This is a genomic window from Aeromonas sp. 82P, from assembly GCF_051919365.1.
Taxonomy (GTDB): Bacteria; Pseudomonadota; Gammaproteobacteria; order Enterobacterales; family Aeromonadaceae; genus Aeromonas; species Aeromonas veronii.
Window position 1 is genome coordinate 1,004,286 of record NZ_JBQBEV010000001.1, and the last position, 110,715, is coordinate 1,115,000.

Sequence of the window (110,715 nt, forward strand, 5' to 3'; positions counted from 1 at the left end):
CAAGGAGCATGCCGAAGAGCTGCGAGTTCGTATCGCTGTGACCAAACTGCTTTCAAATATCGGGGCGGGTGATGTTCCTGAAATTGATGCCGATGTTCTAAATAGTTTATTGTCGCTCAAAAGGTCTGTTGAGAGATATGACTGTCGGCTGAGTTTACTCGTTCATATGCCTGACGGCACTCATCATGGTGTCAACATTTAACTAAAGAGCGTCATTGGTACGTCAATCGCAGATCTCATCTACCAAATGAAATTAACGCCCCCATGGCGATGCTTTTTCAAACCCCCTCAGTGTGCAAGCGGATCTGGTAGCGTGTATTGCGTCCGCCACCAGGTAATTTCTCAATGCACCCCCTCTCCACCAATTCAGCCAGATGGCGTGTAGCAGTCGCCTTGCTGACTCCGGCGACTTTTTGATATTGACTGGCGTTGATGCCATTTTCAAAACCCTGTTCGCCGCCATCCAATAAACGGTTAACAACCTTGGTTTGCTCTGGACTGAGACCGTCATGACAGTGCCGCAACCAGAAATGTGTCTTGGCAAGAGAACGGTCAATAACCTGTAATGCCAGTTCTAGGGTGTAATCCAGCGTATCGAGAAACCAACAGATCCAGGAGGTAATATCTAGCGAGCCCCTCTGCGCTGACTCAAGCGCTCGATAGTAGTCACCCCGCAGCTCTAGAATCGCAACTGACATGGCATACAGCCGGATGCTGTGGCTGTCAGCCTGTGACAGCGCGAGATCGGTCAATGCCCGCGTGAGCCGCCCATTGCCATCATCAACGGGATGCAGGGTCACGAACCAGAAATGACAGATCGCCGCACGAAGCAGTGGATCCATCGTGGGGTCATGCTGAGTCTGGTTAAACCAGGGGATGAACTCGGCCAGTTGATCGTCCAGAGCGGCTCTGGGTGGAGCCTCAAAATGCACGGTAGGGCGATCAACACGCCCAGAGACAACCAGCATCGGCTCATCTCCTCGCAACTGCCCTACGTTCATTGGCTGTACCGACCATTCGTTGACAGGGAACAGCCAACGATGCCATTGGTAAAGTCGTTCAATTGTCAGTGGTTGTTCATGGTTGTCGATGGCATCCAGCATCATGGCCGCGAGCCCCTCTGAGCGCTCTGATACTGGATAGGACTGAGTTTGTGAGCTCCCTAACCGCCTAGCCAGGGAAGATCGCACGGATTGGGCATTGAGACGTTCGCCTTCGATAGCGGACGAGGCGATGATGTTAGCCAATAACGTGTCCAACGTTTGGTCGGGGTTCCCCAACCTGGAATGACTACCGATTAGAATTCCCTGTCTGCGTTGAACCTGCCGTAATCTGGGCAATATCTCGCTATCCTGCCAACGAAAATGGGGCCAGTCGGCTTGTTGCCAAATCCAAAATGGTTCCATTATTTCCTCATTCAATGTGTCAGGGTCTCAAAAATGAGCCGAACCAGCCTATCATTCGGCTCATTTTTAGAGCCGAATATAACACATACAGCGCACCATCAGAGCAAGTAATGAGGATGGAGAACCAGGCTGAAAATCTCAGACCGGGGCTAATGAAAAACTGGATTTATTGCTGCTGGGTGGCGCTACAGCAATCAGTAGATAGACAAGGCGGGAGCTCGTTTTCGTTTCGAATGGTTCATGTGAGCTTGCAGCTTGCGCTGCATAAAGCCACGCACAAGCAGATGCCGTCTGGTCTGCTCATTCATATGCCTGACGATACTCACTAATATTGGGATGCCAGTCTAAGCCACCAGAAGAGAAGGATAGAACCACCGAGTAGATTACCTGCCAGGTATTTCCAAGAGCGATCTGACAAGAACAAAATAGCACCCAGTATCGTTATCAAACCCCAGAGATAGGGCATGAGCAGTACATATAGGCCAGTCAGTGAGTATTCATCGTTAAACCAGTCATAGACAGGCTGAATGAACAGGATCGATGCATTCAAGAGGTGATAGAGCATGAACAACACGAATACCCATGTTCTCTCTGTCTTCACTGCTGCGCTCACTTTAGTTCCCCTTGGAATGGATAGCTGAGTTCAATGACGGTCAAAAATGGCTTGTAGGCAAAGCGCTTGTAGTGTTGAAGAACAAACCAGCTTCTGAAACCGGACGCCAGGCCGTAGAACTTGACTCTTCCGGTCGTGGGGTCAGGGCCAATGTCAGGATAATCGAGACCGAAGTGGTCATATAGCGTTACTTTGATCGTGCCCTTGTAGAAATCGCCAAACTTTTCATATGTCGTGATTTCCGCCTTGCCTGCCCAGACATCGTTAACAGCAATTGTGAGGCCCTGCACCTTATCCGCCGCAGAGTTGAAGATGGGTAACCGAAAGCCGGAGGTCTTGCTGTATTGCTGCATCAAGTCACTCAGAACAAGCTTGTTCACATCACCATCAAGTTCGGCCAGCTTTGCCTTCACCTCCTTGATAAGGGTATCTGAGAACTTGATCGTGGTCGGGTGAGCTCGCGCTGCTCTCGTCAAAGCTTGATTCCGGTATTCACCACCCTCCGATTTCTCGAATTTGGCGATCATGGCCAGAATGTTCATCTTCAAGTCGCCAGTTGCAAACAATGTGGCCATGTTGCGGAAGCTACTAAAGAACACCTTGGGGTCAGTCTTTTCGAGATCGCCAATAAAGCCGTCATCTCCCATCTTCCCTACGAACATGGGGATAGCCTTGATCTGCTCTGCCGTCATTTTGCCGTAAGTCATATCTTCGGCGGGGCTGCCATCAACGTTCTTACCTGGCTCGCGCTTCGACTTGTAGATGAGCACAGGCACACGATAGGTTGTGGCTGACGTTGTATCGGTTTTTGGCTTGAGAGCTGGAGGAATGGTTTCTGCCTTCGGGCGCTCTTTCTCTGTCGAACCGAACCACATTGTCGGCTTGGCTTGTGCATATGCCGACTTGATGGCCTGCTCAAACCTAGGCGTCCCCCTCACCGAGATTTGGTCTCCCTGGATAGTGCAGCAAGCAAATACATCAGATTGCATCCCCAATACCACCTTCGATCCGTCATCAAGGCTTCCAGCCACTGGGCTTAGAATGCGCTTGAACTCGTCCTTGGTAAGTTGGTTGATGTCTCTGAGGTCGGGTTTCTGCATGTATAGAGGGCTCGATGAAGAGTGGTTAAAGGGTCACTTTATCATCAATGAGCCAATCGAGGCCATGTAGGCGTTTTCTGAAAACGGCAGTTTGTGACGCTTTCTATCGATGGACGCGGGGGATTAATAGCTAATAGACAAATGCTAAGGATGGCAATGATGCTAATTGCCATCACTGTGAATAATTATAGGGAAATTTAGTTTTATCTGGGTGAAGAGATAATTATTTGGCAAATATATCTATGGCAGCAAGTCGCGAATGTCACACCCCATTACTCTGGCAAGACGATAAGCCTTTTCCAGGGTGACATTGACCTCACCACGCTCAATTCGTCCTACGTAGCTTCTATCAATTTCGGCCGCATATGCGAGTGCATCTTGCGACACGCCCAATTGAAGCCGTCTATCACGTACAGCATCACCAAATTTTTTTGCTAGCTCTTGCATGTCTCGCCTCTCACTGGCGAGCACTATCTCTGGTTGTCTGGCTAACGACCACGGATTATAATCCGCAATCAAGTTTAGATTCCCACTAAATGTTTTCGTTCGAGGCTGAGTATTACTTATGAGCTCCCAGACTGTGTGGTTACCAACCGCGCTCTACACCGCACTCATTCGATGGCAGATGGATGACTTCACTGCGACAGGATTTGTAAATGCCATTTTTGGTGACAAAGCAGAATCGCAGATACGTCAGCGGCGTTATACCTTCATTTATCGGCATCTGATCAAGCTCGTAAATCAGGGACTTCTAAAAAGGAAGCATGTTGATGATGGGAAGCGCTGTTCTCATTTCATCAGGACTCCCAAGTTCGATGAAGTGCATTTCAAAGAGGAATTTATTGGGCCTTGTGCGCTTGTAACGGAATCGGGTAAGGAGCGTAAGTCGGAAACGTATGAATCCGTCCTGGAAGGACTGATCGCGAGAGCACAGCACTACCGTAAGGGGTTGCAGGAATATGATTCAATGCTCGCTGAGTATCAGCAATTAAGAGTGGACTTCTCCATATTGGATCCAGCGATTGAAAGGGCCATCAACAATACCGTTGCAGAGAGACGCGATTTGCGGGGCAGGCTGGAGGCTGTGGAGAGGCTTTTGAGGGGGTTGATTGCGTTTAGAAGCGCCTCTTGATGTAACCGTTCAGCGTCAGGGGCTTGATGCACACAGTTCGGAAGGAATGGGATAATCCGTTTTCTCGATGCGGGCTCGGACAATGGTATGCAGTCACTCTTGGGGGCAACGTCCCAAGCGTTTGGTCGTCTCAACCAACGAAAGTAAGCGTGGACGAAACAGCTCCCCACTCAGGGCGATAACAGCCACGTTGCGCAGTACATGAGCCCAGCAAAGTAGGGGCAGACTCGTGCCGACAAACCGGTAGCCAGCACATATATGCCCGTCACCAATACGCCAGCCAACTCCTACTCCAGCAGGCATTCGGGAGGATCTACTTGGCCCACAGGTTCCAGTGACTCAGGTCGAGCAAAAGCCTGTCGTGGAAGTCAGGAATGAAGGGAGCAAGGTGCTAGAGGCTAGAGCACGCTCTTATCGGTTTGAGCTCCAGGGATACCAGGCTACGTTCGCCGAATATTGTGAGCTACGAACAGATTTCCCCGCGTTAGAGGCGACCATTGATAATGTGCTTAGGCACACCTGTAAGGAGTTTCGGAGTTTACGAGGACGGTTGGCAGCCGTAGAGGAGGTAATGAGGGCGTTGGGGAGTTCCGCGTCAGTCCGCTAATGTCATCCCTTCTATATAAGTCGATTTCAACAACATGACCCCAGATGTCCAGCATTTGCAGGTCATATAGTTTCCAGGTCGCGCAGTATAGGTGCGTGACTTCTATCCTTCCTTCTCTTGGGAGCTGTGCCAGCTGATTTTGCACAATGACCCCCTCTTAAAAGGGGATCATAGCCACCGAAGTGTGCAGTTTTTGTTTTGCACAAGAGGTTTTGTGGTGCTAGGTTCAGTGTTAGTGGTGTTTTGTGCAGTTTTTGTGTTGCATAAAATTTTTCGGCCTGCCGTTCAACATCGCCAGCTACGCCCTGCTGACCCACATGATGGCCCAGCAGTGCAATCTGGAAGTGGGTGACTTTGTCTGGACTGGTGGTGATGTGCATCTCTACTCCAACCACATGGAGCAGACAGCTCTGCAGCTCTCCCGCGAGCCGCGCCCGCTGCCGACCCTGGTGATCAAACGCAAACCTGACTCCATCTTCGACTACAAGTTCGAGGATTTCGAGATCGAGGGTTATGACCCCCATCCCGGCATCAAGGCGCCCGTCGCCATCTGATAGGAAGGCGCCTCAGGGCGCCTTTTTATGCAGTTAAATAATTGAAAATTCATTTTATTGATTAATAAGACGGTAGTCAGAGACGAGAAAAAACCTGCTTATAGCAGGTATGTTCTATTTTGCTTTCGGTTTTTTCGTTGTATTGAGCAGCAAGAAACGATTTTCCATTGGTTGTTGCAAGGGATAGACTCAAACCAAAGCAATACGGTGGAAAATTTAACCATGAGTGACGTAATCAAAAAGTTCCTGAAGCTGGAGGCCGCCTCCGGAATTATTCTGATCATGGCTGCCATGCTGGCAATGATTTTAGCCAATACCGCGCTGGCTGGCGGGTATCAGGCGTTTCTCGATACGCCGGTGCAGGTGCGCATCGCGGCCCTCGACATCAACAAGCCGCTGCTGCTCTGGATCAACGATGGCTTTATGGCGATCTTCTTCCTGCTGGTTGGTCTGGAAGTGAAGCGTGAAATGCTGGAAGGGGCGCTCTCCTCTCGGGTGCAAGCGACTTTTCCGGCCATCGCGGCGGTGGGCGGCATGCTGGCTCCGGCCTTGATCTACGCCTTTTTCAACTATTCGGATGAAGTGGCGCGCGCTGGCTGGGCGATCCCGGCTGCGACCGACATCGCCTTTGCCCTCGGGGTGATGGCGCTGCTTGGCAAGCGGGTGCCGGTGAGCCTCAAGGTATTCCTGTTGGCGCTGGCCATCATGGATGACTTGGGTGTTATCATCATCATCGCGCTTTTCTATACCCAGCAGTTGTCGCTTGAGGCGCTGGCCATCGGTATTCTGGCAACCCTCACCCTGCTTTGGATGAATCGCCGTGGTGAGGACAGGATCAGCCTTTACATGCTGGTTGGTCTGGTGCTCTGGGTTGCGGTGCTCAAGTCTGGCGTCCATGCGACCCTGGCGGGTGTAGTGGTGGGCTTTATGGTTCCGCTTAACGGCAAGCGTTACGCCTCGCCGCTCAAGTATCTGGAGCATCAACTGCACCCCTGGAGTGCCTATCTGATCCTGCCGCTGTTTGCCTTTGCCAACGCCGGGGTATCGCTGGAAGGGATTGGTCTCTCCTCCCTGCTGAGTCCGGTACCTATGGGGATCATGCTGGGGCTGTTTATCGGCAAGCCGCTCGGGGTGTTCACCATCAGTTGGCTGTCGGTCAAGCTGGGCATCGCCCAGTTGCCGCCCGGGGTCAACTTCAAGCAGATTTTTGCGGTCAGCATCCTCTGTGGCATCGGGTTCACCATGTCGATGTTTATCGCGTCTCTCGCCTTCGAGCACGGTGGCCTGGATTACGGCAGCTACTCTCGCCTCGGGATCCTGGTGGGCTCCACCATGGCGGCGGTAGTCGGCTATCTGGCCTTGCGCATGGCCCTTCCCAAGGGTGAAGGGGAACAGAGTACGGAGGGACTATGAAGCTGCATACAGGGTTGTTGATGCTGTTGTTGAGCCCCGCGGCATGGGCCGGCGGGCTGGAGGATTGCAAGCAGGACGCCACTTCGGCGAACTGCTCTGCCTATCTCAACGGGGTGGTAGACAGCGCCCTGCTGCTGGGGGACAAGCAGGCCAAGGCGCGCTTTGGCGAGACCTTCTCCGAGCGGGCGCTGAGCAGCCGGGCTGGCGAGATGGTAAAGCGTTCCAACAAGCGTTATTGCGCTGACCGGATGCCTGACAAGGCACGCCTCAAGGCCACTCTGATGGAGCAGTTTGGCGCGAACAAGGTTGACTCGGTTAGCGACATGTATGACATTCTGGCGGTTGAACTCAGCTGCTACCGGAGTCCGCGTCAAGCGGGAACCCCATCGGATGTCACACCTTAACTACAACCATCTCTACTATTTCTGGATGACTCAGAAGAAGGGCTCCGTTACCCAGGCAGCGGAAGCCCTTTTTTTGACCCCGCAGACGGTCACCGGCCAGATCAAGCTGCTGGAGCAGCGCCTCGGTGGCAAGCTGCTCAAGCGCAAGGGACGCTCCCTTGAGGCAACCGAGCTGGGCCAGCTGGTATTTCGTTATGCCGACAAGATGTTCAGTCTCTCCTACGAGATGCTCGATATCGTCAACTACCGCAAGGAGAGCCAGATCCTGTTCGACGTCGGCATCGCCGATGCCCTCTCCAAGCGCCTTGCCAGCCGCGTGCTGCTCTCTGTCATCCCCAATGATGGCTCCATCCACCTGCGCTGCTTCGAATCGACCCACGAACTACTGCTGGAGCAGCTGAGCGAGCACAAGCTCGATATGATCCTCTCCGACTGTCCGGTGGACTCCAGCCAGCATGCGGGGCTGCTCTCCAAGCGGTTGGGCGGCTGTGGCGTCAGCTTCTTCTGCAAGGCGCCATTGCCCGAAAAGCCCTTTCCCGCCTGTCTGGAAGAGCGCAAGCTGCTGATCCCCGGTCGCCGTACTGCCATGGGGCGTCAGCTGACCCAGTGGTTCGAGCAGCAGGGGGTTTCTCCCAGCATTCTTGGCGAGTTTGATGATGCTGCCTTGATGAAGGCGTTTGGCTTCTTCAATCAGGGCATCTTCATGGCTCCCACCATCTATCGGGAGGAGATCCTTGAGGGGGAGGGGGTGATGCTGATCGGGGAAACCCAGGATCTGATGGAGGAGTATTACGTCATCTTCGCCGAGCGGATGATCCAGCATCCGGCGGTGAAGCGGGTCTGTGAGAGCGATTTTACCTTTCTCTTTTCCGGGCAGGAGAATTTTTCCGCCATCCAGCCGGCCACCCTGTCGTTTTAAAACGACTCGTCACCACGTATCATCGGCGATCAGTGGTAGAGGAGAGATGTGATGCAACTTGAAGAGATGGAAGCCAATGCGAGTAAAGCGGTGGCCTTGCTCAAGGCGCTGGCCAACGAACGGCGGCTGTTTATTCTGTGCCAGTTGCTGGAGCGCGAACTGTCGGTGGGGGAGCTCAACGAGCGACTGGGATTGAGTCAGTCGGCCTTGTCACAGCATCTTGCGCTGCTACGGCGGGATGAGCTGGTGACGACGCGCAAAGAGGCCCAGACGGTCTACTATTCGCTGCGCAGCCATGAGGTGCGTGAAATGATCAGTTTGCTGCATCGACTTTATTGCAGCGCAGATAAATAAAAAACCGGCACTAAGGCCGGTTTTTTCAGCTTTGATCAGCAGAAGCTGATTAAGCCATAGCTTTGATCTGGGCAGACAGGCGGCTCTTGTGACGAGCAGCTTTGTTCTTGTGGATCAGGCCTTTGGTCGCCATACGATCCATGATCGGCTGAGCAACAGCGAAAGCGGCAGTCGCAGCAGCTTTGTCGCCAGAGGCGATAGCAGCGATGACTTTCTTCAGGTAGGTACGGGTCATGGAACGACGGCTGGCGTTGTGCTGACGGCGTTTTTCTGACTGAAGAGCGCGCTTCTTAGCAGATTTGATGTTAGCCAAGGTAAAACTCCTAAAACTGTCTTAGCGAGTGTATTGAAAAGGCCCGGAAATATGCCCTTCCAACCACATATTGTCAAATGATTTGTGCAAATAAACACCGCCTCCCGGTGGTGTGTCAGTAGGGAGACGGTTAAACTGTCGGCCGATTCTAGCAGCATTCTTTTCATTCTGACAGTTCCAGAGGCCTCGTCTTGAGTAAGAAATTGATCAAATCCGGCATGATAGTGTCCGGAATGACGCTGGCATCCCGCGTAATGGGCTTGGTTCGCGATGTGGTCATCGCAAATCTGCTCGGTGCCGGGGTAGCCGCCGACGTCTTCTTTTTTGCCAATCGCATTCCCAACTTTCTGCGTCGTCTGTTCGCCGAAGGAGCATTTAACCAGGCCTTTGTTCCCGTGATGACGGAGTACAAGAAAAATGGCGACGAGGGGGAAGTGCGTGAATTGCTGGCGGCGGTGGCGGGCACACTGGGGGGGATAGTGACTGTGGTCACCCTGCTCGGTGTGCTGGGGTCGGGTGTGCTGACCGCGCTGTTTGGCTGGGGCTGGTTCTGGGACTGGTTGCATGGCGGCCCTGCGGCCGAGAAGTTCGAGCTCGCCAGTCTGATGCTCAAAATCACCTTCCCTTACCTCTGGTTTATCACCTTTACCGCCATGGCGGGGGCCATCCTCAATACCTTCGGCCGCTTTGCGGTCTCGTCGTTTACGCCGGTGTTTCTCAACATCACCATGATTGCGGCGGCCTGGTGGATTGCGCCACTGATGGACAAACCTGAGATCTCGCTGGCAATTGGTGTCTTTTTGGGCGGTTTGGTGCAGTTTTTGTTCCAGTACCCCTTTTTGCGCCAAATCAACATGCTGGTATGGCCCAAGTGGGGATGGAATCACCCTGGGGTGGTGAAGATCCGCACCCTGATGATCCCCGCCCTGTTCGGGGTTTCGGTCAGCCAGATCAATCTGCTGGTCAACACCATGCTGGCTTCTTTCCTCGCGACCGGTGCCATTAGTTACCTCTACTATTCGGATCGCCTGCTGGAGTTCCCCCTCGGGCTGTTTGCGGTAGCCATCAGTACCGTGATCCTGCCTGCGCTGGCGAAGAAGCATGTGGATGCCGATCCGGCCGACTTCTCCCGCACCATGGATTGGGGGGTGCGGATGGTAATGCTGCTCGGCCTGCCCGCCATGATAGGCATTGCGGTCATGCGCGAGCCCATTTTGCGAGTGCTGTTCATGCGCGGCGAATTTGGTCTGCATGAAGTGAGCATGTCGAGCGCCAGTCTGTTGGCCTCCACTACCGGTCTGCTCTCCCTGATGCTGATCAAGGTGCTGGCGCCCGGTTACTACGCCCGTCAGGACACTAAGACGCCGGTGCGGATCGGGGTGATGTCGATGATTGCCAACATGGTCTGCAACCTCATCTTCATCTACCCGCTCGGTTACGTGGGGTTGGCGCTCTCGACCGCCTGTTCGGGTACCCTGAATGCGGCTTTGCTGTTCAAGGGGTTGTATCAGCAGAGCGTCTATCGTCCTTCCCGCCATACCGGCGTGTTCTGCCTCAAGCTGCTGGTCGCCAGCGTGCTGATGGGGGGCGTGCTCGCCTATCTGTCGCCAGACTTGGCCCAGTGGGGGGCATGGAACATGGGTAAGGCCAGTTTGCAGCTGACCATGCTGCTGTCGCTGGGGGCTGCGGTCTATGCCGTAGTGTTGCTACTGCTGGGCATTCGGCCGCGTCACCTTAAATCGGGGCAGCAGTAGTCGTGATCCTGCGGTGCCATGGGGATAGTGCCTCATGGCGCCGCAGATGGGCGGGCTTGGGCTCGGATAGTTGAAATCAGGCTATGAGGGCTGACCCTGCCTGCTGCCTGATATATAATCCGCCGATTTCCATGGCAGCAACGCACAAGGCACTGATGGAGCTTATTCGCGGCATTCACAATCTCAAGCCCCGTCACCGGGGATGTGTATTAACCATTGGCAACTTTGATGGGGTTCATCAGGGGCACCATGCGGTATTGGCACGTCTCAAGGAGAAAGCGGCCCAGCTGGGATTGCCCGCCTGCGTCATGCTGTTCGAACCGCAGCCGCTGGAGCTGTTTGCCGGCTCAGCTGCGCCCGCCCGGCTGAGCCGCTTGCGCGAGAAGTATGAAGCGCTCAAGAGTCTGCATATCGACCGCATGCTCTGCGTGCGCTTCAGCCACCGCTTTGCCGAGCAGGCGGCCTCGACCTTCATCGAGCAGTTGCTGGTGGAGAGGCTCGGGGTGCGCTATCTGGTGGTTGGCGACGATTTTCGCTTCGGCAAGGGGCGGGAAGGTGACTTTCACCTGCTGGAGGAGGCGGGCCATCGCTTCGGCTTCGAGGTGATCAGTACCCAGAGCTTCCAGCTCGAACGGCAGCGGGTCAGCAGCACCCTGGTGCGTGAAGCACTCAAGGCGGGCCGGATGGCGGAGGTGGAGCTGATGCTTGGCCGTCCCTATACCATCAGCGGCCGGGTGGCCCACGGCGACAAGTTGGGGCGCACCATAGGTTTTCCCACCGCCAATCTGGCCCTCAAGCGCCAGGTGATCCCGGTCGGTGGCGTGTTTGCGGTGGAAGTGATATGTTCCGGCAAGACCTTCCCCGGTGTAGCCAATGTGGGTGTACGGCCGACCTTGAGCGGTACACAAGCCAGATTGGAAGTACATCTATTTGATTTTTCTGGTGATCTATATGGTCAGCAGGTCAAGGTGCTGCTTCGCCACAAGCTGCGCGAAGAGCAGAAGTTTGCCTCTTTCACTGCCTTGAAAGAGCAGATCGAACGAGATGCCCTGGCGGCCCGAGCCTGGTTCGGGCTGCCACAATTCAATTTACCCAGCACTCTTTTAGAAAAGAAGGGAACCCAGGACTGATGAGCGACTATAAACACACCCTGAATCTTCCGGAAACCGAGTTTCCGATGCGTGGCGATCTGGCCAAGCGCGAACCCAACATGCTGAAACGTTGGTACGATCAGGATCTCTACGGCGCTATTCGCCGCGCCAAAGCGGGCAAGCCTTCTTTCATTCTGCATGATGGCCCCCCCTATGCGAACGGCAACATTCACATCGGTCACTCGGTCAACAAGATCCTCAAAGACATCATCATCAAGTCCAAGGGACTCTCCGGTTTCGATTCCCCCTATGTGCCGGGTTGGGATTGCCACGGTCTGCCTATCGAACTGAAAGTAGAAGGCATGGTCGGCAAGCCGGGCGAGAAGGTTTCCGCTGCCGAATTCCGCGCCGAGTGCCGCAAATACGCCAAGACCCAGATCGAAGCGCAGAAGACCGACTTCATCCGTCTGGGTGTGCTGGGCGACTGGGAACACCCCTACCTGACCATGGATTTTGGCACCGAAGCCAACATCATCCGCTCCATGGCCAAGATCGTTGAAAACGGTCACCTGCACAAAGGTTCCAAGCCGGTGCACTGGTGTACCGATTGCGGCTCCGCGCTGGCTGAAGCCGAAGTTGAGTACTACGACAAGAACTCTCCCTCCATCGATGTGCGCTTCAAGGCTGTTGATGAGGCGACAGTTGCCGCCAAGTTTGACTGCGCCGAAGGCCACACCGGCAAGGGCCCGATCTCTGCGGTGATCTGGACCACTACCCCGTGGACCCTGCCGGCCAACCGCGCCATCGCCATGCACGCCGATCTGGATTACGCACTGGTGCAGGTTGAAGGTGAGCACCCCGAGCGTCTGATCCTGGCCGCCGAGCTGGTCAAGGATGTGATGGATCGCGCCGGTATCGAGAAGTTCCACAATCTGGGCTATGCCAAGGGTGCCGCGCTCGAGCTGCTGCGCTTCAACCATCCCTTCTACAGCTTCGATGTGCCTGTGGTACTGGGTGATCACGTTACCTTGGATGCAGGTACCGGTGCCGTTCACACCGCACCTGGCCACGGTCAGGAAGACTTCGTGGTCGGTCAGAAGTACGGTCTGGAAGTGGCCAACCCGGTTGGCAGCAACGGTGTTTACCTGCCGGATACCGAACTGTTTGCCGGCCAGCATGTGTTCAAGGCCAATGCCTCCGTGATCGAAGTGCTGACCGAGCGCGGCGCCCTGCTTCATCACAAGGTGTTCAACCACTCCTACCCGCACTGCTGGCGTCACAAGACCCCGATCATCTTCCGTGCCACCCCGCAGTGGTTCATCAGCATGGAGCAGAAGGGTCTGCGCAAGCGCGCACTGGAAGAGATCGAGCGCATCGAGAAGGACGGCATTGCCCAGCAAGGCCAGAGCGGCTGGGTACCGGCCTGGGGTAAAAACCGCATTCAGGCGATGGTCGAGAACCGTCCTGACTGGTGTATCTCCCGTCAGCGCACCTGGGGTGTGCCCATCTCCCTGTTCGTCCATAAAGAGACCCAGGAACTGCACCCGGAATCCGTGCGCCTGATGCACGAAGTAGCCAAGCGGGTCGAGCAGTCCGGCATTCAGGCATGGTGGGATCTGGACAAGGCCGAGCTGCTGGGTGCCGATGCAGACATGTACGACAAGGTGCCTGACACTCTGGACGTCTGGTTTGACTCCGGTTCTACCCATGCCTCAGTGGTTGATGCCCGTCCCGAGTTCAACGGCAAGCCAGCCGACATGTATCTGGAAGGTTCTGACCAGCACCGTGGTTGGTTTATGTCCTCCCTGATGATCGGCGTGGCCATGAAAGACAAGGCTCCCTACAACCAGGTGCTGACTCACGGCTTCACCGTGGATGGTCAGGGTCGCAAGATGTCCAAGTCCATCGGCAACGTGGTCAGCCCGCAGGACGTAATGAACAAGCTGGGTGCAGACATCCTGCGTCTGTGGGTAGCGAGCACTGACTACACCGGCGAGATGACTGTCTCCGACGAGATCCTCAAGCGTTCTGCCGATGCTTATCGTCGTATTCGCAATACTGCCCGCTTCCTGCTGGCCAACCTGAACGGCTTCAATCCGGCGACCGACATGGTGGCGCCTGCCGACATGGTGGTTGTGGATCGCTGGGCTGTGGGTCGTGCCAAAGCGGTACAGGCCGAGATCATGGCAGCGTTCGATGAGTACAACTTCCACGGCGTAACCCAGAAGCTGATGCAGTTCTGCTCCATCGAGATGGGCTCCTTCTATCTGGATGTCATCAAGGATCGTCAGTACACCGCCAAGGCTGACAGCCTGGCCCGTCGCTCTTGCCAGACCGCCCTTTATCACATCGCCGAGGCCATGGTGCGCTGGATGGCGCCGATCATGAGCTTCACCGCTGATGAAATCTGGGCCCTGCTGCCGGGTGAGCGCGGCGAGTTCGTCTTCACCGAAGAGTGGTACGACGGCCTGTTCGGGCTGGAAGCGGGTGAATCTCTCAACGACGAGTTCTGGGCCGAGATCCTCACCGTGCGCGGTGAAGTGAACAAGGCACTGGAAGTGGCTCGTGGCGAGAAGCGCATCGGCGGCTCCCTGCAGGCCGAGCTGACCCTGTTCGCCAAGCCGGAGCTGGCTGCACGCCTGAATGCCCTGGCTGATGAGCTGCGCTTCGTGCTGCTCACCTCCAAAGCCAAGGTTGTGGAGGCTGACACTGCGCCGGAAGGCTCTGTGGCGACCGAGCGTGATGACCTGTGGCTGAGCGTGGCCCAGTCTGCTGCCGCCAAGTGCGACCGCTGCTGGCACCATGTAGAAGATGTGGGCACCATCGCGGGTCACGAAGAGATCTGTGGTCGCTGTGTGACCAACGTTGAGGGTGACGGCGAACTCGTCAATTTGCCTGATGAACATGACTCAACATAAAAGCGGCCTGCGTTGGCTGTGGCTGGCAGTGCTGGCCTTTGTACTGGACCAGGCGAGCAAGCTCGCCGTGGTCAAGTTGCTGCCATTTGGTTACCCGGGGGTGGAGATCACCCCCTTCTTCAACCTGGTTCACGTCTACAACAAGGGCGCCGCATTCAGCTTTCTGGCTGATCAGGGGGGCTGGCAGCGCTGGTTCTTCGCGGTGCTGGCTTTTGCCATCTGTGGATTGCTGATCCACTGGCTGCGCAAGCAGTCGGTGACCCAGCGTTGGAGCGGTATCGCCTATTCACTCATCATCGGCGGCGCCCTCGGCAACGTCTTTGATCGACTGGTGTTGGGCCATGTGGTCGATTTCCTCGACTTCTACTGGCAGCGTGCGCACTGGCCGGCATTCAATCTGGCCGACAGCTTTATCTTTATCGGGGCCGCCATGATCGTGCTGGACGGTTTCCGTGGTGAGAAAAAGGAGCAGGCATGAGCCAGCAGATCACCGCTAACAGCAGCGTGCTGTTCCACTTCTCCATCAAGCTGGAAGATGGCTCGGTTGCCGACAGCACGGCGCTGCACGGCAAACCTGCCCGCCTGCGGATGGGCGATGGCAGCCTGACCCCCACCTTCGAGCAGTGCCTGCTGGGGCTGCGCGAAGGGGAGAGCAAGAGCTTCACGCTGGCGCCGGAGCAGGCGTTTGGCCTCTCCAATCCCGACAACATCTACCATCTCGACCGTGCCAAGTTTGGCGCCGATGTGGAGCCAAAAGTTGGCACCATCATCCTGTTCGATCAGCCCAATGGCAGCGAGTTGCCGGGCATCATCCGGGCAGTTGCCGGGATGTCGGTGACGGTCGATTTCAACCATCCGCTGGCCGGTCATACCGTCACCTTCGAGGTGGAGATCCTGGGCGTTGATGATGAGGAGAAGGTGCATTAATGGATATTCTGCTGGCTAACCCCCGTGGCTTCTGCGCCGGTGTCGATCGCGCCATCAGCATTGTCGAGAGCGCGCTGGAGAAGTTTGGGGCCCCCATCTATGTCCGTCACGAAGTGGTGCATAACCGTTATGTGGTGAACAAGCTGAAAGAGGCTGGCGCAGTCTTCGTCGAGGAGCTGGACGAGGTGCCGGATGACAGCATCGTCATCTTCTCTGCCCACGGCGTGGCCAAGACAGTGCGTGAGATGGCCAAGTCCCGCGCCCTCAAGGTATTCGATGCCACCTGTCCGCTGGTGACCAAGGTGCATATGGAGGTGCATCGTGCCAGCCGCAAGGGCTCCGAGGCTGTGCTCATCGGCCACGCCGGTCACCCCGAGGTGATCGGGACCATGGGGCAGTACGAGAATCGCGAAGGCGGCATGTATCTGGTGGAGACGCCTGAAGATGTGGCCAAGCTCAAGGTGAAGAATCCGGATGACCTCTGCTTTGTCACCCAAACCACCCTGAGCGTGGATGAGACCTCTGACGTCATCGATGCGCTGCGCAAGCACTTCCCCAAGATCCAGGGGCCGCGCAAGGACGATATCTGCTACGCCACCCAAAACCGTCAGGATGCGGTGCGGGAGATGGCGGGGCTGGTGGACGCCATGCTGGTGGTGGGGTCTCGCAACTCTTCCAACTCCAACCGTCTGCGCGAGCTGGCCGAGAAGGTGGGTGCCAGAGCCTATCTTATCGACGATGCGTCGATGATCGAGGCGAGCTGGCTAGAGGGCGTGAAGGCGATCGGCGTCACTGCCGGTGCGTCCGCTCCCGAGGTGCTGGTGCAGTCCGTGATTGCACGCCTGCGGGAGTTGGGTGGCAATGTCGTCGCCGAGCATCCTGGCCGTGAAGAGAACGTGGTGTTTGAGGTACCACCCGAGCTGCGGATCCTCTGATCCCTGTCATCTCGCTAGATGTCGGTTTATTGCCAAAGCCACCTCGTTGAGGTGGCTTTTTTGGTCCCAACGAGTCCTTTGTGCATGTTCGCAACCAGATCGCAGCAAAAATTGATGATGTAGCTCGAACTTTTGCATTGCCGGGATTGAAACCCCAAGTGCCCGGCATAGACTGCCAGCAAGCCCTTATTCTGGCCTAGCACACATGGAGTGTGTCTGTCCTCCTGGAATAAATCAGAGCGAAACAGGATGTTTTTGCGTTCAGGTTTTAGCCTTATCGAGCTTATGGTCACCATAGCGCTCGTCTCTTTGTTACTCACGTTGGGGGTTCCTTCCTTCAACGCTTTGCTGCGCACTATTTCTCTCAATACTCAGGCTAACAACTTTGTTGCGGCCATCAACCTTGCCCGCTCAGAAGCCATTCGCCGCAACACGGTAGTGACCCTCTCCGCCTCTGCCGATAACCTGACCCAGCATCACTGGGAGGCTGGCTGGCAGATCTGGGTCGATGGCAACGGTAACGGCATACTGGATAATGGTGAGTTGTTGCGAGGCTTTCCCGACATGGGGGGCGGGGTATTGAGCAGTAATACCTCCCTGCTGCGTTTTAATAGCGAGGGTTTTCTTGATGGCCGCACTCCGTTGGCACGGGTATTTTCCCTGCGTCCTGATGAGTGTCGGAATGAGCCCTCCCGTGATATCAACATCACAGTGGCTGGTCGCCCTTCCATTACCGAGGCTAGCTGCCCATGATGCGAGAACGGGGTTTGTCACTGCTTGAAATCATGATCTCGGTACTGGTGCTCTCCATCGGTATTCTGGGCATGGCGACTCTGCAACTGCAGGCTCTCAAGAGTAACCAGTCGGCGCTGACGCGTACCGAGGCGACCCAGTATGCATACATGATCAACGACATGATGCGGGCTAATCGCAGCGCGGCTCTGAACGGGCAATACAATATCGACTTGGGCGAAACTGTCTCGGGTAGCTCTATGGCGGTTCAGGATCTGCAACACTGGAAGCGGGTCGTAGCCGAGCTACCAGGTGGCGATGGCGCCGTATCGGTCAGTGCCGGAAGGGCCACCATCACTATTCAGTGGGATAGCAGTCGGCTGTCGACTGATCCTGCGTCGCGCAGCATGATCCTGAGGACGGACCTATGAGCAGGAGCGGTTTGCCGCTACACCAGCACGGGATCGGCTTGGTCGAGGTGATGATCGCCTTGGTGCTCTCGCTGATAACGGTGGGGGTCATGATTCAGGTGTTTCTCGGCAATCACAAAACCTATCTCACTGGCGAGGCCATTGCCCGGGTGCGGGAAGATAGCGGATTTGCCACCAATCTGCTGCAAAAAGAGCTGCGTATGGTGGGCTATCAGGGGTGTCTCAGCAAACAGGGGGTTAATATCACCAATACCCTCAACAACAGCACAGCACTGCCCTACAACTTCACCACTTTTTTGCGTGGTTACGACAATGTAACGGCAACTTTACCAACTGCGCTGTCTGCTCTGTTCAGCGGCTCCGAGCCCAGACCCATGCCGGGTAGCGATATCCTGTTGGTTCAGGGGCCGGTTGGGGTTGGGGTTCCGCTCAGTCGTGATAATCATAACAGTGCCGCCCAGCTGTTTGTGCAGCAGCTATCCAGCAAGGCCGACTATTGTGGTTCCGGCGCACAGGGTTATAGCGATCTGTGCGAGGGAGATATCGTCATGGTCTCCGACTGTCAGAAGGCCAGAATATTTCAGGTCACCAAAGTACAGAGCGTGGCAGGGGGGCGTGAGGTCAATATCGTCCACTCCAATGACAACAAATATACGCCAGGCAATGCCAGCAGTTCCTGGGGGGGGGCCAGCAGCCCACCCGAGGAGCGATTCGGTCTTGGCTCGGTCGTGAACAGGGTGGAAACCCGTCTCTACTATATCGCCCGCCCCTCTGCCAGCAGCCCCTACGCGCTTTATCGCAAGAACGGGGTGGCTGCAGGTATGCCCCTTATCGAAGGGGTGGCCAATATGCAACTTACATTCGGCGAGGATCAGAACCGGGATCGGGCGGCAGATCGCTATGTGAGCGCCGCCAGCAATCCAAACTGGAACAATGTACTGGGGATTGGAGTACAGCTTCTTATGCGCAGTAACCAAGGCAATGTGGTGTCGTCTCCGCAGGCCCTTAGCTTTGCCGGAGCCACCTTCCGGGCGAACGATCGCAACTGGTACTGGGTCGCCGAAACCACAGTTGCGCTGCGCAACCGGCTACCTTGAGGAGCCCAGTCATGATGGATCGACAGCAGGGGATGGCGCTGGTGATCAGCCTGATTTTTCTGGTCATGGTGAGCCTGCTGGGGATGGCCAGTATGCGTGGGGCGCAGTTGCAAGAGAAGATGGCGGGTAACCAGAAAGAGGCGCTGCAGGCATTGCAGGCGGCAGAAGCGGGCCTGCGCGCTGCCGAGCGCTATATCGAGGCTGGCAACTCGGGTCCCTATGACAACAGCGCGGGCCTGTATGAATTTATCGACACCGCGGTGGATCCTGCCTCCCCTTCGACAGCTTGGCGTACCTATACCAACAGTGGTCTGGTGGGGCGTGCTCCCGAATACTTTATCGAACGGTTGCCCTATACCCAGGGGGGAGCGAGGATCTGGCAGTCGATGAGCCCATCAGTGAGCGTCGTCTATATCGTATTACTGCAAGGGGATTTGGTCTCTCTGACGAGAGCCGGGTGCTGTTGCAATCGACCTATAGTCGCTAGGAGGCGGTGTATGGGCAAACTTGGTTTTGGCCTTTCGGTGATGCTCTGCTGTGCTTCGGCACAGGCGGCGCTCGATATTGCCCAGGTTCCCCTCTATCTCGGCACCCGGGCCGATCCCAATATCATGTTTACCCTGGATGATTCAGGCTCGATGCATTTCGAGTTGATGCCGGAGGGGTTGATCGAGAACAGCGCTCGCTACGTCTACCCCAGAGCCGACAATGTCTATGGCAGCGAGGATTATGACAACCGGACCGTGACCTTCACCAGCAATAACGACCGCAATGCCTATACCCGCTCAAGCAACAACAACAAACTCTACTACAACCCGCAGCAGAGCTATCGGCCCTGGGCCAAGGCGGATGGTACCCCGATGGCGAATGCCAGCATCAGCTGTGCACCGCACAACCCCTTCAATACCGCCGCCGGCTGTCGTGACCTAACCAAGAACAACCGCTCCAAGTCCCTGCGTTACTACACCGGATTCTCTTCCACCGATTACAACGATGACGAGACCTTCTGGCCAGCCGTCTACTTTGCCTACAAGGGCAGTGGTGACGTGAAGAAAGTGAGCAGTTATACCCGGGTCGAGATAAAGTCCGGCAGCACCTATGGCGGGCGGCCCAATCGCAGTGATTGTAAGAGCGCCCCCGTTTGTACCTATGACGAGGAGATCCAGAACTTTGCCAACTGGTATACCTACTACCGCTCCCGGATCCTAGCGGCTCGTGCCGGGGTCGGCCGTGCCTTTGCCAGCCAAGGGCAGGCCCTGCGGGTGGGGTTTGCCACCATCAACGCTAGCGGCAGTGTGATCCGCGGGGTGGCGCCTTTCTCCGGAACCGATCGCAGCGCCTTTTTCAGCGACCTTTACAGCCGCGATATTCCGGCCGCCGGCACGCCGCTGCGCACCAGTCTGAAGGACGTGGGGGAGTACTTCTCCCGCACCGACAAAAACGGCCCCTGGGCGGCCAGTGCCGGCAGCACCTTGCCCCACCTCACCTGCCGGCAGAGCTACAACATCCTGATGACTGATGGCTACTGGAACGGAAATTCTCCCTGGGTCGGCGATCAGGACAAAGATAGCATCGAGAATACGCTGGCCGATGTGGCCTACCAGTACTGGAAGACCGATCTGCGCCCCGATCTCGCCAACAAGGTGCCGACCAGCACGGCGGATCCGGCCAATTGGCAGCATCTGGTCAACTTTACCGTCGGACTCGGCGTCAACGGTTCCCTTAATCCTGCCAACGGTATCCCGAGCCGTTGGCCCAATCCCCATGATCCGGATGACAAGGAGTACAAGAATGCGACCTACATTCCGGAGTACAAGATTGATGACCTGTGGCACGCGGCACTCAACAGCAAGGGCAGTTTTTTCAGCGCGGGTGACCCCGACATCTTTGCCGCAGCTCTGAGCAGTACCCTTGCCCAGATCGCAGCGCGCAACAGCTCCGCCAGCTCGGTAACCGCCAACGCAACCCGGCTGGACAGCAATACCCACATCTACCAAGCCCGCTACAACAGCGGCGACTGGTCGGGGCAACTGGTCTCGATCCCGCTGAACAGCGATGGCACCCTTGGGGAGATCGCTTGGGATGCCGCTACCTTGATCCCCGAGCCTTCGGCACGCAATATCTTCACCCGGCAAGATGGTGTCGGCATCCCCTTTCGTTGGGATACGCTGAATGTGACCAACCGGGCTCTATTCAATGTCGCTGGTGACAACCAGGGAGAAAGCCGTGTCGCCTATCTGCGCGGTGATCGCAGTGGTGAGCAGCGCAATGGTGGTGCGTTTCGTAATCGTAGTGATCTGCTCGGCGACATCATCAATTCTGATCCCGTCTACGTGGGCAAGCGTGATTACGGTTACAGCAGTGCAGCCGGTCTGACCCAGACCGAGCGGGAGGGTTACCAAGCTTTTCTAAGCTCGACGGCGATTACCCGGCGCCCACCCATGCTCTATGTCGGTGCCAATGACGGTATGCTGCACGGATTTCGAGTCGCCGACGGTGTCGAGCGACTGGCCTATATCCCGTCCAGCCTGCTGGGCGAGCTGAATCAGTTGACCAGACCGAATTACAGCCATCGCTACTATGTGGATGGGACGCCCAGGGTAGGCGATGCCTATCTGGGCAGTCGCTGGAAGAGCATCTTGCTGGGATCCACCGGTGCCGGTGGCAAGGCGGTATTTGCCATCGATGTGACGGCCCCGGATAACTTCACCGCCGACAAGATGCTGTGGGAGTTCACCGATAGCGAAATGGGGGTTGCACTGGCGGCACCCACTCTGGTGCGGGTCAAAGCCGACAACAAATGGGTTGCTCTGGTTGCGAATGGTTACAACAGCACCAGTCAGACTGCGAGGCTGTTTGTACTGGATCTGGCGACTGGCGCCATCATCAAAGAGATTGATACCGAGGTAGGGTCTTCCAGCGAGCCCAATGGTCTATCTTCCCCCTTGCCGGTAGATCAAGACGGGGACAGGGTTGTCGACTATGTCTATGCCGGTGATCTGCACGGCAATCTGTGGAAATTCGATCTGACTGACAAAAACAGTGCCCAGTGGGGAAGTGCTTTGAAAACGGGCAACAAGCCCAAGCCGCTGTTCCAGGCCTGTAATGGCAGCTGCAGTGCCGGTACGCGTCAGCCGATCACCATGCGTCCTTTAGCTATTCGGCACCCTAAAGGGGGGGTTATGGTGATGATGGGGACTGGCAGTTATTTTACCAATGATGACAAACTGGTTCCCGCTACGCCGAGGCTGGAAGCGGTGTACGGTATCTGGGATACGGGGGCTACCGTGCTCAGTAGCCAGCTGTTGCAGCAGAGCATCACCCATGAGTTTGTGGCCAACGGCACCACTATCAAGTTCAATGTGAGGGTGGTCTCCAACCGGAATGTCAATTACACCAGCCAAAAGGGTTGGTATCTGCTATTGAAATCGCCAGGCTTGAGCAAGGGGGTCGGTGAGCGTGCCGTCTCCGAGATGCTCTATCGGCATAAGCGACTGATCTTCAATACCTTGATCCCGTCGGCGGATGCCTGTGACTTTGGTGGCCGCTCCTGGCTGATGGAGCTGGATCCCATCTCGGGGGCCAGACTCACCTACTCGGTGTTTGACGTTAACGGCGACGGGGCCGTCAACGATGATGATTACGTCGCGATCGAGGATGAAGCCGGCAATGACATCAAGGTGCCGGTCAGCGGCAAGCAATTTGATGAGCTCACCACGACGCCAAGCGTAGTGGAAGATGCCGAGATGGAGCGCAAATATATCAGCGGCTCCAGCGGAAATATCTCGGTCACGCTGGAAGAGGGGGCAGGCGATCTGGGTGGCCGCCAGTCCTGGTTGCAACTGGAGTAGAGGTTGGCATGGAACGTGGTTTTACCCTGATTGAGTTGATGATAGTGGTCGCAGTGGTCGCCATTCTGGCCGCGATCGCGTACCCCAGTTACAACAACTACATGGCGGCAGCCAAGCGGGCCGAAGCCAAGGCTGTGTTGCTGGAAGCGGCGCAATATCTGGAGCGGGAGTTTACTGCCAATGGCAATTACGACGCCGGTAACCTGGCTTCTGCCGGTTTGGCGACCCTGCCGAGGGATGGTGGTACTGCTTATTACAATATGGCGCTCAATGTCAGCGGGGCCCGTTATACCCTGACGGCTATTCCGACCGGTGTGATGAATGGCGACCCCTGCGGCCTGCTAACTCTGGATCAGGGGGGGCTGCAGGGAGTGTCGATGGCCACTATGACGGCTGCCGAGTGCTGGTAGTCAGTTACCAGCAGGCGGCAGGAGTCTTGGTGTCGGCCTTGTTGATAGTCAGGGTATCACAGGCCGTATTGCCGGCCTTGTCGCCGACCTGGGCCCCCTTGCTGGTGGCTACCAGTGTGTAGGCGGTGGCGGTGGCGCCAGAAATGCTAAAGGTGTAGTGGTCGCTGGTTGGGTTGCCCACACTGGCTATCGCACTGCTGTAACTGGCATTGGAGATGCGAAATTCTTCCTGTTTGAGCTGCATGGTCAACAAGCCCTTGATGGCATCGGCTCGACGAGATTTACGCAGACCGTCGGTAAAGCTCGGGTAGGCGACAGCAGCAATAATGGCAACAATGGCAACGACCACCATCAATTCCAGCAGGGTGATTCCAGATTGTTTGATTCTCATGGGCGCGGCAGGGTTCGTTAAACAGGTAGATACTATAGGATAGCACTGACCTCATACTCTACTGGCATGTGCGAAAAGAAAGGAGTCTTTAGCCAATGGAATGCGCAGAAGGCCGCTCAGCCGGTTTTACCGTGATTGAATTGATGATCGCTGTCGCGTTGGTCGCGTTGCTGCTGACCGTGGCGATCCCCAGTTATCAGTCATTGCGCCAGGAGCAGATGGTCAAGGCGGCTACTCAGGCCGTATACACGGATATCATGCTGCTCAAGTCAGAGGCGATCAAACGTAATCGCACCTTGCAGTTTATTATCTTCAACAGCGGTACCAGTAACTGGTGCTATCGCATCAGTATTGATGGTGACAGCAGCTGTGCAAGCTGCAGCGATACTTGCTCCAGCTTGGAAGGGCGCAAAGGAGCTGACGCTAGTGAATTCCCCGGGATTATCCTGACGGGCTCATATGCCGAGAGTGCCAGCAACACTCGGCCCATCACCTTCTCACCCCGTCGCGGTACTTTGCCAAGCGGCAATATTACGGTCACCTCGTCTAATGCAAGCATGAAAGTGATCACCAGCAATCTGGGTCGAGTGAGAACCTGTGCAGTCAGCAGTGTGATCGGGGAGGTTGCATGCAATTGAAGATGCGGGGCTTTAGTCTGGTCGAGCTGATGGTGGCTATGGTGGCTGGTTTGCTGCTGGTTGCCGCAGTGACATCATTGTTTGCCACCATCCTCAAGGCTAACTATACCGCCATGCAGACCAGCCGTTTGAATCAGGAAGTACAGGCTCTGACCGACATGATCGCTCGGGACATTCAACGGGCCGGTTATGACGCCAACGCAACCCAGTTTCTTGCAGCCCCCTCTGGCAGCCGATCCAGTTTCTACTTTGATACCGTTACAGACTTGATGAATGAAACAGCTACCGGTTCCGGTTTGTATACCTGTGTCAGAGTACGTTATGACAACGATGGGAACGGTGTGTTGGGCACAGATGACACCTTGGTATACAGCTATCTGAGCGCTGATAAAGGAATCAAACAGGGAACTGGTTCCACAACATGCGGTAATGGCACTTTTATTTCGACCGATGACACCATTGAGATCACCGGGATGACGCTGAAACTGTTGCCGAGCAGTCAGGGCAGCGGGGCACGAGCGCTGCAACTGATGGTGAGCGGTCGTTTCAAAGCGTCGCCTGCGCTGACCTTGACTCTGCAGCGTGATATCAAATTGCGTAACGACGGGTACTGAGATGAAGCGACAGTCCGGTTTTACAACCTTTACCATCACTCTATTGCTGGTGTTGATCCTGCTCGGTATCTCGCTGCTGGTTGGCAAGATGCTGGTTGCAGATCGGCGGGTAACGCTCAATGAGGTGCTCTATCGACAAGCGATGGCGATGGCTGAGGTGGGCCTGGCTGATGGACTTGGGCGGCTGGCTCTTGATCCAACTTGGCGTACCAGCGGGGCAACAACCACTTTAACGACTGGGAGCTACACATTGTCATCTGTTGACGATGCCGCTATTACGGTGGGATCTGTGGCGGTGACCCCCGTCATAGTGCGTTCCCAGGCGACGTTAAGCAATGATCAGGCCCAAGCGGTAGTAGAAACCAAAGTCGTTCGGTTCAGTGTGTTGGCCGGCACTCCTGCGGCTCCCTTGACTGTTGCTGGTGGTATGGCAGTGGGGGGTAATTTTACCATTGTGGCCAACCCAAATGGTGGCGGTCTTGGCGTTCCTCTGTCGGTCTGGACCAATGGTAATGTCGACCTCATAACTGGTACGGGGCAAACCTGTCATCAGGGGGATTATAACGGGGGGTGCTCTGCCAATATCAGCCAGAAAGGGGATAAACAGTCAGATATCAAGGACAACGATACGGCTTTCCCGACCGATTTGGTCTGGTATCTATTTAATGAAAAGGATGATGCGACAGGTTGGTCAAATCTGGAGGCTAGAGCGACCCAAAAGTTGACCGATTGCAGCAGCCTTGGCCCGACGTCAACGGGTCTTGTCATAGTGGATGGTGATTGCAAGCCTTCTGCGAATGTTGGCTCTGTGACCGCACCAGTCATTCTGATCGTGCGTAATGGCAATCTGGCAGTGAACGGTAATACCGTTCTGTATGGCCTCGTGTTCGCTTACTCATCAAATCCAGCTTCTGCAGCAACGGATGTGAAGTTGACGGTGGCGCCATCGTAAACGGCGCTATGGTTGCCAACTATCAACTGGGTAATGCCAATGGTACCTATGATGCCAAGTACGATGCCGGTGTTTTGAGCAATATATCGAATGGCGCCTCTTTTCAGGTCGTTAATCAGGTGCCTGGTAGCTGGCGGGATTGGTAGAGGGAGATGGCGATGAATAGGCAAAAAGGATTTGGCCTGCTTGAGATCCTCATTACTCTGGTTGTGCTGGGGGTGGGGATAGTTGGACTGGTTGCAATGTCTAAGTCAGGGTTGATCATGTCGCAAGATGGTCGCCGTTATGAGACTGCTATGCGTCTGGCAGAGTCCAAGCTTGATGAGTTTCGCAATTTTAATAGTGTGGTTACCGCAACAGCACCACTGACGGCTTACAACCAAATCTCATCGGCAAGTGCTGCAGTGACCATGTCGGGGGATCCTTACTCCCTGACCTGGACGGTGACCAACCAGTATTTGAATGGCTCTAACTGGCAAAATACAGCGCCAGTTGGTTATCGTCTCAGCTATCCGGGACGCAAGGCAATTATCGTCAGCGTTGGCTGGACCGATAGCGAAGGACAGGCCCAAACATTACAACTGGCAGGCAATGTTTCACCAATAGAGTCTCTAAGCTCGGCGCAGCTTGATGGTGGATTGGATACAACCCGACAGGGGCCAAAAGTTAATTACACCCCTGGCGTGGCGCCAGATGTTATCTCTGTCGAATTGGGAGATGGCAACAAGCAGGAGACCAGCAAGCCCTTACCTACCGTCACCTCCAAAGATGGTCAGGTTGGAAAATTGGTGCAATTTGAAACCGTTACATACAAATCTGAAGCCGGTGGCAGTACCCAGCAAGTCTTGCAAGATATGGCATCCGTCTCTTGTTCCTGTAGCTTCGATGACAACCTGAGCTCTTATCTGCCTGGCCAGATCTACAACTCGGCGAGCAACCAACTCTATTGGAAGGCAGGTGCGATGCAGAGTAAACCCACGGGGTCTCTGGATAACAGTATCAATGGCCAGCCGGCCCTATGCTCTAGCTGCTGTAAGGACCATTTCGATGGCAGCGGGTCGAGTTTTAGTAATTTCTATGCACCATTGAATACATCAAGAGTTCGTTACAACAGCTCTCTGAATGCGGTGACCAATGGTAAATATGTGGATGCGTGCCGCTTTGTCCGGTTGGATGGTTATTACCGTCCATTGCCGGACTGGAATCTGGTCAAAGTAGTCGTAACTACCGCTGATTTTTTGGCCAAGCCAGCAAATCAGGCCAGTTATCAGAAATACATCAAATATGTGGTCAAGACCTATATTGATTGGCAAAAATCGACGCTGAGGTGGGTGAAAGGGGCCTCTGCCACCTTGCCGACCATCACCGATTTTTCAACCTGGCTGGCTACCAATGCAGAAGCTGGAGGGAATACTACGACCGGGATCACAGTGAGTACCGGGACGGCGCAGCTTATTGCTCGAGGCATCTATGTGGATGTGCTTGACCCCGTCTATTTAGCCAATATTGATACCAGTTCAGTCGATTACCTAACCAAAGTACCCTTTCAGGATATCAACCTGACCATGCTGGCGGAGTGGTCAATGGGACCGTTGACTCAACTCACAGGTAATGCCACGGATTATGTTGCTGTGACCAATGAAGCGGTCAAAACCGTGGTTGATCTCAATAACTACTACTTCGGTAGTTATAGCCGAGGCTATATGACGGCGAAGAAGTCGACCAAAGATAGCAATCAGGTTCTGCGCGACGTGACCGTGCGAGTCACTGCATATCAGGGGAATTCGGGGATCACCGCATCCTTGATCTCCGCCAGAGACCAGTCACTGGCATTGACGGCAGATATGCTGGTCAAGGTCGATGCGGCGCAGCAGACCGTGCCAACCATCAAGGTGAGTGGGCGAATTCAATGTTTGGAACGTGGCAAGGGGAACAATAATCCTCCCCCCGAGGCATGTGGCAAAAATTCTTTCAGCAATTTGAGCATCAGCACACCAAACTCTGGTGCGACTTGCCGTATTGATTACCCACAGGCGAATAATCAACCGGCAGCATATCTGTGTGAAGCGCCTGAGAATTCAACGTTGGTTATCAATCTCTCATACACCAACCAGGGCAGCACCACCTTTATGTTGCAGCCATCTTCTTTCAGCGTACAGATGACCCCTCAGTCCAACAACCAAGTGCTGAGTGGCCCTTGCTCGCTGCTGGTGGACAACGGGGTGACCAATGCAACCAGTCTGACTTGCACCCGTTAAGCCTTGGGCGCTGGCACAGCCAGCGCCTTTTCTTTATCATTCCCCATCATTTTCGAATTCAAGATGCATCGCCATGGCAAAAGCCCTCTCTCTGATGCTTGCCCAGTTGAATCTGACGGTAGGCGCCATCGAAGATAACACTGACAAAGTGCTCGCTGCGGCAGCTCAGGCCGAGCAGCAAGGTGCCGATCTGCTGGTCTGCTCCGAGCTGGCCCTGACCGGCTATCCACCGGAAGATCTGCTGCTGCGCGCCGATCTGATGATCCGGGTCGAAGCCGCGTTGGCTCGTTTTGCCGAATGGCAGGGCAACTGTGCCATTTTGGTGGGTCATCCCTGGCGTGAAGGCGAGGCGCTCTACAACGCGGCTTCCCTCTATGAGCAGGGCAAGCTGATTGCCCGTTACTTCAAGCAGGATCTGCCCAACTACGGCGTGTTTGACGAGAAGCGCTACTTCACCGCCGCGACCGAAACTTGTGTGGTGCCGTTCCGTGGTCACCAGCTGGGGCTGCTCATCTGCGAAGATTTGTGGCAGCCAGGCCCGGCGCTGGCCGCCAAGGCGGCAGGGGCCGAACTGCTGCTCACCATCAACGCCTCGCCCTATGATCAGGAGAAACCCTGGATCCGCCGCGAGCTGATGGCCGAACGCTGCGATCAGACCGGTCTGCCGCTGGTCTACCTCAATCAGGTCTGCGGTCAGGACGAGCTGATTTTCGACGGCTGCTCCAAGGTGTTCAGCAGCCAGGGCGAGCTGACGCACAAGCTGGCCCCGTTTGCCGAAGAGCTGGCGCTGGTACGTTTTGCTGATGGCCAGCCGGTGAAGGAGCGGGAACCCGCTGCGCCGCTGGAGCCGTTGGCCGAGACCTATCAGGCGCTGGTGCTGGCAGTGCGCGACTACGTTACCAAGAACGGCTTCCACGGCGCTGTGCTGGGTCTATCCGGTGGTATCGACTCGGCGCTGACGCTGGCCATTGCGGCCGATGCCATCGGTGCCGACAAGGTGCAGGCGGTGATGATGCCGTTCCGCTACACCGCCCAGATGAGTGTGGAAGATGCCAAGGAGCAGGCCGAGCGGATGGGGGTTGAGTTCAACACCATCTCCATCGAGCCGATGTTCGAAGGGTTTATGACCCAGCTGGCGCCGCTGTTTGAAGGTACCGCCCGCGATACCACCGAAGAGAACCTGCAGGCCCGCTGCCGCGGCGTGCTGCTGATGGCGCTCTCTAACAAGCGTCGTCGTATCGTGCTGACCACCGGTAACAAGAGCGAGATGGCGGTCGGCTATGCCACGCTGTACGGTGACATGGCCGGTGGCTTCGACGTGCTGAAAGATGTGCCCAAGACGCTGGTATTCAAGTTGTGCGAATATCGCAACTCGGTTGACTATGTGATCCCGCAGCGGGTTATCGACCGTCCTCCTTCAGCGGAGCTGGCGCCGGATCAGGTGGATCAGGACAGCCTGCCGCCATACGACATCTTGGATGCCATCCTCAAGCGTTACGTGGAAGAGGATGCGTCCGTGGCCGACATGGTGGCAGAAGGGTTCGAGGAAGCGGTGGTGCGTAAGGTGATCCGGTTGGTGGATCTCAACGAATACAAGCGCCGTCAGGCGGCGGTCGGGCCCCGCATCACGGCTCGCAACTTTGGTAAGGATCGCCGTTACCCCATTACATCCGGGTTCGGCAAACAGAACTGGTAAGGAGTCACCATGAAGAAGATTGAAGCCATCATCAAACCGTTCAAGCTGGACGATGTGCGCGAGGCCCTGGCCGAGATCGGCATCAACGGCATGACCGTATCCGAAGTAAAAGGCTTCGGCCGCCAGAAGGGCCATACCGAGCTCTATCGCGGCGCCGAATATATGGTCGACTTCCTGCCGAAAGTGAAGGTGGAGCTGGTGGTGCAGGACGAGGATCTCGATGCCTGTCTGGAAGCGATCCAGAACACTGCCCGCACCGGCAAGATTGGTGATGGCAAGATCTTCGTCTGCGAGGTGGAGCGTGTCATTCGTATCCGTACCGGCGAAGAGAACGAAGACGCGATCTGACCTTGGCTATCTCTTTACCTGACCAGAGGCGTGAAGTGTGGCCTCATTTGATGGGATGGATGCGCTTCGTGGTGGTCGCCAGCCTGTTGGCGGGCCTTACTGCTTGCAGTACCCGTCCACCGGCCCAGCCGGAGAATCTGTGCCAGATCTTTCGCGAGAAGCCTGACTGGCACAAGGCCGCGCTCAAGATGAACGAGAAGTGGGGGACGCCGATCCATGTGGTGATGGCCATGATGTATCAGGAGTCCTCGTACGTACATGATGCTCAGCCGCCGATGCAGTATTTCCTCTTCATCCCGACCGGGCGGGCCAGTTCGGCTTATGGTTATGCTCAGGTCAAAGATGAAACCTGGGCGGATTACCAGCGGGAAACCGGCAACAGCTGGAGTGACCGCGATGATTTTGCCGACGCCATCGATTTTATGGGTTGGTACACTAACAAAGCCCAGCGGCTCAATGGCACCTCCAAGTGGGATGCCTATGGCCAGTACCTCAACTATCACGAAGGGTGGGGTGGCTACCGGCGTGGCAGCTATCGCAGCAAGGGGTGGTTGATGAAGACCTCTCGCAAGGTAGAGGCTCGCGCCCAGCGCTACGGCGCCCAGTACCGTCAATGCAAGGGTCAGCTCTCCCGTGGGGGCTGGTTCTGGTAACCAAATCAGGAGTCAGAAATGCCGTTATTGGACAGTTTTACCGTTGACCACACCCGTATGGAAGCGCCAGCGGTGCGTGTGGCCAAGACCATGCAGACCCCGAACAAGGACACCATTACTGTGTTCGACCTGCGTTTCTGCGTACCGAATCAGGAGATCCTCTCCGAGCGCGGTATCCATACGCTGGAGCACCTGTTCGCCGGTTTTATGCGTGATCACCTGAACGGCAATGGCGTGGAGATCATCGATATCTCCCCCATGGGTTGTCGTACCGGTTTCTACATGAGCCTGATCGGCGCGCCGGACGAAGCCCGTGTTGGCGCAGCCTGGCAGGCGGCCATGAGCGACGTGCTGACCGTGCAGGATCAGGCCAAGATCCCCGAGCTGAACGAGTATCAGTGCGGCACCTACAGCATGCACTCGCTGGAAGAGGCGCACGCCATCGCCCGTCATGTGCTGGAGCGCGGTATCGGCGTCAACCATAACGACGAGCTGGCCCTGCCGGAAGAGAAGCTGAAGAGTCTGTGAGGCTGATGAGCTGTCGCTCATTAGGTAACCTCTTCAGGTAATGTTAAAAGAGCCGGTCAGCCATGCTGACCGGCTCTTTTTTATTCCGCCCGATCGCGGTTATGGGGATCACTTGCTCCCCTTGCCGACTCTGATTAGGATGGTTTTTAACCTGAACCTGTTGGCGGAGGTGTGACGATGAAGGGGGTATTGCTGCGTTGGCTGGCCCGTTATGACGCGTGGTGCGAGGAGTGGGGGCTCACTCAGGAGAACCGGCGCTGCTGCACGCCGGTTCGTTATGATGATGATTCAAGCAAAGAGCGAGCTTGCGCAGAAGAGGCTGAGCTCAATCAAAATTGCGGGTCACGGCACCAGTAACGCTGTTGTACTCGAAGCCGAGGCCGTTTTCATACTCCGAGCCAGTCTGGAAGCGGCCCATCGAGTCGCGCAGGATATAGCGGCAGTTGTGATGTTCCAGTCCTCCAGCCTCAGTTTGATGGTCTGCACGAATAATCTCAGACTTATAACTGGAAGTGCTGTCCTTCTCGAAGGCAGTTTGGTCTGTATCAAGTATTGCCGCGAAGAGGAGCTCGCAGTCCTCTGGGCTGTTAACTGATATTTCGTCGCTACCACCACCTGTCGAGGGCTCATCGACTCCTTGACCACCTTCCTCAGTCCCCACCGGCCAACCATAATGGTTGATATCCAGATCTTTCTTGCCCATCCCACTGAAGTTATACAGTGCGAGGTCTTGTCCCTGAACTTTCACCGCCCAGCCAGCATGAGCCAGCTGAACTGCACTGGCAAAGCTGCCTGCGGTCGCCGAGACCGTGCTTTTCAGGGCATCATCCTTGATATTGATAAAGCGGGGCAGGGCGGTGACGGCCAGGATCCCCAGCACTATGATCACCAGCACCAGTTCAATCAGGGTAAAGCCGTTGTTTCTGTTGTTCATCATGTTCAATGACCCATTAAATACCGCAAACAGGTGTGAGTGATATGCAGCTGATAGATACCCATTGCCATCTCGACTTTCCGGTGTTCGACCAGGACAGGGAGGCGCTGCTGGCCCGTTGTCGGGCATTAGGGGTGACGGAGTATATCATTCCTGCCATCGCAGAGGATAACTGGACTCGTGTGATGGCACTGGCAGATCAGTATGACGGCCTCTTTTATGGTCTGGGCATTCATCCCTGGTATGCCGGTGAACAGCGGGAGGGGGTGATGGAGCGGCTGCGAACGCTGGTAATGAGCCAGCCTGCCGGGCTGGTGGCCATTGGCGAGTGCGGGCTGGACCTCCGTTCTCACGTGCCGCAGGAGGGGCAGCTTGCGCTGTTTGAGGCTCAGATCCGGCTGGCTGCCGATGTCGGGCTTCCCCTGATGATCCACTCGGTGCGTGCCAATGACACTGTGGCCAAGCTGTTGCGCCGTTTCAAGCCGCCACGTGGCGGGGTGATCCATGCTTTCAGCGGTTCGTTGCAGCAGGCCGAGGCTTTCTGGCAACTAGGCTTTCGACTCGGGGTGGGCGGGGTAATCAGTTTTGAGCGGGCGAACAAGACGCGAGAGGTATTTCGGGCTATGCCGCTCGAGGCTTTGGTGCTGGAAACCGATTCGCCAGATATGCCGTTGCAAGGCGCACAAGGCACCCGGAATACCCCGGAAGCGCTGCCGAAAATAGCGGAAATATTGATGACCTTGCGGGATGAACCGTCGGCAGATGTTGCCGAGGTGTTATTTGAAACTGCCCGGCATATTTTCCATCACGACCAATAGCCATGAAACAAATTCGCAACACCTGATTTAGTTGTCAGGAAAAAAAATGAGCGTAAAAATCGTTTGCTGTCTAATTTTGTGACACTTGGACATTTTGGTAACGATAAAATGTGACCAGCATTCTATTTTATCGGACTTTAATTAGTATAATGCGCTCCCCTTGATTAGTTGGGTTTAATAACAACTCACTAACAAGCCAGGTGCTACTAGAGGAAGATAATAATGAATTTGTTCATGGGTCTGGTAGGGATGGCGACGCTCGTCCTTATCGCGGTGCTGTTCTCCAGCAATCGCAAGGCAATCAACGTGCGTACCGTGGTCGGTGCGTTCGCTATTCAAGCCGGTCTGGGGGCGTTTGTTCTCTATGTTCCGGTTGGTCGCGATATCCTGGTCGGCGTGTCCGACGCGGTATCCAGCGTGATCAGCTACGGCCAGAACGGGATCGACTTCCTGTTTGGCGGTCTGGTCAGCAACAAGATGTTTGAAGTGTTCGGTGGCGGCGGCTTTGTCTTTGCCTTCCGTGTTCTGCCGGTCATCATCTTCTTCTCTTCCCTGATTGCAGTGCTCTACTACCTGGGCATCATGCAGATGGTCATCAAGTTGCTGGGCGGCGGTCTGCAGAAAGTACTGGGTACTTCCCGCACCGAATCCCTGTCTGCAACTGCCAACATCTTCGTCGGTCAGACTGAAGCGCCGCTGGTGGTTCGTCCCTACATCGCCAAGATGACTGACTCCGAGCTGTTCGCCGTCATGTGTGGTGGTCTGGCTTCCGTTGCCGGTTCCGTACTGGCCGGTTACGCCTCCATGGGCGTGAAGATGGAGTACCTGATTGCTGCCTCCTTCATGGCTGCACCGGGTGGTCTGCTGTTCGCCAAGCTGCTGGTTCCCGAGACAGAGACCCCGAACTACGACGAAAGCTCTGCCGATGCCGAGCTGGATGACAAGCCTGCCAACGTCATTGACGCTGCTGCTGCTGGCGCTTCTGCCGGTATGCAACTGGCCCTGAACGTTGGCGCCATGCTGCTGGCCTTCATCGGTCTGATCGCCATGATCAACGGCATCTTCTCCGGTGTGGGTGGCTGGTTCGGTTATCCGCAACTCTCTCTGGAACTGCTGCTGGGCTGGATCTTCTCCCCGCTGGCCTTCCTGATCGGTGTGCCCTGGAATGAAGCAGTGGTTGCCGGTTCCTTCATCGGTCAGAAGCTGGTAGTGAACGAGTTCGTGGCTTACCTGAACTTCGCTCCGTACCTGAAAGACGAAGTGCTGATCAACGGTGTGGCCATGTCCGATCACACCAAGGCGATCATCTCCTTCGCGCTGTGTGGTTTTGCCAACCTCTCCTCTGTTGCCATCCTGCTGGGTGGTCTGGGGTCCATGGCGCCGAACCGCCGCGGCACCATTGCACGCTTTGGTCTGAAAGCCGTACTGGCTGGCTCTCTGTCCAACCTGATGTCTGCCACTATCGCAGGCTTCTTCCTGGCACTGTCCGGCATGTAATCGCCGCCTGACTGACAGGGTATAAACACGAACGCCACGGCATCTGCCGTGGCGTTCGCGTATGGAGCGGTGACAACCGTTTTCCTATCTAAACTAATAATAAAATGAGTCAAATCGGAGGTTATATGAATGAAGTGCTACTGGCGATGGTGGCCGGCTTTATAGTTGGTTTGTTGTTTTCTTTCCTCAAATTGCCGATCCCGGCGCCTCCCGTTTTGTCCGGGGTAATGGGGATCGTCGGGGTCTATCTGGGGGGATTGGCCTACTCCTGGATCCTGACCCGTTTCTTTTCGTAAGGCTTTTTTAGACCTGGATTTGCCAGATGTGAGGTACCTCTGAAATTGGCAAATCCGGCTTGCAAACAGGGGGTATCTCGGCTGAAATAGGCGTTGCCAGCAGGGTGCTGGCAATGACTAATACTCGATGAAATCGGGTGTTGGCGGTCAAATGGAATTGATTGGGAAGTCGGGTCAGATGTTGTCGGCCTTTCTCAAGTCTTCATGGAACCAAGTCCGCACTTTTGTAAGAAAGTGACAGGGCTCTTGCCTTATTTACAGTCGCAGTGCCTGCAGGGTGTTTTGAATAGCATCCCGATAGTGCCGGTGCCTTCGCACTGTAATTCCATTCCCGTATAGCTGGGGGATTACTGCCTGTGCATCCATCGCTGGATGGTATGGTGGTGCCCGGTTATCTGGATTAAATCGAGACTTTGGAGAACAGAATGACTGATCTGAAAGTGGCCGCTCAGCGCGCCCTGAACCTGATGGACCTGACCACCCTGAACGATGACGACACCGATCAGAAGGTGATCGACCTGTGCCACAAGGCCAAGTCACCGGCTGGCCTGACCGCCGCCGTCTGCATCTACCCCCGTTTTATCCCTATCGCTCGCAAGACCCTGCGTGAGATCGGCGCTGCCGACGTACGCATTGCGACCGTGACCAACTTCCCGCACGGCAACGACGACATCGAGATCGCCGTGGCCGAAACCCGTGCCGCAGTCGCCTACGGTGCTGACGAAGTGGACGTGGTGTTCCCGTATCGCGCCTTCATGGCTGGTAATGAACAGATCGGTTTTGATCTGGTCAAAGCCTGTAAAGAGGCCTGCGGTGCCAACGTGCTGCTGAAAGTGATCATCGAAACCGGCGAGCTGAAAGAAGAGGGGCTGATCCGTCGCGCTTCCGAAATCTGTATCGATGCCGGTGCCGACTTCATCAAGACCTCTACCGGCAAGGTGCCGGTCAATGCGACCCCAGAAGCGGCACGCATCATGATGGAAGTGATCAAGGCCAAGAATCCGAAAGTCGGCTTCAAGCCTGCTGGTGGCGTGAAAGATGCCGCCGTTGCCGGTCAGTACCTGGCCATGGCCGAAGAGATCCTCGGCAACGACTGGGTATCTGCCCGTACCTTCCGCTTTGGTGCATCCAGCCTGCTGGCCAGTCTGCTGGCCACTCTGGGGCATGGCGACAAGCCAGCCAACACCAGCGGTTACTAATAGGTTGATGAGAGGGCGGACGGCTGTCCGCCCTGTTAGCCCCCACCATGCGGTGTGCGGGCAAGGATTCAGGCTTGTGTAACGCCAGCAATGGCGGAGGGAATGAAAGATGTTTTTGCCTCAAGAAATTATTCGCAAGAAGCGCAACGGTGAAGCGCTCAGTACCCAAGAAATTCAATTCTTCGTTCAGGGCATTACCAACAACACCATCGGTGAGGGGCAGATTGCCGCCCTGGCGATGGCGGTCTACTTCAAAGACATGACCATGGATGAGCGGGTTGCCCTGACCTGCGCCATGCGCGACTCCGGCATGGTGCTGACCTGGGATCACCTCAATCTGGGTGGCCCGATTGTCGACAAGCACTCCACCGGCGGTGTGGGTGACGTTGTCTCCCTGATGCTTGGCCCGATGGTCGCCGCCTGCGGCGGTTTCGTGCCGATGATCTCCGGCCGTGGCTTGGGCCACACCGGCGGTACCCTCGATAAACTGGATGCTATTCCCGGCTACCAGACCTCGGTCGACAACGACCGTTTCCTGAAAGTGGTGAAAGAGGCGGGTGTCGCCATCATCGGCCAGACCGGCGATCTTGCCCCCGCTGACAAGCGTATCTATGCAGTACGTGACATTACTGCAACCGTCGAATCCATCGCCATGATCACCGGCTCCATCCTCTCCAAGAAGCTCGCCTCCGGGCTCGAAGCGCTGGTGATGGATGTGAAAGTGGGCTCCGGCGCCTTTATGCCAACCTTCGAAGCCTCCGAAGAGCTGGCCAAGAGCATTGTGGCCGTGGCCAACGGTGCCGGTTGCCGCACCTCTGCGCTTTTGACCGATATGAACCAGGTGCTGGCCTCCAGCGCCGGTAACGCGGTGGAAGTACGTGAAGCGGTGCGTTACCTGACAGGTGAATACCGCAACCCGCGGATCCACGAAGTGACCATGGCGCTGTGCGCCGAGATGCTGATCTCTGCCGGTCTTGCCAGCGACGAGCGCGATGCCCGCACCAAGCTGCAGGCGGTGCTGGATAACGGCAAGGCCGCCGAGATCTTCGGTCGCATGGTTACTGGTCTCGGTGGCCCGGCCGATTTCATGGAGCGTTATGACGCTTACTTGCCCAAGGCTGCCATCGTGCGCCCGGTCTTCGCGGCCAACAGCGGTTTCGTGACCGCCATGGATACACGCGAGCTGGGTCTGGCCGTGGTGGCGATGGGCGGTGGTCGGCGCGCTGCCGGTGACAAACTTGATTATGCGGTCGGTCTGACCGACTTTATCCGCCTGGGTCAAAGCGTCGATGCTGACAAGCCGATCGCGATGATCCACGCTCAGACTGAAGAGCAATATGCTCAGGCTGCCAGCATGGTGCAGGCGGCTGTCCGGATTGGTGGCGAGCGGCCGGAAGCACTGCCTGAAGTGTACCGCCGTATCACCCTGGCCGATTTGTAACAAGGGGAAGACCCATGAAACGTACCTTTATTCTGATGATGGACTCTTTCGGTATTGGCGCAGCTGCCGACGCCGACAAGTTCGGAGATGTGGGCGCCAACACCCTTGGCCATATCGCCAAGGCGTGTGCGGCAGGTGAAATTGAAGGCCGTGGCGCCCTCAATCTGCCCAACCTCAACAAGCTGGGTCTGGGCCACGCCTGCGAGCAGGCCTCCGGCTACTTCCCGGAAGGGCTGAAGAAAGATATCGAGGTGGTTGGTGCCTACGGATTTGCGCAGGAGCTCTCCTCCGGCAAGGACACCCCGTCCGGTCACTGGGAGATCGCTGGTGTGCCCGTGCTGTTCGAGTGGGGCTACTTCAAGGATCACCACAACAGCTTCCCGCAGGAGCTGCTGGACGCCATCGTCGAGAAGGCCGGTCTGCCTGGCTATCTGGGCAACTGCCACGCTTCCGGTACCCAGGTGCTGGACGATCTGGGCGAAGAGCACATGAAGACCGGCAAGCCGATCCTCTACACCTCTGCCGACTCCGTGTTCCAGATTGCCTGCCACGAAGAGACCTACGGCCTCGAGAAGCTCTATGAGCTGTGCCACATAGTGCGCGAGCTGCTGGAGCCCTACAACATCGGCCGCGTGATTGCGCGTCCGTTCGTGGGCACTGGCAAGGGCAACTTCAAGCGTACCGGCAACCGCCACGACTACTCAGTGCTGCCGCCGGCGCCGACCGTGCTGGATTACATGAAAGATGCGGGTGGCCAGGTGGTCTCCATCGGCAAGATCGCCGACATCTATGCCCAGCAGGGCATCACCAAGCAGGTGAAAGGGACCGGTCTGACCGAGCTGTGGGATCGCACGCTGGAAGAGGTGAAAGCGGCTGGTGACAACACCATCGTCTTCACCAACTTCGTTGACTTCGACTCCTCCTACGGCCACCGCCGTGACGTTGCCGGTTATGCCGGTGCGCTGGAGTATTTCGATTCCCGCCTGCCGGAGCTGTTTGATCTGCTACAAGATGGCGACGTGGTGGTGCTGACTGCCGACCACGGCTGTGACCCGACCTGGGGTGGGACCGACCACACCCGCGAATACATTCCGGTGCTGTTCTTCGGCAAGCCGGTCAAGGCCGGCTCCGTCGGTCGTCGCGAGACCTTTGCCGATATCGGCCAGAGCATCGCGGCTTATCACGGCCTGCCGAAACTGGCGTACGGTACCAGCTTCCTGTAATTTACCCGCCCGCCACTTCGGCGGCGGGCAATTTATAAAACAATAAAACTCAACCTAGTGTGAAGGAATCAAGAGAATGGCAACTCCTCATATCAATGCGAAAGATGGCGCCTTTGCTGATACCGTACTGATGCCGGGCGACCCCCTGCGCGCCAAGTACATCGCTGAAACTTTCCTGGAGAACGTCGAGCAGATCTGCGACGTGCGCAACATGTTCGGCTTTACCGGTACCTACAAGGGCCGTCGTATCTCCGTAATGGGTCACGGCATGGGTATCCCCTCTTGCTCCATCTACGCCAAAGAGCTGATCACCGATTACGGTGTGAAGACCCTGATCCGTGTGGGCTCCTGTGGCGCCGTGCGTGAAGACGTGAAACTGCGTGACGTGGTGATCGGTATGGGTGCCTGCACCGACTCCAAAGTAAACCGTCTGCGCTTCAAGGATCACGATTTCGCTGCCATCGCCGACTTCGACCTGGTTGCCAATGCCGTACAGGCCGCCAAGAACAAGGGCGTTGCCGTGCGCGTCGGTAACATCTTCTCCGCCGACCTGTTCTACACTCCGGACCCCTCCATGTTCGATGTCATGGAAAAATACGGCATCCTGGGTGTCGAGATGGAAGCCGCCGGTATCTACGGCGTGGCCGCAGAGTACGGTGCCAAGGCACTGACCATCTGCACCGTTTCCGACCATATCCGTACCGGTGAGCAGACCACCTCTGAAGAGCGTCAGCTGACCTTCAACGATATGATCGAGATCGCGCTGGATTCCGTCCTGTTGGGCGACAAGTAATTCCTTTGCGAATAAGAAACGGCGGCCTTCTGGCCGCCGTTTTTGTATCTGATCTCTGGTTGCGCCATCAGTTTTCCGGAGGTGGCGAGGGGGGCGTACTCTTTTTTTTGTGCTTGCGCACCCGCATGTAGTTACGGCGCACGCCGTAGGAGATGAGCACCCCGGCAAGCAGGGCGACCAGCAGCATCAGCCGCTGTTTCTCCTGCACCACCTTGAGCCGGGTGTCCTTGTCTGCCAGCATCTGCTGCTCTTCCAGGGTGATGCGCAGGAAGCCGATGGTCTGCTCGCCATCCCGGATCTCCTGTACGAACTGGATCCGCCCCTTGCCCTGCTCCGGCAGTGACTTGTTATCGCTGCCGATGGGCAGCAGGCTCTCCAGCGGCACCGCCTGCTCAGACTGGGCGAGTGGAATGCCGCGTCCGTCGTAGAGGGTGGCATCGAGGATCTCCGGCTCCGCCGCCAGATCCCGCGCCAGCCGCTCCAGCTCGCTGCTCTTCTCCTCCTTGATCCAGCGTTTCATGTCGCGGGCGGCATAGGCGACCAGCGCCTGTGCCCGGTTGCGCGCTTCGCTGTGCAGCGAGGCCTGGCTTTCACCCTGCATATGGATGAGCACACCGAGCACCCAGCATCCGAGCAGGATACCGGCACCCAGGCTGAGAACACGTTTGATGGGAAGATGACGCAGCAAGCGCGAGACCTCATGGTAACAAGGAGTGGCGGGATCTTGGCGCTTGCCTGTACAAAAAGCAATACGCTACTCTGGGCCAGCATTGTTAACCCCCTGATCACCAAGGAAGGCGTATCCCTTATGTTGTTGTCCCTGCTCCCCCCTCTGTTATCCGATTGGCCCGCGTTGTTGTCCGGCTCACCCTGTTGGCAGCTCAGCGCAGATGCGTTGCAACCGACAGAGACTCCGCAGGCTGGCGGCTGGTTGGTGCTGTTTGGCAAGGGGCTGGGCGCCTCCCATCTGGCGCATTTGTCTCCATTGTTGGCAGCGCAGGGGTTGGCGGCCACCCTCTATCCTCCCACCGAGGTGGCGGGCGTGCCGTTGCTGCTGCTTGGCTGCGATCGCTTCTCTGCCGAGCTGGTGGCCGAGCTCAAGAGCGGTGAGTGGGAGATCGATCTCTGCCATCTGCCCGCGCTACCGACCCTGAACGAGCCCGGCCTGCTGGTGATGGATATGGACTCCACCGCGATCCGCATCGAGTGTATAGACGAGATTGCCCGCCTTGCCGGGGTTGGCGAGCAGGTGGCGGCAGTGACGGCCGCGGCGATGCAGGGCAAGCTGGAGTTTTCCGACAGCCTGCGCAATCGGGTGGCCCTGCTGGCAGGCGCGCCGGTCACCATTCTCGACGAGGTGGCGGCATGGATGCCCTGGATGCCGGGCTTGCAGCTGATGGTCGATACCCTCAAACAGGCGGGGTGGCGTGTTGCTATCGCCTCCGGCGGTTTTACCCGTTTTGCTGGCCAGTTGCAGCGCGATCTGGGGCTCGACGCCATCTTCGCCAACGAGCTGGCGGTGGAAGGGGAGCAACTGAGCGGCAAGGTGAGCGGGCGCATTGTTGATGCCAGCGTCAAGGCCGAGGTGTTGCAGCAGCTGGCTGCCGAATATGCCATTGCACCCGCCCAGACCGTGGCCATCGGCGATGGTGCCAACGATCTCAAGATGATGGGGGTAGCTGGCCTTGGCATCGCCATTCACGCCAAGCCGCTGGTGCGGGCGCAGGCGGCGGCCACCCTCAATCATCACGATCTGGAGGGGGTGATCTGCCTGCTGGCGGCGCGGGCTTGCAGCGAGCAACGCTGGGACAAGCGCTGACAGTGTTTCAAGGAGGAAACCCATTAAAATGGAATTGTTGCAGCAGTCTCTGTTTATCCCCTGTGGTGGCCATCAATTGCATGTTCGCCACATCAAACCCCGGGTCGCCGTGCATGGCGAGCCGATCCTGATGGTGCACGGCGCCATCGAGAATGGACGGATTTTCTATACCGAATCGGGCAAGGGGCTGGCCTGCTTTCTGGCCCGCCACGGCTATCAGGTCTATGTGGCTGATTTGCGGGGGCGGGGGCTCAGCACTCCTGCCATCGCCGAGCAGGCAGAGCACGGTCAGCATGAGCTGATCACCGAGGATCTGCCCGCCCTGCAGCGCTGGATTGCCGAGCGCCATCATGGTTTCAAGGTGCACTGGGTGGCCCACTCCTGGGGTGGTGTCATCATGGCCTCGACTCTGGTGCGCTTCCCCGAGCTGGCGGAACAGGTTGCCAGTCTGCTGTTTTTTGGCACCAAGCGCGGAGTGTCGGTGCACAATCCCGAGCGCTGGCTGAAGGTAGATCTGATCTGGAATCGGCTGGCCCCCTGGCTGGCTCGCCGCCGTGGTTTTCTGGCGGCTCGCAATCTGAAGATCGGTGCTGACGACGAGCCGCTGCGCTATCTGCAGGAGACCATCCCCTGGGTCAAGTGCGGCCCCTGGCAGGATCCTCACGACGGTTTTGCCTATGACGAGGCGGCGGCACGGGTCAACTGGCCACCGCTCTGGATGATTTCGGCCAAAGCGGACAAGGTGCTGGGTCACCCGACCGATGTGCGCCGTTTCAGCGACGAGATGGGGTCGGCCACTCGTCACACCCGATTGGGGCGGGACAATGGCAACCGCCTCGATTATGACCACATCAACATGCTGACCGCCCCGCAGGCCCAGGAGGATCACTTCCCCCAGATCCTCGACTGGCTGCTCAACCCGCAGGCGGCATGACAAAAAACAGGGCGCCTCGAGCGCCCTGTTTCATTTTTGTCTGTTTCCGGATCATCAGTTCAGCGGCGGCGTGATGCCAAAGCGGAACAGGGTGGCCTGGGTGGTATCGGTCAGTTCGCCCACCCCCACCACGCTCCACAGCTCCTCTTCCAGCTTGCGCGCCTTGTGGATGGCGAACTTGGCGATGTAGTCCAGCTCGTTGGCGATGAAGTTGGTGTCGGGCCGTCCGGTACGGGAGATACCGACCAGCACCGAGTAGAACTCCCCCTGTTGCTGCGCCAGCTCGATGAACTGACGCTTCTCTTTGTGGTTGGCAAAGCTGCTGGCCAGCCGGCTGCTGAAAATGGGCAGACCAGCCTTGGTCTGGATGCTGGCGATATAGACCTCGTCTTCTCTCGGTTTGTCCTCCCGCTCGATGGCGCGCAGCGGGTTCATCAGTAGCTCCTTGAGCAACTCCCCCTGAAACAGCGGGTAGAGGTTCTCCTGCTCCGGCAGCTCGGCACAGGCTTGCAGCAGCCGCTGCAGACTGCGTGGTTGCAGAGACTTGCCGATGGAGGCCGGTTTGGGCGCGCCCTTCAGCTTGTTGACGTAGACCGGCGAGTTGAACAGGTGGTGGGTGTAGATGTTGCGCAGTGCCCGCGCCAGCCCACGATAGCGGCGCTGCTCCTGCGCCGCCTTGAGCTTGTTCTGGTTGCTCTCGATCAGCAGGCTGAAGAATTGGCGGCCGGTATGGCGATCCGAATCCCCTTCGATGCAGAGGTGCAGCACGGTGCGGGTCATGTTGAGGCTGACCAGTCGGTAGGAGAGGCGCTGCAGATCCATGCTCTTGGAGAGCTCCTGCAAGCGGGGCAGGGCGATGGTCACCACATCGTTCTTCTCGCCGATAAAGGCATCTTCCAGCTCGATTTGCAGGCCGTGAGTCGAGATGTCGCGAGTCCAGCCGATCCAGGATTTGCCGTTGTGATGGATGGCGACCGCGGTCTTGTGGATGTAGCGCGACTCCTTGCGCAGCTGAACATAGTGCAGGGTTTCGATCTCGAACGGAGCAACCCCCTGTTCGTGACCAAAGCGTTGCAGCTCGTTGGCGTTGTTGCTGACCCCTTCCTGATGGAACTCTTCCCGCTGGGACTCCAGGCCGATCTCCTGCAGCAGGCCGCAGTAGCCGACCTGCTTGAGCCGCTCGAGCAGCAGGATGTCTTGCAACTGCGGGTTGTCCTGCCCCTGCAGTTGTCCCACATCTGCTTCGATCAGATCGCACGCCTCCAGCGTGAACTTGTAGACTCGCCAGCTGGGGCGGCGGGAGCCCACCTGGAAGAAGAGGGCGGTGAGGCCACTCTGGCGCAGCTCCTCGGCGGTGGCGGAGAAGAAGTAGATGTGGCTGCGCACCGTGTGGGTAAAGCAGTAGATGATGGTCTCGGTGGTGGTGCCGGGGGACGGGCAGAGCCGTTTCATCCGCTCTGCGCTGAAAAGCCCCGCGAGGGCATCGCGGTTTTTCTCATCGCGCCAATACTCCAGCAGGTGCTGGTTGTTTTCCGTACGCAGGGCAATCTCGAGATTGGGGCTGTCGCCAGTGCCGAAGAAGAGCGGCATGCCGGTCATCCGCGGCAGGTAGAACTGCTCATACCCCTTGATGATGGCGGCGGAGAGCAGATAGTCGACGCTGACCCGATAGCGGATCTTGTTGGCATCGATAAAGTCGCTGAGGAAGGCATCGAAGGCGGGCTGTTCGCCGGAGCGCACCAGTCGCAGCCAGTATTTCCCCTCTTTGCTCTCTTCGCCGAGGATCTGATAGCCGACCGGCTGATGCAGCACCGGATTGGGGGTGTCCCGCTCCAGTCCGGTAAAGAAGACCTCCACCTGAGCGCCGGTGTGATAGTTCGGCAGATAGGGAACCGAGACCCGCATGCCACCCAGTGAGAGATCGGAACTCTTGGCGAACAGCTTCTCACCATCCTGAAACTTGATCAGCACTGGCGAGCTGAAGTGCATCCGCTCCTGACGGCGGCCGTAGTAGCTGGCAAAGGCAATGGTGTTGACATCATATTGCCGGAAGGGGCTGGCCGGCGGCGACAGCTGACCATCCACGCGGGCGTTGTGGTGCTGTTTTTGCCACTGTTGCAGCGCCTCGTAGACACCGAGGGTATAGATATCGCGGTAGAGATAGCACTGGGACTGGAACAGGGCAATCGCATCGGCGGGCATGAAATGAGTGATGCCGTCGAACTCATGCACCAGGCACTCATCCTCCAGCTCATCGCGCATGTCGATGACCCTGCGGCAGGGGGAGCACTTGCGCTTGAGCTCCATCTTGATCAGAAAACGGCTGTTGCTGTTTTCCTCCTGAGTCATGCGGTTGAAGATCTCCTCGAAATCTTTCTCCCGCAGCAAGGGGACGAGTTGTTCAATCAGATGTTGCTGGTGTTCTGAATCCATTTGTTCCTGCCACGGAAAGTCACTTTTCCGATTCTGGGTTTGATCTGTCGGTCGCAAACAAGTATATCAAGCAGGAATTCATCCTGTCCCCGAGTTATCAATGGCCAAAAATAAAACTGCTTATGTTTGTTCCGAATGTGGTGCCGACTTCACACGCTGGCAAGGTCAATGCAGCGAGTGCAAGGAGTGGAATACCATCACCGAGGTGCGCCTCGGCTCGGTGAGCCCCGCTGGCAAGAGTGCCCGTTACACCGGTTATGCCGGCGCGGTCGGCAGTCAGGTACAGACACTGGCAGAGATTGCCACCACCGAAATTCCCCGTTTTACCTCAGGTTTCAAGGAGCTGGATCGGGTGCTTGGTGGCGGTGTGGTGCCAGGCTCGGCCATTCTGATCGGCGGCAACCCGGGGGCGGGCAAGTCGACCCTGTTGCTGCAGACCATGTGTGGTCTCGCTGAGCGGATGAAAACCCTCTATGTCACTGGTGAGGAGTCGCTGCAGCAGGTGGCGATGCGGGCCAACCGCCTTGGGCTACCCACCGACAAGCTGCGGATGCTCTCCGAGACCAGTGTCGAGCAGATCTGTCTGATTGCCCAGCAGGAGCAGCCGCAGATCATGGTGATCGACTCCATTCAGGTGATGCATGTGGCGGATGTGCAATCGTCCCCCGGTTCTGTCTCACAGGTGCGCGAAGCGGCTGCGTTGTTGACCCGCTATGCCAAGCAGAATCATGTGGCCATCTTCATGGTGGGTCATGTGACCAAGGATGGCAGTCTGGCGGGCCCCAAGGTGCTGGAACACTGCATCGACTGCTCTGTGCTGCTTGATGGTGGCCATGACTCCCGTTTTCGGACTCTGCGCTCCCACAAGAACCGCTTCGGTGCGGTCAACGAGCTTGGGGTTTTTGCCATGACCGAGCAGGGGATGCGCGAGGTGAGCAACCCCTCAGCCATCTTCCTCAGCCGAGGGCAGGAGCAGGCGCCCGGTTCCATCGTCATGGTGATCTGGGAGGGCACCCGGCCGCTGCTGGTGGAGTTGCAGGCGCTGGTGGACTACTCCCAGCTCTCCAACCCGCGCCGGGTGGCGGTGGGGATGGATCACAACCGGCTCGCCATGTTGCTGGCGGTGCTGCACCGTCACGGCGGGCTGCAGATGGCGGATCAGGATGTCTTCATCAACGTGGTTGGCGGTGTCAAGGTCGAGGAGACCAGTGCGGACTTGGCGCTGCTGCTGGCGATGGTCTCCAGCTTCCGGGATCAGGCGCTGCCCAAGGATCTGGTGGTGTTCGGCGAAGTGGGTCTTTCCGGTGAAATTCGCCCAGTGCCGTCTGGCCAGGAGCGGTTGCAGGAGGCGGCCAAACACGGTTTTCGTCGTGCCATCGTGCCGCACGCCAATGCCCCCAAGCATCCGATCGAAGGGATGGAAGTGGTGCCGGTCAAGAAGCTGTCTGAGGCACTCGAGGCGCTGTAATCCCTCAGCATTGCAATCGAGACAACCGCACAACGAAAAAAGAGCGCCTCGGCGCTCTTTTTTATGGGCTGGCACCTGCCATTAGGGCTGGCTGTGTTCCAGATGCTCGCTCAGCAGTTGTTCCAGCTCGCGGTGGAGCAGCTCTTCGTCGCCGACGTTAAGCTCGATCATCCGCTTGAGATGGGTGGCGCTGTCGATATCGATGTGGTGGCAGTAGAAACCCAGCTTCTTGCTGGCTTCGTGGGTCAGCTCGACCTGCATTTTGATCTCGATATCGCTACCGCTCAGGATAAAGCTGAGCTGGTACTCCTTGTTGTCACGACTCTCCCAGTCGTCGGGGCGGATCAGCAGGGCTCCCTGCAAGGAGACGTCGACAAGCTGGGTCTGCCACTTCTGTTCCCCCTGGGTGAGTTCTGCCATGGTCAAGTAGAGGATCCGTGCAAAACGGCGGCGCTCAGACATGCTCATCTCCTGTATGCAATAAGTGTGGACGCTAGGGTCATTGCTCTGAGTGTAATCCACCTTGGTTGCCAGTATCTTGAACTTGCTCCGAAAATGGCATTCAGGCTTGCTGGGTACTCAAGGATTCCACCACATGAAGCGCCTTGACCAGGCGATCTTCCTGTTTGAACCGCTCTTCCAGAACCGGACCCAACTCATTGAGATCATCATCCAGTAGCAGTAATTGGGCCTCGTCGGCATCACTGTATTTGTCGTTGAACTCGAGGGCGAATTCAGTGCTGTTGCGAATATGGGGATAGATGCGCTTGGCCAGCTCCAGAGTTTCGCCGCTGGCTTGCTCGAAGGCGGTGACGACGTGGTGGTAGATCTCGAAATGGCCCGCGCTGACATAGTCGACCAAGCGGTCGCAAAACTGATGCAGCTCTTCTGTTTTGGGCAGGCTGCGTTGCTTGGTCCGCGCCGGAGTGAGGCCTGCCAGCTGCATGTATCCAACCAGCAGCGCTTGCCTTGCATCCAGCCAGTCGTCGATAGCCTTATGCTTGCCTGCCAGCGCCTGCTTGGTCTGTTCCAGTTTCGTCAACATAATCCCTATCCCTCCGTGGGGCAAAGGCTGGCCGATTGTTCGGTATTCCGAGCCGTTTGAGCAGTGACACAACCTATAACTAGGGAAAATCTGGGCAAGCGTCAATAGCCATGGGGGGATAATGTTAAGTGGCGAAGAAATAGTCAGCGGATTGTGTCTGCGTGCTAGCAGGTTTCAGGCCTGCTCACGGTTTTTCGCGTGTGGAATGTGACTATTTCCGCAGATCTTGATGAAAACCCCAGCGTTTGACGCGTTCGGCTCGATAAAGGCTTTGCCTGTGCGTTTTTTTTTGCATAGAGTGACCCAGCGCTAAATGCCCGATCATAAAGGAAATGTTATGAACAAAGCTCAACTTGTCGATGCGATTGCCGCCAAAGCAGATCTGAGCAAAGCTCAGGCCAAAGTGGCTCTGGAAGAGATCATCAATGGTATTACCCAGAGCTTGAAAGAAGGCGATGCTGTGCAACTGGTCGGTTTTGGCACCTTCAAGGTCACCCACCGCGCAGGCCGCACCGGTCGTAACCCGCAAACTGGTAAAGAGATCCAGATTGCTGCTGCCAACGTGCCTTCATTCGTGGCTGGCAAGGCTCTGAAAGACGCCGTCAAGTAAGTCCGAAAGTCTGTTTTGTCCAATGCCAGTCAGCTTGCTGACTGGCATTGTTTTTATGGGATTCTCCCATCCTTCCTATTAGTCCTTCCTGACTTTTCCTTCTGTCAGCCTCGTTGCGGCTGAGGCCTTATGCCGTTTGCGGGTTGGATGGCCGCGGCCAGATCCGCTCATAGGCCCAGGTAAAGAGCATGATGTAGACGAGGTAGAAGGCGACGAAGCCGAGATCCAGCATCAGGGCGTCCCACACTCCCAAATCGAGCCAGAACATGACGCAGGGGAGGGAGAGCATCATAAAGCTCGCCTCATAGCCAAACGCGTGCAGGAAGCGGTCCAGTGGTCGCTTGTTGGTACGCCCGCAAAGTTTGAGCAACCCCTTGTCGAACAACAGGTTCCAGCCGTAGGTCCAGGCGGTGGCGACGATGGAGAAGAAGATGGCCAGCGAACCGACCTCGGCGACGCCCTGACCGAACAGCTGGCTGATCAGCGGTGCGACCAGTGCCAGCCCGATGCCTTCGTAGAGAACCAGATAACGAAGTCGATCAGGGGTGGTGCGTAGTTGGGTACTACTCATGGGGATATGCCTCCTGTGGGAGGCGCATTCTAATCAGGGAGTGGTTAAAAGAGAAGCATCGGCCCGTCATGACTGGCGTTGAGGGGCATGATGATGCCCCCTCTTTGCGATACGTCTCTATTGCCAATTTGGGCGTTAGCCCTGAGTGGTCAAGTCTGCGACTCAGGCGCCGGTTGGCGTGACCCGTGTCAGCATGGCAAAGCCCTCTTCCACTTGTGTGAGCTGTACCTTGACCTCCCCCAACTCGGCGAGCGAGGCAACATGAGTGCCACCACAGGGAATGGTCACCTCCTGGCCTTCCAGCATGCAGTGCCAGTAACGGGAATCGATGATCGCCTCGCCAGCGCGGCTGCGGCGGATCTCGCTCCCGGCTGCGATCCAGTCGGCCAGCTGCTGGTTTACCTTCTCTTCAATCAGCGCCAGATCTGCCAGCAGCGATTCGCTGTTGACCCCTTTCTTGCGCAAGCTCTTGCCTATGCGGTATTGCTCCCGCGAACCGCAAGGCTCGACCCGCGAGCTTTGAATAGCCAGGCGGTCGAAGTCGGGCTGGCCCAGTGCATCGCGCTCGCTTACCTCCTTGCGCCAGTAGGGAGTTAGTACTCGATTGAGCGCCAGCGCGGCCAGATGGCAGCCACTATGGCCCAGACTCAACGCGTGGCGGGCAGCGCTATCCACTTGCAATTCGACCTGGCTGCCAACGGCCAGCGCGTGGTCTCCGGTCAGCGGATGGACCACCACGAAACTCCACCCCTCTGCGCCCCGCTTGACCGGAATAGCTGTATCGACGAACAGCTCGCCATCCGGGCTGATGGCCCCCATCCGGCAAGGGCCAATGGCGGCTTCGCCCCCTTCCCAGCGAGCATGGCCCACGTCCCCCGGCTGATCGGGCCAGAGGTGACTCTGGGGATGAAAGGGGGTGAGGTCGGTGACCAGCAGTGTGGTGTCACCGCGCTGGCAGCAGACCACGCTGACCTGCTCCTGATGATGGCCCAGTACGAAGCTGGCTCGGGTGTGTTCCATGGCAAGGCTCCCGCAACGATAAATGAGAAGAGAAAGCGGCAGCATACGCCAAAGTGCGAAGAGGCTCATTAACCAGAGTTAATGAGCCCCTCTTCTCGGTTTTACGGTTCGCTAGATCATGGCAACCAGCAGATAGGCGTTGAGCCCGATCACCAGCGCAACGATAAGGCGTCCTACCGCCTGGGTGACGGGGTGGTTACGATGTTGCCCCATCAGTGCCCGATCGCCGGTCAGCATCAACAGCGGGATCAGGGCCAGCGCGATGCCAAAGCTCAGGATCACCTGACTCAACACCAGAATTTCGGTGGTGTTGAGCCCCATGGCGATTACCACGAAGGCGGGAGCCATGGTGATGGCGCGACGCAGCCAGAGCGGGATGGTAAAGCGGACAAAGCCCTGCATCACCACTTGCCCGGCCAGGGTGCCCACCACGGTAGAGCTGATACCGGAGGCGACCAGCGAGAGGCCAAACAGGGTGGCTGCAGCCTGACCCAGCAGCGGAGTGAGGGTCTGATAGGCGGATTCCAGCTCCGCCACCTGCTGGTGGCCCGAGCTGTGGAACGCAGCGGCCGCCATCGCCATCATCGCCAGATTGACGAAGCCGGCGATGGTCATGGCAATCGCCACATCGACCCGGGTGGTGTGCAGCCGCTGGCTGACTGAACCCTGATCCTGCGTGTGCTGGGTCAGTGCCGAGTGCAGGTAGATAACGTGGGGCATCACGGTGGCACCGAGCACACCGGCGGCCAGATAGACGGCATCGCTGTTGGGCAGACCGGGGAAGAGGGCGCCCTCCAGCAGGCTGGGCAGATGGGGGCGGGAGAAGATCAGCTCGACGATGTAGGCCGCCGCGACAAACAGCAGCAGGCCACCGACCACGAACTCCAGCGGTTTCTGGCCGCGGGATTGCAGCATCAGGATCCCCCAGGTCACCACGGCGGTGATACAGGCCCCTTCAAGCAAGGTCACGCCAAGCAGCAGCTTGAAGCCGACTGCAGCGCCGATAAATTCGGCGAGGTCGGTGGCCATGGCGATGATCTCTGCCTGCACCCAGTAGGCCCAGACCGCCGGTTTTGGCAGTCGGTCGCGGATGTGCTCCGCCAGATTCTTGCCGGTGACGATGCCGAGCTTGGCCGAGAGGGTCTGCACCACCATGGCCATCAGGTTGGCCCATACCACTACCCAGAGCAGTTGGTAGCCAAAGGTAGAGCCCGCCTGAATATTGGTGGCGAAGTTGCCCGGGTCGATATAGCCGATGGCGGCGATAAAGGCAGGCCCGAGCAGGGTCAGTTTGAATTTGCGGGCTGGAATCGTAGTCGTCAGTGCGGGTTGCATGGCATCACCCTCCATAAGGATATGGAGAGAGAATAGATCTAAGTGATAATCATTATCAATTGTTGTTTCTGATGATTTCCATCGGGAAAAACATTTAAGGCGGTCAGTTGCAGTGAGGGATGTGATTTCGTACAATACGCCGCCCTAGAAAAGCAGCGACTAAACACCTTTATGTTCCTTGCCTCCGAGGTCTGGCTGCACCTGGGCGGAGGCTGAATTAATCCGTAAGGAGCTAAAATGCGTCATTACGAAATCGTCTTCATGGTTCATCCGGACCAGAGCGAGCAAGTTCCCGGCATGATCGAGCGTTACACCGGCGCCATCACCACCTCCGGTGGTACCATTCATCGCCTGGAAGATTGGGGCCGTCGTCAGCTGGCTTACCCGATCGACAAACTGCACAAAGCCCACTACGTTCTGATGAACGTAGAAGCAGAGCAAGCCGTTATCGATGAGCTGGAAACCAACTTCCGCTTCAACGATGCCGTTATCCGCAACATGATCATGCGCACCAAGCACGCCGTGACTGAAGTTTCTCCGATGGCCAAGGCCAAAGAAGAGCGCTTCACCCGTCGTGACGACGAGCGCCGCGAAGAAGCTACTGAAGCTGCTTCCGAAGAGTAATTCTGGATCACTGACTAGAGGATAAAGGCCATGGCACGTTATTTCCGTCGTCGTAAGTTCTGCCGCTTCACCGCCGAGAACGTTACCGAGATCGACTACAAAGATATCGTTACTCTGAAAAACTACATCACTGAATCTGGCAAGATCGTACCGAGCCGTATCACCGGTACCCGCGCCAAGTATCAGCGTCAGCTGGCACGCGCCATCAAGCGTGCTCGTTACCTGGCTCTGCTGCCGTACACCGATCTGCACAACAAGTAAGAATCGGCCCGGCACTTAAGCCTAACTCAACGAAATTTATAGAGGAAAGGTAATGCAAGTTATCCTGCTCGACAAAATCGCCAAACTGGGCGGTCTGGGTGACCAAGTTTCCGTGAAATCTGGTTATGCCCGTAACTACCTGATCCCGCAAGGCAAAGCTGTTATGGCCACCAAGGCCAACATCGAAGCTTTCGGTGCTCGTCGCGCTGAGCTGGAAGCCAAACTGGCTGCCAACAAAGCTGCTGCTGAAGAGCGTGCTGCCAAGCTGGCCGAACTGGCTACCGTGGTTATCGCTTCCAAGTCTGGCGACGAAGGCAAGCTGTTCGGTTCCATCGGTACCCGTGACGTGGCTGAAGCCATCACTGCTGCCGGCGTAGCCGTTGCCAAGAGCGAAGTCCGCATGGGCAACGTTCTGCGTAACACCGGTGACTACGAAGTTGCTGTTCAGCTGCACGCTGACGTTAAAGCAACCGTACAGATCCAGGTTGTTGCCCTGTAATAGCGATTCGCTTTTGCAGAGAAAACCCGCGCACTTGCGCGGGTTTTTTATTTTCCGGCCCGGGGGTAGAGTGAAGCTCTGTTCCACTGGAGGAGATCCCTATGGCTTGGGTAGAAGGCCGCGTCATCGAACGCATCGAATGGACACCCACCCTGTTCTCCCTGCGGGTAGCGGCCGAGCTGGCTCCCTACAAGGCAGGCCAATTCACCAAGCTGGCCCTCGAGCAGGATGATCGCCGCATTCAGCGCGCCTACTCCTTCGTCAATCCCCCCTCTGCGCCATACCACGAGTTCTATCTGGTCGAGATCCCGAGCGGTGAGCTGACTCCCTCGCTCGGCTCGCTGCAAGCAGGCGATACCCTGCTGGTGCAATCCCAGGCGACCGGCTTTCTGACGCTGGATGAGGTGCCCGCCGGGCGCGATCTCTGGCTGCTCTCGACTGGCACTGCCATCGGCCCCTTCCTCTCCATGCTGGCCGATGGTGAGGCGTTCAACCGTTTCGAGAATTTGGTGCTGGTGCATGGGGTACGTAAAGGCGAAGAGCTGAGCTATCAGGATTTGATCGCCAGCTTTGCCGAGCAATATGGCGCGCGCTTTCGCTATGTCCCCTTTGTCAGCCGCGAGCCCTGGCCCGATGCAATGGCAGGGCGGATCCCGGCGGCGATTGCCAATGGTCAGCTACACGCGCGGGTGGGGTTGGAGTTCTCACCCGAGCTGAGTCAGGTGCTGGTCTGCGGCAATCCGGAGATGGTGAAAGAGACCCAGCAGACCTTGCTGGAGCTGGGGTTGGCCAAGAATCTGCGGCGGGCGCCGGGCAATATCAGTGCGGAGAATTATTGGTAAACAATCAGCACAGGGGCGCCAAGCCCCTGTTGCATCAGGAGAGGGCGTTCAGTTCTTCTTGCCATTGCCCTTGTTTTTATCTTTCTGTTTGTCGTGACCTTGCCCGGGGTTATTGCCGCTGTGTATGCTGCGGTTGTAGTGATCCCGGTACTTGCCATCCATCTTGTCGCAGTTGAGTTTGATCCGGCTGTCGCCAATGCCAAGATCCAGACAGTTGTCCTGCCACCAGTCGTACTCTTTGTCATCCCAGTCGAGATTGATCTTGATGTCATCACCGGAGATCTTGATGCCATCGCTATTTTTGCTTGGCGGCGCCGCAACCGCGATGCCATGCACCATCAGCAGGGAGAGCAGCAGGGCACCGCGCCGGATAACGGGGTTGTGTTTGGTTTGGGTCATCGCAAGGGGACTCCTGTCGTTATTGGCCACTCTGCGAGTTGGCAGGGATCTGGTTGGTTTGCGGCGGCTGGTTGCGGTTCTCTTCATCTTCCAGATTGAATTTGACCGCCCTGCAGTCGGCCGGTGCGGTTTCGCCGACCCCCAAGTCGAGACAGTCGTTCTGGGTCCAGCCGAACTGCTTGTCATCCCAGTCCAGGTTGAATTTAAGCTCATCGACGGAGAATTCGGAGCCACTGCTCTCTTGATATTGCTGTGTCGCTGCGGCGCTGCCGGTAACCAGAAGAAGGGAGAGTAGCAAAGTGGTCTTACTGTTCATGATGGCCTCGGATAATTGCAACGGTGGATGAGTGTACAGACCGGAGCTGAACCCGGGCGGAACTGTTCCCCATCTCACCACATGATCAAGTCAGGGAGGGATTGTATCGCTTTTCTGCTGCCGATTTGTCCGTTTTGGTCGCACTCTGGGCAGCTGGTTGCCAATCTGAAGGAATTCAGTCATTTGCCCTTCTCTGGGCGAGTCTGGCGACTATAATCGGCAGCCAACTTTTCCTGCACAGCACACCCCTTCATCATGACCACACAGGACTCCTCCACATTGCGCTACCCCAAGGGGTGGTTTGCTCTGACGACGGTATACAGTTTCACCGGGTTGGCCATTCTGGCTTCCATTATCTTCTCCCTGCTGCTGTTCCTCTCCATCGATGACAACCCGCTGATGAAGTGGCTGTTCGGCGGCTTGGCCATCATCTTCGAGCTGGGCAAGTTTTACGTCTGGTACGAGTACGGCGAGCGCAAGGCGCGGCGGGATCTGAGTGGTGCCTTCTGGTCGCTGCTGTTCTACAGCGTGCTGGCGGCCATCTCCATCGGCGGTAGTATCGGTGGCATCAACAGTGCCACCAACACGGTGCTGAGCCAGCAGGCGCGCCACGAACGGGAACTGGCCCGTTTCGACGAGCAGATCGCCAGCATCGAGCGGCAGATCCAGCTCAACGAGGAGGCGGCCCGCAAATATATCGAGCTGGAGCGCATCTCCAGTGGCGTCTCCTCGTTGCAGCACGCCAATACCAAGCTGCGCTTGCAGCAGGATGAGCTGCGTCAGCAGCGCGATGCCAAGCCGGTCAACGAACAATCCTCCATGTTGGGGCTGATGAGCAGTCTGGCGGACGGGGTGGGGATGAGCATCAGTCAGGTGCAGTTCCTGCTGGTCTGCTTCCTCTCGGTGTTGCTCGACGTGTTCGGTGCCTTTTTCGTCAGTCTGATCGGCGAGGAGAACCGCTTTCGCCGGATGTGGCGCTGGCAGCAGGAGCAAGCTCGCAGAGAGGCGCAGGCAGCGTTGGCGATGGTTGCCCAGCCCGAGCCCATCATGCCCCCCGAGCCCGCCCCCGAAGTGCTGGCGCAGGTGCGCGGTGCGCTGGTGAGCGGTGAGCTCAAGTGCAGCAAGCGCTCGGTGGCACAGGCGCTGTCACTCTCGCTGGAGGAGGTGGACCGAGTGTTCCACCATCTGCTGTCGCAAGGGGTGCTGGGGCAGGGGAGCAATCGACACTACTACCTCAATCCGGCGCTGGAGCAGCAACCCGGATAGTGAGAAGGCCACCGAAACTCGGTGGCCTTTTTCGTTATCGAGTGGCTTGGCACTCAGTGAGTCAGCACCATCATCAGGCTGAGGAAGGCGGCCAGTCCGCCACCGATGCCGATGATCCAGTAAAACCCCTTGGCCCCCTGTTTGAGCGGGATGCGGAAGTAGAGCAGAAATGCCCACCACCCCAGTGCCAGCAACAGAGGAATAAGAAACATTCGAGCCATGGTGTCCTCGCTGTTATTCTGTTGACCCTTGATCAATCAACAGGATGGATTGTGCAATGACGCAACTACAGATTACCGCATTCGGTGACCCCTCGGTACTCAAGCTCAACCCTTCCCTCGATAAGGTGCCAGCCGATGGCGAAGTGCGGGTACGCATCTGCTTTGCGGGGGTGAACCCCATCGATGCCAAAACTCGCGCCGGTCTTGGCTGGGCGGCGGCCCAGAACAAGGACAAGCTGCCCTGGACACCGGGTTATGACATCTCCGGCGTGGTAGAGAAGGTGGGCCCCGGCGTGACCTCGCTGGTCGAGGGGGATCGGGTGTGCGGCATGGTCGGTTTTCCCCTTACCGCCGGTGGCTACGGGGAGTCGGTGGTGGCAAGCGAGAGTGAGCTGGTCAAGCTCGACGGGGTGAGCCTTCAGCAGGGGGCGGCGCTTCCGCTGGCCGGTCTCACCGCCTGGCAGGGGCTGCTTGAACACGGTGGCCTCAAGAGCGGTCAGCGGGTCTTGATCCTCGCCGGTGCCGGTGGGGTCGGCCATCTTGCGGTGCAGTTTGCCAGCGCCTATGGTGCCGAGGTGGTGGCTACCGCCAGCCCGGACAACCATGGCTTCCTGCACGCACTGGGGGCGCGCTGGATGGTGGATTACCACGATGCGAACTGGCCCGCACGGGTGGTGGCAGAGGCCGGTCAGGTCGATCTGGTGCTGGATCTGGTGGGTGGCGAGAGTGGCAAGGCGGCGCTGGCCTGTGTCAAACCGGGTGGCCGCTTGGTGACTGTGCCCACTATTACCGCCCAGCAGATCAAGGATGCAGGGGCTGCGGCGGGTATCGAGGTGGTCGGCATGCTGGTGCACCCTGACCAGAAGCAGCTGGGTCAGATGTTGATGCTGCTGCGTCAGGGGGAGGTGAAGGTCACCCTCGCCGGTGAATTCCCCCTGGCCGAGGGGGCGCTGGCCCATCAGGCCATCGAAGGGGGCCATGTGCGCGGCAAGCTGCTGCTGCGCATGCCTGCGGCCGATGGCCTGCCCGGATGAGCGAGATGATGGAGATGGGGCTGGGGTGGCTCTTTTTAAGCGCATTCACCTCCGCCACCCTTCTGCCCGGTAGCTCCGAAGTGCTGCTGGGGGCCATGGCGGCCAAGGGGGAGTGGAGCATGGCGAGCCTGCTGCTGTGGGCGACGCTGGGCAATACCCTCGGTTCCATGACTACCTGGTGGCTCGGCTGGCTCGCCACCTTCAAGAAAAAACCGGAAGATTTTCAAGGCCGTGGGGAACAAAAAGCCTTAGGTTGGCTCAAACAACATGGTCACTGGTGTCTGCTGCTTGCCTGGACGCCGGTGGTCGGTGATGGTCTCTGTCTGTTGGCCGGTTGGCTGCGCCTCTCCTTCTGGCGCTCTCTCATTCTGATCGGGCTCGGCAAATTGTTCCGTTATGCCCTGGTTTTTCTGCTGGCCAGTCACATTTTCTAGCCTGTTTTTGTCACTCACGAGGTTACCGTGAACAAAGTCATACCTTTAACGATTCTGCTGGGCTTCACCCTGCCGGTGCTGGCGGCTCCGACCCTGATCGCCGAACAGGGCAAGGAGGAGGGCAAGCTCGCCATCCCCTACCAGATGTACAAGCTGGACAACGGCCTGACCGTGATCCTGGCTCCCGACCGCTCCGATCCGCTGGTGCATCTAGATGTGACCTATCACGTCGGCTCATCCCGCGAGACGGTCGGTAAGTCCGGCTTCGCCCACTTCTTCGAGCACATGATGTTCCAGGGCTCGAAACACGTCGGTGATCAGGAGCATATGCGGATCATCAACGAGGCCGGTGGCGACATGAACGGCACCACCAACAAGGACCGCACCAACTACTACGAGACAGTGCCTGCCAACCAGCTGGAAAAAGTGCTCTGGCTGGAGGCGGATCGGATGGGCTTCCTGCTCGATGCGGTGAGCCAGAAGAAGTTCGAGATCCAGCGCGCCACCGTCAAGAACGAGCGGGCCCAGCGGGTCGACAACCAGCCGTACGGGCTGGTGAGCGAAAAGGTGGGGGAGGCGCTCTATCCGCGTACTCACCCCTACTCCTGGCAGCCTATCGGTTACGTGGAAGATCTCGACCGGGTCGATGTGAACGACCTCAAGCAGTTCTTCCTGCGCTGGTATGGCCCCAACAACGCCACCCTGACTCTGGGCGGCGACTTTGACAGCAAGCAGGCCCTCGAATGGATCGAGAAGTACTTCGGCTCTATCCCGCGCGGCCCGGACGTGGCCGAGCCGACGCCAAAGCCGGTGACCCTGCCCGAGACCCGCTACGTGACGCTGCAGGACAAGGTACACCTGCCGCTGCTCTATATCAGCTACCCCACCGTATCCCTTGGTGACCCGCAGGAGCCTGCGCTCGACATGTTTGCCGACGTACTCGGTGGTTCCGCCAGCTCCATGCTCTACCAGTCGCTGGTGAAAACCGGCAAGGCGATCGATGTGGGGGCGTCCCACTACTGCGAAGAGCTGGCCTGTACTCTGACCGTCTACGCCTATCCCAATCCGTCGCAGGATGGCAGCCTCAAGACCCTCAAGGGGGAGGTGGACAAGGTGATCGGCGAGTTTGCCCAGCGCGGCCTCAAGCCGGAAGATCTGGAGAAGGCGATAGCCAAGTACCGTGCCTCCGCCATCTGGGGTCTGGACAGCGTCTCCGGCAAGGTGAGCCAGCTCGCAATGGGTCAGGTGTTTGCCCAGGATCCCAACTATGTGTTCAAGACGCTGGATGCCATCGGCAAGGTGACACCGGAGCAGGTGAAGGCCGCCTACGACAAGTTCATCGCCGACAAGCCGGCGGTGGTGCTGAGCGTGGTGCCCAAGGGCAAGACAGAGTGGCAGGTTGCCACCCCGAACTTTACCCCCGCCAAGCGCGAGCTGCCGGATTACAGCAAGCATGACGAGGCGCTGGCCGAACGACCGGTAAAAGACAATTTCGATCGCAGCGTGCAGCCCAAGGCGAGCGAGGCGGTGAGCGTCAAGGTGCCCGCCATCTGGCACGGCAAGCTCGACAAGAACATCGAGATCATTGGCACCAAGAGTGACGAGATCCCCGCGGTCTCCATCATGATCGCCCTGCCGGGCGGTATTCGTGCCGAAGATAAGGGGCAACTGGGGCTGGCCAATCTGACCGCCGCCATGATGGGGCAGGGCACGGTGCGCCTGACCGAGGCTCAGCTGAGCGATGAGCTGCAAAAGCTGGGCTCAAGCATCGATGTCTCCAGCGCCCAGTACAACAACCTCATCACCGTCAGCTCGCTGGCGGACAAGTTGCCCCAGACGCTGGCGCTGGTGCGCGAGGTGCTGGAGCGCCCGGGCATGCGGGAGGCGGACTTCGAGCGGGTCAAGGCGCAGCTGCTGCAAGGGATGCAACAGGCCCAGCAGCAGCCCGAGTGGCTGGCCGGGCAGGCGTTCCGCGAGCTGGTCTACGGCAAGCAGAACCGCCTCGGTCAACCTACCGACGGGGTGGCGGCCGATGTGGCCAAGCTGACCCTGGCCGACGTGAAGCACTTCTATCAGGCCTACTACAGCCCCACTAACGCCAAAGTGGTGGTGGTCGGTGATGTGGGCCAGAAGCAGATCGAGGAGCAACTTGGCTTCCTGACCGAGTGGAAGGGGGCCACGCCGACTCTGGGGATCTCAAGCTCAAGGGTGAGCAGGCCAAGCCGGGCATCTATCTGGTCGACAAGCCGGGGGCGCCCCAGTCGGTGATCCGTATCGGTCGTCGCGCCATGCCATTCGATACCACGGGGGATTACTTCACCGCCGGGCTGATGAACTTCAACCTGGGTGGCAACTTCAACAGCCGCATCAATCTCAACCTGCGGGAAGACAAGGGTTACACCTACGGCGCCAGCTCGGGCTTCTCCGCCAACCGCGAGGTGGGCACCTTCGCCACCGGCGCCAATGTGCGGGCCGATGCAACCGTCGATGCCATCCGCCAGTTCCTCAAGGAGATGGACAACTACCGCAAGAGCGGCCCGACCCCGGTCGAGCTGGCCTATATGCGCAGCGCGGTCTCCCAGCAGGATGCCCTCTCTTACGAGACCTTGGGCCAGAAGGCGGGCTTCCTGCTGCAGATGGTGATGTATGACCTGAAGCCGGACTATGTGCAGGCCCAGAACAACCTGATCAAGACGGTGTCGCCCGAGGCGCTGAAGGCCAGTGCGGCCCGTTGGCTCAATCCGGCCGACATGGTGATCGTGGTGGTGGGAGACAAGCAAAAGCTTGAAAAACCCCTGAAGGAGCTTCATCTTCCCATCTATCCGCTGCAGTTGCCGTAACTGACGCTTTATAAAAATCAAGAGCCGCCCCGGATGGGGCGGCCTCACATGAGCCGTGAATATGACTACAACAAGCTTGTCGCTCACCGAGTTGCTGAATGCGTTGGGATCACCGGAGCGCCTCACCGCGCTCAAGGGGATCCGGCGCGGGATCGAGCGTGAATGCCTGCGCATCACGCCGGATGGCCGACTCGCCCAGAGTGACCATCCCCGGGTGCTGGGCTCGGCCCTGACCCATCCCAATATCACCACCGACTACTCGGAGAGTCTGCTGGAGTTCATCACCCCGGCCACCGACTCCATCGACAGCCTGATGGAGCAGCTCGGCGACATCCATCACCATGTGATTCAACATCTGGGTGACGAGCGGATTTGGCCGCTCTCCATGCCCTGCTTCGTCGGCGGGGAAGAGAGCATCCGGCTGGCCCAGTACGGCAGCTCCAATATCGGCAAGATGAAGACCCTCTACCGTCAGGGTTTGAAGAACCGCTACGGCAGCCTGATGCAGGTGATCGCCGGGGTGCACTTCAACTTCTCCATGCCAGACAGCTTCTGGAGCGAGTGGCAGGATCTGGTGTGCGAAGGGTGCTGCAGCCAGCGCTTTATCTCCGACAAGTACATGGGGCTTATTCGCAACGTCTACCGCTTCGGCTGGCTGGTGCCCTATCTGTTCGGCGCCTCCCCGGCCATCTGCGAATCCTTCCTCAAAGGGCGCAAGAGCAACCTGCCGTTCGAGAAGACCGGCAAGGGCACCCTCTATCTGCCTTACGCCACCGCGCTGCGTCTCTCCGATCTGGGCTATACCAACAGCGCCCAGGCTGGGCTCAAGATCAGTCACGACAATCTGCCGGCCTATGTCAGCAGCCTGCGCCGCGCCATCAACACCCACAATCCCGACTTTGCCAAGATCGGGGTCAAGGTGGATGGGGAGTATCGTCAGCTCAATGACAACGTGTTGCAGCTGGAGAACGAGCTATACGCCCCGATCCGCCCCAAGCGTACCCCGCGCAGCGGCGAGAAGCCCTCGGATGCGCTGGATCAGCGCGGCATCGAATACATCGAGCTGCGTACCGTGGACGTCAACCCCTTCACCCCGCTCGGCATCGATGCGGATCAGATTCGCTTCTTCGACCTGTTCCTGGTCTGGTGCCTGCTGCGCCCCTCTCCGGTGCTGAGTGACGAGGAGATTGCCCGCAACCGCCGCAACCAGAACAAGGTGGTGCTGGAAGGGCGTCGTCCCGGCCTGATGCTGGAAGATGAGCAGGGCAATGCCATTGGCCTCAAAGAGTACGGCCTCAAGCTGTTCGACGAGCTGGCTCAGGTGGCCGATCTGCTGGATCGCTGCTGCGGCCGCAACCGCTATCGCGAGACGCTGGCGATGCATCGCGAGAAGCTGCTCAACCCCGAGCTCACCTATTCCGCCCGCATGCTCAAGGAGCTGCTGGAGAGTGGCAAGGATAACGGCTGCTACGGCGACAAGCTGGCGACCCGCTATCGCGAGGAGCTGCTGGCAGGGGAGCTGCAGTACTGGGATGAGGCCTACTTTGCCGGTGAGGCGAAGGATTCGCTGGCCAAGCAGCGCGAACGCGAGCGCAGCGACAGCCTGTCGTTCGATGACTTCCTGGCCGACTACTTCGGTACCACTACCACTACGGCCTGAAGGCGGGTTCGTACCAACCAAAGTGCCAACAAAAAGCCGCTCGAGTGAGCGGCTTTTTGATTTCTCTGAACCAGAGCGATATCAGACGTGGTTATACATCGCCTCGATTTCGCTCTGGTACTTGGCCTCGATGATCTTGCGGCGCAGCTTCATAGTGGGGGTCAGCTCACCCAGCTCCATGGAGAAGGCGCTCGGCAGCAGGGTGAACTTCTTCACCTGCTCGAACTTGGCCAGCTCCTTTTGCAAGTCGGCGATGCGGGCTTCGAAGAACTCCATCACCCGGGAGTGGCGCAACAGCTCGGTCTTGCACTGGTACTGCAGGTTGATGGAGCGGGCGTACTCCTCAAGCGACTCGAAGCAGGGGACGATCAGCGCAGAGACGAAGTGGCGGGCATCGGCGACGATGGCGATCTGCTCGATAAAGCGATCCTTGCCGATGGTCCCTTCCACCAGTTGCGGAGCCACGTACTTGCCGTTGGAGGTCTTCATCAGCTCCTTGAGGCGCTCGGTGAAGTAGATATTGCCTTGGCTGTCGAGCTCACCGGCATCGCCGGTACGCAGGAAGCCATCCTCGGTCATCACTTCTGCGGTGGCGTCCGGCTTGTTGTAGTAGCCGCGCATCACGGTGGGGGAGCGCACCAGCAGCTCGTTGTTCTCACCCAGCTTCACCTCGATGCCGTTCAGTGCCGTGCCGATGGAGCCCAGCTTGAACTGGCTGTCTTCGTAGCAGCAGACGGTGGCGGTGGTTTCGGTCATGCCGTAGCCGTACTTGAGGTTGAGCCCCATCGCCTGAAAGAAGAGGTTCACATCGTCGGCCAGACGGGCGCCCGCCACCGGCAGGAAGCGGGTGCGGCCGCCAAAACGGGCGCGCAGCTTGCGAAACACCAGCCGCTCGGCGAGCCAGAGCTGGCCGTAGAGCAGCGGGGAGGCGGACTTGCCCGCCTGACGGGTGGCAACCATCTGCTTGCCGACCTTGGTCGCCCAGCCAAACAGGGCGCGGCGCAGAGCCGGAGCCTGAGCCACCTTGGCCTGGATCATGGCGTAGGCCTTCTCGTAGAGGCGCGGCACGGCGCACATTACGGTCGGCTGCACCTCGCCAATCACATCCATCACCTTCTGCGGATCGCGGATATAGACGTTCTCGGCACCGCAGTAGAGCACGTAGTAGCTCCATGCCCGCTCGAACACGTGGCTGAGTGGCAGCATGCAGAGCGACACATCCTGCTGATTGAGGTCGAGGCGGCTGTTGTGCATCTCGAAACAGGCGGCGATGTTGCTGAAGTCGAGCATCACTCCCTTGGGCTCGCCTGTGGTGCCGGAGGTGTAGATCAGGGTCAGCAGATCATCCATCCGGTACTGGGTTTCCCGCTCGCGCAGTTCCTGTTCACTGGGCTGATGGTTGCCGGAGACCAGAAATGTCTGGAAGTGGCTCGCCTGCTCGCAGCCGCGCAGATTGACGTTGCCATCGAGGGCGATGAGCTGGCGGATCTCGCCGCTTTCAATCAGTTGCAGCGCCTGATCGAACTGGGGTTGTTCGCCAACGAACAGCACCTTGATGCCGGCATCTTTGACGATGTAGCGCAGCTGATCGAGCGTGCTGGTGGGGTAGATAGGGACGCTGACACCGCGGGCGGCCAAGATGCCGAGATCGGCCTGGGTCCACTCCGGCATGTTGCGGGCATAGATACCGACCATTTCGGTTGGCTGGTGGCCGGCACGGATCAGCGCCTGTGCGCAGTAGTCCATGGCCTGACCCAGAGTACGCCAGCCGATGGCGCGCCACTGGCCATCTTGCTGAACCCGCAGGGCAGCCTTGTTGCCAAGCTGGGCAATACGTTCACGCATCAGTCGAACCAGATGAAGCTTCGGCATCAGTTAAACATCCTTTAATTACAGTTGTACGCCCGCGAGGGCACTAAAAATCGGGCTAGAGTTTAAACTCCAACATTACAGCTTACAAGTGTTCGCCATTTGTCTTGGATCACAAAGAGCGCAAATAGCTCTCCCTTTGCGCAGACTGGCCGATACTGCTAGGAGGCAGAGAGAGGGTTAACGATATGAATCTGTGGGTGAAAGGGGCGTTGGCCGCGGTCGGGCTGATGGTGGTGGGGGGCGCTGCGTTTTGGTTCTTTGCCGGAACGTCATCACAGGGGCCCGCCAATCCCTGGTATCAGGGGGCCGAGGGGTATCAGCAGGCGCAGCAACAGGCGCTGGCGTTGGGCTATCCGCTGCTCTATGTGCTGGAGACCCCCAAGTGCCGCCGCTGCGGCGATCTGGAGAAGAAATTCTGGCAGAGCAAGGAGATGGCTGGTCCGCTTGCCCGGTTGGTGAAGGTGCGGCTCAACCCGGGCAAGGGGGATGGCAGCGAGCAGATCCTGCGCCGCTTTCCCAAAGTCGCCACGCCGCCCGGCATCTATATCCAGCAGCCGGGCCAGCCCCTCAGACCCATCAAGATAGTGGTGGATATCGACCAGATCTGGATGCCGGGGAAAACCTGGCAGCGTGGCTTCTATATGCCGCTCTCCGGGGCCGGATTCGAGGCGGTGGTGCATACCACCCTGGCCTTGCAGGATCCCGCGCTGGACAACGCCCCCCTCGATTGAGGGGGGACAAAAGGCTTGGGCGCGACGAACAGGCTGGATCAGCCGAAATCGAACAGTCGCGACATCAGCACCGCATCTTCCCTGTCGTTACCGGTGCCGTAGTAGTCGGCGCGGCGGCAATACTCGGCAAAACCGGCGCTCTCGTAGAGGTTGATGGCGGTCTGGTTACCGGCCCGTACCTCGAGAAACCAGGCCTCTGCCCCGGCTTGCTTGCTGCGCGCCAGATAGGCCTGCAGCAGTGTCCGTCCCAACCCCTTGCCCTGAAACGCCGGATGCACACAGATATTCATTAGCGAGCTGTCACCGGCCACCAGATCCGAGATATAGAAGCCCGCCGGGGAACCATCGACCAGCATCAAGCCGTTGAGATAGCGAGGGCCGAAGCAGGAGAGCAGGTTGGCCTCACTCCACGGCTCCTTGTGAGCGGCTTGCTCGATGGGGTAGACAAGGTCGAAATCGCTCTCGAGCAGGGGACGAAACTCAGGCATGGGGGCTCCGGATGGCAAGATGTTGGGCACTGGGGTTGGCAGAGGCGGCATTTGTAAAATCAGGTAAAAAGAGCGGCATCACAGTGGGTCTTGGCGGCATGATGCAGGATCACGCCGCGTTGGCCGCAAGGTGCTGGCGCAGTTGTTGCCACAGGGCGCGCTTTTGCGCGGCGCTGGGAGCGAGCGGGCAGATCAGCGCATCAGGCCGCGCGGGGTTGGCCTCCGTCAGCCAGAGCAGAGGAGAGGCGCCCGCCGTTTGCAGATCGGCAGGCGGCAGCTCGCTGAGCAGTGAGACCTCGTCGGGGGTCATGCCGAGCAACTGGCAGATATCCGCCAGCAGCGTGGTGGCAGGCAGCTGAGGCGCCAGCAACCAGAGTTTGCCGCTGGGCAGCGGAGCGCGGGTGGCCGGTGCCGTCTGGCCCGGCTGTGTGGCGTTTTGCGCAAGCTCGGGTGCGAGAGCTGCACCCAGCAATGCCGGACGACGCAGTTGCCAGCTTTGAATGCCCATGCGGGCCAACATGCTCTGACGAACGGGATCTTGCATTTGAGGCGACTCACTCTTGATCTGCATTGGGGAAAATTGTGTTGCGCAGGGTACACTCGAACCGCTTTTGCTGCACCCTTTGCAACGCATCATCTGGCGCATGCGGGCATGGTGCCATCACGACACTGGCTATGCATGAGCGCAGCACGCTGCCGATACGGTATCGCACTGCCCTTGCGTTTTTTCCTGCCAGAGGCGGGTATTGTGCGGCAAGAGATACCAGAATAAACATCATAACAAGACAAAACCCAAGGTCGAGCAAATGGATATCGCGCCTTGGGGCTAACATCATCCCAGCTTCGGAACACTCTCTATGTCGTCTTTAGCTCAAGCCCAGAACCCTGCGCGTCTTATTCCCATCCAGGAGCGCTTGCCCCGGCTGCTGGCCGCCCTCGGTGAGGGACTCTACGAACGGCAGGATGCTTTGCGCCTCGGTCTGCTGGCGGCCCTCAGCGGTGAGAGTGTCTTCTTGCTGGGGCCACCCGGTATTGCCAAGAGCCTGATTGCCCGCCGCCTCAAGCTGGCCTTTCACGACGCCCGCCACTTTGAATACCTGATGACCCGTTTCAGTACGCCGGAGGAGGTGTTCGGCCCCCTCTCCATTCAGGCACTGAAAGAGGATGGCAAATATCTGCGCCTCACCACAGGTTATCTGCCAGAGGCTGAGGTGGTGTTCCTCGACGAGATCTGGAAGGCAGGTCCCGCCATCCTCAACACCCTGCTCACCGCCATCAACGAGCGGCAGTTTCGCAACGGAGACAGCCAGCACTCCATCCCGATGCGCTTGCTGGTGACTGCCTCCAACGAGCTGCCGGCGCAGGACAGCGGGCTGGAAGCGCTCTACGACCGGATGCTGGTGCGGATCTGGATGGATCGGGTGCAGGAGAAAGCCAACTTTCAATCCATGCTGGCCAGCGATGGCCACGCCCACCAGAACTTGCCGGAATCCCTGCAGATCCGGGGGGATGAGTACGAGCAGTGGCAGGGCCAGATTGAACAGGTGCGCCTGCCGGATGCCTGTTTCGAGCTCATCTATCAGCTGCGCCAGCAGCTCGACAGTCAGCTGGCCCATCGCTGCTATGTGTCGGATCGCCGCTGGAAGAAGGCGGTACGGCTTATCAAGGCGAGCGCCTTCTTCAATGGCCGTGACGAGGTCGCACCGGTAGATCTGCTGCTGTTCAAGGATTGTCTCTGGCATGACGAGGAGTCCCGCACCGCCTTGCTGGAGATGATGACCGAATTCTCCCGTCTCTACGGCTATCAGCAACTGGCGATGACCCGTCAGCTGCTGGCGTTGCGGGATCAGTTCAAACAGCTCAAACAGAGCGTGGCCCAGCGCCTTTGCACAAAGGCCCGCCAACGTAAGCAGTGGTTTGGCCGGCGGGCCCGGGGTATCGAGATCCCGCTTGCCAATGCCAGACCCTTCGGCAAGCAGGTGCACTTCCATCTGCTCACCCCGGCACCGCTGGATGGCAGCGATCCCGAGCGTCTCACCCGCACCCTGGTGTTCGATCGCACCCTGCTCTCCCACTGGCGCCCCACCGGTGAGGCGCTGGTGGGTTATGAGTTCGGCAACCCGAAAGAGGGCCATTACGAGCTGGTGCTGGACGATGAGCTGCGGCTGCAGGTGCTCGATATCCAGCGCCAGCAGATCCCGCTGGTTTTGATGGAGCGCAACGCCATCCCCGAGGTGGTGCTGGCGCCCTGGTTACAGTCGCTCGACGAGCAGCTGGTTCAGGTCGGCAAGGTGATGCAGATGCTCAAGCAGCAGCGCAGCCTGTTCGAGCGTCATCAACAACACCTCTTTATCGACTCACGCTGGTTGCAGCAGGTGGAGGACAGCTTCTTCGTGCTGAACAGGGATCTCGAACTGTTGCGCAGCGAGCTGACCCAGTGGCGCGAGCGGTTGCCAAGGCTGGACGAGTAAGGAGCGCTCATGCTTGAGATCGGCATGCTGGATCTGGGGCTCCTGATTGGCGAAGGGGAGCTTGCGGGTGAGGTGGCGCTCCTGCTGGCGGCCTCGCCCAAGATTTCCGAATTTATCAAACGCTCCCCGCTACAGGGCAAGTTATTGAAAAAGCGCCTGCAGAGCTGGGGCGAGCAGCTTGGTGAGGAGATCCGCCACAAGCCGGTGCCGGTGGCGCTGGAGCAGGAGTACCTGCTCTATCAGGCACACCGGCAACTGCCGATGACCGAGCTGATTGGTCGCCTGCCCGGCCTACTGGAGTCGCTGGAGCAGTACAGCCCCTTCGCCGGTGAGGCCAGATCCTTGGTGCGTCAGCTGACGGCCCACCCCACCGAGGGGCTGCGCCAGCTCTTTATCGACAAGTGGCGCGCCAGTCTGGTGGGGAGCCTGTTGCAGTTGCAGCAGCAGATCGCCGAGGCGGAGCGGGAGAAGCAGCGTCAGGAGATTGAAGATCAGCTGCTGGCGAGCCGCACCCTGGCTGATGCCCTCGATCCCAACAAAATCTCGGCTGGTGGCCTGTGGGATCTGGCTCAGGGGCACTGGCACAAGCGCAGTCTGGTGCTGGTCAAGCAATACGCCCGCATGTTGCAGCGCGAGCCTTTGCTGGCGGAGATTGCCGGTCTGCTCGGGCGCAGCGAGCGGGATCGGCGGGCGCAGGAGCAACCTGTGCCGCCGGTTCAGGTGCTGGAGTTGGAACCCGCCCCCAGCGACGATGTGCCGGACGATCTGGTGGGGATCCATCAGGCGAACGATCTGATGCGGCTGCTGCCAAGCGAGGCGGTGATGCTGGGGCTACCGGAGCTGGAGCTGGAGTTCTACCGCCGCTATCTGGAGCGGCGTCTGCTCAGCTACCAGTCACGTGGCACCTTGCCGCGTCAACGCATCATGCTGCGCACTCCGGAGCAGGGGGGGCAGCAGTTGCAGCAGCGAGGCCCCTTTATCGTCTGCGTCGATACCTCCGGATCCATGGGTGGTTATCCCGAGGAGTGTGCCAAGGCGCTGTTTCTGGCGCTGCTCAAGGTGGCGATGGATGAGAAGCGCGGCTGCTACCTGATGCTCTTCTCCACCGAGGTGGCGACCCTCGAGATCACCGCGGATACCGGTCTGGACAAGGCGGAGCGCTTCCTCTCCATGAGTTTTCACGGCGGTACCGACCTGGTGCCCTGCCTGGAAAAAGCGCTGGCCAAGCTCGATGATCCCGCCTTTGCCAAGGCGGATGTGCTGGTCATCTCCGACTTTATCGCCCAAAGCTTGCCCCATCCCCTGCTCGATCAGATGAACCGCTATCGCCAGCGTCAGACCCGTTTTCACGCCGTCGCCATGTCCCGCCACGCCAAGCAGGCGCTGTTGCGGATTTTTGACAACAGCTGGCTGCTCGATTGCGGCCTGCGCGGCCGGCTGCTGCGGCGCTGGCAGCATCACTAGTGACCGGGAGGGGGCAACCCCTCTTGAGTTGTTATCCCGCCCCAATTTTTCGCTGTGCGTACCCGCTTTCATTCCAACTCGATGATATCGCAGTAAAATGTGACTAGCCTGCCATTCGGGCTCTCTGTCCGGGTGATAGCCTTTACAACCATTGTTACAGGGGAAAAGATGATGATTTTCCGGCATCGGCTTGCCCGATGATCTTTCCCATTGATCCGGAGTGTGTATGAGCCGACTTGCCTTGCTGTTTTTGCTGGCGGCGTTCGGGCTGGCAGCCAAACCCTTGTCCCCCGAGCAGTTGGAAAATGAACTGGGAGGGATGGAGCGGGTCTACCAGCCGATCGAGTTGTTGCGGGAGCGCCTTGCCCGTTTGCAGCGGGACGGCAACGCCTATCCGCCGTCGCAGCAGATGCGGATCAGTCGTCTGGCTTGCTGGGCCCAATCGGCCGATGACATGCAGGAGTCCCGTACCGCCATCGCCAATGCGGAGCGGATGCTGGCCATTGCGCGCGAGCAGGGTGATGACGCCGCCGTGGCGGAGCTGACGATTTGCCGCGGCTGGTTCAATCAGCTGCTCGGCGAGGTAGCGAAGGCTCGTCATGATTACGATGAGGGGCTGCGGCTGGCAAGAGAGGCCGCCTTGCCAAAGCTGGAGGCGCTGGCGCTGGCCCGCCGGGGGGCCATGCTGTCTTTTCAGGGGGTCTCAGGCCAGGGGCTGATGGATCTCACCAAGGCGCACAATATCTATGAGCAGCTGGGGTTGCCCACCTGGTATCACCAGGCGCAGCTCGAGATTGCAGCCACATTTCGTCGTATGGGCCTCTATGCCGAAGCGCTCGCCACCCTCAACCGGTTGAGCGAACACTTTGCCAGAAGTCACGACGGGTTTGGCTCGGCAAGGCTAAGTGATCAACTGGCGATGGTCTATCTGCAGACCGGGCGTTATCAGGATGCGCTGGGCGAGCTTGAACGCAGTGCGGCCTTTTATAATCAGCCTCAATATCTGATCGAGCATGCCGAACGCATGGTGATGCAGGCCGAGGCTCTGCTCGGGCTGGATCGTCCCGCTGATGCCGGACGCTTGCTGGCACAAGCGGCGAAGGTGCTCTCTCCCGACGTTGACCCCATCCTCCATGCGCATCTCGAGCTGGTGCGGGCGAGGTTGAGAGTCGAACAGCAGGAACCGGCGCCAGCCTTGCGTGCGCTTGAGAAGATTGAGCCGATTTTGAAGGTGGAAGGGCACGTACGCTTTTTGCTCGAGCTCTACTGGGTGCGCAGCCGGGCGCTCGAGTTGCAAGGCGACTATCCGGCGGCACTGGCCGCATTGCGGGAGCATCTGGTGCAGGAACAGCGGCTCGATCAGCTGTTACGGGAACAGAGCACGGCCTGGGTTCGCGGCGAGTTCGAACTGGCCCGTCAGGAGGGGGAGAACGAGCGACTGCGAGTCGAGCAGCAGTTGCAGCAGCAGGAGCTGGAGCAGGTCAAGGAGCGTCGTTTCTGGCTGCTGGTGGTGATGGTGCTCTGCGGGGGACTGGCGCTGCTGACGATGGGGTGGCTGCTTGATCGCAACCGTCGGATGCGTCGTCTGGCCTTTACCGATGAGCTGACCGGCATCAACAACCGCCGTCGCGTGCTACGGCAGGGCAGCGATATGTTGGCGCTGGCTCGCAGGCAGGGCACGCCATTTTGTCTGCTGGTGTTCGATATCGATCACTTCAAGCGGATCAACGATACCCTGGGCCATCATCAAGGAGACAGGGTGCTGCAATGGGTCTCTCGGGCGGCAGATCGACAGCTGCGACACCAGGATCAGTTGGGGCGTACCGGCGGAGAGGAGTTCTTGATCCTGCTGCCGGATACCAGCCTTGAAGAGGCGTGCCGGGTGGCTGAGCGGATCCGTCACTCGGTCGCCAACCGGGCGCTGCCCGGCATGTCGTACCCGGTAACCATCAGTATCGGATGTGCCTCTCTGCGAGACGATGATCAGGATCTGGCGGCCTTGATCCAGCGTGCCGACAATGCGCTGTATCGTGCGAAAGAGGCGGGGCGCAACCGGCTGGAAACAGACGAGTGACGGGCTGGGTATTGTCACTCACCAGGGTGTCATCGCTATTGGGGAGCACACTGATACGGCGATGATGCTCGTCCCCTGCGCTCGTTCTTGCCTGCGATGACAGATTGGCAAGCGCGAGCGCAGAAGACCGTTAGAAGGGCGTTATGCCCAGGCGCTGCCGCCATTGAGGTGAAGCACCTCACCATTCATGTTGTTATTGCTCATCAGGAATAGCGCGGCCTGCGCATAATCTTCTCCCTCTCCCAAGCGTTTCAACGGCAGGCTTTGCGCCACGGCAGCCACTTTTTGTGGGTCATTGCCCAGTGCTTTAAGCAGCATGGGTGTGCGCATGGGGCCCGGGTTGATGACGTTGATCCGACGGGGGGTCAGCTCGGTAACCAGACTGTGAGCCAGCGTTTCAACAGCGCCAGCTGCAACGGCAGGGAGTGCTTTACCTAGTTGTGGGCGGCGCGTCACCATCCCGGACGTGAGCACGATGGAGCCGCGTTCGGACAGTTTGGGTGCTGCGGCGCGGATCGCATGAACACTTCCCCAGAAGCGGCTGTCCATGTTGATTTTCAAATCCTCGATGGCAGCGGTGAGAAAGCTGCCTGGTCGCATGACGGCGGCGGTAATGACGAGATGATCCAGCGAATCCAGCTGGCTGAAAAAGTGATTGACGGAGTCGACGTCGAGAATATCCAGTTGATGGCCACTGGCACTTGGGCCCAGTTCAGCCAGCTCAGTGGCAAGCTGCTCACGGCTGGAACCGCCGATAATGACCTTGGCGCCTTGCTCGATCGCTTGCTGAGCGGTGGCCAGGCCAAGACCCGAGGTACCACCGATAATGACGATCTGTTGATTGTGCAGGGTGGAATGTTTCATGTAATGACCTCTCCATTATGTAGATACGATTTACATATTTGTAGCTGGATAGGGAAAGTCCAAGTATGAAAATTTATCAAGAGTGGTTGTTGCTGGCATGGGGAGGGGGCCAAGTCCACGTGGTCCGGATGCTGCCATCCGATTCGGAGTGTTTGATTTTCTGTTCAGTTGGAACCTGTGGAACGGATGTGCGGCCAAATTATCCTCTCTTGTCAGGCTGGGTATTTTTCACTCGCGCGGGTATAATGTCGCGCAATTTTGCTTTGACTCAGGCGAGAAGACCCATGTAACGCAACCCTCCTCCCTCTCTCCACCAGGTTGGCAACACGCCAGCTGGCGTGGCTTTCGTTGCGTATACATGTGCCGTGAGCGGCATTCCGGATTTATTCCCACGGTGGCTGATGCCACCGCTCAATAGAAGAACGTTGAATTATGTCAGCTGAATTTCTGAGTGAAGTCTCCAAGAGACGCACTTTTGCGATCATTTCGCACCCGGATGCGGGTAAAACCACCATCACCGAGAAGGTCCTGCTGTTCGGACAGGCCATTCAGCGCGCCGGTACCGTCAAGGGCCGTGGCTCGGGCCAGCACGCCAAATCCGACTGGATGGAGATGGAGAAGCAGCGTGGTATCTCCATCACTACCTCGGTGATGCAGTTCCCCTATGCCGACTGTCTGGTCAACCTGCTCGATACCCCGGGTCACGAGGACTTCTCCGAAGATACCTACCGTACCCTGACCGCGGTCGACTGCTGCCTGATGGTCATCGATGCCGCCAAGGGTGTTGAAGACCGGACCCGCAAGCTGATGGAAGTGACCCGTCTGCGTGATACCCCCATCCTCACCTTCATGAACAAGCTGGACCGCGAAGTGCGCGATCCGATGGAAGTGATGGATGAGGTGGAGCGCGAGCTGAAGATCATGTGCGCCCCCATCACCTGGCCTATCGGCTGCGGCAAATCCTTCAAGGGGGTCTATCACCTCTACAAGGATGAGACCTATCTCTATCAGAGCGGTCAGGGCCACACCATTCAGGAGAAGCGGGTGGTCAAGGGGCTGAACAACCCGGATCTGGATGCCGCCGTCGGCGAAGATCTGGCCCGGCAACTGCGTGACGAGCTGGAACTGGTGCAGGGCGCCTCTCCCGAGTTCGATCACGATGCCTTTATCGCTGGCGAGATGACCCCGGTCTTCTTCGGTACCGCGCTCGGCAACTTCGGTGTCGACCACATGCTGGATGGCCTGACTGACTGGGCGCCGTCTCCCATGCCGCGCAAGGCCGAGAGCCGCGAAGTGGTGGCGACCGAGGAGAAGTTCTCCGGTTTCGTATTCAAGATCCAGGCAAACATGGATCCGAAGCACCGCGACCGTATCGCTTTTATGCGTATCGTGTCAGGTACTTACAGCAAGGGCATGAAGATGCGCCATGTGCGTATCGGCAAGGATGTGAACATCTCCGACGCCGTGACCTTTATGGCCGGTGACCGTGAGCAGGCGGAAGACGCCTTCGCCGGTGACATCATAGGTCTGCACAACCACGGTACCATCCAGATCGGCGACACCTTCACCCAGGGTGAAGATCTCAAGTTCACCGGTATCCCGAACTTCGCACCGGAACTGTTCCGTCGCATCCGCCTGCGCGACCCGCTCAAGCAGAAGCAGCTGCTCAAGGGGTTGGTCCAGCTCTCCGAAGAGGGCGCGGTGCAGGTGTTCCGTCCGCTGATCAGCAACGATCTCATCGTCGGTGCGGTCGGTGTGCTGCAGTTTGACGTGGTGGTTTCGCGCCTCAAGAGCGAGTACAACGTCGAGGCCATCTACGAGGCGGTCAACGTCTCCACCGCCCGCTGGGTGGAAGGGACTGACGTCAAGAAGTTCGAAGAGTTCAAGCGCAAGAACGAGGTCAACCTGGCCCTCGATGGCGGTGACAACCTCACCTATATCGCGCCGACCATGGTCAACCTGCGCCTGGCACAGGAGCGTCACCCCGACGTGGAGTTCCGCCAGACTCGCGAGCACTGATAACGGTTTGTTTGCCTGTTGGCAGATAATCAAAGAGACCCCGCTTCGGCGGGGTCTCTTGTTTTGTGCCGTTTTGCCTGTTTTAAGGAGGGATGCAGGGGGTAATGGTTCAGCATATACCAGTCGCAAGCAGCCCTCACCCTAGCCCTCTCCCGGAGGGAGAGGGAACCATCAGAGGTCTGCCTGAAAGATCGCGGAAGTGTTTTGCCCCCTTCTCCCCTTGCGGGAGAAGGGTTGGGGATGAGGGGGGGCTACCCCAGCGTCAGCACCATGCAGATCTCGCAATCCCCGTGGCCGGTGCAACCAAGGGGGCCGGGCAGGTGTTCAAAGCCCAGTGATTCGTAGAGGCTGGTGGCCTCGCGCAGTACCTCTGTGGTCTCCAGATAGCAGCGTCGATAGCCCAAACCGCGAGCGGCATCCAGCGCCTGCAACACCAGCCGCTTGCCAAGACCCAGTCCGCGCAGGGCGGGCATAAAGTACATCTTCTGCAGCTCGCAGACTCCCTCTTCTCCCGCCAATGGCGCGATACCGCCACCGCCGAGGATGGAACCGTCTGGTCCTTCGATGACCCAGTAGCGGCTCTTTTCCCCCTGATAGCTCTGGGAGAGGGTATCGAGATTGGGATCGGATACCCCATACCCCTTGTCGGCGGTGAGGCCATATTCGGCCGAGACGGCGCGGATCACCAAGGCGATCTGGGGATTGTCCGCCGCCGTGATGGGGCGGATCTGGTAACCCCGCTGGCGACGGGCGCGGGAGAGGGCGCTGCGATAGAGCCGCAACCCTTGCCACAGCTGCTCCCGCTCGGGCAGGCTCAACTGCGCCAGCATCTCTTCCATCGCCCCGTCCATCTCCCGGTGCAACTCCAGCAGCATCCCCTGACCGTTGACGGTGAGGCGGGCCTCCTTGCTGCGCCCATCGGAGGGGTGCGGGTGCCAGCTGATGAGCTCCCGCTCGGCGAGGCGTGCCAGCGGACGGCTGGCGTTGGATTTGTCGATGTGCAGCTTTTCTGCCAGCTGCTGATTGGTGGCCGGGGCGTTTTCCAGCTCGATCAGCAGGTGAGCCTCGATGGGGGTGAGGGCCAGATTGCCGCACTGCTGGGAGAGCATGCCGAGTTCGCGAACCAGATCGCGCGACAGGGCGCGCAGGGGACGGGGATCCATATCGTGGTTTCCTTTTTAGTTGTGCATGACAACTAAAATAGCGTAAAAGTTGTAATTCGCAACCTTTTGCTGTGATGATATTGCAGAATATGGGGTGAGCGGCAGTCCCGTTGATTGGGCTGCCGCAGGTGGGGCGGTCGTCAGGCGGCGGCTCTGATAGCCAGCTCCGGGCGGCGGGAGAAGCAGCGGGCGAGCAGCAACATGGTGGCGACGCCTATAGTGCCCAGCACCAGCCAGGGGAGGGCCGGTTGTCCCTGTTGCAGCGAGAAGTCATAGAGGGAGCCGCCGCCCACATAGCCGGTCATGCCTCCCAGCGCCAGTCCGAGGCGGCTGAAGCCCATGTAGCTGCCGCGGGCTGTGGGGTTGGCAAGCCGGGTCATCAGGGTCTCCCGGGCCGGTTCACAGATGATGATCCCCAGATAGAAGCAGGCCAGCAGTACGAAGATGCCGGAGAGGGTGCTGACGAAGGCGACCAGCCCGATCCCCACCGTCATCAGCAGGATACCTGCCATCAGCCGGCTCTCCAGCCGATAGCGCCGCTCGCTGAAACGGGCGATAGGGTAGAGCAGCGCCAGTGACAGCGCCGTTTCCAGGCTGTACATCCAGCCCACTGCAGTGGTTGTGCCGGAGAGCTGCTTGACCAGAATGGGGAAAATCAGCATCACCTGTACCCACAGCATGTAGTAGCCGCTCAGGATCAGTACCAGTCGGCAGAAGGCGCGATCCGCCAGCACCTGTCCCAACCCTTCCCGCATCGGAGTCGGTTTGACCGAGAGGCGGTAGGCGGGCAACAGGGTCCAGTTGCAGAGAGCCGCCAGGGTGAAGAGCCCGGCCCCCAGCAGGCAGACATAGGTGAAGTCAAAGCGAAGCAGCCAGCTGCCGAGCAGGGCACCGGTGACGGCGCCTGCGCTCTCCAGCATCATCAGCAGGGAGATAAAGCGGCCCCGCTCATGGGGACGGGTAAATTTGATCACCAGTGCCGCCCGTGGCGGGTCGAACAGGCAACCGCCCAGACCCGAGAGGAAGCAGGAGAAGATCAGCATGGCGCCGCTGTCGGCCCAGGCCAGGGTGGCAAAGCCGACGGCGCGCAGCAACATGCCGGTGACGATGAGCGGGCGGGCGCCGAAGCGGTCGGCAAGCGAGCCGCCAAAGATCCCCAGCCCCTGCTGGGTCAGCTGGCGCAGGCCGAGGGCCAGCCCCACCAGACCGGCCGCCCAGCCGAGCTGGTCGACGAAGCGCAGGCTGATCATCGGCATCACCACAAAGAAACCCAGGATCACCAGTGTGGTATCCAGCGCCAGAAACCAGCGTCCCCAAAACCTCGCCCTATCGACCATAACGCCCTCTCATTCACAGATACCTTCATTCTGGAGAGGGTTTAGATATAGTGGTAGACGACAACTACCTATATTTCATATCAGGATTATTTATGTCTATGGATCTGGACGATCTGCAACTGCTGCTGGATGTGGCCGAGCTGGGCAGCTTCAGTCAGGCGGCGGCCATTCGTGGCTGGTCACAGCCGCTGGTGAGCCAGCGGATTGCCCAGCTGGAGGAGAGCCTCGGGGCACCGCTGTTTCAGCGTCATCGGCGCGGGGTGACGCCGACCCGTGCCTGCGAGGAGTTTCTGCCATCGGCCCGCTCTGCGCTGGCGATCCTGAGCGAAGGGCGGCTGGCACTGCAGGGGGCGCCTGCGCTGCCTTGTATCCGTCTCTCCAGTCTGCCATCCCTCACTTCGGTGGTGTTTGGCTCGTTATTGATGGAGCTGGTGGACGAGCCGTTCGAGATCCGCTGCACCACGGATCACTCCGGCGAGATCATGCAGTCGTTGCTGACCGGGGAGGCCGATATCGGCTTTGTACTCAAGCGCCCGCCGGTTGCGGGCCTCCAGATGGAGCTGCTCTGCTGCTCCCCCATTATCGCTATCGCCTCGCCATTGCATCCGCTGGCCGGTTGTCACGGTCTCACCCTGGAGGATATTGCCGACCAGCGGCTGGCGCCTCAGGTCTGGGGGCCGGGGTGTGACGTCTTTATCCAGCAGTTGCGGCGGTTGCGGCGGGCCGCCAGCCCCCTGCATGCGGTGCAGCCCGCCAGTGCGGCGCGGGATCTGGCGCTGGAACACGGGTTTATCACCCTGATGCCGGAGCTGGCCATCAAGCGGGATCTGGAGGTGGGGCGGCTGGTCAGGCTAGATGTGCGCAATCTGCCGCAAGAGCATTGGGATGTGATGATGGCGTGGCGCGGTGGCAAGCGGCCCAACCCGGCCCGGGAAACCGTGTTGGCCACCGCCCGCGCGCTGGCGAAACGGTGGCGCAATGAGTAGTACGATGCGGGACAAGGCCCGCATCGGGTGGATCAGTAGCTGGCCTTGAGGGTCACGCCGCTGAACGCGGAAAACCCTGACAGCTGCACATGCCAGGTGCCCGCCTTGGGATTGGTGAACGAGCAACTTTCGTTATTGCCCCCCTTGTAGGGACGGCAGTCGTAACTGCTGCTGGTGGGGGCGCTGCCAAAGCGGACGTAGAGGTCGGCATCTCCAGTACCGCCGCTGCTGCTGATCTGCAGCGACCTGGTGCCCGCAGGTACGTTCAGGGTGTAGTTGAGCTTGCCACCCTTGCTGGCGGCGAGGTTGCTCACCGGCACGCCGTTTTGCAGCACGTTGTCGCTTGGTGGCGGCGTGCTGCCGCAGCTGGCATCAACCCCGACGGTCTGGAAGGCCCGTGCCACATCCGCCTGACTGTAACCCAGATCGGCGGTCGCCCGGCTGACGCCGCAGGCCCCTTGCTGGTAGTTGGTGTTGGCGCCCCAGTAGAGGCGGTTGGCCAGCAGGAACACTTCAAATGCCTTGCGGGTGTTCCAGCCGCTGCTGGTGGCGAGCAGGTAGAAGGCGCGGTTATAGACCCCGGAGCTGTGGTGTACATCCATCCCCTCCTGATAATCTGCGGCATGGCCGATGGATCTGCCATCCCGGGTCGGATCCTCGAAGTAGCGCAGGGAGCCGTTGCCCTTGAAGATCTGCGCCCCGACCAGCCAGTCGTTGCTCCCTTTCATGTAGAACTCGGCCGCTTCCCCGGCCATATCGGAGAAGGCCTCGTTGATGCCGCCGGATTGTCCTGAATAGACCAGCCCGGAGTTCTGTTCGGTAAAGCCGTGGCTCACCTCGTGGGCCGCCACATCGAGGCTTACCAGCGGGTGGAAGGTGGTGGCGCCGTCACCGAAGGTCATCTGGCTGCCATCCCAGAAGGCATTCTCGTAATTCTTGCTGTAGTGAACCCGCATCTTCAGTTTGAAGGTGAGGGGCGCCGTGTTGTACCAGTTGCGGTACATTTCGAACACCACGTTGCCGAAGTAGTGGGCGTCGTTGAGGGGCGAGTAGGCGCCGTTGATCTCCTTGACCCGGTTCTCCGGGCAGGTGAACTGGTGGATGGCACCGCCTGAGATGGCGTGGTTGAGGTTGATGGTATCGACGTTGGGGCTGGTCATCCGGCAGTTGTCATCGACGATGAGCGGGCCAAAGTCGGTGCCGTAAAAGTATTTGCCGGTCTTGATGTTGCCCCCCGGGCCGCTGGCGTCCTTGTGGTTGATCCCCTCCCAGCGTTTGAGCTCCTCACCGCTCTGGGCATCAAGAATGACGAAGGGGCGGCTTGGCTTGTCACCTTCGGCGATGAAGGATACCTGATAAACCAGCCGGGCCAGCCCGTTCTCATCCTGCATCACGTAGAGTTTGACCTGTTCGTTGCTCCCCTTGCTGCCCCCCTTGGCCTTGCTGGCAGCGTCCTGTGGCGAGAGGGTGGCGGCCGGGCTTGCCACATCCTGATCGATCTGGCGCAGCATGCGTCCACTGGCCTGTTGCAGTTGGCCGTTCAGGCTCTTGTCAGCCACCACCACCTGACCCATTACCGGGATGCCGTTCCAGACCTGCTCGTAGCGGACCCGCTGCTGGCCGTTGGGCAGCTTGACCACCCGCACCTGACGAAACTCGCCATCTTCCAGCTGCAAGGTACCACTCGCGGCACTGAGGCCTGTCATGGCCCGGATGCCGTTTGCCGTTACGTTGATCTCTACCTCTTGCGCCGCCAGTGCGGCGCTTCCCCAGCAGGCCAGCGCAACGGCCAGATAAATTTTATTCATCTCTTCTTTCCTTAAATCGATGAGGTTGATAAACCGACCGAAGGTCGGGCGTTTTGAAGCTAGTGCCGGTGGGGGAAAGTGCCCCCTGTCAAAAGTGACAGCGCAGCACAAAGGGGTAGCAGGATCTGCCAAAGTGCCGTTTGGGGGGCATTTATCGGCGTCATGTGGAGAGCATTATCCGGTTTCAGACTCCCACCCTCCTCTTTTGAGGGAGGAGAGTACGTGCGCTGTCACCCTCTGCGAAGCCTGCCGGAGGGGGGCCGTAAAAGTGGCTGGCGCGGCCAGTGGCGATTGGCTACATTGGGTGGCTGGTTCGCTATTTGATCACTGATTTGAAAGGAGAATCCCATGTTTTCATGGCAGTTGGACGACGAGCTTGCGCTGCTCTTCTTGCAGCCCGATATGGCGAGCGAACTGTTTGCCCTCTGCAATGACAACCGGGAGTACCTCTCCCAGTGGCTACCCTGGCCGCCACTGATCCAGCGCCCCGTTGACAGCGCCCTCTTCATTCGCAGTGCCATCGAGAAGTTCGCCCGGGGCGAGGGGCTCACCACCGCCATCGAGTATCAGGGGGAGGTGGTGGGGGTCATAGGTTACAACAGCATCGATCACGACCTTGGCAAGGTGGTCATCGGCTACTGGCTGGCGGAGCGCTGGCAGGGCAACGGTATCATCACCCGTGCCTGTCAGGCCCTGATCCACCACGCCTTCGAGGAGATGGGGATGGAGAAGGTGGAGATCAGCGCCGCCACCGATAACGAGCCCAGCAGGGCTGTTTGTGAACGGCTCGGGATGCAGCAAGAGGGGGTGACCCGGCGCGCAGAGCGGCTGGGCAACCGGATTGTGGACCATGTCCACTACAGCCTGCTGCGCGATGAGTGGCTAAGACAGAGGGAGTCCTGATGGCGCTGCCACATATCAAGACGGCCCGCACCCACCTGACCATACTGTCGCCGGATCAGGCCCCCATGATGCTCGACTTCTACCGGCGCAACCGCGCCCATCTCGCCCCCTGGGAGCCGCTGCGCGACGAGCACTTTTACACCCTCTCTTACTGGCATGCCCGGCTGCAGGACAGCTACAGCCAGTTCTTCAACGGCACCGGCGTCAATCTGGTGGCCCTCGATCCCGCTGGCGAGCGGGTGATCGCCCCCTGCAACTTCAGCAATATCCTGATGGGGGTCTTCAAGGCGTGTCATCTGGGCTATGCCATCGACCAGCAGCATCAGGGGCAGGGGGTGATGAGAGAGGTGCTGTCAGCCGCCATTGACTACCTGTTTCGGGAGCACGATCTGCATCGCATCATGGCTTGCTATATGCCTGCCAATCAGCGTAGTGGCGCCTTGCTGGAGCGGCTCGGCTTCGAGCGGGAGGGATTCGCGCGGGCGTATCTGATGATCAATGGCCGCTGGGAGGATCACATCCTCACCTCGCTGATTAATCCGGCGCCCTGAGCGACAGATAAAAAAACGGGCCCGAAGTTGCCTTCGGACCCGTCTTCGAATGAGGTGCAGGCTTAGTTGGCCTTGGCATCGCTCACTGCAGCTTCAACCTTGGTAGCGGCTTCGTCAGCAGCTTTTTCTACGGTTGCAGTCGCTTCGGAGGTGGCCTTCTCTACGGTAGAGGTGGCTTCGCTAGCGGCTTTTTCTACAGTGGCAGCAACTTCGGCGGCCGGAGCAGCAGCAGGAGCGGCAGCTTTTTCTTCTTTCTGACCGCAAGCAGTCAACATCAGACCCAGGATACCGGCTACCAGTACTTTGTTCATGTGCATTCCCTCAAAAAAAGATGGAGAGATGGTCTGTGCAACCATCACAGCGCCCACCGTTGCCCGGTATTGAAACAAGAAGCCGGGAGGCAGCAGGCGGGCGCAATATAGCCCCATTAGTTACCGATGAAAACGGATATCACAATGACATTTTTTCGTGCCGTGGATAAAAAGCTCCACTGCAACGACTGATATCAATACAAGATGCCGTTAAATGGCACTAATTGCACAATAAAACACCACTTTGTTGCCATCTTGTGGCGGTTTAACAAGGTCAAGGTTGGTCAAGCGCGGCCGATGACCCGCACCTTAGTCAGACAGCTTCTGACAGGGCAGCCGTTTTCCCTCAAGGTGGCTCTGACGGGCCAGATCCAGCAGCGCCATCACCGCCAGCGCTTCACTTGCTGGCACCGGGTTGCTCCCTTCGCCCTTGATGGCGGCGCAGACACCGCGATAGTAGGCGCCATAATCCCCCGCCTCACCCACCACGCTCTGCTGCTGTAACTGACCATCGACAATGCGGCTGAGCTGACCGGGTTCACTATCCATGCCCCAATCCGCCGCCGGTGGCCGCTTGCCCAGTTTGAGCTGATCTTCCTGCACATCCATACCGAATTTCACGAACGAACCCTGGCTGCCGTGAATGACAAAGCGCGGCATGGTGGCTGAAACCAGACAGCTGCCATGCAGAATAACCCGCAGAGCACCGTAACCCAGCACCACATGGAAGTAGTCGTCAGCCAGTGCGCCGGGGCGCTGCTCGGCCAGATCGGCCTGCAGCCAGTCCGGTTGGCCGAACAGCTGCAGCGCCTGATCCAGTACATGGGGGCCGAGATCGAACCAGAGGCCGGAACCCGGGCCACCCGCTTCGCGCCAGCGCTGGCGCACTTCTGGGCGATAGCGATCGAAGTGGGATTCGAACTGGGCGATCTGTCCCAGCGTCCCTTCGGCAATCAAACGGCGCACGGTAAGAAAGTCTCCGTCCCAGCGCCGGTTGTGGAAGATGCTGAGCAGTCGCTGCTGCTTTTCGGCCAGTTCGACCAGTGCTTGCGCCTCGGTCAGATCCAGAGCAAAGGGCTTATCGATCACCACATGTTTGCCTGCCAGCAGCGCCTGGCGGGCGAGGGGGGCATGGGTGTCGTTGGGGGTGGCGATCACCACCAGATCGACGGTCTCATCCCTCAGCACCTCCTCCAGTGAGCCGACCCGGCAGCCGGGCAGATCGGCCTGCACCTTGGCGGCATCGCGGCTTACCACCCAACTGAGGGACAAGCCCGGCGTGGTGGAGAGGAAGGGGGCGTGGAAGGTCTTGCCTGCAAAGCCATAGCCCACCAGGGCTGCGTTGAGAGTGTGGCTCATCGGGAGTTCTCCGCTGACATCGAGTGAGTGGGGTTGCCATCGCAGGCTCTCTGCCGGATGGCCATATGCTGTAAAGGCGATACAAACGAGAAGGGGGCCGATGGCCCCCTGAGTGTGCCCATCAGAGCACAGGATTTATTGCAAACACAAGCGGCGACCGCGTCGGGTCATCAGCATCACCAGAGGCGGCAGCAGCAGCCACATATGCAGCGCCAGCTGGCTGAGCGGGTCGTGCATCAGGGCGCCGGTCAAGCCAACCAGGGCGCCGGAGCCGCTCATCTGGAACAGGCCGAGCAGAGCTGCGGCGGTACCGGCGCAGTGGCCGAACGGTGCCAGCGCCATCCCGGCGGCTGAGCCCAGAATCATGGCAAAGCCGATGCTGGAGAGGAATACCGGCCCCATCATCGCCAGTGGATGTTCGATGTGCATGGCCAAAGTCAGGGTGATGGCCGAGAGCATCAACACCAGCAGGCCGATGCGCAGGGTGCGTCTTGGCCCCACCTTGGCGATAAAGCGCGGCGCCATAAAGCAGGCCAGGATGTTGAGCGCGGCGTTGGCGGTAAACCAGTAGCTAAAGCCGCTCATATCGAGCCCCAATTTCACCATCAGCTGCACCGGTGCGGCGGTGACATAAGCGAGGATCACCGCCATCGCCAGCATGCACAGCGCCGCGTTGAACAGGAAGCTGGGGGAGCGCAGTACCGGGCTGTAGCGAGACCAGCTGATGAGGACCCCTTCACTGCGGGTCTCCTCCGGGCGGGTCTCCGGCATCCGCCACATCAGCCAGCAACCGACGATGAGCGCATAACCGGCCATAAACCAGAAGTTGGCAGACCAGCCCGCCTTGGCGGTGAGCCAGCCACCGAGCAGGGGCGCCAGCGCAGGAATAAAGCAGATGGCGCCATTGAGGTAGGAGATCATCTGACCGCTCTTTTTCGGGCCATAGCTGTCACGCACCACCGAGAAGGCGGCGACCGAAGTAGCGCAGGCGCCGAAGCCCTGCAGCACCCGGGCCAGCATCAATTCGCCGAGGCTGGCGGCAAAACCGGCCCCCAGCGCGCTCAGGCCATAGAGCAGCACGCCGCCCAGCGCGATGGGCTTGCGACCGTAGCGATCGGCCAGCGGGCCAACAAGCAGTTGCCCCAGTCCCATGCTGAACAGGAACCAGGTGATGGTGCCCTGCATCAGGGTTACTTCGGCGCCCAGCTGCTCGGCCATCTGCGGAATGGCGGGCAGGTAGATGTCGATAGCCAGCGGACTGAACAGCACCAGTAGTACGAGTAAAAGTATCAATGGCATCTGTCACCTCTTTAGTCAGCCAGGTTAATGAATTGGGGCGCGAGTCTACTGACTCACAGTAATGAATAGAAATGGTATTTAATCACTTTGGTTATTCCATTATGGAAACATGTATTAAAAAGCTGGTTATTCGATGGCGGCAAATCCCCCGTAACCCCATCACAGCGGGTGTAATTGGCGCTTTTACTAAACGCTTGCGCCGCATAGAATGCGCAGATTATTTTTGCGGAGGTGCTCGATGAACAAGCTTGTCCTGGCAACAGGTAACCAGAAAAAGGTGAAGGAATTGGCCGCCATGCTGGCCGATATGAAGATCCAGGTGATCCCACAGAGCGAGTTTGCGGTCTCCGATGCCGATGAGACCGGCACCACCTTCGTCGAGAATGCCATCATCAAGGCCCGCCACGCCGCCCGCATTACCGGTCTGCCCGCCGTGGCCGATGACTCCGGACTGGAAGTCGATCTGCTGCAAGGGCGCCCCGGCGTTTACTCCGCCCGCTTTGCCGGTGTGGGTGCCGGTGACAAGGCCAACATCGAGAAGCTGCTCGGCGAGCTGCAAGGTGCCCCTGAGTACCTGAAAAGTGCCCGCTTCTGGTGTGTGCTGGTCTATATGCGCCACGCCGACGATCCCACTCCCATCATCTGTCAGGCGAGCTGGGAAGGGATGATCATCGACGAGCCGCGCGGTCAACATGGCTTTGGCTATGACCCGGTATTCTTCGTGCCGGATCACGACTGCACTGCCGCCCAGATGCCGGCCGAACTGAAAAACCAGCTGAGCCATCGCGGTCAGGCGCTGGCCAAGCTCAAAGCGGCGCTGGCTGCGGCGCACTGAGCCACTTCGCCATCTTGTTGGTTACACACGGTCAATCACACATAGTCATCTACAATGGGGGCCTTGAGCCCCCGTTTTATTGGAAGCCCCATGCTGCAACTGCCGCCGCTCTCTCTCTATATTCATGTGCCCTGGTGCGTCCAGAAGTGCCCTTACTGTGACTTCAACTCCCATGCCCAGAAGGGGGAGTTGCCTCACCTCGAATATGTCGCTGCCCTGCTGGAGGATTTGGATCAGGATCTGAAGTGGGCGCAGGGGCGGCCGCTCTCCTCGATCTTTATTGGCGGCGGCACCCCCAGCCTGCTGACGGTGGAGGCGATGCAAACCTTGCTGGACGGGGTGCGGGCCCGCATTCCGCTCACCGCAGATTGCGAGATCACCATGGAGGCCAACCCGGGCACGGTGGAAGCGGACAAGTTCGCCGGTTTCCAGCGCGCCGGCATCAACCGCATCTCCATCGGGGTGCAGAGCTTCCAGCAGGAGAAGCTGACCCGCCTCGGTCGCATTCACGGCCCGGAAGAGGCGCGCAAGGCGGCGGCACTGGCCCACGCCATCAAGTTGCCCACCTTCAATCTGGATCTGATGCACGGTCTGCCGGATCAGAGTCTGGATGATGCCCTTTATGACCTGCAGCAGGCTATCGACTGCGCCCCGCCGCACCTCTCCTGGTATCAGCTCACCATAGAGCCGAACACGGCCTTTGCCTCCAAACCGCCCAAACTGCCGGAAGATGACACCCTGTGGGACATCTACGAGCAGGGTCACGCCATGCTCACCGCCAGCGGTTATCGCCAGTACGAGATATCGGCTTATGCCAAAGAGGGCTACCAGTGCCATCACAACCTCAACTACTGGCGCTTTGGTGACTATCTGGGGATCGGCTGTGGTGCTCACGGCAAGGTGACTGATCTCGCGGCTCAGCAGATCCTGCGCACCGCCAAGGTGAAGCATCCGAAAGGGTATCTGGACAAGAGTCGCCCCTATCTGGACGAGCAGTGGCAGGTGACGGCAGACGATCTGCCGCTCGAATACTTTATGAACCGCTTCCGCCTGTTTGAACCGGCCCCCAAGGCGGAGTTCGAGGCCTATACCGGCTTGCCGCTGGAGCGGGTCGAGACAGTGCTCGCCATCGCCCAAAGCAAGGAGCTTATCGAGGATCTGGGGGATAGCTGGCAGCTCACTTCTCTCGGCCATCGCTATCTCAACGTGCTGCTCGAACTCTTTATGGATGAGTGAGCGGCCTGTTGAGGCTGTGAGTTGGCGTTGCCAAATCGCTTCTTCTGTCAAAACAATCAGGGCGCCATTGGCGCCCTGATTGTTTATGGTCGGTAGAAACCCGCTCAGCAGCAGACGCGGATCATCTGCTGTTGGCCGGGCTCCCACCGCTTGCCGAATTTGGCCTTGCGCTGGTAACTCCCCTTGCCCTTCTTGTTGCGCTCGACCCGGCTGCGAAACAGGGGATCGGAGAGCAGGGCGTGCAGATGGTTATCCTTTATTTCGCCGCGCTGATGGGCATAGCAGCCCCCTTGCGCATTTTCCTCACGGGGGAGGGCGGGTTGGTCGACCCGGATCTTGGCCATGATGGCTCCTCTTCTTTTCTCTTAGTGTTGATTCTTGTGTCTGGATGGCGGTTTTCACTGCGGGCGCCTGTTCAGGCTAGCGCCCGGCAACCGGATGCACTTGCACCGGTTAAAAACGCGGCGATTTTGTCACCAAATCGCCGCCGGAGCAATGCGTCGGGCGCGCCGAGTCAGTCACACTGAGCCAGGCACGCTCAGTCAGGCATACCATGTCAGCTGTGAACCGGGTCATGCTGGTTGTGGCTGTGATGCTCGTGATGGGCCGGGGCGCCAGATTCCAGCGTCTCGAGGATGGCGCAGTGCTCCGCCGAGCGGGGGCCGCCGCAGCAGATATTGGAGAGCTCGCGCAGGTTGTCGCGAAAGCGGGTCAGTTCGATGATCTTCTGCTCCACCTGGGCCAGCTTGGTGTCGGCCACCGCTTTCACCTCCTGACAGGTGACTTTGGCCTTGTTGGTATCGAGGTCGAGCAGCTCGCCGATATCGGCCAGCGAGAATCCGACCGACTTGGCGCGAATGATGAACTCCAGCCGCCGCTTGTCCTGTTCGCTGTAGAGGCGGTAGCCGGATTCGTTGCGGATCCCCGGTGAGATAAGCCCGTTCTTCTCGTAAAAACGCAGGGTATCTGCCTTGACCCCGCACGCCTTGGCCAGTTCACCGATCCGATACATGCTCTCTCTCCCCTTGAATATATGCCGCAACAAAAACCGGAATCCACTATCACCCCTTTGCCCATGGATTGCCAGCCAAGGGCATAAAAGGGGCAGATAAACATCTCATGGCGACCCTTTTTCCCATAAAACACTGAAAGTGAAAACGTTTCGAGAAAATCAAGTGGAAAACGTTTAACGCCGCGCCAAATAAGGCTTTGCTGTTTCAAAAAATCCACCACAGGTCACATTTTTTGTGTAGAATACGCGCCCATAACAGAGCGCCGCACCAAGCGGGCATTTCCTAAAACGCTTTTGCCGGATGTTGGGGCGAGAGTGGTTTGCGAAATCCCCCACTTCCATTTATTTGGGGACTCTCTGTGTTGAGCCTCGCCTCCCATGGAACGGTCCCCGTTATGTTGAGGACGATAGTGTGATGGAACAAGCTCGACCCATTCGCCGTGCACTGCTGAGTGTGTCTGACAAAACTGGCATTCTGGAATTTGCCAAGGCACTCAACGAGCGTGGTGTTGCCCTGCTCTCCACGGGCGGTACCGCCAAGCTGCTTGGCGAGGCGGGTCTGCCGGTGACCGAGGTCTCCGACTACACGGGTTTCCCTGAAATGATGGATGGCCGGGTCAAGACCCTGCATCCCAAGGTTCATGGCGGCATTCTCGGTCGTCGGGATCAGGATGACGCCATCATGGCCCAGCACGCTATCTCCCCCATCGACATGGTTGTCGTCAACCTCTACCCCTTCGCCGCCACCGTGGCCAAAGCGGGCTGCACCCTGGCCGATGCGGTCGAGAACATCGACATCGGCGGTCCGACCATGGTGCGTTCTGCCGCTAAAAACCATAAAGATGTCGCAATTGTCGTCAAAGCTGCCGACTACGATCGGGTTATTCGCGAAATGGATGCCAACGGCAACAGCCTGAAACTGGCGACCCGTTTCGATCTGGCCATCGCCGCCTTCGAGCACACCGCCGCCTACGACGGCATGATCGCCAACTACTTCGGCACCATGGTTCCTTCCTACGGTGACAACAAGGAGGGTGACGAGGAGTCCCGCTTCCCGCGCACCTTCAACAGCCAGTTCATCAAGAAGCAGGACATGCGTTACGGCGAAAACAGCCATCAGGCCGCCGCCTTCTACGCCGAAGAGCATGCCGCTCCGGGTTCTGTCTCCAGCGCGACCCAACTGCAGGGCAAGGCGCTCTCCTACAACAACATTGCCGATACCGATGCGGCGCTGGAGTGTGTGAAGGAGTTCGACGAGCCGGCCTGCGTCATCGTCAAGCATGCCAACCCCTGCGGTGTGGCCATCGGTAGCGACCTGCTGAGTGCCTACGATCGCGCTTACCAGACCGACCCCACCTCCGCCTTTGGCGGCATCATCGCCTTCAACCGTGAGCTGGATGGCGCCACTGCGGCAGCCATCGTGGCCCGCCAGTTTGTTGAGGTGATCATCGCCCCGACCGTCAGCCAGGAGGCCCGCGATGCGGTCGCCGCCAAGCAGAACGTGCGTCTGCTCGAATGCGGGCAGTGGGCTGCTCCGGCGCAAGGGTTTGACCTCAAACGCGTCAACGGCGGCCTGCTGGTGCAGGAGCGGGATCTCGGCATGGTGACGCTGGGCGACCTGACCGTGGTCAGCAAGCGTCAGCCGACCGAGACCGAGCTGCAGGATCTGCTGTTCTGCTGGAAAGTGGCCAAGTTCGTCAAATCCAACGCCATCGTCTACGCCAAAGATGGCCAGACCATCGGCGTCGGTGCAGGCCAGATGAGCCGTGTTTATTCGGCCAAAATCGCCGGTATCAAGGCGGCGGACGAAGGGCTGACCGTGGCGGGCTCCGTGATGGCCTCCGATGCCTTCTTCCCGTTCCGCGACGGTATCGATGCTGCCGCGCAGGCCGGTATCTCCTGCGTGATCCAGCCGGGTGGCTCGATGCGCGATCAGGAGGTGATCGACGCCGCAGACGAGCACGGCATGTGCATGGTGTTCACCAACATGCGCCATTTCCGTCATTGATGGGTCAGGGGCTGCCGATGGCGGCCCTTTTGTTGTCTCTTTTCAACTGACTATTTCCGCTGACTGACGGCCAGAGAGGCCGTCCAGTGACCACAAATAGAAGCGAGCGATACGATGAAAGTACTGATCATTGGCAACGGTGGCCGCGAACACGCTCTGGCCTGGAAGGCCAAACACTCCCCGCTGGTGCGTCACGTTTTTGTGGCGCCGGGCAACGCAGGCACCCAGCTTGAGCCGGGTGTCGAGAACGTCGCCATCGAGGCGACCGATATCGAAGGGTTGCTGGCCTTTGCCAAAGAGAAGCAGGTCGGCCTCACCATCGTCGGGCCGGAAGCGCCGCTGGTGAAAGGGGTGGTGGATGCCTTCCGCGCCGCCGGTCAGCCGATCTTTGGCCCGACCGCTGCCGCTGCCCAGCTGGAAGGCTCCAAGGCTTTCACCAAGGATTTCCTGGCCCGTCACGCCATCCCGACTGCCGAGTACCAGAACTTCACCGAAGTGGAGCCTGCACTCGCTTATCTGCGCGAGAAGGGGGCTCCCATCGTCATCAAGGCCGATGGTCTGGCGGCGGGCAAGGGGGTGATTGTCGCCATGACCTTGCAGGAAGCGGAAGACGCGGTGCGCGACATGCTCTCCGGCAATGCCTTTGGCGAAGCGGGCTCCCGGGTGGTGATCGAGGAGTTTCTGGAGGGTGAAGAGGCAAGCTTCATCGTCATGGTCGATGGCGAGCACGTGCTGCCGATGGCCACCAGTCAGGATCACAAGCGGGTGGGCGACGGTGATACCGGCCTCAACACCGGCGGCATGGGGGCTTACTCCCCGGCGCCGGTAGTGACCGCCAAGGTACATCGACGCGTGATGGAGCAGGTGATCATGCCGACTGTGCGCGGCATGGCGGCCGAGGGCAATGTCTACACCGGGTTCCTCTACGCCGGTCTGATGATCGACGGCGCAGGCAATCCCAAGGTGATCGAGTTCAACTGCCGTTTCGGCGATCCCGAGACCCAGCCCATCATGCTGCGGATGCAGTCCGATCTGGTAGAGCTCTGTCTGGCGGCTTGCGCAGGCAAGCTGGATCAGAAAGAGGCCATCTATGATCCCCGCGCCGCTATCGGCGTGGTGTTGGCGGCGGGAGGCTATCCCGGCGATTACAGCACCAACCACCCCATCAGCGGCTTGCCGGTGGATGAAGTGGCGGGCGAGAAGGTGTTCCATGCCGGTACCCGCCTGGAGGGCGATACCAGCCTGACAGCTGGCGGCCGCGTGTTGTGCGCCACCGCCCTCGGCCACACTGTGGCAGAAGCCCAGCAGCGTGCCTATCAGCTCGCTGGCCGCATCAAGTGGGATGGCGTCTTCTACCGCAAGGATATAGGCTGGCGCGCCATTGCTCGCGAACAGGAGTAACTGACGCCAGCAAATGGCCAGCTGATTCAGACCCCGCTACGGCGGGGTTTTTTGTCCCTGTTTACCGCTTTCAACCATCCTCATGGTGCGCGTCACCTGCGTTCAATCAGTTACCAAGCGCAAACAAGCGCGGCATATCTGTCACTATTTGCCACAAAAAACAGCATTTTTCACAAACGTTTCACCATGAGTCATGGCATCATGCTGGTGATGAATTCTTGTTTGGATTCATAAGTACCCCTAACAATTCGAGCATGTCGTTATATAAGGAAATCCCATGTTGAAAACCGTCCGCCCCCTGCTGCTGCCCCTGATGTTTGGCCTGATGACCCTGCCTGCCGTGGCGGGTGATCTGGAACAGCCGATGAAGAAGATTGGCTTCAACTACAAGCAGGCCGTCAAGGCTGATGATGCAGCCACCATGGAGAAGCACATCAACGAGATGAAGGCCCAGCTGGATGTGGCCAAGCAGAAGAACATGCCGGCTGCTAAGAAAGAGAAATTCCTTGAAGGGATGAACGAGGTACAGACCGAGCTGGACGCCAGCCTGGCCGCACTCAAGGCGGGTGATGAGGCCAAGGCGCGCGAACATCTGGCCAAGGTCAACGACCTGAAGAAGGAGTACCACAAATATGCCAAGCAAAAAGGGTGAGCCCTTTCGCTGGGATCCGCTGGTTCGCCTGACCCATTGGGGCTTGGCGGCGGTCTGCATCGGCAATCTTTGGGTTAACGAAGCGGGCGAGGAGTGGCACGAGTGGCTGGGTTACGGCGCCATTGGGCTGGTCTCCTTGCGTCTGCTCTGGGGGCTCACTTTTGCCCGTGGCTACGCCCGCCTTGGTGCCCTCATCCCCAATGGTGAGGATTTTCGCCAGCAGGCGCGCGAGATGCGTGAGCGGCAGCCTCCGGCACCGGGTCATCACGGTAGTGGCAAGCTGGCCGTGTGGGCGCTCTGGCTGGTTGTGCTGGCCACCGCTGGCAGCGGCTGGTTTCAAAATACCGAGACGGGATTTGAACTGGGGACTGACGAGTGGCATGAGTGGTGCGTGGTGGCGCTACAGGGGCTGATAGGTCTGCACCTGCTGGCGATTGTCTTCACCTCCTGGCGTCAGCGCAGCAATCTGGTTACCCGGATGCTACCCGCCGGGCGTCGCTCGTCCATCCAGAGTGGCAGCAACGAGCAAACCTGAGGCTCAGCATTAGGCTCCTTGTCTCTGAGTGAGGCGCCTGATCCGGACCCTGCCCAGACCCGCCCATGGCGGGTCTTTTCTATGACCTCATCCAGCTCATCACTGGACATTACCCGATCCGCAGATGCAAAAAGGCCGCTCATCATGAGCGGCCTTTTCTAATTTGGTGGCCCCTGGGGGACTTGAACCCACGACCAATCGATTATGAGTCGTGAATTTAACGTTTTCACAACGTTTCACTCTGTCTCGAAATTGGCATAAAAACCCCTTAAATCACAGACATATAGCAAAAACACTTGTATCATTGAGTCTCACAAAGTATCAGGTAGCTTCACCTTAAAAGCACCCATTACAGCACCCATTTTAACGTTTGGGTGCCTTTAGCTGAGACCAATCGACTATGCCGCTAACACACAACGAGATCGCCGCGCTGGTGGCGAAAGAAAGCGCCTATTACAAGATGGATGATGACCGTACCCGTGGAGCTGGTGGGTTAGGCGTCAAGGTATTGCCGAGTGGCGGCAAGATGTTTGTGTTTCGCTATACCCGCAACGAGAAGCGCGCCTTCATTCAGCTGGGCCGCTTTCCAACCCTCTCCCTTGCCGATGCCCGCGAAAAGGCCAAGGCATTCAGCCAAATGATCCGCGATGGCCTAGACCCCAAAGACGAACTGGCCCGCCAAGACAGGGCGCGGGAGCAGGAGAAGCGGGAGCATGAACAGCAAGGCACCATTGAGCAGCTATTCAAAAGCTACACCGAGCAAATGAAGAAGGACGGCAAGCGCACCCATGCCGCCGTGCTGCTGGCCTTGGAGAAAGAGACGTATCCAGTCATCAAACCCACGACCAAAGCCAAGGACGTGACCGCGCACGACATAAAAATCATTCTGGCGCACATGATCCGCCGTGGCGCTGATACCCAATCCAATCGCGTCAGAAGCTACCTGATGGCGGCGTTTAATCACGGCCTCAAACATGACAACGACCCCGCCAATTTCATAGACGATGCCAAATTTGGCTTGGTGCTTAATCCGGTGGCGGCCATACCCAAGCAAAAGGCCGCTGAACGTGTCGGGGAACGCTTCCTGACGTGGGCAGAGGCTCGCCAGTTGCTCGATGATATGGAGCAGCCCACCAGCCTAGGCTTGACCCTGCGCACCCTGATCCGGCTCTGTTTCTTCACGGGCGGCCAACGCCCTTATGAGCTGGCCGCCTCACGCTGGGCGAGTATCGACTGGCAAGCCAAAACCCTGACCATTACCGCCGAGCTGTCCAAGAATGGCCGCCCGCACCTGATCCCGCTCACCGATAGCGCCTTGCGGGTGTTGAGAGAGCAACAAGCGGCCACGGGAGACAGTCCCTTTATCTTTGCCCACGCCACTAAGCCGAGCGAACCAATGCCGATGGCCTCACTGAGCCAAGCGATTGACCGTTACCGCAAACGCGCCGAGATGGCACACTTTATCCCCCGTGATTTCCGCCGCACCTGCAAGACCCTGATGGGCGAGCTGGGCATAGCCAAAGACCTGCGCGACCGCCTACAGAATCACGCCCTGAATGACGTATCCAGCAAGCACTATGACCGCTATGAATACCTGCCGGAGAAGCGGCGAGCGTTGGAGTTATGGGAGCGGCGGTTGTTGGATTTGGCAGCGGATAACGTGGTCAGTGTAAAGTTTGGGGATCAGCGATGAGCCAGTCAGCAATCAACCACGAATTGAAGGAACCATTGACCGCTGAAGAACTAAAAAAACATTGGTGGGATCTGGGCTGCTGTGAGCTTGGTGCCGTGTATGACCGTTCCGGTGGCCTGATGGAGAACTGCGAAATTTTGGAGCTCTTACAGACAAGGGCATTGACCGCAATCAACAACCGATGGACCACGATAGGCCAATCAAAAGATTGGCGGACAAAGCGAAAACAGCTAACACCTGAGCAGGCAAGATGGTGTGAAGTGAGTCTTTGTGTTCAGTTGGCTGAATTAGCACCCGATATGAGAACAGGCCACGAAAGTATGTGGAAAGTGGGGCATAAAAAACCTACAGGACGAAAGCCTAGTCATTCAGCTGATCTCATCAATGATTGGCTTCGTGGCATAGTTAAACACTATGAACGCTTGATAGAAAATGAAGAGCGGTTTGGCTTGTCGATAACTTTGCATGGTGAGGAAAATGTTTATCCGAGCGAGATCGTCAATGCGGCCAAGCTACTTGCCAAGGTCAAGAAAACTGAGGAAAAGGAGCGTGATGAAAACGCCAAAGCTTTGCTGACTTCAATAGAAGAGGCTAGGGTCAAATTCGGCCAATTTGGGATTGGAACGAGCAGTGATAAAGATCATGCCAAGTGGATTCTGCTGTTAGCCGATGCTTGGGAACTCGAGCCCGATAAGATAAGCAACGCTGTAAGGTCGATCACTCGTCGCACTAAGGGACAAAAATAGCGGAATTGTTGTCCCTTTGATTTTTCAGAAATCTGTTTTCATAGCTCCGAAGCCACGGCAAGAAACCCGATGGCATTAGGAGATTATGTTAATGTTAATCCCGATTTCAGAAGTAACCCGCCGCCTTGGTGTCAGCCGCGCAACAGTTGAGCGACTGCGTAGAAGACCCGAATCCCAATTCCCCCAACCAATTCGTATTGGCCCCAACTCAATCAGATTTGACATGGCAGAGCTTGAGCGGTGGATCGTCGCTCGTCGCCAAAAAGGGGGTGAGCAATGAACCCATTGTTAAATGTCAAAAACTGCATCTTGTTGGGGCTACCAGAGCCCCGTAAGCAAGAGACCCAGCGGGAATACATAAGGCGGATTTTGCTGGCGGGGCATTCAATCAACACCAGACAATGCCGCTTTATTGGCATCGGCAATCTTCACTCTGTGGTATCTGCGCTGCGCAAGCGGCGCTTTCCACTGCGAGTAGAGCACAAGCCAGCAATTGATCCCCGTTCTGGTGAACTGTTACCCCAACCAGTGGATCACGTTTCCGCTGACTTTGCTGAGGTGGCCAGCATAGAAAACGCCCCGAGCGAACCCGAGGCGTAATCAATAACCTGCTGGTGGCCCTACTTTGGCGAGGACGGCCACCAGCACCATCGAGCATATCACCCATGATGAAAACCACCAACGGCAAGCCTTGCCGCCCGTTGCTGTGCCCGTTCGCTGGCCTGATACAGCGTGAAACTATTTACGCTAATTGGGACATGCTAATTGGGATCTATGAACAGGGTAAACCCCAGCATTGGTGCGGTTTGGCGGGGAGAGTAAAACCGGAAAATCGAGCGGTATTTTATAATATCTATGAGGGAAGAGATCTCTTTATGGGGGGTAATCAAACCAAGCTGGGGCTAGAACAGGGAACGGCCCCATGATGTTAGCTGATGGCCTGCCAAGTGCTGTTGCTGCCAAGGTAACAGGCAAAGCCAAGCGGAAGCAGGGCAAGCGCTATGGCTATGTAACCCACCAGTGCGTTTACCGTTATCAAGGTATCGAGTACCCGATCAACACCGCGCCTGCGAGCGGCGGCTACACCAAACCACTGAGCGAGATGATCCGGCGGATAGTGGAAGCTGTTAGGCGTTATCGGCGGGTGCTGTTTGTTCGGCTCGACCTGAGCATGGGAGAGGGAGAAGCCACTAGCGAGCGCCTGAGCGCATTCCTAAAGCAAGCTGGCCGCTATGTAACGAGAGAGCACGGGACGCGATTAGAATACGTGTGGTGTCGTGAGCAGGAGAAAGCTAAGCGCCAGCACTACCATTTGGCCCTTCTCATAGACGGCGACAAGTTACGCCACCCCGCCCGATTGTATGAAGCATTGGCCGAGATCTGGCAGCGCAAAGGGGGGCGGTTATCCATTCCCGAGAACGGCTATCTGATGACTGACAGCCACAATATCACCGAGGCTGTTTACCGTATCTCATACCTTGCCAAGGAGCGGGGCAAAGGCTACCGACCGGATGGGGTGCGTGACTTCGGCTATTCACGGATTGGGCGGGGCATTCAATTTGAATGAGTTTGAACAGGCCCGCCCCGTTGAGGCAAATTTGAGCGAGTTGAACAGGAATTGAAGAGACCATGGCTAGACCACTTAAGGCTCTATCTATGACTTTTTAGCCAACCAGACTACAAAAATTGTGAGCAGTAAGCCACTCATCCACAGCAACCAGAAAGGGAAGAAGATGATCACGTACAACAGGCGGTAGATATTCCTAACGCTGTCTGCCTCAATTAATGCGCAAGTGAATCCAATCCCTGCCACTAAATACGCAGCCCAGAACATTACATCCATTCTTATCCATCTTTTTATCCGCTAACCCCCAACGCATCTGCGCAAGTCGTGTAGCGAAATCACTAAGTAGGCCCAGAAAAGTACCACTTTACCAATCTGAGCCCCCCACTGCGAGAAGATATTCTTGGCCCACACGAAGGGGTAGCAAGTTACAAAGGAGGGGGATGGGGATGGGTAGCATCACCTTAAAAGCACCCATTAAAGCACCCAAAAATGTCAGATAAGCAAAAGGCGTAGCGGTTACTAACCGGCTACGCCTTTCTGGAATTGGTGGCCCCTGCCCGACTTGAACGGGCGACCAATCGATTATGAGTCGACTGCTCTGACCAACTGAGCTAAGGGGCCAAATTGTGCGTTTAGCGGCGTGGATTATAGGGGAAGAGGAAAGGGCAGTCTATAGGCATATCAACCACTTGGCGACTAATTGTCCAGGTCGATAGAGGGTGCAAAGCGGGTCGCAAGGGTAAATGCCAGACAAAACAAAGCCCCGCATGGCGGGGCTTTGGCAGAGCAGTTTGACACAGGGTCAGGACTATTCGTCCAGGAAGCTGCGCAGCACTTCCGAGCGGCTCGGGTGGCGCAGTTTGCGCAGTGCCTTGGCTTCGATCTGACGAATACGCTCACGGGTAACGTCGAACTGTTTGCCCACTTCCTCTAGGGTGTGGTCAGTGTTCATGTCGATACCGAAACGCATCCGCAGTACCTTGGCTTCGCGGGCGGTCAGGCCAGCCAGCACTTCGCGGGTAGCGTTGCGCAGGCTTTCGCTGGTCGCCGCATCTGCTGGCAGAGCCAGGGTGGTATCTTCGATGAAGTCGCCCAAGTGGGAATCTTCATCATCACCGATGGGCGTCTCCATGGAGATAGGCTCTTTGGCGATTTTCAGTACCTTGCGGATCTTGTCTTCCGGCATGCCCATGCGCATGGCCAGCTCTTCCGGGTTCGGTTCACGACCCATCTCCTGAAGCATTTGACGGGAGATACGGTTGAGCTTGTTGATGGTCTCGATCATGTGTACCGGGATACGGATGGTTCGGGCCTGATCCGCGATGGAGCGGGTAATGGCCTGACGGATCCACCAGGTGGCATAGGTCGAGAACTTGTAGCCACGACGGTATTCAAACTTGTCTACCGCCTTCATCAGACCGATGTTGCCTTCCTGGATCAGATCCAGGAACTGCAGACCGCGGTTGGTGTACTTCTTGGCGATAGAGATAACCAGACGCAAGTTGGCCTCAACCATCTCTTTCTTCGCACGGCGGGCTTTGGCCTCACCGATGCTCATACGACGGTTGATATCCTTGATCTGGGCAATCGACAGACCGGTCTCTTCTTCAATCTGCTGCAGCTTGCCGATGGCGCGCTGGATATCCTCGTCCATTTCAACCAGACGAGGAGACCAGGCTTTGCCAGCCTGCTTCTGGTATTCGAACCAGGCAGTTTCACACTCGTTGTTGGTGAAGGCCGCGACGAAGGTTTTCTTCGGCATCTTGGCCTGCTCAACGCAGAGCTTCATGATGATGCGTTCCTGCACGCGGACGCGCTCCATCATTTCACGCATGTTGTTGACCAGGCGATCGAACTGCTTGGGCATCAGGCGGAATTGACGGAATACATCGGCCAGCTGGGCGATGGCGGCTTGGGTATCTTCGTGCGCGCGACCATTCTTCTGAATGGAGAGACGGGTCACTTCATACTGGGCACGCAGTTCGCCGAACTTCTCGCGAGCGACTTCCGGATCCGGACCACCGTCACCGTCGTCGTCAGAGCTGTCGCCATCTTCGTCTTCGTCTTCTTCGTCCTCTTCATCTTCGTCGGCCAGATCGTCTTCGCCGAGCTCGGAACCGATATGCGTGGCGGTAGGCGCCATATCTTCAGTTTCGTTCGGGTCAATAAAGCCAGAGATAATGTCAGAGAGACGCAGCTGCTCGGCTTCGTACTTGTCGTACTGTTCGAGCAGGTAAGTAATTGCTTCAGGGTACTCGGCTACGGAGCTTTGTACCTGGTTGATACCGTCTTCGATCCGCTTGGCGATGTCGATTTCGCCTTCACGGGTCAGCAGTTCGACGGTACCCATTTCCCGCATGTACATGCGGACGGGATCGGTCGTGCGACCAATCTCAGATTCAACAGATGCCAGAGCCTGGGCCGCTGCTTCGGCAGCGTCCTCATCGGCGGTACCACCTTCAGCCATGATAAGGTCATCGGCATCCGGAGCGTTTTCAACCACTTGAATGCCCATATCGTTGATCATCTGAATGATGTCTTCGATCTGGTCTGAATCGACAATGTCTTGCGGGAGGTGATCGTTCACCTCGGCATAGGTCAGGTAGCCCTGTTCTTTACCTTTGGCAACGAGGAGTTTAAGCTGAGACTGCGGGGTTTGCTCCATAGAACTCATCCGGTTGGTGTTGCTAGGTTGCGCGTACAGTGCGCTGCTGCGCAAATAGCCAATTCTAATAGAAAACCGCCAGACATGCTATGTCTGGTTGCGGCGTCGGTCATGAGAAACCCCTGCCCGCAGTATTGTCGGGGCCAGGCGGTTATAAAAATTTTGCTTTTCATCCCGTCGATTCGGGCAACGCTATCCATATTGGGACTAATCACTCAAATATCAAGCCCCACTCTCATTTCTTTTCTCAATTTGCACCTCTCTTATCAGCATCATCAGCTCTTGGGTTTCTTCGGAGCTTAGTCCTTCCTGAGCCACTTTGGCCTGCAATTCTTCGATCCGCTGTTTCAGAAACTGGTTGATGAAGCCGACGAAGGTGTCCTGCAATTCTCCCAGAATATCCGGCTCCTGATCGAGTTTGATCTCCTCGAACAGGTCGTGCATGGCCAGCTGAGCAAGGATCTCTCCCTCCTTGGTACCACGCCAGTGTTCCAGCAGGATACCGGTTGTGATACTAGGCTGTGCCAGGATCTGCTGGTGCAGTTGCAGCAGGAACTTGATGCCCTGTACGCGTAGTCCGACCAATTCCGGCATGGGGGGAAGCTCAGCCGTTACTGCCGGATATTGCACCATCAGTGCCAGCGCACGCCGCAGTGGCGTCAGCTTGGCTGCCTTGGGTTTGTTGACCTCGGCCTTGGGCTGACTGTTTCGGGCAAAAAGCTCGGCGATGCGCTGCTTGTTCTCGCCCCAGCGCATCATGCTGGAGAGACGAGTGATCAGCCCCTCACGGGTGAACCCTTCCGGCACGCGGCGGATAAGTTCTGCGGCCTTGTTGGCCACTTCAAACTTGCCCGCTTCACCGGAGAGCGCCGCGTCGCGACCAAGACGCTCGAACATGAAGTCGGCGAAGGGTTGGGCTTCATCGAGCAGGGCTTCAAAGCCCTCCTTCCCGATCTGGCGTACCAGCGAGTCGGGATCCTCGCCATCGGGCAGGAACACGAATTTGAGTTCACGGCCATCCTGCAGATGGGGGAGGGCGTTATCCAGCGCCCGCCAGGCGGCTTCACGACCGGCGTTGTCGCCGTCGTAGCAGCAGACCACCTCGGCGGTGGTACGAAACAGGGTATGGATGTGGTCACTGGTGGTCGCGGTACCCAGTGCCGCCACTGCATAGTCGATGTCGTACTGTCCGAGCGCCACCACGTCCATGTAGCCCTCAACCACCAGGATCCGGCGTGGATCCTTGTGTGCCTGTTTGACCTCATAGAGGCCGAACAGCTCCCGTCCCTTATGGAAAATCGGGGTTTCCGGCGAGTTGAGGTATTTGGGGGTGCCGTCACCCAACACCCGGCCACCGAAGCCGATGACCCGGCCACGCTTGTCACGGATCGGGAACATGATGCGATCGCGGAAACGATCGTAGCTGCCCCCACCATTTTCACGAGTGATCAGCATGCCACCCGAGATAAGCAGCTGTTCGTGATCCCGGCTGGCGCCAAAGCGGCGACGCACCTGATCCCAATCGCTTGGGGCATAACCGATGTTGAAGCGTTTGACCACTTCACCGGTCAGCCCGCGTCCCTTGAGGTACTCCACCGCATGGGGAGCACTCTTGAGATTGCTCTCGTAGAAGCGGGCGATCTGGTTCATCAGCTCGAACAGATCCTTGCTGACGGCCGGTTGGCTATGACCAGATCCACCGCTGCTCTGCTCGCGGGGCACCTGCATGCCCTGCTGGCTGGCGAGCTCTTCGATGGCGTCGGGGAATTCGAGGCCGTCATACTCCATGACAAAGCCGATGGCGTTGCCGTGGGCGCCACAGCCGAAACAGTGATAGAACTGCTTCTCCTGGCTAACGGTAAAAGAGGGGCTTTTTTCGTTATGAAAAGGGCAGCAAGCCTGGTAGTTCTTACCGGCTTTTTTCAGCCGCACTCGCGAGTCGATCAGCTCGACTATGTCTGTGCGTACGAGCAGATCGTCGATAAAGGATTGTGGGATCCTGCCTGCCATAACCGTCCTGCTTCATTGCGGAGAAAATAAAAAAGCCGCGCATTCCAAGGGAAGCACGGCTTCTTCGACCAAACAAGAGAGTTGCCTGTTACGCCAAGCGGGTTTTCACCTGAGCACTGACGGCGCCGACATCGGCACGCCCCTGAATTTTCGGCTTCAAGACAGCCATGACCTTGCCCATATCAGCCATGACGGCAGCACCACTTTCAGTGATGGCTTGCTCGATCAGGGCAGCAATATCATCTGCGGTCAGCTGTTGCGGCAGGAATTCCTGCAACACAACGATCTCGGCGGACTCTTTGTCGGCGAGATCCTGGCGACCGGCAGCTTCAAATTGGCTGATGGAATCGCGGCGCTGTTTGACCATTTTGGTCACGACAGCGAGGATATCCTCATCATTCAGCTCGATACGGGTATCGACTTCACGTTGCTTGATTTCTGCCATCAACAAGCGGATCGCTCCCAGACGTGCCTTATCTTTGGCAAGCATGGCGAGTTTTTGCTGATCCTTGAGTTGATCCTTCAGAGACACGGCAATATCTCCCGATTAGTACAGGCGGATACGACGTGCGTTTTCGCGAGACAGCTTCTTGGCGTGACGCTTGACAGCAGACGCTTTGGCGCGCTTACGAATGGTAGTCGGCTTCTCGTAGAACTCACGGCTACGAACTTCGGACAGGATACCGGCTTTTTCGCAAGAACGCTTGAAACGACGCAGAGCAACGTCAAACGGCTCATTTTCACGGACTTTGATTACTGGCATGTGCCTTTCACCTCAGTGATAAATTGTTAGCTGACCTTCAATCGATCAGCATGTCTTAAAATGGTGCGAAATTATACTCTGGACAGGGAATGAAAGTAAACCCGCAGAGATCGCTCTGGTTTAAAAAACCCGCGAAGGTTACCATAGCCGTCTCATTTTAGCAGTGAAATTTTTTAGCAATGCGTGTATTGGGCATAGAGACATCCTGTGACGAAACCGGGATCGCGATCTTCGACGATCAAAAAGGGATCCTTTCCCATCAGTTATACAGCCAGGTCAAGCTGCATGCGGACTACGGTGGCGTCGTCCCCGAACTCGCCAGCCGGGATCATGTTCGCAAGACGATCCCGTTGATCCAGGCCGCATTGCAAGAGGCGGGACTGGGCAAAGATGACATCGACGGCATCGCGTATACCGCGGGGCCAGGTCTGGTTGGCGCCATTCTGGTGGGGGCGACCATTGGCCGCTCGCTGGCGATGGCGTGGAACAAGCCTGCTATCGCCGTCCACCATATGGAAGGGCACCTGCTGGCCCCCATGCTGGAAGAGAAAGCTCCCGAGTTTCCTTTCGTGGCGCTGCTGGTCTCCGGTGGTCACTCCATGCTGGTGCGGGTCGACGGTATCGGCAGCTATCAGCTGCTGGGGGAATCCATCGATGATGCCGCTGGCGAAGCGTTCGACAAGACCGCCAAGCTGATGGGGCTGGACTATCCGGGTGGTCCGCTGCTCTCCCGTCTGGCCGAGAAGGGCACTACCGGGCGCTTCCACTTCCCTCGTCCCATGACTGACCGTCCTGGGCTCGACATGAGCTTCTCCGGCCTCAAGACCTTCACCGCCAACACCATCGCCGCCAATGGTGATGATGAGCAGACCCGTGCCGATATCGCTCGGGCGTTTGAAGATGCGGTGGTCGATACCCTGGCCATCAAGTGCCGTCGTGCTTTGAAAGAGACCGGTCTTAAGCGTCTGGTGGTTGCTGGCGGCGTCAGTGCCAACCGTCATCTGCGAGCCCAGCTGGCCGAGCTGATGGAGAGCCTCAAGGGTGAGGTGTTCTATCCGCGCACTGAATATTGCACTGATAACGGCGCCATGATCGCTTACGCCGGTATGCAGCGCCTGAAAGCGGGCGTGTTTGAGCCGCTGGTGGTCAAAGCCGTGCCGCGCTGGCCGCTGGATACCCTGGATCCGGTCTGATCCGACGGATCCCGCCTTCTGGCGTGGTGGTGAGTACCATGGTGGCCTACTACTCCGGCAATCCGGCAGCGGTGGTTATAGCGCCGCTGGTACGCTGTTGTGGTGTCTGTTGTCGCCGTGGTTGAGCCATCCGGATAAGAGGTCAGGTCTTTTGCTGGCAGACAGCCAAGCACAGAGTAAAGAGATAAAAAAATCCCCGCCAACTGGCGGGGATTTTTGTTTGGCGATCGGCAGGCGATGAATTACAGCAGGATGCCGCCGAAGAAGAAGCCCAGTGCCACGGCGATGGCGATGGTGGCGGTGCCCGGTACGAAGAAGGGGTGGTTGAAGACCGCCTTACCGATACGGGTGGAGCCGGTGTCGTCCATCTCTACCGCGGCCAGCAGGGTCGGGTAGGTCGGCAGTACGAACAGGGCGCTCACGGCTGCGAAGGAGGCAATCGCAGTCAGCGGGCTGACACCCAGTGCCAGTGCGGCAGGCATCAACGCTTTGGTGGTGGCGCCTTGTGAATAGAGCAGCATGGCAGCGAAGAACAGCACCACGGCCAGCAGCCAGGAGTACTGGTTCAGCAGGTCGCCAGCGATCAGCTGGATGGTGTCCATGTTGCCTTTCACGAAGACGTTACCCAGCCAAGCCACACCCAGTACGCAGATACAGGCGGACATACCGGACTTGAAGGTCGGCATGTTGGTGACCTGGGTGGCGTCCAGTTTGCACACCAGGGTCATGATGGTGGCCGCGGCCAGCATGATGCCCATGATGGCACCGTCACGGGGGATCGGCGGGTTGGTGATCAGACCCACTTTACCGGAGATGGCAGTGGCATAAGCCATGACAGCAACGATGGCGGCGATGAAGATCCAGACAGACAGTTTGGCGTACGGTTTGATCTCGAGCTTGGTAGTACCACGCAATTTGATCAGGCCCTTGGCTTTGCGCTCCAGATAGACTTCGTCCTGCTCCAGCGGCTTGCCCATCATGTTGGCAATGAAGGCGCCCAGGATACAGGCCAGGAAGGTCGAGGGGATGCAGATGGCCAGCAGGGTCAGGTAGTCAACACCAAACGGCTCGAGCATACCGGAGAAGGCAACCACAGCGGCAGAGATCGGGGAGGCTGTGATGGCGATCTGGGAGGCGACAACCGCGATGGAGAGCGGACGGGATGGGCGGATCCCTTGCTCTTTGGCCACTTCAGCGATCACCGGCAGGGTGGAGAAGGCGGTATGACCGGTACCGGCCAGCATGGTCATCAGGTAGGTGACCACCGGGGCGGCGAAGGTGATGTATTTGGGGTTCTTGCGCAGCGCTTTTTCTGCCAGGAAGACCAGGTAGTCCATCCCGCCAGCCAGTTGCATACAGGCGATGGCGCAGATGACGGACGCGATGATCATGATCACATCCCAAGGGATGTAGCTGACCAGTTGATCGCTCGGGATGGGCATGCCCAGACCCCACGTCAATACCAGTACCCCCAGACCACCGGCAAAGCCGATGCCGATGCTGCCTATCCGGGCCCCCAGATAGATAGCGGCGAGCACGACAAGTAACTCGATTCCAATCATAGCGATAACTCCATTTTTTAGTTTTTGGTTTTTATTTGGCAAAAAGCCAATTCCCGATCGGGCTGGGGATAAAGACCAATCGGGAACTGACTTTGTGGGCCGGGAAGATCCCGGCCCACACTCGCTTATACGGCAGCTTCGCGGGTGAAACGCTTGGCTTTGTATTGCGGGTTCATCAGGTTCTCGATGGAGAGAATTTCGTCCAGCTGCTCGGCGCTCAGCAGGCCACGCTCAAGAACGACTTCGCGGACGTTCTTGCCGGTCTGGGCACAGATCTTGCCGACGATATCCCCTTCGTGGTGGCCGATGAAGGGGTTCAGGTAGGTCACGATACCGATGGAGTTCAGCACGTGATTCATGCAGATTTCCGGGTTGGCGGTGATACCTTCCACGCACTTCTCGCGCAGGGAAATACAGGCTTTTTCCATCAGGCTCAGGGATTCGAACATCGCCTGACCAATCACCGGCTCCATGACGTTCAGCTGCAGCTGACCGGCTTCGGCGGCGAAGGTGATGGTGATGTCGTTACCGAATACCTTGAAGCAGGATTGGTTGACCACTTCCGGGATAACCGGGTTGACCTTGGCCGGCATGATGGAGGAACCCGCCTGCATTTCCGGCAGGTTGATCTCTTTCAGTGCAGTGCGCGGGCCGGAGGAGAGCAGACGCAGGTCATTACAGATCTTGGACAGCTTCATGGCCAGACGCTTGATGGCGCCGTGCAGCATGACGTAGGCGCCACAGTCGGAGGTCGCTTCGATCAGATCTTCTGCCGGCACATAGGCACGACCGGTGATCTCGGCCAGACGCTTGATGGCCAGTGCAGAGTACTCGGGCGGAGTGTTTAGACCGGTACCGATGGCGGTCGCGCCCAGGTTCACTTCCAGCAGCAGCTCCTGGCAACGCTTGATGGACTTGATCTCTTCACGCAGGGTCACGGCGAACGCGTGGAACTCCTGACCCAGGGTCATCGGAACCGCATCTTGCAGCTGGGTACGGCCCATCTTCAGGATGTTTTTGAACTCTTTCGCTTTGGCATCGAATGCCGCGATCAGGTGCTCCAGCGCATGCAGGGTCACGTCAGTGCTGTTGACCACAGCAACGCGGAAACCGGTCGGGTAGGCATCGTTGGTGGACTGGCACTTGTTGACGTGGTCGTTCGGGTTGATGACGTCGTAACGGCCTTTCTCCAGACCCATGATTTCCAGGGCGATGTTGGCCAGTACTTCGTTGGTGTTCATGTTGACGGAGGTGCCGGCACCACCCTGGTAAACGTCGACCGGGAACTGGTCGAAGCATTTGCCGGTGTTCAGCATCAGGTCGCAGGCTTCTACGATCTTGTCAGCAATTTCAGGACGGATGGTACCCAGTTCACCGTTTGCCAGCGCAGCGGCCTTCTTGGTCAGCACCATACCGCGGACGAATTCCGGAACGTCAGAAATCTTCTGAGAGCTGATCTTGAAGTTCTCGACAGCGCGCAGGGTGTGCACACCGTAGTAGAGATCATTGGAAACTTCTTTGGTGCCCAGCAGGTCTTCTTCAATGCGGACGTTCTTGATGTCGCTCATTGTAATGCCTCAGAAATCAGATAAATGGAAAAATCCTCACCGAGTGGTCGCGAGTTCCTTGCGCACAGCTCATCCTGAAGCACCACACATCGAGTGGGGCGGTTGGGAGAATGACCTCCCGAAAAACTAATCAATATACTACTCCAATTGAGGTATCGGTTATTAGAGGTGGATCACTAAATTTGCGACATTTTCAAATTACTTTGAGAAAAGTACACATATGTTATGAAGTTTTTATCGTGATGATTTTTATAAGTTTTTGTGACTTTTTGCTGGTTTTTTAGATTGCTGATGACGTAGGGGTCAGTTGACCAACTTGAAAAGAGGGGGGTTGCCCCCATTTATTCAGGGCAGAAAGTGGTGATGACGGGGCGGCAAAATCGCCTCTGACCATCGTTGGATGGGCGCCACTTTTTCTCAATTTACCGGTGCTGGAGTGGATATGGGCAAGTTGTTTTTGTTGTTGGTGGGTCTGGTTGTGCTGGAGCTCACCGTGATGATCGAGGTCGGCTCGGTAATCGGGGCGCTGCCGACTGTCGGCTTGCTCATCCTGACTGCGGTATTGGGCTCCTCGCTGGTGCGCAGTGAAGGGATCAAGACCCTGTTCAGCGCCCAGCAAAAGATGCAGATGGGCGAGATGCCGGGCCGCGAGGTGATGGGGGGCATGATGCTGGCGTTGGCCGGTCTGCTGCTGATCATTCCGGGTTTTGTCACCGACTTTTTCGGGATCCTGCTGCTGCAGCCCTGGCTGCGCAACAAACTGGCCGACAAGCTGATCGGCAGCAACCAGTTCCGGATGCAGATGGGCGGTTTCCAGCGTACTCAATCGCCGTTTGGCAACGCACCGTCCGATGATCATCTGGGGAACGCCAAGCAGGGCGGCACCACTATCGAAGGCGAATTTGAGCGCAAAGAGTGAGCGTAAAGAGTAATCGGCGAGACGAAAACCCGAGGCGAGTGACTGAATCAGGGTTTGCCCTGATGGCACAGCGCCTCGAAGCGGTGTCGGGCATACCACCACGCGAGCGTGCCCGCCGCCAGATTGGCCAGCAGTATTCCCAGATAGATCCCCTGTTCTCCCCCCAGCTTTGCCCCCAGCCAGGCTCCTGGCAACAGAAAACCAAACAGTCGCAATCCGTTGAACAAGAACGAGATACTGGATGCCCTCACGCCATTGAGTGCCGAGGCCAACAGCATCACCATGCCCTGAAAGCCGTAACCGATCGGCACCAGATGCAGATAGAGAATGATGAGGCGAATGACCTGCGGATGATCGCTGAACAGGTTGGCGATGAGTGGCGCCAGTAGCCAGGTCAGGCCATAGATGGCGAGCTGGAACAGCAATGCAAACCTCATGCAGCTCTGCAGTGCAGCCTTGGCCCGTGCCGGATTACCGGCACCGCAGTTTTGCGAGATGAAAGGGGCCAGTACGGAGGCGAGGGCCATCATCACAATCAGCAGCAGCGCCTCAACCCGCGACGCGGCACCATAAGCAGCCACCACTTCGGTACCCAGTCCCGCAAAGATCATCATCAGTACCGCATTAGCCAAGGGATTGAGCATATTGGTAAAAGAGGCGGGGACGGCGACATGGAGCAGCGCCCGCCAGTGGGACAGCAACCGGGCCCGCGGCGAGAGGCGCCACAGCAGCAAGCCCTCCCGATGACGCAGGATATAGAGGCTGACCAGCATCGCCATCAACCAGGAGATAGAGGTCGCGATGGCGGCCCCGCGGATCCCCCATTCGGGAAAGGGACCGATACCGAAGATCAACAGAGGATCCAGTACCCCGTTGACCAGCCCGGCTACGGCCATCACCAGACTGGGGGTTTTGGTATCGCCGGTCGCCCGTATGGCGGCATTGCCCACCATGGGCAGCACCAGCATGGGGACGGTGAGATACCAGATCAGCATGTAGTCATGGATGAGGGAGATAAGCTCGGCACTGGCCCCCAGCAGAGTAAACAGAGGCTTGATGGTGAGAGCTCCCCCCGCGGAGAGCAGGGCCACCATGATCACCGCCAGAAACAGGCTGTCGGTGGCGAGATGGGCCGCCTCATCGTGTTTGCCCTGCCCCAGGGTATGACCGATCACCGCTGACAATCCGGCGCCCAATCCCATCGCCAGCGAGGTAACCACAAAAGTGACGGGAAAGGTAAAACTGATGGCGGCCAGAGCTTCGGTGCCCAGCATACCGATAAAAAAGGTATCGACCAGATTGAAGGCCAGAATGGCGATGATGCCGAAGATCATGGGGCCCGTCATCTGGCGCAGTACGACCGGAATAGGGGCTGTCAGCATGGGGTTGGTGCGGGTCAAGGGCTCGTCTCTACGGCTGGCTTTGAAGGTTCTGGCATGGAAACCGGGCGGCTTGAACCGACCTTGCTCCAGAGTGCGGACATGGCTGAACCATCGAAGATGTTTATAGTACGTGAAAAAATTTTTTTTGTATTTGCCCTTGAAGGGTTAGCAACTCTGCCCCACATCAGGGACATATCTAATTTGGCCTGGAACGGCCATTCCTCAAAGCAACAATGAGACTCATTTTGGGAGAGTTATCGATGAAAATTCGTCCACTGCACGACCGCGTCATCATCAAGCGCATCGAAGCTGAAGCCAAATCTGCCGGCGGTATCGTCTTGACTGGTACTGCGGCCCAGAAGTCCACCCGTGGTGAAGTGCTTGCCGTGGGGACTGGTCGCATCCTGGATAATGGCGAAGTCAAAGCGCTGGCCGTGAAGGTTGGTGACAAGGTTATCTTCAACGAAGGCTACGGTGTTAAGACCGAGAAGCTGGATGGTCAGGACGTCCTGATCCTCTCCGAAACCGACATCCTGGCGATTGTCGAAGAGTAATCCATCCTCCTTTTCCCCGAATTGATTTAAGGATTGAAGAAAAATGGCAGCTAAAGACGTTAAGTTTGGTAACGAAGCCCGCATCAAGATGCTGGAAGGCGTAAACATCCTGGCTGATGCCGTCAAGGTAACTCTGGGCCCGAAAGGCCGCAACGTGGTGCTGGACAAGTCCTTCGGCGCCCCGACCATTACTAAAGATGGTGTGTCTGTTGCGCGCGAAATCGAGCTGGAAGACAAGTTCCAGAACATGGGCGCCCAGATGGTCAAGGAAGTGGCTTCCAAGGCGAACGATGCCGCCGGTGACGGTACCACTACTGCAACCGTTCTGGCTCAGGCTATCGTCAACGAAGGTCTGAAAGCCGTTGCCGCCGGTATGAACCCGATGGATCTGAAGCGCGGTATCGACAAAGCCGTTGTGGCTGCCGTTGCCGAGCTGCAGGCGCTGTCCCAGCCGTGCGCTGACAGCAATGCCATTGCTCAGGTGGGCACCATCTCCGCCAATTCCGACGAGAAAGTGGGCAAGCTGATTGCTGAAGCAATGGACAAAGTGGGTCGCGATGGCGTCATCACTGTTGAAGATGGTCAGGGTCTGGAAGATGAGCTGGCAGTTGTCGAAGGCATGCAGTTCGACCGCGGCTACCTGTCCCCCTACTTCATCAACAAGCAAGAGACCGGTTCCGTTGAACTGGACGACCCGTTCATCCTGCTGGTTGACAAGAAAGTCTCCAACATCCGCGAAATGCTGCCGGTACTGGAAGGCGTTGCCAAAGCTGGCAAGCCGCTGCTGATTGTTGCTGAAGACGTAGAAGGCGAAGCGCTGGCCACTCTGGTGGTCAACACCATGCGCGGTATCGTGAAAGTGGCTGCCGTCAAGGCGCCTGGCTTCGGTGACCGTCGCAAGGCCATGCTGCAGGATATCGCCGTACTGACTGGCGGTACTGTCATCTCCGAAGAAGTTGGCATGGAGCTGGAAAAAGCGACTCTGGAAGATCTGGGTCGTGCCAAGCGTATCGTCATCACTAAAGAGAACACCACCATCATCGATGGCGTGGGTGATGCCGGTGTGATCGAAGGCCGTGTTGCCCAGATCCGTCAGCAGATCGAAGAGACCTCTTCCGACTACGATCGTGAGAAGCTGCAAGAGCGCGTAGCCAAGCTGGCTGGTGGTGTTGCCGTGATCAAGGTTGGCGCAGCCACCGAAGTCGAGATGAAAGAGAAGAAAGCCCGCGTTGAAGATGCCCTGCACGCTACCCGCGCCGCGGTTGAAGAAGGTGTGGTTGCCGGTGGTGGTGTCGCGCTGGTTCGCGTTGCAGCCAAACTGGCGGGTCTGCGCGGTGACAACGAAGACCAGAATGTCGGTATCAAGGTTGCCCTGCGCGCCATGGAAGCCCCGCTGCGTCAAATCGTCATCAACGCCGGTGAAGAAGCCTCCGTCATTGCCAATGCAGTGAAGAACGGCGAAGGCAACTTCGGTTACAACGCTTACAGCGAACAGTATGGCGACATGCTGGCCATGGGTATCCTGGATCCGACCAAGGTAACCCGCTCCGCCCTGCAGTTTGCCTCTTCCATCGCCGGTCTGATGATCACCACCGAGTGCATGGTCACCGAACTGCCGAAGAAAGATACCCCTGCCATGCCTGACATGGGCGGCATGGGTGGCATGGGCATGATGTAATCATCCCCCTTGTTCTGTTTGACAAACGGCTCGCTCAAGGCGAGCCGTTTTTTTATATCTGGCTAAACTGAGTCTGTTGAGACAGCAAATCTGGGGGCGATATGAAAATGTTTGGTTGGCTGACACTACTGTGTTCATTGGTCATCATGCCGGTGATGGCTGCTGAGGCACTGACTGGGCCGGTGATCCTGAAAGTGGGTGGCAACATCAGGTCGGCAGACGAAGTTGATGGCAAGGTGTTGTTTGATCTGGCAAAACTACAGGCTCTGCCGCAACATGAGATAGTAACCGGCAACCCGTGGGTGGATAAGCCGCACACCTACAGAGGCCCAAAACTGGCCGATGTATTGGCTGCAGTCGGTGCGGATGGCAAGACCATTACGTTGACGGCACTGAACAGTTTCCAGATCCGCATTGAATGGGACAAGGTTGCCAAATACGAGCCCATCCTCGCATGGGAAGACAATGGGGCTGTCATGCGGGTGCGTGACAAGGGGCCGGTCTGGTTTATGCTGCCTCTTGATCAATATCCGGAATTGAAGCGATCCGAATATACCGACATGATGATCTGGCAGCTGGATTTGATAGACATTCAGCACTGATAAAAACCGCACGGGAGCATGGGGTGAAAGGAAAGACCAGGGCGTGGCCACTGCTCGTCATTCTGTATGTATCCATCCTGTTGTTTACCGGGAGCACCCTCTATTGCCTGATGCAGATCCAGAATGCGACCAGAGCGATGGAGAAATACACCTATGATGTCTCCTGGGCGCTGATGCAGTTGCAGCTGGAGCTCGGTCGTTTCCTCAATGCGGTAGAGGTCTATCACTATGGCGGGATTGATCATGACACCTTGATGTTGCGTTATGACATTCTCTGGAGCAGAACGCCCATACTGTTGAGCGGCCAGCTGCGCAAGAGCATGCAGGACAAGCAGAAAACCTTGCGTCTGGTGCAGCTGATTGAAACCAATATTCGCCAAATAGAGCCCGACATCACCAAGTTGCAAAGCGGGGCATCTGACTATCAGCAGATCATGATGCGCCTTGCCCCGCTGCAAGAGCCGCTCTCCTACTCCCTCGCTTCTGTGATGCAGAAGAACATTAACGTCTATTCCGAGAACGATCGTCATTTTGGGCAGTTGCGCAATGCCTTGTTGCTGATGGTCTCCGGTCTGGTCATGTCAGTGCTGCTGCTCAGCATGCTGCTTATATATGAAGGGCGTCGCCATTTCAGAGCTGCCAGACGGGATCCGCTGACCGGGTTGTCCAATCGGGTTGCCTTGCTGGAGCGGATGGAGCTGTACGCCACACAGGAAGTGCCGTTTGGACTGGTGCTGGTCGATATCAACGACTTCAGGGATATCAACAGCAAGTTTGGCTATGACACTGGTGATTATCTGCTTTGTGAGTTTGCCACCCGGATCCGAGTGCTCTGCGAAGAGGGAGAGTGGAGCGGACGTCTTGGGGGGGACCAATTTGCCATTATCCAGCGTGGCAGCAGCGATCTGCGTCAGGTCAGGGAGCTGGTAGCACGACTGCTGCATGCGCTGAAGCAAGATATCGTCTATGACAACTATCCCTTCCGGCTTGAAGTCGGGATCGGGATTGCCTTCTATCCGATGGACAGCGACAAGACTCAGGAGTTGTTGAGTCGTGCGGAACAGGCCCTGTTCCATAGTCGCAAGACCCATGTCCCCTATGTGATTTACGATAACTCCCTGCTCAACGAGACGGCACGGCGCAAACATCTGGCGTCGGACATGATCATGGCGCTGGAACACAATGCGCTGGAACTCTATTACCAACCCATTGTCAATCTCGAGAGTGGCCGCTGCGAAGCTGTCGAGGCTCTGTTGCGCTGGCGGCATCCGGAGCTGGGTTTCATTCCGCCAAACGAAGTGATCATGGTGGCCGAGGAGTTCCAGCTTGCCGAACGGGTTGGCAGCTGGGTGCTGAACACCGCTTGCGAGCAGCTCTATCAGTGGCACCAGCTTGGTATGGTTGATCTGCAAATGTGTGTGAATATCTCGCCAGGCATGTACCAGCGTAATTTGCTCAAACTGGTGGCCAAGGCATTGATGGAGCACCATTTGCCTGCCCGTAGTCTGGTCCTGGAGGTCACGGAAGATACCACCATGCGGGAAGTGAAGAACTCGCTGCAAC

General features: G+C 58.0%; 105 protein-coding genes, 1 tRNA gene and 4 pseudogenes (2 of these 110 running past the window's edge). 72 read left to right on the top strand and 38 right to left on the bottom strand.

Annotated features, from left to right (window positions below):
- On the top strand, positions 1–202 hold the 3' portion of the coding sequence (locus tag ACTG2S_RS04670) for a hypothetical protein (RefSeq protein WP_042020035.1). It extends 59 nt beyond the left edge of the window; the window shows 202 of its 261 coding nt (coding positions 60–261); the start codon falls outside the window, past its left edge; the stop codon is at positions 200–202.
- Between the two features lie 76 nt (positions 203–278).
- Here ACTG2S_RS04670 and ACTG2S_RS04675 read toward each other — a convergent pair whose 3' ends face one another.
- From ACTG2S_RS04675 to ACTG2S_RS04690, 4 genes and pseudogenes are all read right to left on the bottom strand, one after another.
- Positions 279–1,106: a Fic family protein gene (locus tag ACTG2S_RS04675; protein WP_439983230.1), complete on the bottom strand. Its 828-nt coding sequence runs from the start codon at positions 1,104–1,106 to the stop codon at positions 279–281.
- 66 nt (positions 1,107–1,172) lie between these two features.
- Positions 1,173–1,406, bottom strand: a pseudogene (locus ACTG2S_RS04680) (DUF4172 domain-containing protein); the annotation flags it as partial.
- A 609-nt stretch (positions 1,407–2,015) separates the two neighbouring features.
- Complete coding sequence (locus tag ACTG2S_RS04685) at positions 2,016–3,119, bottom strand: DUF3289 family protein (protein WP_439982060.1); 1,104 nt, start codon at positions 3,117–3,119, stop codon at positions 2,016–2,018.
- Positions 3,120–3,359: 240 nt separating this feature from the next.
- Positions 3,360–3,566, bottom strand: coding sequence for a helix-turn-helix domain-containing protein (locus tag ACTG2S_RS04690; RefSeq protein ID WP_005895552.1), 207 nt, complete (start codon positions 3,564–3,566; stop codon positions 3,360–3,362).
- 118 nt (positions 3,567–3,684) lie between these two features.
- Here ACTG2S_RS04690 and ACTG2S_RS04695 point away from each other — a divergent pair, with 118 nt between their 5' ends.
- Complete coding sequence (locus ACTG2S_RS04695; protein ID WP_439982061.1) at positions 3,685–4,251, top strand: hypothetical protein; 567 nt, start codon at positions 3,685–3,687, stop codon at positions 4,249–4,251.
- 15 nt (positions 4,252–4,266) lie between these two features.
- Here the strand turns inward: ACTG2S_RS04695 and ACTG2S_RS04700 are convergent.
- Positions 4,267–4,419, bottom strand: a pseudogene (locus ACTG2S_RS04700) (IS66 family transposase); the annotation flags it as partial.
- A gap of 699 nt (positions 4,420–5,118) precedes the next feature.
- On the opposite strand from ACTG2S_RS04700, the pseudogene thyA reads away from it, so the two are divergent.
- The 5 genes and pseudogenes from thyA to ACTG2S_RS04725 form a co-directional block, all read left to right on the top strand.
- Positions 5,119–5,412 (top strand): annotated as a pseudogene (gene thyA, locus ACTG2S_RS04705) (thymidylate synthase); the annotation flags it as partial.
- 222 nt (positions 5,413–5,634) lie between these two features.
- Positions 5,635–6,825, top strand: a complete 1,191-nt coding sequence (gene nhaA, locus ACTG2S_RS04710) for a Na+/H+ antiporter NhaA (protein ID WP_064338810.1) — start codon at positions 5,635–5,637, stop codon at positions 6,823–6,825.
- Positions 6,822–7,229: a hypothetical protein gene (locus ACTG2S_RS04715; RefSeq protein ID WP_042053339.1), complete on the top strand. Its 408-nt coding sequence runs from the start codon at positions 6,822–6,824 to the stop codon at positions 7,227–7,229. The genes nhaA and ACTG2S_RS04715 overlap by 4 nt, the downstream gene beginning before the upstream one ends.
- Complete coding sequence (gene nhaR / locus ACTG2S_RS04720) at positions 7,216–8,148, top strand: transcriptional activator NhaR (RefSeq protein ID WP_005340434.1); 933 nt, start codon at positions 7,216–7,218, stop codon at positions 8,146–8,148. Before ACTG2S_RS04715 ends, nhaR begins: the two co-directional genes overlap by 14 nt.
- A gap of 51 nt (positions 8,149–8,199) precedes the next feature.
- On the top strand, positions 8,200–8,502 hold the full coding sequence (locus ACTG2S_RS04725; RefSeq protein WP_013724128.1) for an ArsR/SmtB family transcription factor: 303 nt from the start codon (positions 8,200–8,202) through the stop codon (positions 8,500–8,502).
- 49 nt (positions 8,503–8,551) lie between these two features.
- On the opposite strand, the gene rpsT is transcribed toward ACTG2S_RS04725, so the two are convergent.
- Entirely contained in the window at positions 8,552–8,815 is a 264-nt protein-coding gene (rpsT, locus tag ACTG2S_RS04730) for a 30S ribosomal protein S20 (protein WP_005308808.1), read from the bottom strand.
- A gap of 191 nt (positions 8,816–9,006) precedes the next feature.
- On the opposite strand from rpsT, the gene murJ reads away from it, so the two are divergent.
- The 11 genes from murJ to tppA all read left to right on the top strand — a co-directional run bounded on the left by murJ (position 9,007) and on the right by tppA (position 22,961).
- Entirely contained in the window at positions 9,007–10,569 is a 1,563-nt protein-coding gene (gene murJ / locus ACTG2S_RS04735; protein ID WP_201947054.1) for a murein biosynthesis integral membrane protein MurJ, read from the top strand.
- A gap of 155 nt (positions 10,570–10,724) precedes the next feature.
- On the top strand, positions 10,725–11,699 hold the full coding sequence (gene ribF / locus ACTG2S_RS04740; protein ID WP_193860737.1) for a bifunctional riboflavin kinase/FAD synthetase: 975 nt from the start codon (positions 10,725–10,727) through the stop codon (positions 11,697–11,699).
- Positions 11,699–14,578, top strand: a complete 2,880-nt coding sequence (gene ileS, locus ACTG2S_RS04745) for an isoleucine--tRNA ligase (RefSeq protein ID WP_439982063.1) — start codon at positions 11,699–11,701, stop codon at positions 14,576–14,578. The genes ribF and ileS overlap by 1 nt, the downstream gene beginning before the upstream one ends.
- A complete protein-coding gene (gene lspA, locus ACTG2S_RS04750; protein WP_005340447.1) occupies positions 14,559–15,056 on the top strand; it encodes a signal peptidase II in 498 nt (165 codons plus the stop codon). Before ileS ends, lspA begins: the two co-directional genes overlap by 20 nt.
- The gene (gene fkpB, locus ACTG2S_RS04755) at positions 15,053–15,505 is read left to right on the top strand and encodes an FKBP-type peptidyl-prolyl cis-trans isomerase (protein ID WP_279499029.1); all 453 of its coding nucleotides are present in this window, start codon (positions 15,053–15,055) and stop codon (positions 15,503–15,505) included. The genes lspA and fkpB overlap by 4 nt, the downstream gene beginning before the upstream one ends.
- Positions 15,505–16,440 carry a 4-hydroxy-3-methylbut-2-enyl diphosphate reductase gene (ispH, locus tag ACTG2S_RS04760; protein ID WP_279499030.1) on the top strand — a complete coding sequence of 312 codons (936 nt, stop codon included), beginning with the start codon at positions 15,505–15,507 and terminating at the stop codon, positions 16,438–16,440. Before fkpB ends, ispH begins: the two co-directional genes overlap by 1 nt.
- 249 nt (positions 16,441–16,689) lie before the next feature.
- Positions 16,690–17,193: a type IVa pilus pseudopilin TppE gene (gene tppE / locus ACTG2S_RS04765; RefSeq protein ID WP_100646794.1), complete on the top strand. Its 504-nt coding sequence runs from the start codon at positions 16,690–16,692 to the stop codon at positions 17,191–17,193.
- A gap of 14 nt (positions 17,194–17,207) precedes the next feature.
- Positions 17,208–17,603 carry a type IV pilus modification protein PilV gene (gene pilV / locus ACTG2S_RS04770; protein ID WP_272950156.1) on the top strand — a complete coding sequence of 132 codons (396 nt, stop codon included), beginning with the start codon at positions 17,208–17,210 and terminating at the stop codon, positions 17,601–17,603.
- Positions 17,600–18,700 carry a PilW family protein gene (locus tag ACTG2S_RS04775; protein WP_201947061.1) on the top strand — a complete coding sequence of 367 codons (1,101 nt, stop codon included), beginning with the start codon at positions 17,600–17,602 and terminating at the stop codon, positions 18,698–18,700. Before pilV ends, ACTG2S_RS04775 begins: the two co-directional genes overlap by 4 nt.
- Positions 18,701–18,711: 11 nt before the next feature.
- Positions 18,712–22,551 carry a PilC/PilY family type IV pilus protein gene (locus ACTG2S_RS04780; RefSeq protein WP_439982066.1) on the top strand — a complete coding sequence of 1,280 codons (3,840 nt, stop codon included), beginning with the start codon at positions 18,712–18,714 and terminating at the stop codon, positions 22,549–22,551.
- 8 nt (positions 22,552–22,559) lie between these two features.
- A complete protein-coding gene (gene tppA, locus ACTG2S_RS04785) occupies positions 22,560–22,961 on the top strand; it encodes a type IVa pilus pseudopilin TppA (RefSeq protein WP_274160560.1) in 402 nt (133 codons plus the stop codon).
- 4 nt (positions 22,962–22,965) lie between these two features.
- Here the strand turns inward: tppA and ACTG2S_RS04790 are convergent, their stop codons facing one another.
- Positions 22,966–23,352 (bottom strand): type IV pilin protein, encoded by a 387-nt coding sequence (locus ACTG2S_RS04790; protein WP_100646788.1) that lies wholly within the window; start codon positions 23,350–23,352, stop codon positions 22,966–22,968.
- Positions 23,353–23,447: 95 nt separating this feature from the next.
- On the opposite strand from ACTG2S_RS04790, the gene ACTG2S_RS04795 reads away from it, so the two are divergent.
- From ACTG2S_RS04795 to luxS, 8 genes are all read left to right on the top strand, one after another.
- Positions 23,448–23,990, top strand: a complete 543-nt coding sequence (locus tag ACTG2S_RS04795) for a GspH/FimT family pseudopilin (protein WP_100646787.1) — start codon at positions 23,448–23,450, stop codon at positions 23,988–23,990.
- On the top strand, positions 23,981–24,604 hold the full coding sequence (locus tag ACTG2S_RS04800) for a PilW family protein (RefSeq protein WP_123173786.1): 624 nt from the start codon (positions 23,981–23,983) through the stop codon (positions 24,602–24,604). The genes ACTG2S_RS04795 and ACTG2S_RS04800 overlap by 10 nt, the downstream gene beginning before the upstream one ends.
- 1 nt (position 24,605) lies before the next feature.
- On the top strand, positions 24,606–25,556 hold the full coding sequence (locus ACTG2S_RS04805; protein WP_439982069.1) for a PilX N-terminal domain-containing pilus assembly protein: 951 nt from the start codon (positions 24,606–24,608) through the stop codon (positions 25,554–25,556).
- Between the two features lie 158 nt (positions 25,557–25,714).
- Positions 25,715–27,814: a type IV pilus modification PilV family protein gene (locus ACTG2S_RS04810; RefSeq protein ID WP_201944111.1), complete on the top strand. Its 2,100-nt coding sequence runs from the start codon at positions 25,715–25,717 to the stop codon at positions 27,812–27,814.
- Between the two features lie 73 nt (positions 27,815–27,887).
- Positions 27,888–29,510, top strand: coding sequence for an NAD+ synthase (locus tag ACTG2S_RS04815; protein ID WP_439982071.1), 1,623 nt, complete (start codon positions 27,888–27,890; stop codon positions 29,508–29,510).
- 9 nt (positions 29,511–29,519) lie between these two features.
- Positions 29,520–29,858, top strand: coding sequence for a nitrogen regulatory protein P-II (gene glnB, locus ACTG2S_RS04820; RefSeq protein WP_005308848.1), 339 nt, complete (start codon positions 29,520–29,522; stop codon positions 29,856–29,858).
- Between the two features lie 59 nt (positions 29,859–29,917).
- Entirely contained in the window at positions 29,918–30,511 is a 594-nt protein-coding gene (locus tag ACTG2S_RS04825) for a transglycosylase SLT domain-containing protein (protein ID WP_274160595.1), read from the top strand.
- 18 nt (positions 30,512–30,529) lie between these two features.
- Positions 30,530–31,039 carry an S-ribosylhomocysteine lyase gene (gene luxS, locus ACTG2S_RS04830; protein WP_005340462.1) on the top strand — a complete coding sequence of 170 codons (510 nt, stop codon included), beginning with the start codon at positions 30,530–30,532 and terminating at the stop codon, positions 31,037–31,039.
- 325 nt (positions 31,040–31,364) lie between these two features.
- On the opposite strand, the gene ACTG2S_RS04835 is transcribed toward luxS, so the two are convergent.
- Positions 31,365–31,976 (bottom strand): type II secretion system protein, encoded by a 612-nt coding sequence (locus ACTG2S_RS04835; RefSeq protein ID WP_274160563.1) that lies wholly within the window; start codon positions 31,974–31,976, stop codon positions 31,365–31,367.
- Positions 31,977–32,017: 41 nt separating this feature from the next.
- Here ACTG2S_RS04835 and ACTG2S_RS04840 point away from each other — a divergent pair, with 41 nt between their 5' ends.
- From ACTG2S_RS04840 to deoD, 7 genes are all read left to right on the top strand, one after another.
- Positions 32,018–32,791 carry a TatD family hydrolase gene (locus tag ACTG2S_RS04840; protein WP_274160564.1) on the top strand — a complete coding sequence of 258 codons (774 nt, stop codon included), beginning with the start codon at positions 32,018–32,020 and terminating at the stop codon, positions 32,789–32,791.
- A 222-nt stretch (positions 32,792–33,013) separates the two neighbouring features.
- A complete protein-coding gene (locus ACTG2S_RS04845) occupies positions 33,014–34,288 on the top strand; it encodes a NupC/NupG family nucleoside CNT transporter (protein WP_005340466.1) in 1,275 nt (424 codons plus the stop codon).
- A gap of 125 nt (positions 34,289–34,413) precedes the next feature.
- Positions 34,414–34,584 (top strand): XapX domain-containing protein, encoded by a 171-nt coding sequence (locus tag ACTG2S_RS04850; RefSeq protein WP_005340467.1) that lies wholly within the window; start codon positions 34,414–34,416, stop codon positions 34,582–34,584.
- A gap of 425 nt (positions 34,585–35,009) precedes the next feature.
- Positions 35,010–35,783: a deoxyribose-phosphate aldolase gene (gene deoC, locus ACTG2S_RS04855; protein WP_368167554.1), complete on the top strand. Its 774-nt coding sequence runs from the start codon at positions 35,010–35,012 to the stop codon at positions 35,781–35,783.
- A gap of 109 nt (positions 35,784–35,892) precedes the next feature.
- Positions 35,893–37,224, top strand: a complete 1,332-nt coding sequence (gene deoA / locus ACTG2S_RS04860) for a thymidine phosphorylase (RefSeq protein WP_005358033.1) — start codon at positions 35,893–35,895, stop codon at positions 37,222–37,224.
- 14 nt (positions 37,225–37,238) lie between these two features.
- Entirely contained in the window at positions 37,239–38,447 is a 1,209-nt protein-coding gene (locus tag ACTG2S_RS04865; RefSeq protein ID WP_123173778.1) for a phosphopentomutase, read from the top strand.
- Between the two features lie 76 nt (positions 38,448–38,523).
- Complete coding sequence (deoD, locus tag ACTG2S_RS04870; RefSeq protein WP_005340471.1) at positions 38,524–39,240, top strand: purine-nucleoside phosphorylase; 717 nt, start codon at positions 38,524–38,526, stop codon at positions 39,238–39,240.
- A gap of 67 nt (positions 39,241–39,307) precedes the next feature.
- Here deoD and ACTG2S_RS04875 read toward each other — a convergent pair whose 3' ends face one another.
- Positions 39,308–39,925 carry an AhpA/YtjB family protein gene (locus ACTG2S_RS04875; RefSeq protein WP_439983232.1) on the bottom strand — a complete coding sequence of 206 codons (618 nt, stop codon included), beginning with the start codon at positions 39,923–39,925 and terminating at the stop codon, positions 39,308–39,310.
- 123 nt (positions 39,926–40,048) lie between these two features.
- Between ACTG2S_RS04875 and serB the strand changes: the two genes are divergently transcribed.
- Both serB and ACTG2S_RS04885 read left to right on the top strand, forming a co-directional pair.
- Positions 40,049–41,059 (top strand): phosphoserine phosphatase SerB, encoded by a 1,011-nt coding sequence (serB, locus tag ACTG2S_RS04880; RefSeq protein ID WP_439982073.1) that lies wholly within the window; start codon positions 40,049–40,051, stop codon positions 41,057–41,059.
- A 28-nt stretch (positions 41,060–41,087) separates the two neighbouring features.
- Complete coding sequence (locus tag ACTG2S_RS04885) at positions 41,088–41,993, top strand: alpha/beta hydrolase family protein (RefSeq protein ID WP_202003086.1); 906 nt, start codon at positions 41,088–41,090, stop codon at positions 41,991–41,993.
- Positions 41,994–42,047: 54 nt separating this feature from the next.
- On the opposite strand, the gene ACTG2S_RS04890 is transcribed toward ACTG2S_RS04885, so the two are convergent.
- Positions 42,048–44,426: a PilZ domain-containing protein gene (locus tag ACTG2S_RS04890; RefSeq protein ID WP_439982075.1), complete on the bottom strand. Its 2,379-nt coding sequence runs from the start codon at positions 44,424–44,426 to the stop codon at positions 42,048–42,050.
- A gap of 100 nt (positions 44,427–44,526) precedes the next feature.
- Here ACTG2S_RS04890 and radA point away from each other — a divergent pair, with 100 nt between their 5' ends.
- Positions 44,527–45,894: a DNA repair protein RadA gene (gene radA, locus ACTG2S_RS04895; protein WP_005340481.1), complete on the top strand. Its 1,368-nt coding sequence runs from the start codon at positions 44,527–44,529 to the stop codon at positions 45,892–45,894.
- A gap of 81 nt (positions 45,895–45,975) precedes the next feature.
- Here radA and ACTG2S_RS04900 read toward each other — a convergent pair whose 3' ends face one another.
- Together ACTG2S_RS04900 and ACTG2S_RS04905 are read right to left on the bottom strand one after the other, a co-directional pair.
- Positions 45,976–46,356 (bottom strand): PilZ domain-containing protein, encoded by a 381-nt coding sequence (locus tag ACTG2S_RS04900; RefSeq protein WP_005340482.1) that lies wholly within the window; start codon positions 46,354–46,356, stop codon positions 45,976–45,978.
- Between the two features lie 100 nt (positions 46,357–46,456).
- Positions 46,457–46,939 (bottom strand): Rsd/AlgQ family anti-sigma factor, encoded by a 483-nt coding sequence (locus tag ACTG2S_RS04905; RefSeq protein ID WP_005348975.1) that lies wholly within the window; start codon positions 46,937–46,939, stop codon positions 46,457–46,459.
- A gap of 337 nt (positions 46,940–47,276) precedes the next feature.
- Between ACTG2S_RS04905 and hupA the strand changes: the two genes are divergently transcribed.
- On the top strand, positions 47,277–47,549 hold the full coding sequence (gene hupA / locus ACTG2S_RS04910; protein ID WP_005340484.1) for a nucleoid-associated protein HU-alpha: 273 nt from the start codon (positions 47,277–47,279) through the stop codon (positions 47,547–47,549).
- Between the two features lie 127 nt (positions 47,550–47,676).
- Here hupA and ACTG2S_RS04915 read toward each other — a convergent pair whose 3' ends face one another.
- From ACTG2S_RS04915 to ACTG2S_RS04925, 3 genes are all read right to left on the bottom strand, one after another.
- Positions 47,677–48,120: a PACE efflux transporter gene (locus ACTG2S_RS04915; protein WP_274160570.1), complete on the bottom strand. Its 444-nt coding sequence runs from the start codon at positions 48,118–48,120 to the stop codon at positions 47,677–47,679.
- 162 nt (positions 48,121–48,282) lie between these two features.
- Entirely contained in the window at positions 48,283–49,140 is an 858-nt protein-coding gene (locus ACTG2S_RS04920) for a hypothetical protein (protein WP_216947958.1), read from the bottom strand.
- 111 nt (positions 49,141–49,251) lie between these two features.
- Entirely contained in the window at positions 49,252–50,475 is a 1,224-nt protein-coding gene (locus tag ACTG2S_RS04925) for an Nramp family divalent metal transporter (RefSeq protein ID WP_042084394.1), read from the bottom strand.
- Positions 50,476–50,712: 237 nt separating this feature from the next.
- On the opposite strand from ACTG2S_RS04925, the gene rpsF reads away from it, so the two are divergent.
- From rpsF to ACTG2S_RS04945, 4 genes are all read left to right on the top strand, one after another.
- The gene (gene rpsF / locus ACTG2S_RS04930; protein ID WP_005308887.1) at positions 50,713–51,099 is read left to right on the top strand and encodes a 30S ribosomal protein S6; all 387 of its coding nucleotides are present in this window, start codon (positions 50,713–50,715) and stop codon (positions 51,097–51,099) included.
- A 30-nt stretch (positions 51,100–51,129) separates the two neighbouring features.
- Positions 51,130–51,360, top strand: a complete 231-nt coding sequence (gene rpsR / locus ACTG2S_RS04935) for a 30S ribosomal protein S18 (protein WP_005308890.1) — start codon at positions 51,130–51,132, stop codon at positions 51,358–51,360.
- A 52-nt stretch (positions 51,361–51,412) separates the two neighbouring features.
- Complete coding sequence (gene rplI, locus ACTG2S_RS04940) at positions 51,413–51,859, top strand: 50S ribosomal protein L9 (protein ID WP_005340490.1); 447 nt, start codon at positions 51,413–51,415, stop codon at positions 51,857–51,859.
- Between the two features lie 101 nt (positions 51,860–51,960).
- The gene (locus tag ACTG2S_RS04945) at positions 51,961–52,701 is read left to right on the top strand and encodes a ferredoxin--NADP reductase (protein ID WP_439982078.1); all 741 of its coding nucleotides are present in this window, start codon (positions 51,961–51,963) and stop codon (positions 52,699–52,701) included.
- Between the two features lie 48 nt (positions 52,702–52,749).
- On the opposite strand, the gene ACTG2S_RS04950 is transcribed toward ACTG2S_RS04945, so the two are convergent.
- Together ACTG2S_RS04950 and ACTG2S_RS04955 are read right to left on the bottom strand one after the other, a co-directional pair.
- The gene (locus ACTG2S_RS04950; RefSeq protein ID WP_274160572.1) at positions 52,750–53,100 is read right to left on the bottom strand and encodes a hypothetical protein; all 351 of its coding nucleotides are present in this window, start codon (positions 53,098–53,100) and stop codon (positions 52,750–52,752) included.
- Positions 53,101–53,119: 19 nt separating this feature from the next.
- Complete coding sequence (locus tag ACTG2S_RS04955; RefSeq protein WP_021229026.1) at positions 53,120–53,416, bottom strand: hypothetical protein; 297 nt, start codon at positions 53,414–53,416, stop codon at positions 53,120–53,122.
- Positions 53,417–53,671: 255 nt separating this feature from the next.
- Here ACTG2S_RS04955 and ACTG2S_RS04960 point away from each other — a divergent pair, with 255 nt between their 5' ends.
- Positions 53,672–54,682: a Preprotein translocase subunit SecY gene (locus tag ACTG2S_RS04960; protein WP_139741594.1), complete on the top strand. Its 1,011-nt coding sequence runs from the start codon at positions 53,672–53,674 to the stop codon at positions 54,680–54,682.
- Positions 54,683–54,735: 53 nt separating this feature from the next.
- On the opposite strand, the gene ACTG2S_RS04965 is transcribed toward ACTG2S_RS04960, so the two are convergent.
- Positions 54,736–54,903: a hypothetical protein gene (locus tag ACTG2S_RS04965; RefSeq protein WP_005308905.1), complete on the bottom strand. Its 168-nt coding sequence runs from the start codon at positions 54,901–54,903 to the stop codon at positions 54,736–54,738.
- Between the two features lie 56 nt (positions 54,904–54,959).
- On the opposite strand from ACTG2S_RS04965, the gene ACTG2S_RS04970 reads away from it, so the two are divergent.
- The 4 genes and pseudogenes from ACTG2S_RS04970 to gshA all read left to right on the top strand — a co-directional run bounded on the left by ACTG2S_RS04970 (position 54,960) and on the right by gshA (position 60,871).
- The gene (locus tag ACTG2S_RS04970) at positions 54,960–55,937 is read left to right on the top strand and encodes an NADP-dependent oxidoreductase (RefSeq protein WP_274160573.1); all 978 of its coding nucleotides are present in this window, start codon (positions 54,960–54,962) and stop codon (positions 55,935–55,937) included.
- Complete coding sequence (locus ACTG2S_RS04975) at positions 55,934–56,371, top strand: YqaA family protein (RefSeq protein ID WP_005348990.1); 438 nt, start codon at positions 55,934–55,936, stop codon at positions 56,369–56,371. Before ACTG2S_RS04970 ends, ACTG2S_RS04975 begins: the two co-directional genes overlap by 4 nt.
- A gap of 27 nt (positions 56,372–56,398) precedes the next feature.
- A pseudogene (locus tag ACTG2S_RS04980) lies at positions 56,399–59,211 on the top strand (M16 family metallopeptidase).
- Positions 59,212–59,272: 61 nt separating this feature from the next.
- Positions 59,273–60,871, top strand: coding sequence for a glutamate--cysteine ligase (gene gshA / locus ACTG2S_RS04985; RefSeq protein ID WP_274160575.1), 1,599 nt, complete (start codon positions 59,273–59,275; stop codon positions 60,869–60,871).
- Positions 60,872–60,952: 81 nt separating this feature from the next.
- On the opposite strand, the gene ACTG2S_RS04990 is transcribed toward gshA, so the two are convergent.
- Positions 60,953–62,743, bottom strand: a complete 1,791-nt coding sequence (locus ACTG2S_RS04990; protein WP_069528041.1) for an AMP-dependent synthetase/ligase — start codon at positions 62,741–62,743, stop codon at positions 60,953–60,955.
- A 227-nt stretch (positions 62,744–62,970) separates the two neighbouring features.
- On the opposite strand from ACTG2S_RS04990, the gene ACTG2S_RS04995 reads away from it, so the two are divergent.
- Positions 62,971–63,474 (top strand): hypothetical protein, encoded by a 504-nt coding sequence (locus ACTG2S_RS04995; RefSeq protein WP_371155262.1) that lies wholly within the window; start codon positions 62,971–62,973, stop codon positions 63,472–63,474.
- Between the two features lie 38 nt (positions 63,475–63,512).
- On the opposite strand, the gene rimI is transcribed toward ACTG2S_RS04995, so the two are convergent.
- Entirely contained in the window at positions 63,513–63,962 is a 450-nt protein-coding gene (rimI, locus tag ACTG2S_RS05000; protein WP_139494903.1) for a ribosomal protein S18-alanine N-acetyltransferase, read from the bottom strand.
- Positions 63,963–64,071: 109 nt separating this feature from the next.
- Positions 64,072–64,506, bottom strand: a complete 435-nt coding sequence (locus ACTG2S_RS05005; RefSeq protein ID WP_439982081.1) for a DNA polymerase III subunit psi — start codon at positions 64,504–64,506, stop codon at positions 64,072–64,074.
- A 313-nt stretch (positions 64,507–64,819) separates the two neighbouring features.
- Between ACTG2S_RS05005 and ACTG2S_RS05010 the strand changes: the two genes are divergently transcribed.
- The 3 genes from ACTG2S_RS05010 (at position 64,820) to ACTG2S_RS05020 (ending at position 69,971) form a co-directional block, all read left to right on the top strand.
- On the top strand, positions 64,820–66,433 hold the full coding sequence (locus ACTG2S_RS05010; protein ID WP_274160578.1) for an ATPase RavA domain-containing protein: 1,614 nt from the start codon (positions 64,820–64,822) through the stop codon (positions 66,431–66,433).
- Between the two features lie 9 nt (positions 66,434–66,442).
- The gene (viaA, locus tag ACTG2S_RS05015) at positions 66,443–67,897 is read left to right on the top strand and encodes an ATPase RavA stimulator ViaA (RefSeq protein WP_439982083.1); all 1,455 of its coding nucleotides are present in this window, start codon (positions 66,443–66,445) and stop codon (positions 67,895–67,897) included.
- Between the two features lie 226 nt (positions 67,898–68,123).
- Positions 68,124–69,971 carry a diguanylate cyclase gene (locus tag ACTG2S_RS05020; protein WP_439982084.1) on the top strand — a complete coding sequence of 616 codons (1,848 nt, stop codon included), beginning with the start codon at positions 68,124–68,126 and terminating at the stop codon, positions 69,969–69,971.
- A gap of 141 nt (positions 69,972–70,112) precedes the next feature.
- Here ACTG2S_RS05020 and ACTG2S_RS05025 read toward each other — a convergent pair whose 3' ends face one another.
- Positions 70,113–70,835: an SDR family oxidoreductase gene (locus ACTG2S_RS05025; RefSeq protein ID WP_439982085.1), complete on the bottom strand. Its 723-nt coding sequence runs from the start codon at positions 70,833–70,835 to the stop codon at positions 70,113–70,115.
- Positions 70,836–71,264: 429 nt separating this feature from the next.
- On the opposite strand from ACTG2S_RS05025, the gene prfC reads away from it, so the two are divergent.
- Positions 71,265–72,854 (top strand): peptide chain release factor 3, encoded by a 1,590-nt coding sequence (gene prfC, locus ACTG2S_RS05030; protein WP_085942070.1) that lies wholly within the window; start codon positions 71,265–71,267, stop codon positions 72,852–72,854.
- Between the two features lie 251 nt (positions 72,855–73,105).
- Here the strand turns inward: prfC and ACTG2S_RS05035 are convergent, their stop codons facing one another.
- Positions 73,106–74,017 carry a bifunctional helix-turn-helix transcriptional regulator/GNAT family N-acetyltransferase gene (locus ACTG2S_RS05035; protein ID WP_274160582.1) on the bottom strand — a complete coding sequence of 304 codons (912 nt, stop codon included), beginning with the start codon at positions 74,015–74,017 and terminating at the stop codon, positions 73,106–73,108.
- Between the two features lie 140 nt (positions 74,018–74,157).
- Positions 74,158–75,354: a multidrug efflux MFS transporter MdtH gene (gene mdtH, locus ACTG2S_RS05040; protein WP_005340523.1), complete on the bottom strand. Its 1,197-nt coding sequence runs from the start codon at positions 75,352–75,354 to the stop codon at positions 74,158–74,160.
- 92 nt (positions 75,355–75,446) lie between these two features.
- Between mdtH and ACTG2S_RS05045 the strand changes: the two genes are divergently transcribed.
- Positions 75,447–76,340, top strand: coding sequence for a LysR family transcriptional regulator (locus ACTG2S_RS05045; RefSeq protein WP_216980120.1), 894 nt, complete (start codon positions 75,447–75,449; stop codon positions 76,338–76,340).
- Between the two features lie 32 nt (positions 76,341–76,372).
- Here the strand turns inward: ACTG2S_RS05045 and ACTG2S_RS05050 are convergent, their stop codons facing one another.
- The gene (locus ACTG2S_RS05050) at positions 76,373–78,148 is read right to left on the bottom strand and encodes a M4 family metallopeptidase (protein WP_274160583.1); all 1,776 of its coding nucleotides are present in this window, start codon (positions 78,146–78,148) and stop codon (positions 76,373–76,375) included.
- 348 nt (positions 78,149–78,496) lie between these two features.
- Between ACTG2S_RS05050 and ACTG2S_RS05055 the strand changes: the two genes are divergently transcribed.
- Together ACTG2S_RS05055 and rimJ are read left to right on the top strand one after the other, a co-directional pair.
- Complete coding sequence (locus tag ACTG2S_RS05055; RefSeq protein WP_115522024.1) at positions 78,497–79,051, top strand: GNAT family N-acetyltransferase; 555 nt, start codon at positions 78,497–78,499, stop codon at positions 79,049–79,051.
- A complete protein-coding gene (gene rimJ, locus ACTG2S_RS05060; RefSeq protein ID WP_274160584.1) occupies positions 79,051–79,602 on the top strand; it encodes a ribosomal protein S5-alanine N-acetyltransferase in 552 nt (183 codons plus the stop codon). Before ACTG2S_RS05055 ends, rimJ begins: the two co-directional genes overlap by 1 nt.
- A gap of 62 nt (positions 79,603–79,664) precedes the next feature.
- On the opposite strand, the gene ACTG2S_RS05065 is transcribed toward rimJ, so the two are convergent.
- The 3 genes from ACTG2S_RS05065 to ACTG2S_RS05075 all read right to left on the bottom strand — a co-directional run bounded on the left by ACTG2S_RS05065 (position 79,665) and on the right by ACTG2S_RS05075 (position 82,571).
- Positions 79,665–79,913 carry a hypothetical protein gene (locus tag ACTG2S_RS05065; protein ID WP_042030661.1) on the bottom strand — a complete coding sequence of 83 codons (249 nt, stop codon included), beginning with the start codon at positions 79,911–79,913 and terminating at the stop codon, positions 79,665–79,667.
- Between the two features lie 309 nt (positions 79,914–80,222).
- Complete coding sequence (locus tag ACTG2S_RS05070; protein ID WP_274160585.1) at positions 80,223–81,272, bottom strand: oxidoreductase; 1,050 nt, start codon at positions 81,270–81,272, stop codon at positions 80,223–80,225.
- A 135-nt stretch (positions 81,273–81,407) separates the two neighbouring features.
- Complete coding sequence (locus ACTG2S_RS05075; protein WP_180343343.1) at positions 81,408–82,571, bottom strand: multidrug effflux MFS transporter; 1,164 nt, start codon at positions 82,569–82,571, stop codon at positions 81,408–81,410.
- Between the two features lie 238 nt (positions 82,572–82,809).
- Between ACTG2S_RS05075 and rdgB the strand changes: the two genes are divergently transcribed.
- Both rdgB and hemW read left to right on the top strand, forming a co-directional pair.
- Positions 82,810–83,406 (top strand): RdgB/HAM1 family non-canonical purine NTP pyrophosphatase, encoded by a 597-nt coding sequence (rdgB, locus tag ACTG2S_RS05080; protein WP_005340539.1) that lies wholly within the window; start codon positions 82,810–82,812, stop codon positions 83,404–83,406.
- A gap of 90 nt (positions 83,407–83,496) precedes the next feature.
- Positions 83,497–84,642: a radical SAM family heme chaperone HemW gene (hemW, locus tag ACTG2S_RS05085; RefSeq protein WP_274160586.1), complete on the top strand. Its 1,146-nt coding sequence runs from the start codon at positions 83,497–83,499 to the stop codon at positions 84,640–84,642.
- Positions 84,643–84,746: 104 nt separating this feature from the next.
- Here the strand turns inward: hemW and ACTG2S_RS05090 are convergent, their stop codons facing one another.
- On the bottom strand, positions 84,747–84,986 hold the full coding sequence (locus ACTG2S_RS05090; RefSeq protein WP_019444977.1) for an alternative ribosome-rescue factor A: 240 nt from the start codon (positions 84,984–84,986) through the stop codon (positions 84,747–84,749).
- Between the two features lie 212 nt (positions 84,987–85,198).
- The gene (gene zntR / locus ACTG2S_RS05095) at positions 85,199–85,654 is read right to left on the bottom strand and encodes a Zn(2+)-responsive transcriptional regulator (RefSeq protein ID WP_274160587.1); all 456 of its coding nucleotides are present in this window, start codon (positions 85,652–85,654) and stop codon (positions 85,199–85,201) included.
- Between the two features lie 415 nt (positions 85,655–86,069).
- On the opposite strand from zntR, the gene purH reads away from it, so the two are divergent.
- From purH to ACTG2S_RS05145, 10 genes are all read left to right on the top strand, one after another.
- Positions 86,070–87,662: a bifunctional phosphoribosylaminoimidazolecarboxamide formyltransferase/IMP cyclohydrolase gene (gene purH / locus ACTG2S_RS05100; protein WP_274160588.1), complete on the top strand. Its 1,593-nt coding sequence runs from the start codon at positions 86,070–86,072 to the stop codon at positions 87,660–87,662.
- A 114-nt stretch (positions 87,663–87,776) separates the two neighbouring features.
- The gene (gene purD, locus ACTG2S_RS05105; RefSeq protein WP_274160589.1) at positions 87,777–89,063 is read left to right on the top strand and encodes a phosphoribosylamine--glycine ligase; all 1,287 of its coding nucleotides are present in this window, start codon (positions 87,777–87,779) and stop codon (positions 89,061–89,063) included.
- Positions 89,064–89,340: 277 nt separating this feature from the next.
- Positions 89,341–89,715, top strand: coding sequence for a cytochrome b562 (locus ACTG2S_RS05110; RefSeq protein ID WP_005349056.1), 375 nt, complete (start codon positions 89,341–89,343; stop codon positions 89,713–89,715).
- The gene (locus ACTG2S_RS05115; RefSeq protein WP_274160590.1) at positions 89,696–90,250 is read left to right on the top strand and encodes a cytochrome b/b6 domain-containing protein; all 555 of its coding nucleotides are present in this window, start codon (positions 89,696–89,698) and stop codon (positions 90,248–90,250) included. Before ACTG2S_RS05110 ends, ACTG2S_RS05115 begins: the two co-directional genes overlap by 20 nt.
- 400 nt (positions 90,251–90,650) lie before the next feature.
- Positions 90,651–91,943 carry a tyrosine-type recombinase/integrase gene (locus tag ACTG2S_RS05120; protein ID WP_234677510.1) on the top strand — a complete coding sequence of 431 codons (1,293 nt, stop codon included), beginning with the start codon at positions 90,651–90,653 and terminating at the stop codon, positions 91,941–91,943.
- Positions 91,940–92,689 (top strand): hypothetical protein, encoded by a 750-nt coding sequence (locus ACTG2S_RS05125; RefSeq protein ID WP_234677511.1) that lies wholly within the window; start codon positions 91,940–91,942, stop codon positions 92,687–92,689. Before ACTG2S_RS05120 ends, ACTG2S_RS05125 begins: the two co-directional genes overlap by 4 nt.
- 91 nt (positions 92,690–92,780) lie before the next feature.
- Positions 92,781–92,969, top strand: a complete 189-nt coding sequence (locus ACTG2S_RS05130) for a helix-turn-helix transcriptional regulator (protein WP_439982091.1) — start codon at positions 92,781–92,783, stop codon at positions 92,967–92,969.
- A complete protein-coding gene (locus ACTG2S_RS05135; RefSeq protein ID WP_234677512.1) occupies positions 92,966–93,289 on the top strand; it encodes a hypothetical protein in 324 nt (107 codons plus the stop codon). The genes ACTG2S_RS05130 and ACTG2S_RS05135 overlap by 4 nt, the downstream gene beginning before the upstream one ends.
- 65 nt (positions 93,290–93,354) lie before the next feature.
- Positions 93,355–93,615: a hypothetical protein gene (locus tag ACTG2S_RS05140; RefSeq protein ID WP_111900804.1), complete on the top strand. Its 261-nt coding sequence runs from the start codon at positions 93,355–93,357 to the stop codon at positions 93,613–93,615.
- The gene (locus ACTG2S_RS05145) at positions 93,612–94,256 is read left to right on the top strand and encodes a YagK/YfjJ domain-containing protein (protein ID WP_234677513.1); all 645 of its coding nucleotides are present in this window, start codon (positions 93,612–93,614) and stop codon (positions 94,254–94,256) included. Before ACTG2S_RS05140 ends, ACTG2S_RS05145 begins: the two co-directional genes overlap by 4 nt.
- A gap of 544 nt (positions 94,257–94,800) precedes the next feature.
- Here the strand turns inward: ACTG2S_RS05145 and ACTG2S_RS05150 are convergent.
- From ACTG2S_RS05150 to rpsU, 5 genes are all read right to left on the bottom strand, one after another.
- Positions 94,801–94,877: transfer RNA gene (locus ACTG2S_RS05150), tRNA-Ile, on the bottom strand.
- A gap of 187 nt (positions 94,878–95,064) precedes the next feature.
- Complete coding sequence (gene rpoD, locus ACTG2S_RS05155; protein WP_263718854.1) at positions 95,065–96,960, bottom strand: RNA polymerase sigma factor RpoD; 1,896 nt, start codon at positions 96,958–96,960, stop codon at positions 95,065–95,067.
- Between the two features lie 183 nt (positions 96,961–97,143).
- The gene (gene dnaG / locus ACTG2S_RS05160) at positions 97,144–98,931 is read right to left on the bottom strand and encodes a DNA primase (protein WP_307895521.1); all 1,788 of its coding nucleotides are present in this window, start codon (positions 98,929–98,931) and stop codon (positions 97,144–97,146) included.
- Between the two features lie 88 nt (positions 98,932–99,019).
- On the bottom strand, positions 99,020–99,463 hold the full coding sequence (locus tag ACTG2S_RS05165) for a GatB/YqeY domain-containing protein (protein ID WP_274160592.1): 444 nt from the start codon (positions 99,461–99,463) through the stop codon (positions 99,020–99,022).
- Between the two features lie 15 nt (positions 99,464–99,478).
- A complete protein-coding gene (gene rpsU / locus ACTG2S_RS05170) occupies positions 99,479–99,694 on the bottom strand; it encodes a 30S ribosomal protein S21 (protein ID WP_005309452.1) in 216 nt (71 codons plus the stop codon).
- A gap of 179 nt (positions 99,695–99,873) precedes the next feature.
- Here rpsU and tsaD point away from each other — a divergent pair, with 179 nt between their 5' ends.
- Complete coding sequence (tsaD, locus tag ACTG2S_RS05175) at positions 99,874–100,887, top strand: tRNA (adenosine(37)-N6)-threonylcarbamoyltransferase complex transferase subunit TsaD (RefSeq protein WP_019444959.1); 1,014 nt, start codon at positions 99,874–99,876, stop codon at positions 100,885–100,887.
- Between the two features lie 242 nt (positions 100,888–101,129).
- Here the strand turns inward: tsaD and ACTG2S_RS05180 are convergent, their stop codons facing one another.
- Together ACTG2S_RS05180 and aspA are read right to left on the bottom strand one after the other, a co-directional pair.
- Positions 101,130–102,449: an anaerobic C4-dicarboxylate transporter gene (locus ACTG2S_RS05180; protein WP_021229055.1), complete on the bottom strand. Its 1,320-nt coding sequence runs from the start codon at positions 102,447–102,449 to the stop codon at positions 101,130–101,132.
- A 125-nt stretch (positions 102,450–102,574) separates the two neighbouring features.
- A complete protein-coding gene (gene aspA, locus ACTG2S_RS05185) occupies positions 102,575–104,017 on the bottom strand; it encodes an aspartate ammonia-lyase (RefSeq protein ID WP_005340569.1) in 1,443 nt (480 codons plus the stop codon).
- Positions 104,018–104,459: 442 nt separating this feature from the next.
- Between aspA and ACTG2S_RS05190 the strand changes: the two genes are divergently transcribed.
- Positions 104,460–104,936 (top strand): FxsA family protein, encoded by a 477-nt coding sequence (locus tag ACTG2S_RS05190; RefSeq protein ID WP_101531596.1) that lies wholly within the window; start codon positions 104,460–104,462, stop codon positions 104,934–104,936.
- A gap of 47 nt (positions 104,937–104,983) precedes the next feature.
- Here ACTG2S_RS05190 and ACTG2S_RS05195 read toward each other — a convergent pair whose 3' ends face one another.
- Positions 104,984–106,318, bottom strand: coding sequence for an MATE family efflux transporter (locus ACTG2S_RS05195; RefSeq protein ID WP_234879876.1), 1,335 nt, complete (start codon positions 106,316–106,318; stop codon positions 104,984–104,986).
- 260 nt (positions 106,319–106,578) lie between these two features.
- On the opposite strand from ACTG2S_RS05195, the gene ACTG2S_RS05200 reads away from it, so the two are divergent.
- From ACTG2S_RS05200 to ACTG2S_RS05215, 4 genes are all read left to right on the top strand, one after another.
- Positions 106,579–106,872: a co-chaperone GroES gene (locus ACTG2S_RS05200; RefSeq protein ID WP_005340573.1), complete on the top strand. Its 294-nt coding sequence runs from the start codon at positions 106,579–106,581 to the stop codon at positions 106,870–106,872.
- A gap of 43 nt (positions 106,873–106,915) precedes the next feature.
- Entirely contained in the window at positions 106,916–108,550 is a 1,635-nt protein-coding gene (gene groL / locus ACTG2S_RS05205) for a chaperonin GroEL (RefSeq protein WP_005340575.1), read from the top strand.
- A gap of 101 nt (positions 108,551–108,651) precedes the next feature.
- Complete coding sequence (locus ACTG2S_RS05210; RefSeq protein WP_005349099.1) at positions 108,652–109,152, top strand: molybdopterin-binding oxidoreductase; 501 nt, start codon at positions 108,652–108,654, stop codon at positions 109,150–109,152.
- Between the two features lie 23 nt (positions 109,153–109,175).
- Positions 109,176–110,715, top strand: the 5' portion of a protein-coding gene (locus ACTG2S_RS05215; protein ID WP_368157370.1) for a putative bifunctional diguanylate cyclase/phosphodiesterase. The gene runs 392 nt beyond the window's last position; only the first 1,540 of its 1,932 coding nucleotides appear in the window; its start codon is at positions 109,176–109,178; its stop codon lies beyond the right edge, outside the window.

Excerpts from the sequence above, each read along its gene's own strand:
- deoD (WP_005340471.1), top strand. The coding sequence starts at position 38,524 with ATGGCAACTCCTCATATCAATGCGAAAGATGGCGCCTTTGCTGATACC.
- ACTG2S_RS04795 (WP_100646787.1), top strand. The coding sequence starts at position 23,448 with ATGGAATGCGCAGAAGGCCGCTCAGCCGGTTTTACCGTGATTGAATTG.
- ACTG2S_RS05075 (WP_180343343.1), bottom strand. The coding sequence starts at position 82,571 with ATGCCATTGATACTTTTACTCGTACTACTGGTGCTGTTCAGTCCGCTG.
- ACTG2S_RS04890 (WP_439982075.1), bottom strand. The coding sequence starts at position 44,426 with ATGGATTCAGAACACCAGCAACATCTGATTGAACAACTCGTCCCCTTG.
- ACTG2S_RS04685 (WP_439982060.1), bottom strand. The coding sequence starts at position 3,119 with ATGCAGAAACCCGACCTCAGAGACATCAACCAACTTACCAAGGACGAG.
- ACTG2S_RS04850 (WP_005340467.1), top strand. The coding sequence starts at position 34,414 with ATGAATGAAGTGCTACTGGCGATGGTGGCCGGCTTTATAGTTGGTTTG.
- rimJ (WP_274160584.1), top strand. The coding sequence starts at position 79,051 with ATGGCGCTGCCACATATCAAGACGGCCCGCACCCACCTGACCATACTG.
- ACTG2S_RS05125 (WP_234677511.1), top strand. The coding sequence starts at position 91,940 with ATGAGCCAGTCAGCAATCAACCACGAATTGAAGGAACCATTGACCGCT.
- ACTG2S_RS04840 (WP_274160564.1), top strand. The coding sequence starts at position 32,018 with ATGCAGCTGATAGATACCCATTGCCATCTCGACTTTCCGGTGTTCGAC.
- ACTG2S_RS05135 (WP_234677512.1), top strand. The coding sequence starts at position 92,966 with ATGAACCCATTGTTAAATGTCAAAAACTGCATCTTGTTGGGGCTACCA.
- ACTG2S_RS05055 (WP_115522024.1), top strand. The coding sequence starts at position 78,497 with ATGTTTTCATGGCAGTTGGACGACGAGCTTGCGCTGCTCTTCTTGCAG.
- ACTG2S_RS04790 (WP_100646788.1), bottom strand. The coding sequence starts at position 23,352 with ATGAGAATCAAACAATCTGGAATCACCCTGCTGGAATTGATGGTGGTC.
- fkpB (WP_279499029.1), top strand. The coding sequence starts at position 15,053 with ATGAGCCAGCAGATCACCGCTAACAGCAGCGTGCTGTTCCACTTCTCC.
- glnB (WP_005308848.1), top strand. The coding sequence starts at position 29,520 with ATGAAGAAGATTGAAGCCATCATCAAACCGTTCAAGCTGGACGATGTG.
- ACTG2S_RS04825 (WP_274160595.1), top strand. The coding sequence starts at position 29,918 with ATGCGCTTCGTGGTGGTCGCCAGCCTGTTGGCGGGCCTTACTGCTTGC.
- ACTG2S_RS04925 (WP_042084394.1), bottom strand. The coding sequence starts at position 50,475 with ATGCAACCCGCACTGACGACTACGATTCCAGCCCGCAAATTCAAACTG.
- ACTG2S_RS04995 (WP_371155262.1), top strand. The coding sequence starts at position 62,971 with ATGGTGGTGGGGGGCGCTGCGTTTTGGTTCTTTGCCGGAACGTCATCA.
- deoA (WP_005358033.1), top strand. The coding sequence starts at position 35,893 with ATGTTTTTGCCTCAAGAAATTATTCGCAAGAAGCGCAACGGTGAAGCG.
- ACTG2S_RS04865 (WP_123173778.1), top strand. The coding sequence starts at position 37,239 with ATGAAACGTACCTTTATTCTGATGATGGACTCTTTCGGTATTGGCGCA.
- luxS (WP_005340462.1), top strand. The coding sequence starts at position 30,530 with ATGCCGTTATTGGACAGTTTTACCGTTGACCACACCCGTATGGAAGCG.
- radA (WP_005340481.1), top strand. The coding sequence starts at position 44,527 with ATGGCCAAAAATAAAACTGCTTATGTTTGTTCCGAATGTGGTGCCGAC.
- serB (WP_439982073.1), top strand. The coding sequence starts at position 40,049 with ATGTTGTTGTCCCTGCTCCCCCCTCTGTTATCCGATTGGCCCGCGTTG.
- ACTG2S_RS05130 (WP_439982091.1), top strand. The coding sequence starts at position 92,781 with ATGTTAATCCCGATTTCAGAAGTAACCCGCCGCCTTGGTGTCAGCCGC.
- deoC (WP_368167554.1), top strand. The coding sequence starts at position 35,010 with ATGACTGATCTGAAAGTGGCCGCTCAGCGCGCCCTGAACCTGATGGAC.
- ACTG2S_RS05050 (WP_274160583.1), bottom strand. The coding sequence starts at position 78,148 with ATGAATAAAATTTATCTGGCCGTTGCGCTGGCCTGCTGGGGAAGCGCC.
- hemW (WP_274160586.1), top strand. The coding sequence starts at position 83,497 with ATGCTGCAACTGCCGCCGCTCTCTCTCTATATTCATGTGCCCTGGTGC.
- ACTG2S_RS04960 (WP_139741594.1), top strand. The coding sequence starts at position 53,672 with ATGACCACACAGGACTCCTCCACATTGCGCTACCCCAAGGGGTGGTTT.
- ACTG2S_RS04915 (WP_274160570.1), bottom strand. The coding sequence starts at position 48,120 with ATGAGTAGTACCCAACTACGCACCACCCCTGATCGACTTCGTTATCTG.
- purH (WP_274160588.1), top strand. The coding sequence starts at position 86,070 with ATGGAACAAGCTCGACCCATTCGCCGTGCACTGCTGAGTGTGTCTGAC.
- rimI (WP_139494903.1), bottom strand. The coding sequence starts at position 63,962 with ATGCCTGAGTTTCGTCCCCTGCTCGAGAGCGATTTCGACCTTGTCTAC.
- ACTG2S_RS04675 (WP_439983230.1), bottom strand. The coding sequence starts at position 1,106 with ATGATGCTGGATGCCATCGACAACCATGAACAACCACTGACAATTGAA.
- ACTG2S_RS05045 (WP_216980120.1), top strand. The coding sequence starts at position 75,447 with ATGTCTATGGATCTGGACGATCTGCAACTGCTGCTGGATGTGGCCGAG.
- ACTG2S_RS04725 (WP_013724128.1), top strand. The coding sequence starts at position 8,200 with ATGCAACTTGAAGAGATGGAAGCCAATGCGAGTAAAGCGGTGGCCTTG.
- ACTG2S_RS04715 (WP_042053339.1), top strand. The coding sequence starts at position 6,822 with ATGAAGCTGCATACAGGGTTGTTGATGCTGTTGTTGAGCCCCGCGGCA.
- ACTG2S_RS05010 (WP_274160578.1), top strand. The coding sequence starts at position 64,820 with ATGTCGTCTTTAGCTCAAGCCCAGAACCCTGCGCGTCTTATTCCCATC.
- nhaR (WP_005340434.1), top strand. The coding sequence starts at position 7,216 with ATGTCACACCTTAACTACAACCATCTCTACTATTTCTGGATGACTCAG.
- ACTG2S_RS05065 (WP_042030661.1), bottom strand. The coding sequence starts at position 79,913 with ATGAACAAAGTACTGGTAGCCGGTATCCTGGGTCTGATGTTGACTGCT.
- dnaG (WP_307895521.1), bottom strand. The coding sequence starts at position 98,931 with ATGGCAGGCAGGATCCCACAATCCTTTATCGACGATCTGCTCGTACGC.
- ACTG2S_RS04990 (WP_069528041.1), bottom strand. The coding sequence starts at position 62,743 with ATGCCGAAGCTTCATCTGGTTCGACTGATGCGTGAACGTATTGCCCAG.
- ACTG2S_RS05195 (WP_234879876.1), bottom strand. The coding sequence starts at position 106,318 with ATGCTGACAGCCCCTATTCCGGTCGTACTGCGCCAGATGACGGGCCCC.
- ACTG2S_RS05180 (WP_021229055.1), bottom strand. The coding sequence starts at position 102,449 with ATGATTGGAATCGAGTTACTTGTCGTGCTCGCCGCTATCTATCTGGGG.
- ACTG2S_RS05145 (WP_234677513.1), top strand. The coding sequence starts at position 93,612 with ATGATGTTAGCTGATGGCCTGCCAAGTGCTGTTGCTGCCAAGGTAACA.
- ACTG2S_RS04965 (WP_005308905.1), bottom strand. The coding sequence starts at position 54,903 with ATGGCTCGAATGTTTCTTATTCCTCTGTTGCTGGCACTGGGGTGGTGG.
- ispH (WP_279499030.1), top strand. The coding sequence starts at position 15,505 with ATGGATATTCTGCTGGCTAACCCCCGTGGCTTCTGCGCCGGTGTCGAT.
- lspA (WP_005340447.1), top strand. The coding sequence starts at position 14,559 with ATGAACATGACTCAACATAAAAGCGGCCTGCGTTGGCTGTGGCTGGCA.
- gshA (WP_274160575.1), top strand. The coding sequence starts at position 59,273 with ATGACTACAACAAGCTTGTCGCTCACCGAGTTGCTGAATGCGTTGGGA.
- ribF (WP_193860737.1), top strand. The coding sequence starts at position 10,725 with ATGGAGCTTATTCGCGGCATTCACAATCTCAAGCCCCGTCACCGGGGA.
- ACTG2S_RS04695 (WP_439982061.1), top strand. The coding sequence starts at position 3,685 with ATGAGCTCCCAGACTGTGTGGTTACCAACCGCGCTCTACACCGCACTC.
- ACTG2S_RS05090 (WP_019444977.1), bottom strand. The coding sequence starts at position 84,986 with ATGGCCAAGATCCGGGTCGACCAACCCGCCCTCCCCCGTGAGGAAAAT.
- ACTG2S_RS04920 (WP_216947958.1), bottom strand. The coding sequence starts at position 49,140 with ATGGAACACACCCGAGCCAGCTTCGTACTGGGCCATCATCAGGAGCAG.
- ACTG2S_RS04885 (WP_202003086.1), top strand. The coding sequence starts at position 41,088 with ATGGAATTGTTGCAGCAGTCTCTGTTTATCCCCTGTGGTGGCCATCAA.
- ileS (WP_439982063.1), top strand. The coding sequence starts at position 11,699 with ATGAGCGACTATAAACACACCCTGAATCTTCCGGAAACCGAGTTTCCG.
- ACTG2S_RS04805 (WP_439982069.1), top strand. The coding sequence starts at position 24,606 with ATGAAGCGACAGTCCGGTTTTACAACCTTTACCATCACTCTATTGCTG.
- ACTG2S_RS05210 (WP_005349099.1), top strand. The coding sequence starts at position 108,652 with ATGAAAATGTTTGGTTGGCTGACACTACTGTGTTCATTGGTCATCATG.
- zntR (WP_274160587.1), bottom strand. The coding sequence starts at position 85,654 with ATGTATCGGATCGGTGAACTGGCCAAGGCGTGCGGGGTCAAGGCAGAT.
- rplI (WP_005340490.1), top strand. The coding sequence starts at position 51,413 with ATGCAAGTTATCCTGCTCGACAAAATCGCCAAACTGGGCGGTCTGGGT.
- ACTG2S_RS04970 (WP_274160573.1), top strand. The coding sequence starts at position 54,960 with ATGACGCAACTACAGATTACCGCATTCGGTGACCCCTCGGTACTCAAG.
- ACTG2S_RS05140 (WP_111900804.1), top strand. The coding sequence starts at position 93,355 with ATGATGAAAACCACCAACGGCAAGCCTTGCCGCCCGTTGCTGTGCCCG.
- tppA (WP_274160560.1), top strand. The coding sequence starts at position 22,560 with ATGGAACGTGGTTTTACCCTGATTGAGTTGATGATAGTGGTCGCAGTG.
- ACTG2S_RS04800 (WP_123173786.1), top strand. The coding sequence starts at position 23,981 with ATGCAATTGAAGATGCGGGGCTTTAGTCTGGTCGAGCTGATGGTGGCT.
- rpsR (WP_005308890.1), top strand. The coding sequence starts at position 51,130 with ATGGCACGTTATTTCCGTCGTCGTAAGTTCTGCCGCTTCACCGCCGAG.
- ACTG2S_RS04905 (WP_005348975.1), bottom strand. The coding sequence starts at position 46,939 with ATGTTGACGAAACTGGAACAGACCAAGCAGGCGCTGGCAGGCAAGCAT.
- ACTG2S_RS04945 (WP_439982078.1), top strand. The coding sequence starts at position 51,961 with ATGGCTTGGGTAGAAGGCCGCGTCATCGAACGCATCGAATGGACACCC.
- rpsU (WP_005309452.1), bottom strand. The coding sequence starts at position 99,694 with ATGCCAGTAATCAAAGTCCGTGAAAATGAGCCGTTTGACGTTGCTCTG.
- ACTG2S_RS05115 (WP_274160590.1), top strand. The coding sequence starts at position 89,696 with ATGCCAAGCAAAAAGGGTGAGCCCTTTCGCTGGGATCCGCTGGTTCGC.
- tsaD (WP_019444959.1), top strand. The coding sequence starts at position 99,874 with ATGCGTGTATTGGGCATAGAGACATCCTGTGACGAAACCGGGATCGCG.
- groL (WP_005340575.1), top strand. The coding sequence starts at position 106,916 with ATGGCAGCTAAAGACGTTAAGTTTGGTAACGAAGCCCGCATCAAGATG.
- ACTG2S_RS04815 (WP_439982071.1), top strand. The coding sequence starts at position 27,888 with ATGGCAAAAGCCCTCTCTCTGATGCTTGCCCAGTTGAATCTGACGGTA.
- ACTG2S_RS05120 (WP_234677510.1), top strand. The coding sequence starts at position 90,651 with ATGCCGCTAACACACAACGAGATCGCCGCGCTGGTGGCGAAAGAAAGC.
- ACTG2S_RS04780 (WP_439982066.1), top strand. The coding sequence starts at position 18,712 with ATGATGGATCGACAGCAGGGGATGGCGCTGGTGATCAGCCTGATTTTT.
- viaA (WP_439982083.1), top strand. The coding sequence starts at position 66,443 with ATGCTTGAGATCGGCATGCTGGATCTGGGGCTCCTGATTGGCGAAGGG.
- rdgB (WP_005340539.1), top strand. The coding sequence starts at position 82,810 with ATGAACAAGCTTGTCCTGGCAACAGGTAACCAGAAAAAGGTGAAGGAA.
- ACTG2S_RS04900 (WP_005340482.1), bottom strand. The coding sequence starts at position 46,356 with ATGTCTGAGCGCCGCCGTTTTGCACGGATCCTCTACTTGACCATGGCA.
- ACTG2S_RS04955 (WP_021229026.1), bottom strand. The coding sequence starts at position 53,416 with ATGAACAGTAAGACCACTTTGCTACTCTCCCTTCTTCTGGTTACCGGC.
- purD (WP_274160589.1), top strand. The coding sequence starts at position 87,777 with ATGAAAGTACTGATCATTGGCAACGGTGGCCGCGAACACGCTCTGGCC.
- ACTG2S_RS05070 (WP_274160585.1), bottom strand. The coding sequence starts at position 81,272 with ATGAGCCACACTCTCAACGCAGCCCTGGTGGGCTATGGCTTTGCAGGC.
- tppE (WP_100646794.1), top strand. The coding sequence starts at position 16,690 with ATGTTTTTGCGTTCAGGTTTTAGCCTTATCGAGCTTATGGTCACCATA.
- ACTG2S_RS05190 (WP_101531596.1), top strand. The coding sequence starts at position 104,460 with ATGGGCAAGTTGTTTTTGTTGTTGGTGGGTCTGGTTGTGCTGGAGCTC.
- ACTG2S_RS05025 (WP_439982085.1), bottom strand. The coding sequence starts at position 70,835 with ATGAAACATTCCACCCTGCACAATCAACAGATCGTCATTATCGGTGGT.
- ACTG2S_RS04845 (WP_005340466.1), top strand. The coding sequence starts at position 33,014 with ATGAATTTGTTCATGGGTCTGGTAGGGATGGCGACGCTCGTCCTTATC.
- ACTG2S_RS05035 (WP_274160582.1), bottom strand. The coding sequence starts at position 74,017 with ATGGATCCCCGTCCCCTGCGCGCCCTGTCGCGCGATCTGGTTCGCGAA.
- ACTG2S_RS04835 (WP_274160563.1), bottom strand. The coding sequence starts at position 31,976 with ATGATGAACAACAGAAACAACGGCTTTACCCTGATTGAACTGGTGCTG.
- hupA (WP_005340484.1), top strand. The coding sequence starts at position 47,277 with ATGAACAAAGCTCAACTTGTCGATGCGATTGCCGCCAAAGCAGATCTG.
- ACTG2S_RS04690 (WP_005895552.1), bottom strand. The coding sequence starts at position 3,566 with ATGCAAGAGCTAGCAAAAAAATTTGGTGATGCTGTACGTGATAGACGG.
- ACTG2S_RS05020 (WP_439982084.1), top strand. The coding sequence starts at position 68,124 with ATGAGCCGACTTGCCTTGCTGTTTTTGCTGGCGGCGTTCGGGCTGGCA.
- ACTG2S_RS05005 (WP_439982081.1), bottom strand. The coding sequence starts at position 64,506 with ATGCAAGATCCCGTTCGTCAGAGCATGTTGGCCCGCATGGGCATTCAA.
- ACTG2S_RS04975 (WP_005348990.1), top strand. The coding sequence starts at position 55,934 with ATGAGCGAGATGATGGAGATGGGGCTGGGGTGGCTCTTTTTAAGCGCA.
- nhaA (WP_064338810.1), top strand. The coding sequence starts at position 5,635 with ATGAGTGACGTAATCAAAAAGTTCCTGAAGCTGGAGGCCGCCTCCGGA.
- mdtH (WP_005340523.1), bottom strand. The coding sequence starts at position 75,354 with ATGGTCGATAGGGCGAGGTTTTGGGGACGCTGGTTTCTGGCGCTGGAT.
- ACTG2S_RS05110 (WP_005349056.1), top strand. The coding sequence starts at position 89,341 with ATGTTGAAAACCGTCCGCCCCCTGCTGCTGCCCCTGATGTTTGGCCTG.
- aspA (WP_005340569.1), bottom strand. The coding sequence starts at position 104,017 with ATGAGCGACATCAAGAACGTCCGCATTGAAGAAGACCTGCTGGGCACC.
- rpsF (WP_005308887.1), top strand. The coding sequence starts at position 50,713 with ATGCGTCATTACGAAATCGTCTTCATGGTTCATCCGGACCAGAGCGAG.
- ACTG2S_RS04810 (WP_201944111.1), top strand. The coding sequence starts at position 25,715 with ATGAATAGGCAAAAAGGATTTGGCCTGCTTGAGATCCTCATTACTCTG.
- ACTG2S_RS05200 (WP_005340573.1), top strand. The coding sequence starts at position 106,579 with ATGAAAATTCGTCCACTGCACGACCGCGTCATCATCAAGCGCATCGAA.
- ACTG2S_RS04950 (WP_274160572.1), bottom strand. The coding sequence starts at position 53,100 with ATGACCCAAACCAAACACAACCCCGTTATCCGGCGCGGTGCCCTGCTG.
- ACTG2S_RS04775 (WP_201947061.1), top strand. The coding sequence starts at position 17,600 with ATGAGCAGGAGCGGTTTGCCGCTACACCAGCACGGGATCGGCTTGGTC.